The organism is Streptomyces sp. WAC 06738 (genome assembly GCF_003945505.1).
In the GTDB taxonomy this organism is placed as follows: Bacteria; Actinomycetota; Actinomycetes; order Streptomycetales; family Streptomycetaceae; genus Streptomyces.
This window is the reverse complement of sequence record NZ_CP029618.1, coordinates 1444443-1558926: the sequence shown is the minus strand read 5'-3', so window position 1 is coordinate 1558926 and position 114484 is coordinate 1444443. Positions and strand designations below refer to the sequence as shown.

Annotated in this window: 100 protein-coding genes, 1 tRNA gene and 2 pseudogenes (2 of these 103 only partly in view); 63 read left to right on the top strand and 40 right to left on the bottom strand. The window is 73.6% G+C overall.

Annotated features, from left to right (window positions below):
• The 8 genes from DMB38_RS06500 to DMB38_RS06465 all read right to left on the bottom strand — a co-directional run.
• Window positions 1–341, bottom strand: the 5' portion of a protein-coding gene (locus DMB38_RS06500; protein WP_125934334.1) for a dihydrofolate reductase. It extends 271 nt beyond the left edge of the window; the window shows 341 of its 612 coding nt (coding positions 1–341); the start codon lies at window positions 339–341; the stop codon falls past the left edge of the window.
• 72 nt (window positions 342–413) lie between these two features.
• Window positions 414–1256: a helix-turn-helix domain-containing protein gene (locus DMB38_RS06495; protein WP_125934333.1), complete on the bottom strand. Its 843-nt coding sequence runs from the start codon at window positions 1254–1256 to the stop codon at window positions 414–416.
• Between the two features lie 86 nt (window positions 1257–1342).
• Window positions 1343–1753 (bottom strand): tetratricopeptide repeat protein, encoded by a 411-nt coding sequence (locus tag DMB38_RS06490; protein ID WP_125934332.1) that lies wholly within the window; start codon window positions 1751–1753, stop codon window positions 1343–1345.
• A gap of 1 nt (window position 1754) precedes the next feature.
• Window positions 1755–2405, bottom strand: a complete 651-nt coding sequence (locus DMB38_RS06485) for an FMN reductase (RefSeq protein ID WP_125934331.1) — start codon at window positions 2403–2405, stop codon at window positions 1755–1757.
• Window positions 2405–3508, bottom strand: coding sequence for an LLM class flavin-dependent oxidoreductase (locus tag DMB38_RS06480; protein ID WP_125934330.1), 1104 nt, complete (start codon window positions 3506–3508; stop codon window positions 2405–2407). The genes DMB38_RS06485 and DMB38_RS06480 overlap by 1 nt, the downstream gene beginning before the upstream one ends.
• A gap of 215 nt (window positions 3509–3723) precedes the next feature.
• Entirely contained in the window at window positions 3724–5754 is a 2031-nt protein-coding gene (locus DMB38_RS06475; protein WP_125934329.1) for a glycoside hydrolase family 48 protein, read from the bottom strand.
• A 285-nt stretch (window positions 5755–6039) separates the two neighbouring features.
• Entirely contained in the window at window positions 6040–7407 is a 1368-nt protein-coding gene (locus DMB38_RS06470) for a glycoside hydrolase family 6 protein (protein WP_125934328.1), read from the bottom strand.
• Between the two features lie 258 nt (window positions 7408–7665).
• The gene (locus DMB38_RS06465) at window positions 7666–8556 is read right to left on the bottom strand and encodes a 2-dehydropantoate 2-reductase (RefSeq protein ID WP_125938851.1); all 891 of its coding nucleotides are present in this window, start codon (window positions 8554–8556) and stop codon (window positions 7666–7668) included.
• A 435-nt stretch (window positions 8557–8991) separates the two neighbouring features.
• Here DMB38_RS06465 and DMB38_RS06460 point away from each other — a divergent pair, with 435 nt between their 5' ends.
• Entirely contained in the window at window positions 8992–9477 is a 486-nt protein-coding gene (locus DMB38_RS06460; RefSeq protein WP_125934327.1) for a hypothetical protein, read from the top strand.
• A 68-nt stretch (window positions 9478–9545) separates the two neighbouring features.
• Here DMB38_RS06460 and DMB38_RS06455 read toward each other — a convergent pair whose 3' ends face one another.
• Genes DMB38_RS06455 through DMB38_RS06445 form a run of 3 tightly spaced genes read right to left on the bottom strand, consistent with a single transcriptional unit; the run spans window position 9546 to window position 12990 of the window.
• A complete protein-coding gene (locus DMB38_RS06455; RefSeq protein WP_125934326.1) occupies window positions 9546–10289 on the bottom strand; it encodes a succinate dehydrogenase/fumarate reductase iron-sulfur subunit in 744 nt (247 codons plus the stop codon).
• On the bottom strand, window positions 10286–12235 hold the full coding sequence (locus DMB38_RS06450; protein WP_125934325.1) for a fumarate reductase/succinate dehydrogenase flavoprotein subunit: 1950 nt from the start codon (window positions 12233–12235) through the stop codon (window positions 10286–10288). The genes DMB38_RS06455 and DMB38_RS06450 overlap by 4 nt, the downstream gene beginning before the upstream one ends.
• Before the next feature lie 2 nt (window positions 12236–12237).
• Window positions 12238–12990: a succinate dehydrogenase gene (locus tag DMB38_RS06445; RefSeq protein WP_125934324.1), complete on the bottom strand. Its 753-nt coding sequence runs from the start codon at window positions 12988–12990 to the stop codon at window positions 12238–12240.
• Between the two features lie 94 nt (window positions 12991–13084).
• On the opposite strand from DMB38_RS06445, the gene DMB38_RS06440 reads away from it, so the two are divergent.
• Window positions 13085–13993: a LysR substrate-binding domain-containing protein gene (locus DMB38_RS06440; RefSeq protein ID WP_125934323.1), complete on the top strand. Its 909-nt coding sequence runs from the start codon at window positions 13085–13087 to the stop codon at window positions 13991–13993.
• Between the two features lie 85 nt (window positions 13994–14078).
• Here DMB38_RS06440 and DMB38_RS06435 read toward each other — a convergent pair whose 3' ends face one another.
• The 3 genes from DMB38_RS06435 to DMB38_RS06425 form a co-directional block, all read right to left on the bottom strand.
• On the bottom strand, window positions 14079–15929 hold the full coding sequence (locus tag DMB38_RS06435) for a glycoside hydrolase family 3 protein (RefSeq protein ID WP_125934322.1): 1851 nt from the start codon (window positions 15927–15929) through the stop codon (window positions 14079–14081).
• Window positions 15930–16141: 212 nt separating this feature from the next.
• Window positions 16142–17200 (bottom strand): endonuclease/exonuclease/phosphatase family protein, encoded by a 1059-nt coding sequence (locus DMB38_RS06430; RefSeq protein WP_240662002.1) that lies wholly within the window; start codon window positions 17198–17200, stop codon window positions 16142–16144.
• Window positions 17197–17880, bottom strand: a complete 684-nt coding sequence (locus tag DMB38_RS06425; protein ID WP_206337653.1) for a M15 family metallopeptidase — start codon at window positions 17878–17880, stop codon at window positions 17197–17199. The genes DMB38_RS06430 and DMB38_RS06425 overlap by 4 nt, the downstream gene beginning before the upstream one ends.
• A gap of 86 nt (window positions 17881–17966) precedes the next feature.
• Here DMB38_RS06425 and DMB38_RS06420 point away from each other — a divergent pair, with 86 nt between their 5' ends.
• The 3 genes from DMB38_RS06420 (at window position 17967) to DMB38_RS06410 (ending at window position 20657) form a co-directional block, all read left to right on the top strand.
• A complete protein-coding gene (locus tag DMB38_RS06420) occupies window positions 17967–18662 on the top strand; it encodes a response regulator transcription factor (RefSeq protein WP_125934321.1) in 696 nt (231 codons plus the stop codon).
• A gap of 64 nt (window positions 18663–18726) precedes the next feature.
• The gene (locus DMB38_RS06415; RefSeq protein WP_125934320.1) at window positions 18727–19326 is read left to right on the top strand and encodes a helix-turn-helix domain-containing protein; all 600 of its coding nucleotides are present in this window, start codon (window positions 18727–18729) and stop codon (window positions 19324–19326) included.
• A gap of 17 nt (window positions 19327–19343) precedes the next feature.
• Window positions 19344–20657 (top strand): MFS transporter, encoded by a 1314-nt coding sequence (locus DMB38_RS06410; protein ID WP_125934319.1) that lies wholly within the window; start codon window positions 19344–19346, stop codon window positions 20655–20657.
• A gap of 54 nt (window positions 20658–20711) precedes the next feature.
• Here the strand turns inward: DMB38_RS06410 and DMB38_RS06405 are convergent, their stop codons facing one another.
• Together DMB38_RS06405 and DMB38_RS06400 are read right to left on the bottom strand one after the other, a co-directional pair.
• A complete protein-coding gene (locus DMB38_RS06405; protein ID WP_125934318.1) occupies window positions 20712–21344 on the bottom strand; it encodes a TIGR03085 family metal-binding protein in 633 nt (210 codons plus the stop codon).
• Window positions 21345–21423: 79 nt separating this feature from the next.
• Window positions 21424–22071, bottom strand: coding sequence for a hypothetical protein (locus DMB38_RS06400; RefSeq protein WP_125934317.1), 648 nt, complete (start codon window positions 22069–22071; stop codon window positions 21424–21426).
• Window positions 22072–22187: 116 nt separating this feature from the next.
• Between DMB38_RS06400 and hisI the strand changes: the two genes are divergently transcribed.
• The 19 genes and pseudogenes from hisI to DMB38_RS06305 all read left to right on the top strand — a co-directional run bounded on the left by hisI (window position 22188) and on the right by DMB38_RS06305 (window position 44137).
• Window positions 22188–22565, top strand: a complete 378-nt coding sequence (hisI, locus tag DMB38_RS06395; protein ID WP_047015218.1) for a phosphoribosyl-AMP cyclohydrolase — start codon at window positions 22188–22190, stop codon at window positions 22563–22565.
• Complete coding sequence (locus DMB38_RS06390; protein WP_125934316.1) at window positions 22562–24115, top strand: anthranilate synthase component I; 1554 nt, start codon at window positions 22562–22564, stop codon at window positions 24113–24115. The genes hisI and DMB38_RS06390 overlap by 4 nt, the downstream gene beginning before the upstream one ends.
• A 166-nt stretch (window positions 24116–24281) precedes the next feature.
• A complete protein-coding gene (locus tag DMB38_RS06385) occupies window positions 24282–24896 on the top strand; it encodes a TIGR02234 family membrane protein (protein ID WP_125934315.1) in 615 nt (204 codons plus the stop codon).
• An 89-nt stretch (window positions 24897–24985) separates the two neighbouring features.
• A complete protein-coding gene (locus DMB38_RS06380; protein ID WP_125934314.1) occupies window positions 24986–25210 on the top strand; it encodes an HGxxPAAW family protein in 225 nt (74 codons plus the stop codon).
• A gap of 130 nt (window positions 25211–25340) precedes the next feature.
• Window positions 25341–25775, top strand: coding sequence for a DUF2752 domain-containing protein (locus tag DMB38_RS06375; RefSeq protein ID WP_125934313.1), 435 nt, complete (start codon window positions 25341–25343; stop codon window positions 25773–25775).
• Window positions 25776–25927: 152 nt separating this feature from the next.
• Window positions 25928–26737: an indole-3-glycerol phosphate synthase TrpC gene (gene trpC / locus DMB38_RS06370; RefSeq protein WP_101425081.1), complete on the top strand. Its 810-nt coding sequence runs from the start codon at window positions 25928–25930 to the stop codon at window positions 26735–26737.
• Window positions 26738–26837: 100 nt separating this feature from the next.
• A pseudogene (locus DMB38_RS36645) lies at window positions 26838–27029 on the top strand (hypothetical protein); the annotation flags it as partial.
• A complete protein-coding gene (gene trpB, locus DMB38_RS06360; RefSeq protein ID WP_125934311.1) occupies window positions 27004–28245 on the top strand; it encodes a tryptophan synthase subunit beta in 1242 nt (413 codons plus the stop codon). The pseudogene DMB38_RS36645 and the gene trpB, both read left to right, overlap by 26 nt.
• Entirely contained in the window at window positions 28242–29075 is an 834-nt protein-coding gene (gene trpA, locus DMB38_RS06355) for a tryptophan synthase subunit alpha (protein ID WP_125934310.1), read from the top strand. Before trpB ends, trpA begins: the two co-directional genes overlap by 4 nt.
• Before the next feature lie 92 nt (window positions 29076–29167).
• Window positions 29168–29491 (top strand): hypothetical protein, encoded by a 324-nt coding sequence (locus DMB38_RS06350; protein ID WP_125934309.1) that lies wholly within the window; start codon window positions 29168–29170, stop codon window positions 29489–29491.
• A gap of 38 nt (window positions 29492–29529) precedes the next feature.
• A complete protein-coding gene (locus tag DMB38_RS06345; RefSeq protein ID WP_276314943.1) occupies window positions 29530–30303 on the top strand; it encodes a thioredoxin domain-containing protein in 774 nt (257 codons plus the stop codon).
• Between the two features lie 98 nt (window positions 30304–30401).
• Window positions 30402–31436, top strand: a complete 1035-nt coding sequence (lgt, locus tag DMB38_RS06340) for a prolipoprotein diacylglyceryl transferase (protein WP_125934308.1) — start codon at window positions 30402–30404, stop codon at window positions 31434–31436.
• A 384-nt stretch (window positions 31437–31820) separates the two neighbouring features.
• Window positions 31821–32549, top strand: a complete 729-nt coding sequence (locus DMB38_RS06335) for a VIT1/CCC1 transporter family protein (RefSeq protein WP_125934307.1) — start codon at window positions 31821–31823, stop codon at window positions 32547–32549.
• Window positions 32550–32872: 323 nt separating this feature from the next.
• On the top strand, window positions 32873–37459 hold the full coding sequence (gene gltB, locus DMB38_RS06330; RefSeq protein WP_125934306.1) for a glutamate synthase large subunit: 4587 nt from the start codon (window positions 32873–32875) through the stop codon (window positions 37457–37459).
• Window positions 37452–38912, top strand: coding sequence for a glutamate synthase subunit beta (locus DMB38_RS06325; protein ID WP_125934305.1), 1461 nt, complete (start codon window positions 37452–37454; stop codon window positions 38910–38912). The genes gltB and DMB38_RS06325 overlap by 8 nt, the downstream gene beginning before the upstream one ends.
• Window positions 38913–39175: 263 nt before the next feature.
• Entirely contained in the window at window positions 39176–40723 is a 1548-nt protein-coding gene (locus DMB38_RS06320) for a PQQ-dependent sugar dehydrogenase (protein ID WP_125934304.1), read from the top strand.
• Window positions 40724–40984: 261 nt separating this feature from the next.
• A complete protein-coding gene (locus tag DMB38_RS06315; protein WP_125934303.1) occupies window positions 40985–42286 on the top strand; it encodes a sugar ABC transporter substrate-binding protein in 1302 nt (433 codons plus the stop codon).
• A gap of 34 nt (window positions 42287–42320) precedes the next feature.
• On the top strand, window positions 42321–43313 hold the full coding sequence (locus DMB38_RS06310; protein ID WP_047015202.1) for a sugar ABC transporter permease: 993 nt from the start codon (window positions 42321–42323) through the stop codon (window positions 43311–43313).
• The gene (locus DMB38_RS06305) at window positions 43310–44137 is read left to right on the top strand and encodes a carbohydrate ABC transporter permease (RefSeq protein WP_047015201.1); all 828 of its coding nucleotides are present in this window, start codon (window positions 43310–43312) and stop codon (window positions 44135–44137) included. The genes DMB38_RS06310 and DMB38_RS06305 overlap by 4 nt, the downstream gene beginning before the upstream one ends.
• 48 nt (window positions 44138–44185) lie before the next feature.
• On the opposite strand, the gene DMB38_RS06300 is transcribed toward DMB38_RS06305, so the two are convergent.
• A complete protein-coding gene (locus tag DMB38_RS06300) occupies window positions 44186–45103 on the bottom strand; it encodes a hypothetical protein (RefSeq protein WP_125934302.1) in 918 nt (305 codons plus the stop codon).
• A gap of 79 nt (window positions 45104–45182) precedes the next feature.
• Here DMB38_RS06300 and DMB38_RS06295 point away from each other — a divergent pair, with 79 nt between their 5' ends.
• Window positions 45183–45653, top strand: a complete 471-nt coding sequence (locus tag DMB38_RS06295; protein ID WP_047015199.1) for a PPOX class F420-dependent oxidoreductase — start codon at window positions 45183–45185, stop codon at window positions 45651–45653.
• Between the two features lie 9 nt (window positions 45654–45662).
• On the opposite strand, the gene DMB38_RS06290 is transcribed toward DMB38_RS06295, so the two are convergent.
• Entirely contained in the window at window positions 45663–47420 is a 1758-nt protein-coding gene (locus DMB38_RS06290) for a beta-galactosidase family protein (protein WP_125934301.1), read from the bottom strand.
• A gap of 148 nt (window positions 47421–47568) precedes the next feature.
• Between DMB38_RS06290 and DMB38_RS06285 the strand changes: the two genes are divergently transcribed.
• A complete protein-coding gene (locus DMB38_RS06285) occupies window positions 47569–48474 on the top strand; it encodes a helix-turn-helix domain-containing protein (protein WP_125934300.1) in 906 nt (301 codons plus the stop codon).
• 83 nt (window positions 48475–48557) lie between these two features.
• On the opposite strand, the gene DMB38_RS06280 is transcribed toward DMB38_RS06285, so the two are convergent.
• The 5 genes from DMB38_RS06280 to DMB38_RS06260 all read right to left on the bottom strand — a co-directional run bounded on the left by DMB38_RS06280 (window position 48558) and on the right by DMB38_RS06260 (window position 54053).
• Window positions 48558–49220, bottom strand: a complete 663-nt coding sequence (locus DMB38_RS06280) for a response regulator transcription factor (RefSeq protein WP_047015196.1) — start codon at window positions 49218–49220, stop codon at window positions 48558–48560.
• Complete coding sequence (locus tag DMB38_RS06275; RefSeq protein WP_240662001.1) at window positions 49217–50902, bottom strand: histidine kinase; 1686 nt, start codon at window positions 50900–50902, stop codon at window positions 49217–49219. Before DMB38_RS06275 ends, DMB38_RS06280 begins: the two co-directional genes overlap by 4 nt.
• A gap of 279 nt (window positions 50903–51181) precedes the next feature.
• Complete coding sequence (locus DMB38_RS06270; protein WP_125934299.1) at window positions 51182–52006, bottom strand: ABC transporter permease; 825 nt, start codon at window positions 52004–52006, stop codon at window positions 51182–51184.
• Window positions 52003–52938, bottom strand: coding sequence for an ATP-binding cassette domain-containing protein (locus tag DMB38_RS06265; protein WP_125934298.1), 936 nt, complete (start codon window positions 52936–52938; stop codon window positions 52003–52005). The genes DMB38_RS06270 and DMB38_RS06265 overlap by 4 nt, the downstream gene beginning before the upstream one ends.
• Before the next feature lie 140 nt (window positions 52939–53078).
• Complete coding sequence (locus DMB38_RS06260) at window positions 53079–54053, bottom strand: DMT family transporter (RefSeq protein ID WP_125938847.1); 975 nt, start codon at window positions 54051–54053, stop codon at window positions 53079–53081.
• Window positions 54054–54146: 93 nt separating this feature from the next.
• On the opposite strand from DMB38_RS06260, the gene DMB38_RS06255 reads away from it, so the two are divergent.
• A complete protein-coding gene (locus DMB38_RS06255) occupies window positions 54147–54506 on the top strand; it encodes a chorismate mutase (RefSeq protein ID WP_125934297.1) in 360 nt (119 codons plus the stop codon).
• Between the two features lie 93 nt (window positions 54507–54599).
• Here the strand turns inward: DMB38_RS06255 and DMB38_RS06250 are convergent, their stop codons facing one another.
• Window positions 54600–55427, bottom strand: coding sequence for a hypothetical protein (locus DMB38_RS06250; RefSeq protein ID WP_125934296.1), 828 nt, complete (start codon window positions 55425–55427; stop codon window positions 54600–54602).
• A 102-nt stretch (window positions 55428–55529) separates the two neighbouring features.
• Here DMB38_RS06250 and pepN point away from each other — a divergent pair, with 102 nt between their 5' ends.
• The 5 genes from pepN (at window position 55530) to pyk (ending at window position 63426) form a co-directional block, all read left to right on the top strand.
• A complete protein-coding gene (pepN, locus tag DMB38_RS06245) occupies window positions 55530–58082 on the top strand; it encodes an aminopeptidase N (RefSeq protein ID WP_125934295.1) in 2553 nt (850 codons plus the stop codon).
• A 206-nt stretch (window positions 58083–58288) separates the two neighbouring features.
• On the top strand, window positions 58289–59746 hold the full coding sequence (locus tag DMB38_RS06240; RefSeq protein ID WP_125934294.1) for an aminotransferase class V-fold PLP-dependent enzyme: 1458 nt from the start codon (window positions 58289–58291) through the stop codon (window positions 59744–59746).
• On the top strand, window positions 59736–61154 hold the full coding sequence (locus DMB38_RS06235; RefSeq protein WP_125934293.1) for a SidA/IucD/PvdA family monooxygenase: 1419 nt from the start codon (window positions 59736–59738) through the stop codon (window positions 61152–61154). The genes DMB38_RS06240 and DMB38_RS06235 overlap by 11 nt, the downstream gene beginning before the upstream one ends.
• Window positions 61151–61858 carry an SIMPL domain-containing protein gene (locus DMB38_RS06230; RefSeq protein ID WP_125934292.1) on the top strand — a complete coding sequence of 236 codons (708 nt, stop codon included), beginning with the start codon at window positions 61151–61153 and terminating at the stop codon, window positions 61856–61858. The genes DMB38_RS06235 and DMB38_RS06230 overlap by 4 nt, the downstream gene beginning before the upstream one ends.
• A gap of 134 nt (window positions 61859–61992) precedes the next feature.
• Window positions 61993–63426 (top strand): pyruvate kinase, encoded by a 1434-nt coding sequence (gene pyk, locus DMB38_RS06225; RefSeq protein ID WP_125934291.1) that lies wholly within the window; start codon window positions 61993–61995, stop codon window positions 63424–63426.
• Window positions 63427–63627: 201 nt separating this feature from the next.
• Here the strand turns inward: pyk and polA are convergent, their stop codons facing one another.
• Window positions 63628–66303 carry a DNA polymerase I gene (polA, locus tag DMB38_RS06220; RefSeq protein WP_125938846.1) on the bottom strand — a complete coding sequence of 892 codons (2676 nt, stop codon included), beginning with the start codon at window positions 66301–66303 and terminating at the stop codon, window positions 63628–63630.
• Between the two features lie 146 nt (window positions 66304–66449).
• On the opposite strand from polA, the gene DMB38_RS06215 reads away from it, so the two are divergent.
• Together DMB38_RS06215 and DMB38_RS06210 are read left to right on the top strand one after the other, a co-directional pair.
• Window positions 66450–68780 (top strand): FdhF/YdeP family oxidoreductase, encoded by a 2331-nt coding sequence (locus DMB38_RS06215; RefSeq protein ID WP_125934290.1) that lies wholly within the window; start codon window positions 66450–66452, stop codon window positions 68778–68780.
• A gap of 19 nt (window positions 68781–68799) precedes the next feature.
• On the top strand, window positions 68800–69249 hold the full coding sequence (locus tag DMB38_RS06210) for a hotdog fold thioesterase (RefSeq protein ID WP_101425109.1): 450 nt from the start codon (window positions 68800–68802) through the stop codon (window positions 69247–69249).
• A 69-nt stretch (window positions 69250–69318) separates the two neighbouring features.
• Here DMB38_RS06210 and DMB38_RS06205 read toward each other — a convergent pair whose 3' ends face one another.
• On the bottom strand, window positions 69319–69621 hold the full coding sequence (locus DMB38_RS06205; protein ID WP_125934289.1) for a hypothetical protein: 303 nt from the start codon (window positions 69619–69621) through the stop codon (window positions 69319–69321).
• Between the two features lie 364 nt (window positions 69622–69985).
• Here DMB38_RS06205 and DMB38_RS37650 point away from each other — a divergent pair.
• From DMB38_RS37650 to DMB38_RS06150, 11 genes and pseudogenes are all read left to right on the top strand, one after another.
• Window positions 69986–70726, top strand: a pseudogene (locus DMB38_RS37650) (sulfotransferase); the annotation flags it as partial.
• A 688-nt stretch (window positions 70727–71414) separates the two neighbouring features.
• Window positions 71415–72596 (top strand): glycosyltransferase family 4 protein, encoded by a 1182-nt coding sequence (locus DMB38_RS06195; RefSeq protein ID WP_125934288.1) that lies wholly within the window; start codon window positions 71415–71417, stop codon window positions 72594–72596.
• Complete coding sequence (gene cysC, locus DMB38_RS06190) at window positions 72589–73158, top strand: adenylyl-sulfate kinase (RefSeq protein WP_125934287.1); 570 nt, start codon at window positions 72589–72591, stop codon at window positions 73156–73158. The genes DMB38_RS06195 and cysC overlap by 8 nt, the downstream gene beginning before the upstream one ends.
• On the top strand, window positions 73155–74081 hold the full coding sequence (gene cysD, locus DMB38_RS06185) for a sulfate adenylyltransferase subunit CysD (RefSeq protein ID WP_125934286.1): 927 nt from the start codon (window positions 73155–73157) through the stop codon (window positions 74079–74081). The genes cysC and cysD overlap by 4 nt, the downstream gene beginning before the upstream one ends.
• 2 nt (window positions 74082–74083) lie before the next feature.
• Window positions 74084–75439, top strand: coding sequence for a GTP-binding protein (locus DMB38_RS06180; protein ID WP_125934285.1), 1356 nt, complete (start codon window positions 74084–74086; stop codon window positions 75437–75439).
• Between the two features lie 194 nt (window positions 75440–75633).
• The gene (locus tag DMB38_RS06175) at window positions 75634–76257 is read left to right on the top strand and encodes a hypothetical protein (RefSeq protein ID WP_125934284.1); all 624 of its coding nucleotides are present in this window, start codon (window positions 75634–75636) and stop codon (window positions 76255–76257) included.
• 255 nt (window positions 76258–76512) lie between these two features.
• Complete coding sequence (locus tag DMB38_RS06170; protein WP_125934283.1) at window positions 76513–77754, top strand: branched-chain amino acid ABC transporter substrate-binding protein; 1242 nt, start codon at window positions 76513–76515, stop codon at window positions 77752–77754.
• 108 nt (window positions 77755–77862) lie between these two features.
• Window positions 77863–78792 carry a branched-chain amino acid ABC transporter permease gene (locus DMB38_RS06165; protein ID WP_047015175.1) on the top strand — a complete coding sequence of 310 codons (930 nt, stop codon included), beginning with the start codon at window positions 77863–77865 and terminating at the stop codon, window positions 78790–78792.
• Between the two features lie 5 nt (window positions 78793–78797).
• Window positions 78798–80594, top strand: a complete 1797-nt coding sequence (locus DMB38_RS06160; protein WP_125938845.1) for a branched-chain amino acid ABC transporter permease — start codon at window positions 78798–78800, stop codon at window positions 80592–80594.
• Between the two features lie 5 nt (window positions 80595–80599).
• Entirely contained in the window at window positions 80600–81508 is a 909-nt protein-coding gene (locus DMB38_RS06155; RefSeq protein ID WP_125938844.1) for an ABC transporter ATP-binding protein, read from the top strand.
• Window positions 81505–82221 (top strand): ABC transporter ATP-binding protein, encoded by a 717-nt coding sequence (locus tag DMB38_RS06150; protein ID WP_125934282.1) that lies wholly within the window; start codon window positions 81505–81507, stop codon window positions 82219–82221. Before DMB38_RS06155 ends, DMB38_RS06150 begins: the two co-directional genes overlap by 4 nt.
• Window positions 82222–82322: 101 nt before the next feature.
• On the opposite strand, the gene DMB38_RS06145 is transcribed toward DMB38_RS06150, so the two are convergent.
• On the bottom strand, window positions 82323–82997 hold the full coding sequence (locus tag DMB38_RS06145; RefSeq protein WP_047015171.1) for a response regulator: 675 nt from the start codon (window positions 82995–82997) through the stop codon (window positions 82323–82325).
• A 106-nt stretch (window positions 82998–83103) separates the two neighbouring features.
• On the opposite strand from DMB38_RS06145, the gene DMB38_RS06140 reads away from it, so the two are divergent.
• The 3 genes from DMB38_RS06140 to DMB38_RS06130 all read left to right on the top strand — a co-directional run bounded on the left by DMB38_RS06140 (window position 83104) and on the right by DMB38_RS06130 (window position 85905).
• Window positions 83104–83186: transfer RNA gene (locus tag DMB38_RS06140), tRNA-Leu, on the top strand.
• An 84-nt stretch (window positions 83187–83270) separates the two neighbouring features.
• Window positions 83271–84059 (top strand): helix-turn-helix domain-containing protein, encoded by a 789-nt coding sequence (locus tag DMB38_RS06135; protein WP_125934281.1) that lies wholly within the window; start codon window positions 83271–83273, stop codon window positions 84057–84059.
• A gap of 406 nt (window positions 84060–84465) precedes the next feature.
• Window positions 84466–85905, top strand: coding sequence for a lytic transglycosylase domain-containing protein (locus DMB38_RS06130; protein WP_125938843.1), 1440 nt, complete (start codon window positions 84466–84468; stop codon window positions 85903–85905).
• Window positions 85906–85972: 67 nt separating this feature from the next.
• Here the strand turns inward: DMB38_RS06130 and DMB38_RS06125 are convergent, their stop codons facing one another.
• Both DMB38_RS06125 and DMB38_RS06120 read right to left on the bottom strand, forming a co-directional pair.
• Window positions 85973–88657, bottom strand: a complete 2685-nt coding sequence (locus DMB38_RS06125) for an ATP-dependent helicase C-terminal domain-containing protein (protein WP_125934280.1) — start codon at window positions 88655–88657, stop codon at window positions 85973–85975.
• Between the two features lie 60 nt (window positions 88658–88717).
• A complete protein-coding gene (locus DMB38_RS06120) occupies window positions 88718–89596 on the bottom strand; it encodes a class I SAM-dependent methyltransferase (RefSeq protein ID WP_125934279.1) in 879 nt (292 codons plus the stop codon).
• Between the two features lie 338 nt (window positions 89597–89934).
• On the opposite strand from DMB38_RS06120, the gene rpsA reads away from it, so the two are divergent.
• From rpsA to DMB38_RS06100, 4 genes are all read left to right on the top strand, one after another.
• Entirely contained in the window at window positions 89935–91428 is a 1494-nt protein-coding gene (gene rpsA / locus DMB38_RS06115) for a 30S ribosomal protein S1 (protein WP_047015166.1), read from the top strand.
• Window positions 91429–91600: 172 nt separating this feature from the next.
• Window positions 91601–92800 carry a histidine kinase gene (locus tag DMB38_RS06110; RefSeq protein WP_125934278.1) on the top strand — a complete coding sequence of 400 codons (1200 nt, stop codon included), beginning with the start codon at window positions 91601–91603 and terminating at the stop codon, window positions 92798–92800.
• Window positions 92797–93465 (top strand): response regulator transcription factor, encoded by a 669-nt coding sequence (locus DMB38_RS06105; RefSeq protein ID WP_125934277.1) that lies wholly within the window; start codon window positions 92797–92799, stop codon window positions 93463–93465. Before DMB38_RS06110 ends, DMB38_RS06105 begins: the two co-directional genes overlap by 4 nt.
• A 433-nt stretch (window positions 93466–93898) precedes the next feature.
• Window positions 93899–96049 (top strand): MMPL family transporter, encoded by a 2151-nt coding sequence (locus tag DMB38_RS06100; RefSeq protein ID WP_125938842.1) that lies wholly within the window; start codon window positions 93899–93901, stop codon window positions 96047–96049.
• Between the two features lie 121 nt (window positions 96050–96170).
• Here DMB38_RS06100 and DMB38_RS06095 read toward each other — a convergent pair whose 3' ends face one another.
• Window positions 96171–97409, bottom strand: coding sequence for an ABC transporter substrate-binding protein (locus DMB38_RS06095; RefSeq protein ID WP_125934276.1), 1239 nt, complete (start codon window positions 97407–97409; stop codon window positions 96171–96173).
• 312 nt (window positions 97410–97721) lie between these two features.
• On the opposite strand from DMB38_RS06095, the gene DMB38_RS06090 reads away from it, so the two are divergent.
• The 5 genes from DMB38_RS06090 (at window position 97722) to DMB38_RS06070 (ending at window position 101768) form a co-directional block, all read left to right on the top strand.
• The gene (locus DMB38_RS06090) at window positions 97722–98642 is read left to right on the top strand and encodes a PAC2 family protein (RefSeq protein ID WP_206337800.1); all 921 of its coding nucleotides are present in this window, start codon (window positions 97722–97724) and stop codon (window positions 98640–98642) included.
• An 88-nt stretch (window positions 98643–98730) separates the two neighbouring features.
• Window positions 98731–99351, top strand: coding sequence for a dephospho-CoA kinase (coaE, locus tag DMB38_RS06085; protein WP_125934274.1), 621 nt, complete (start codon window positions 98731–98733; stop codon window positions 99349–99351).
• A 98-nt stretch (window positions 99352–99449) separates the two neighbouring features.
• On the top strand, window positions 99450–99815 hold the full coding sequence (locus tag DMB38_RS06080; protein ID WP_047015160.1) for a tetratricopeptide repeat protein: 366 nt from the start codon (window positions 99450–99452) through the stop codon (window positions 99813–99815).
• Window positions 99816–99909: 94 nt separating this feature from the next.
• Window positions 99910–100584 carry a nitroreductase family protein gene (locus DMB38_RS06075; RefSeq protein WP_125934273.1) on the top strand — a complete coding sequence of 225 codons (675 nt, stop codon included), beginning with the start codon at window positions 99910–99912 and terminating at the stop codon, window positions 100582–100584.
• Between the two features lie 305 nt (window positions 100585–100889).
• Window positions 100890–101768 carry a sugar phosphate isomerase/epimerase gene (locus DMB38_RS06070; protein WP_125938841.1) on the top strand — a complete coding sequence of 293 codons (879 nt, stop codon included), beginning with the start codon at window positions 100890–100892 and terminating at the stop codon, window positions 101766–101768.
• Between the two features lie 246 nt (window positions 101769–102014).
• Here DMB38_RS06070 and DMB38_RS06065 read toward each other — a convergent pair whose 3' ends face one another.
• The gene (locus tag DMB38_RS06065; RefSeq protein WP_125934272.1) at window positions 102015–103784 is read right to left on the bottom strand and encodes a hypothetical protein; all 1770 of its coding nucleotides are present in this window, start codon (window positions 103782–103784) and stop codon (window positions 102015–102017) included.
• A 354-nt stretch (window positions 103785–104138) separates the two neighbouring features.
• Here DMB38_RS06065 and DMB38_RS06060 point away from each other — a divergent pair, with 354 nt between their 5' ends.
• Window positions 104139–104774 (top strand): uridine kinase, encoded by a 636-nt coding sequence (locus DMB38_RS06060; RefSeq protein ID WP_125938840.1) that lies wholly within the window; start codon window positions 104139–104141, stop codon window positions 104772–104774.
• Window positions 104775–104853: 79 nt separating this feature from the next.
• On the opposite strand, the gene DMB38_RS06055 is transcribed toward DMB38_RS06060, so the two are convergent.
• Together DMB38_RS06055 and DMB38_RS06050 are read right to left on the bottom strand one after the other, a co-directional pair.
• Window positions 104854–105213, bottom strand: coding sequence for a DUF6343 family protein (locus DMB38_RS06055; protein WP_240662000.1), 360 nt, complete (start codon window positions 105211–105213; stop codon window positions 104854–104856).
• A 75-nt stretch (window positions 105214–105288) separates the two neighbouring features.
• Entirely contained in the window at window positions 105289–105603 is a 315-nt protein-coding gene (locus DMB38_RS06050) for a hypothetical protein (RefSeq protein ID WP_125934271.1), read from the bottom strand.
• Window positions 105604–105776: 173 nt separating this feature from the next.
• Between DMB38_RS06050 and DMB38_RS06045 the strand changes: the two genes are divergently transcribed.
• Entirely contained in the window at window positions 105777–106235 is a 459-nt protein-coding gene (locus tag DMB38_RS06045) for a type II toxin-antitoxin system PemK/MazF family toxin (protein WP_101425135.1), read from the top strand.
• 28 nt (window positions 106236–106263) lie between these two features.
• On the opposite strand, the gene map is transcribed toward DMB38_RS06045, so the two are convergent.
• Window positions 106264–107031, bottom strand: a complete 768-nt coding sequence (gene map, locus DMB38_RS06040) for a type I methionyl aminopeptidase (RefSeq protein ID WP_125934270.1) — start codon at window positions 107029–107031, stop codon at window positions 106264–106266.
• A gap of 54 nt (window positions 107032–107085) precedes the next feature.
• Between map and DMB38_RS06035 the strand changes: the two genes are divergently transcribed.
• The gene (locus tag DMB38_RS06035) at window positions 107086–107370 is read left to right on the top strand and encodes a helix-turn-helix transcriptional regulator (protein ID WP_125934269.1); all 285 of its coding nucleotides are present in this window, start codon (window positions 107086–107088) and stop codon (window positions 107368–107370) included.
• Window positions 107371–107468: 98 nt separating this feature from the next.
• Window positions 107469–108299: a hypothetical protein gene (locus DMB38_RS06030; RefSeq protein ID WP_125934268.1), complete on the top strand. Its 831-nt coding sequence runs from the start codon at window positions 107469–107471 to the stop codon at window positions 108297–108299.
• 34 nt (window positions 108300–108333) lie between these two features.
• Here the strand turns inward: DMB38_RS06030 and DMB38_RS06025 are convergent, their stop codons facing one another.
• The 3 genes from DMB38_RS06025 to DMB38_RS06015 form a co-directional block, all read right to left on the bottom strand.
• On the bottom strand, window positions 108334–109221 hold the full coding sequence (locus DMB38_RS06025; protein WP_125934267.1) for a PfkB family carbohydrate kinase: 888 nt from the start codon (window positions 109219–109221) through the stop codon (window positions 108334–108336).
• 136 nt (window positions 109222–109357) lie between these two features.
• Window positions 109358–110257, bottom strand: a complete 900-nt coding sequence (locus tag DMB38_RS06020; protein WP_125934266.1) for a pseudouridine-5'-phosphate glycosidase — start codon at window positions 110255–110257, stop codon at window positions 109358–109360.
• A 41-nt stretch (window positions 110258–110298) separates the two neighbouring features.
• On the bottom strand, window positions 110299–110772 hold the full coding sequence (locus DMB38_RS06015) for a hypothetical protein (RefSeq protein WP_125934265.1): 474 nt from the start codon (window positions 110770–110772) through the stop codon (window positions 110299–110301).
• A 133-nt stretch (window positions 110773–110905) separates the two neighbouring features.
• Here DMB38_RS06015 and DMB38_RS06010 point away from each other — a divergent pair, with 133 nt between their 5' ends.
• Window positions 110906–111472, top strand: coding sequence for an HAD domain-containing protein (locus DMB38_RS06010; protein ID WP_125934264.1), 567 nt, complete (start codon window positions 110906–110908; stop codon window positions 111470–111472).
• A gap of 38 nt (window positions 111473–111510) precedes the next feature.
• Here the strand turns inward: DMB38_RS06010 and DMB38_RS06005 are convergent, their stop codons facing one another.
• Together DMB38_RS06005 and DMB38_RS06000 are read right to left on the bottom strand one after the other, a co-directional pair.
• On the bottom strand, window positions 111511–112053 hold the full coding sequence (locus DMB38_RS06005) for a DUF1697 domain-containing protein (RefSeq protein WP_125934263.1): 543 nt from the start codon (window positions 112051–112053) through the stop codon (window positions 111511–111513).
• A gap of 76 nt (window positions 112054–112129) precedes the next feature.
• Complete coding sequence (locus DMB38_RS06000) at window positions 112130–112657, bottom strand: methylated-DNA--[protein]-cysteine S-methyltransferase (RefSeq protein WP_125934262.1); 528 nt, start codon at window positions 112655–112657, stop codon at window positions 112130–112132.
• A gap of 238 nt (window positions 112658–112895) precedes the next feature.
• Here DMB38_RS06000 and DMB38_RS05995 point away from each other — a divergent pair, with 238 nt between their 5' ends.
• Window positions 112896–113738 carry an MHYT domain-containing protein gene (locus DMB38_RS05995; protein WP_125938839.1) on the top strand — a complete coding sequence of 281 codons (843 nt, stop codon included), beginning with the start codon at window positions 112896–112898 and terminating at the stop codon, window positions 113736–113738.
• A 46-nt stretch (window positions 113739–113784) separates the two neighbouring features.
• Here the strand turns inward: DMB38_RS05995 and DMB38_RS05990 are convergent, their stop codons facing one another.
• Window positions 113785–114484, bottom strand: the 3' portion of a protein-coding gene (locus DMB38_RS05990; protein ID WP_125934261.1) for a glycerophosphodiester phosphodiesterase family protein. Its footprint extends 227 nt past the window's final position; the window shows 700 of its 927 coding nt (coding positions 228–927); its start codon lies off the right edge, out of view; it ends in the stop codon at window positions 113785–113787.

The following is a 114484-nucleotide window of genomic DNA, read 5'->3' as shown; positions in this document are numbered from 1 at the left end:
GACGCCTCCGGATGCCACCCCGGCGGCTTCGGCCGGTGGGAGACCACGACGATGTGATCGCCCGCGGGCGGGCGGCCCTCCCAGCCGTTCACCTGGTCGAAGAGGGTGCGGCCCATCACGATCGTGCCGATCGACCTCCACATCGACCGGACATAGTCCGCCGACGCGCGCGAGACCCTGAAGCCGGTTCCGGCACCGGAATGGTCGGACTCCCCCTCCTCGCCCACGACGAGGGGGACGTCCCCGCCGAAGTACCAGTCGTGCAGCGGACCGACCTCGCCTTTCTCATCGGCGATGAAGCCGTCCACCGACACCACGCTGTGCATGATCACCGTGCTCACGGGCTCTCCTCGTCGTGTCCTCGCGGGTTTCCGCGATCTTCCCGCACCGTGGGGACCCGGGCATGTAAGAAATCAATCGGCGGGCATCGGGCCGAGATCCTGCGGATCCCGCCGCTCGGCGGGGAACCGGCGCCGCAGCGCCAGGTACTCCGTGGGAGTGTGGCCGGTGAAGTCCTTGAACTCCCTGCTGAAGTGGGCGTGGTCGAAATAGCCCGCCGTCTGGGCGAGACCGGACCAGTCGACGGGGCGCAGCGCGTCCACCGACACGATGAGCCGCGCAAAGCGGTAGATCCGCGCCATCCGCTTCGGGGTGACACCCACGTGATCCTTGAAGAGGCCGGCCAGATGATTGCCGCTCACCCCGGCGGCATCGGCCAGCGCACGGACGGCGACCGTGCCGTGCGAGGTCTCCAGCCACCCGCCCGCGTGCCGGACCAGGTCGAGACCGCGCGCGGGGGCCCCGGCGAGATGCGAACGCAGCTCCTCCTCCACCACCCGCAGCGCCTCGGCGGCCGACGCGGCGTCGCCGATCCGGTTGCGTATCCGGTCCGCGGAGCGTTGCCAGACGGCGTCGAGCGGTGCCCACCGGTTGCGCAGTTCGGCCGCCGGCAGGCCGGCGAACGGCGACATGCCCCAGGGTTTGAAGTGCACCCCGACGAGCCGCACACGCGGGGGGTACGCGAAGAGGAAGCGCCTGGTCCATACGCCCATGAACCACCCGTCCGTCATCAGCGCCGGCGGCACGGAACGGTCCGAGTCCCACAGGCGGACGGGCCCGCCGTGGTGCAGGAACAAGTGCGCCGACGGCATCGGGGGGACGTTCATCAGCCGGTGCCGCGGCACCCCGGTGAGGCAGTAGATGTCGTCGATGAACCGGTCGAGCGGCGGAGCGGGCACGCGGCCGACGTATTCCACGGACCCAGTATGGCCGCACTGACCGCGGGCGGGGGGACGGCGGCCCGGGCCCTGACGCAGCCCGGCCCGCCGTCCGGCGGTCGCCCCTAGGCGCCCAGCGCCTCCGCCGTGCGCAGCGCGCCCGCCGCCTCGTCCTCGCGGCCCTGGCGCTGGAGCGTGCGGCCCAGCATCAGGTGGGCGTAGTGCTCGACCGGGTCGCGGTCGAGGACCGCGCGCAGCTCCGTCTCGGCGCGGGTCAACTGCGCGGAGTGGTAGTACGCCCGGGCCAGCAGCAGCCGGGGCGCGACCTGGTCGGGGTACTCCCCGACCACCGCGGTCAGCAGCTTCGCCGCCCCCACGTAGTCCTTCGCGTCGAAGAGCGCACCGGCCCGCTCCCAGCGGGACGCCGCGTCCTCCGCCTCGGGCGCCGCGAAGAGGTTCAGCGCGTCGCTCCAGCGGCCGGCGGCCGGCTCGCCGTCGGGACCGAAGGCGTTGAAGCCCCGGAACTCCTCGCTCATGTCACTCCTTCCGGGTCTCCGGCCGCAGCGCGGCCAGTTGCTGCTCGAACGGGACCACCTGCTCGGGACCGCCGGCCGCCGGGCGCGGCTGCCGGCCGTGCATCAGCTCGGCCAGCTCGCCCGCCGCGCGGGCGATCCGGGTGGGCAGGGTGTCGGTGAGCGGGTCGCCGCTGCCGCCCCAGTCGTCGGCCGCCGCGTACACCGCGGTGGGGACGACGACGGACCGCAGGTAGGCGAAGAGCGGCCGCATCGCGTGCTCCAGCACCAGCGAGTGCCGCGCCGTCCCGCCGGTCGCCGCGACCAGCACGGGCTTCCCGGCCAGCGCACCGTCGTCCGCCGCCCCGATCACGTCGAAGAACGACTTGAACAGTCCGCTGTACGAACCGGAGAAGACCGGCGTCACGGCGATCAGGCCGTCGGCGCCCGTCACCGCGTCGATCGCCTTGGCGAGGGCCGCGGACGGAAAGCCGGTGACGGTGTTGTGGGCGATGTCGGCGGCCAGGTCGCGCAGCTCGACCACCTGCACCTCGACCTGCCGGCCGTCGTCGGCCGGCTGCCGCCGTACCGCCTCCGCCAGCCGGTCGGCGAGCAGCCGGGTGGACGAGGGCACGCTCAGCCCGGCCGACACCACGGTCAGCTTCAGTGCGGTCACTACGCCACCTCCTCCTCGTCGCCCTGCCCGGCGGCGGCCGCCGCCACGCGGGCCGCGTGGGTCGGCGCCTCCGGCACGGACGCCGGACGGTTCTTCGCGAACTCCGCGCGCAGCACCGGCACGACCTCCTCGCCGAGCAGGTCCAACTGCTCCAGCACGGTCTTCAGCGGCAGGCCCGCGTGGTCGAGGAGGAAGAGCTGCCGCTGGTAGTCCCCGAAGGACTCGCGGAACGTCAGCGTCTTGTCGATGACCTCCTGCGGGCTGCCCACGGTCAGCGGCGTCTGCTCGGTGAACTCCTCCAGCGAGGGCCCGTGCCCGTACACCGGCGCGTTGTCGAAGTAGGGCCGGAACTCCCGTACCGCGTCCTGCGAGTTCCTCCGCATGAACACCTGCCCGCCGAGGCCGACGATCGCCTGCTCCGGCGTGCCGTGCCCGTAGTGGGCGTAGCGCGTGCGGTACAGCTCGATCAGCCGCTGGAAGTGCTCCTTCGGCCAGAAGATGTTGTTGGCGAAGAAGCCGTCGCCGTAGTACGCGGCCTGCTCGGCGATCTCCGGCGAGCGGATGGAGCCGTGCCAGACGAACGGCGGCACGCCGTCCAGCGGGCGCGGCGTGGAGGTGAAGCCCTGCAGCGGGGTGCGGAAGCGGCCCTCCCAGTCGACGACGTCCTCGCGCCACAGGCGGTGCAGCAGCGCGTAGTTCTCCACGGCGAGCGGGATGCCCTGCCGGATGTCCTGGCCGAACCAGGGGTAGACGGGCCCGGTGTTGCCCCGGCCCATCATCACGTCCACCCGGCCGTCCGCCAGGTGCTGGAGCATCGCGAAGTCCTCGGCGATCTTCACCGGGTCGTTCGTGGTGATCAGCGTGGTGGACGTGGACAGGATCAGCCGTTCCGTGCGCGCCGCGATCCAGCCCAGCATGGTGGTGGGGGACGAGGGGACGAACGGCGGGTTGTGGTGTTCGCCGGTGGCGAAGACGTCGAGACCGACCTCCTCGGCCTTGAGCGCGACGGCGGTCATGGCCTTGATCCGCTCGTGCTCACTCGGCACCCGACCCGTGGTGGGGTCCTGGGTGACGTCGCCGACACTGAAGATCCCGAACTGCACCGGATCTCACCCTCTCCGTGGTTGAAAGCTCAATCACACCGGAGAACGTGTGTCTGCGCAACCCTATTCCCCGCCATGTCCCGGCAGGTCGGAGCCCTGCCGGGAGCCCGCGCCGGGGCCGCCGCCCGGGGCGGCGGGCGCGGCACGGGCGGCGGCACCACGCGGCGAAGCCGGCCGGCCACCCCGCGTGGCGGGGCGCCGGCCGGCTCGCCGCGTCAGGCGGACGGGAACAGCTCGGCGTACACCGCGAAGGCGATCGCCAGCCCCGCCTGCGCCCAGAAGCGGTGGTACGTGAACTCCGGCGCCGGCCCGCCGTCCAGATGGGCCTGCACCTTCGGCCACTCCGGGTCGTCGCGGTACCACGAGCGCAGCTCGATGAACGTGACGCCCGGCTCGACGACGTCGCCGTTCGGCATCGTCCCCGACCAGCCGGCCGGGACGTACACCTCGTCGGCGAAGCGCCGGTAGTCGGCCCGCGTCTCGGGCACCGCGATGCCCAGGTCGTCGGCGTTCGCGGCCAGCGCGTCCAGCAGCCGCTTGGCGACGTCGGCCGTCGCGGCGTCGCCGGCCTTGGCCGCGTAGTAGGTCAGCGTCTTGGCCAGCGCCGACGCGACGCCCACGTCCGTGCCGTACTCCGCGATCGAGACGTGCAGCCCGGCGTTCGCGCCGGGGCTCGCCGGGTTCCAGGTGTCCGGGGCGCCGTCCCAGGACAGCGTCGCCGGGATGCGGAACGTGCCGTCCGCCTCCGCGGTGATCTCCGGCGTGACCCAGGCCACCCACTTCTCCAGCAGCGCCTGCGCCGTCGCGTTGCCCGAGGCGTAGTACAGCTCCGCGACCCGTTCCATGCCCCAGCACTGCATGCCGAACCAGTTGTTGCTGGGCGGGTCGTGGTAGACGGGCTGCCAGTCGTAGGCCATGCCGTAGAAGGTCGGCGTGCCCGCGGGCGGGGTGCCGTACTGGCCTTCCCAGCTATTGGTGCAGCCGCCGGCGATCCCGCCCTCCGCGGACTGCAGCCAGCGCAGGAACTCCAACTGCCGGGTCAGGCTCGTCGACCAGTCGCTCTTCGCGGTGGGGGACTTCGGCGTCAGCTCGGGCACGGTGGAGAGCGCCCAGGCCGCGAAGGGGTTCTGGTAGCCCTGGTGGGAGGCGCCGTCGCCGATGCGCCAGGCCCAGCCGCCGCTGCCCGCGGCGCCGCCCCAGGCGTAGTACCAGGACAGCAGGTAGTGCTGCGAGCTGCGTCCTGAGCCCGCCGGGCAGCCGGTGGGACTGGTGCAGTCGCCGATCCGCTTGAAGTACTTGTCGAACATCGAGTACCGCAGGTAGTCGCCCATCTTCGCGGCCCGCGCCACCGAGGCGGAGATCTGCCCGGCGTTGCCCTGCGCTTCGGCCCAGGTGAGCGCCCAGTACGCGGCCTGCACGGCGCGCGCGTCGGCGTCCGGCGCGTTGGTGTACTTCCACTGCCGGGAATAGGAGTTGTCGCCCACGAAGAGGTCGAGGTAACCGTTGGGGCCGCCGTACTCGAAGAGGTCGGTCGTCGGCTGCGGGATCGTCTCCCAGACCGACTCCTCCGAGCCGCGCTGGTAGCTGTTGATGTACGAGGGGCCGGGTCCCGGGCCGTTCTGGCCGCCGGTGCCGGGGGTGTTGCCGTAGCCGTAGACGTTGTCGACGTCGAGCAGCCAGTGCATGCCGTAGATGTCCATCGTCCCGTACGCGGACGCCAGTTCGGCCGCCAGCGGGTCCTGGCCGACGGACACGGACGGGTCGAGCCGCGCCGGGTACTGGGAGACGTCCGAGTGCTCGGGCGCGTAGGTGGCGGGCGAGCCCGGGTTGTACGAGCCGTTGGCGGGCTGGTCGGCGCGGGTCGGGATGATGTACTGCTCCGCCGCCTCCCACGCGGTGTTGAACGGGCCCCAGTCGCCGGTGACCCTGCCGTACGCGGCCTCCAGCCACATCCAGTAGCTGAACGCCTCGGACGTCGTCTCGTGCCCGTGGTCGGGCGCCTCGACGATCAGGGTCTCCACGCTGTGGTAAGGGATGCCGTCCGGGCTGAAGTACCCGTTGGCGGGGTCCTTGATCTTCTCGTACTGGGCGAGGAAGAGGTCGTCGTACGGACCCTGCGGGGCCGCCGTCGTCGTCTCCTCGGGGGCCGTGCCGGCCCGGGCGGCGGTGGGTGCTGCGACCGCCGTCGCGAAGGCGGCGCCGCCGGCCGCGGCGGTGAACCGCCGGCGGGACAGTGACTTGGACATGGGGGGTCTCCTCGGGGAGCCCGCGGGCACGCGGCCCTGCGGGAGGGGTGGGAGGTGGTGATGCGGGGCCGCGGGCAGGGGCCAGGCCGATCCCGGGAGCCGGGCGGACCGCGCGGGGTCCGGCGGGGCGCCCTCGCTGCCCGGTGAGGGGGGTGGACGCCTGGCTCCTGCTGCCCGTGAGGCGCCGTGGGTGCCCGGTGGCGGCCGTCCCGGGGGCCGCCACCGGGCCGCTCCGCCGCCGGGATCCGGCGGCCGGCGGCGGAGGGCGCGGGGAACTCGCGTGCGCTAGTTCACCGGCGGGTTCGCGTTGGCGATCAGTTCTTCGAACTGCGCCTGGAACCAGTGGCCGGAGGTGGGCGCGTCGGGAAGGGCGCCCGACATGTTGTAGTTGTTGCGCGCGTTGCCCTCGTACGTCGGGTCGCACATCCGGTCGAAGCCCTTGTCGTCGTCCGGGATCTCCTCGCTGGCACCGTCCGACTCACCCGGGGGCTTGATCCACGCGTAGGCGTGGATGTTGGCCGCGGGGGAAACGGTCGGCCGCTCACCGAGACCGGCTCCGGACTGGTTGCACCAGTTGCCGAGGTGGATCCGGCGGTCGGTGCGGCTGGCGTCCACGTACTCGTCGGCGGTCCCACTCGTCGGGCCGGGGCCGGTCGGCCGCTCGGCGCCGCCCCAGCCGTTGCGCGAGGTGTCGATGATCGCGCCCATGCCGGACGGGAATCCGGCGGCCGGGGCCGCCTGGGACACGAACGCCTGCGCGAAGGACTGCTCGTCGACGTACCGGTTCCAGTCCACCCACTTGCTGCTCTCGCGGATGGGCCGGCCGCCGACCGTGTCGTTGATCGAGAAGTACGGCTCCACGGTCGCGCCGTAGTTCGCGGTGTTGGCGGCGAAGCCGGTGACGTCCTCGGGCGTGGCGCCCTCGGCGTTGGCGGCCTGGTAGAGCAGGTTGGCGGTCGGCTGGAAGTTGTCGTCCCAGCCGATCCAGCCGTGGTGGCCGATGTCGATGTAGTTGTAGACGTTGCCGTTGTCGCCGAGCGTGGCGAGGTTGTAGCCGACGCCCTTGACGTAGTTGCCGTTGGCCTTCATCACGTCGCACTCGGGCGTGGCCGTGGGCCGGCCGCTGACGTTGGTGACGAGGTTGGGCAGCGAGTCGATCTCGACGATGTTGATGATCTTGAGGCTCTCGTACGCCGGGTCGTCGAGGATGTCGTCGATCGGATCGATGAACTCGTTCTTGTACCGGTCGATCTCGGTCGGGCCCAGCTCGCCCCGGGAGGCGAGCGCGGCGCAGTCGCGGCCGGGCAGGTTGTACGTGACGATCTGGATGGCGTCGGCGCCCTGCGCCAGCGCCTCGTCCATGTGCTCGCGAAGGCCCATGTTGTTGGAGCCGTCGGAGCCGCTCGTGATGGCCGCGATGCTGTCGAGCCATACGGCGGTGGGGGTGTCGGCGATGGCGGCGCCGCCGCCCTGGGTGGCCGCGGCGGACCAGTCGGGGTTCACGTACAACTGGCTGCCCGCGTACGGGTTGTCACCGGGCCCCGCGGTCTCGGCCGCCGCGGGGGGCGCGGACAGCGAGTACGTCAGCAGGGTCCCGGTGGCCGCCAGCGCCGCCGCGCTGACGCCGGTGACACGGAGGCGTGACCTTCTCATGCGGCTCTCCTTCCACGCCCGTGACGGGCGTTGGAGGTGGGGGGTTGCGGGGGGTGTGCGTGGGGGGTCGTTCAGGAGCGCGGCATTACTGACGAGTACATGTCAATACTTGACCTTCCCGCCGCGCGTCCCGAGCGGTGGTGTGTGAAGGGTGGGAGCGCTCCCATATCGCGCTGCGAGGCTAACAGCTCAAAGAAGTGTTGTGAAGAGCCCGCCCACCAAGACGGGCGTCTTCACTGGTCGTAGGGTGCGCCCCGGCTACGCGCCCGCCCGCGCCCCGATCTCCGCGACCAGCCGCTCCGCCACCGGCACCGCGATTCCGTGCGCCCGCGCGGCGCGCAGCAGCGCGCCGCCGATGGCGTCGAGTTCGAGGGGGCGGCCCGCCTCCGCGTCGCGGAGCATCGAGGACTTCGTACGGGCCGGGAAGGTGTCGTACATCGACGCGACCGCGTCCGCGTCCACCCGGGCCCCGGACGCGCTCGCCACCGCGGCGGTCTCCGCCAGCAGCGCCAGCATCTCGTCCCGGTGCGCGGTCCTGACGCCGCCGACGGGCACGCCGTGGCGGGTGGTGAGGAGCGCCATCGGCGCGAGGAAGGCCATCTTCGTCCACAGGACGCTCGGCTCGTCGTCCCGTACCTGCACCTCGGCGCCCGCGTCGGTCAGCACCCGGGCCGCCGCCTCCAGCCGCTCCTGCGGCGCGGTGGCGGAGGCGAGCGAGACCTTGGTGAACGGGCTGCCGTGCTCGATGAGCCCGGGGGCGACCCGGGTGGACTCCACGGTGATGGTGCCCGCGGCGACCTGTCCGGGCCGGTAGCGCTCGCGCAGGACGGCCATGTGGTCGACGCCGTTGAGCAGCGGCACCACGAGCGCGTCGCCGAGGGCCGCGGGGGGCACCCGTTCCAGCGCGGCGTCGAAGGCGGTGGCCTTGACGGCGACGATGCACAGGTCCACGGGGGCGCGCAGCTCGGTGTCGCCCGCCACGTGGGTGGCGAAGTCGCCGAACTGCTTGCTGTTGACGGTGATTCCGTCCGCCTGGAGCGCGCCGGCGGTCGCGGCGCCGGCCACACAGGTCACCCGGTGCCCGGCCCGGGCCAGCAGCCCGGCGAGCAGCCCGCCTACCCCGCCGGGGCCGAGAACGGCAGCGTTCATCGTGTCCATGCGGAGCAGTAAAGGCCAGTCGGCCGGGCACGTCCACACCCCCCGCGGCCGGCTCCGCGGCGCCGCCGGGGCGGCCGAGCGCTGCGGCTCTCCGCCGTGTGGGTACGGGACGTACCGCCGGCCGGCCCTCCCGCTCCGGCGAGCTGGGGCAGGGTGACGACCTGTGGACGGCACAAGCCGCTCCGATGCATACCGCGTGTGCGTCGGAGCGGCTTCCCCCCGGCTGATGGATCAGCGGCCGAAGTCCTGCCGCGCGGTCGGCTGTGCCGCGTCCAGTGCGGCGGGGGCGCCGGGATGTCACAGGCTTGTAGCGGTGCCCCCTCGGGGCCGTGCACGTGTGCCCGCCCGCGATAGCTTGCCGGTGACGGGAGCGCGCCGAACCGGTATATGAAGATCGTTCCGCGTTCATGAGAAATCGGGGGATTCATGCATAAGACGTGGCGTTTTGCCGTACCCGTGGCCGTCTTACTGGCGACGTTGGCGTCGGCCGGCTGCGGCAACGACGACGAAGACGCGGGGGCCCGGGAGGAACCCGCGGCCTCCAGCCCTCTGGACTCGTCGAAGGACGAGGCGGGGGAGCCCGACGCGGGCACCTCCCCTTCGGACACCAGCCCGCCGGACGGCGGCGGCGACAGCGGACCGGGCATCATCGGGGGCGGGCTTGAGGGCACCTGGGTCTCAGGCGACACCACGCTGACGGCCAGGACCGGGCAAGTGACCTATCAGAGCGCGGAGACCGGGGAGTGCACGGGCGTGGCCACCGATCGCGACATCGCCCTGGCCTCATGCGATGCGCTCGACATGACCGATCCGAACGCGTTCGGCGCGATGAACGCGGTCTGGTCGGCGAACGGCGACACGGTCACCGTCAAGTGGCACAACGGCACTACCCAGGAACTCACCCGCCAGTAGGGAAGGCCGGCCACAACCGTCCTCGCCCGAAGGCGCCTGCGGCCCAGGCGCCCGACGAGGGAACGGCGCTACACCGACTTGCGGGCCGCGCGGAGGAATTCGCGGTTCAGCGACGAGATCGCCTGCAGCGGGATGCCCTTCGGGCAGGCGACCGCGCACTCGCCGGTGTTCGTGCAGCCGCCGAAGCCCTCGTCGTCCATCCGGCCGACCATGTCCAGCACCCGCGACTCCCGCTCCGGCGCCCCCTGCGGCAGGGCGCCCAGGTGCACGACCTTCGCGGCCGTGAACAGCATCGCCGAGCCGTTGGGGCAGGCCGCCACGCACGCGCCGCAGCCGATGCACTCCGCGTGCTCGAAGGCCGTCTCCGCCGCCGGCTTGGGCACGGGGGTCGCGTGGGCGTCGGGGGCGCTGCCGGTGGGGGCGGTGATGTAGCCGCCGGCGCCGATGATCCGGTCGAAGGCCGACCGGTCCACGACCAGATCCTTCACCACCGGGAACGCCGCCGCCCGCCACGGCTCGACGTCGATGACGTCCCCGTCCGCGAACGACCGCATGTGCAACTGGCACGCCGTCGTCCGCTCGGGACCGTGCGCCCGCCCGTTGATGACGACGCCGCACGCCCCGCAGATACCCTCGCGGCAGTCGTGGTCGAAGGCGACGGGCTCGTCGCCGGTGAGGATGAGCCGCTCGTTGAGGGTGTCGAGCACCTCCAGGAACGACATCTCCGGCGTGACGTCCCCGACCTCGTACGAGACCATCTCGCCCGCCGCGTCGGGCCCCGGCTGCCGCCAGACCCGCAGGGTCACCTTCACTGATAGCTCCGTTGCGTGGGAATGACGTATTCGAACTCCAGGTCCTCGCGGTGGAGGACCGGGGCGGTGCCCGTCGCGGTGAACTCCCAGGCCGCCGCGTACGAGAAGTGGTCGTCGTCGCGGGCCGCCTCGCCGTCCGGGGTCTGGCTCTCCTCGCGGAAGTGGCCGCCGCAGGACTCGGCGCGGTGCAGCGCGTCGAGGCACATCAGCTCGGCCAGCTCCAGGTAGTCCGCGATCCGGTTGGCCTTCTCCAGCGACTGGTTCAGCTCCGTGCCGGTGCCCGGCACCTTGATCCGGCGCCAGAACTCCTCGCGGAGCGCCGGGATCCGCTCCAGCGCCTTGCGCAGCCCCGGCTCCGTACGGGCCATGCCGCACTCGTCCCAGAGCAGTTCGCCCAGCTCGCGGTGGAAGGAGTCGGGGGTGCGGTCGCCGTCGACGGCGAGGAGGAGGTGCAGGCGGTCCTCGGTGTCCGCGACGGCCTCGGCGACCGCCGGGTGATCGGGGGAGACCTGCTCGGGGCGGTGCCGGGCGAGGAAGTCGCCGATGGTGGCGGGGAGGATGAAGTAGCCGTCGGCCAGGCCCTGCATGAGCGCGGACGCGCCGAGGCGGTTGGCGCCGTGGTCGGAGAAGTTCGCCTCGCCGATGGCGAAGAGCCCGGGGACGGTGGTCTGCAGGTCGTAGTCGACCCACAGGCCGCCCATCGTGTAGTGGATCGCCGGGTAGATGCGCATGGGCACCTGGTACGGATCCTCCGCCGTGATCCGCTCGTACATCTCGAAGAGGTTGCCGTACCGCTCCTCGACCGCCGCGCGCCCCAGCCGCCGGATGGCGTCGGCGAAGTCGAGGTACACGCCCTGGCCGCCGGGGCCGACGCCGCGGCCCTCGTCGCAGACGTTCTTCGCGGCGCGCGAGGCGATGTCGCGGGGGACGAGGTTGCCGAAGGAGGGGTAGAGGCGCTCCAGGTAGTAGTCGCGCTCGTGCTCCGGGATGGCGTTCGGCGGGCGGGTGTCGCCGTGCGCCTTGGGCACCCAGATGCGGCCGTCGTTGCGCAGCGACTCGCTCATCAGCGTCAGCTTCGACTGGTGGTCGCCGGAGCGCGGGATGCAGGTGGGGTGGATCTGGGTGAAGCAGGGGTTGGCGAAGTACGCGCCGCGGCGGTGGGCCCGCCAGATGGCGGTGGCGTTGGAGTTCTTGGCGTTGGTGGAGAGGTAGAAGACGTTGCCGTAGCCGCCGGTGGCGAGCACGACGGCGTCGGCGAGGTGGGTCTCGATCCGGCCGGTGACCAGGTCGCGGGCGACGATGCCGCGGGCCCGGCCGTCGACGACGATCAGGTCGAGCATCTCGGTGCGCGGGTGCATCTCGACGTTCCCGGCCTCGATCTGCCGGGAGAGCGCCTGGTACGCGCCGAGGAGGAGCTGCTGGCCGGTCTGCCCGCGGGCGTAGAAGGTGCGGGAGACCTGGACCCCGCCGAAGGAGCGGGTGTCGAGCAGGCCGCCGTACTCGCGGGCGAAGGGCACGCCCTGCGCGACGCACTGGTCGATGATCTCGACCGAGACCTGCGCGAGGCGGCGCACGTTGGACTCGCGCGCGCGGAAGTCGCCGCCCTTGACGGTGTCGTAGAAGAGCCGGTGCACGGAGTCGCCGTCGTTGCGGTAGTTCTTGGCGGCGTTGATGCCGCCCTGGGCGGCGATGGAGTGGGCGCGGCGCGGGGAGTCCTGGTAGCAGAACTGGACCACCTGGTAGCCCTGTTCGGCGAGGGTGGCGCCGGCGGCGCCGCCGGCCAGGCCCGTACCGACGACGATGACGCGGTAGCGGCGCCGGTTGGCGGGGTTGACCAGCCGGGCGGTGAAGCGGCGGCGGTCCCAGCGCTCGGCGATGTCGCCGGGCGGGGCGGCGGCGTCGGCGACGGGGTCGCCCTCGGTGTACTGCGTGTATGCCGGTGACATCCTCAGTTCACGACTCCCGTCATGACGGCCACGGGGAGGGAGATGAAGCCGCAGGTCAGCACCAGCGCAAGGGTGTTGGTGACGGCCTTGAGGGCCCGCTCGCGGGCCGGGCTCGCGACGCCGAGGGTCTGCACGGCGCTCCAGAAGCCGTGCCGCAGGTGCAGACCGAGGGCGAGCATCGCGGTGATGTAGACGACGTTGCCGTACCAGGTGGAGAAGGTGGCGACGGTGTTCTCGTACGGGCGGCCGGTCTGGGCGTTCTCGTTCACGGTCAGCGTCGTGAGGTCGAGGATGTGCCAGACGATGAAGAGGCCGAGGATCACCCCGCCCCAGCGCATGGTGCGGGTGGCGTAACTGGCACGCCGGCGCTTGTGGACGTACGCGACCGGGCGCGCCGCGATGTCGCGGCGGCTGAGCTGGTACGCGGTCACGCCGTGCAGGACGACGGCGACCACCAGCACGACCCGGATCATCCACAGGGCCCACTCGTAGTGCAGCACCGGGCCGCCGAGGGTGCGCAGCCAGTGGCCGTAGTCGTTGAACTCCTCGGCGCCGTAGAAGATCTTGAGGTTGCCGATCAGATGGGCCACGAGGTAGGCGAGCATGATCAGGCCGGTGACGGCCAGCACCGTCTTCTTGCCGACGGTGGAGCGCCACAGCAGCGCGAGGAGCGACGGCGGGTACGCCCGCGGGCGGGCCGCTTCCCGGACGGGGTCGCCGGCGGGCTTCGATGCCGGCTTGGTGGTCAGGGCCATGACTGTGACGGTAGAGACGCCACCCGGGATCCGTCCAAGACATGAATTCGCTGCTTTCGATAGGCAGTGACTATCGTCGGGCTACGCTGGAGCCATGCACCTGCAGCAGCTCCGCTACTTCGCCGCCGTCGCCGAGACCCGCCACTTCACCCGGGCAGCCGAGCGCGAGCACGTGGCGCAGCCGTCGCTGTCGCAGTCCGTACGGGCGCTGGAGCGGGAGCTGGGCGCCGAGCTGTTCCACCGGGCCCGCGGCCACATCACGCTCACCGACGCCGGCGAAGCGCTGCTGCCGCTGGCGCGGCGGATCCTCGCCGACACCGAGACGGCGCGGCGGGAGGTGCAGGAGGTCGCGCACCTGCGGCGCGGGCGGGTGCGGCTGGGGGCCACGCCGAGCCTCTGCGCGAGCCTGGTGCCGGATGCGCTGCGCACGTTCCACGCCCGCTACCCGGGCATCGAGCTGCACGTCCACGAGGACGGCTCGCAGGATCTCGTACGGACGCTCGCGGCCGGCGAGCTGGACCTCGCCCTGGTCATCACGCCGCTGGCGGGGCAGGCACCGGCGCTGACGACGACGGAGGTGCTGCGCGAGGAACTGGTCGTGGTCTCGTCGCCGGACGCGCCGCCGGTCACCAGCGCCGGCGGCGCCGGCGGGGGCATCCGGATCGGGGATCTGCGGGGGCGGCCGCTGGCGATGTTCCGGCACGGGTACGACCTGCGGGAGCTGACGGTCGCCGCGTGCCGGGAGGCGGGCTTCGAGCCGGAGTTCGGGGTGGAGGGCGGGGAGATGGACGCGGTGCTGGGGTTCGTGCGGGCCGGGCTCGGGGTGGCGGTGGTGCCGAGCATGGTCGCGGAGCGCTCGGGGCTGCGGACGACGGCGTTCGCGGCGCCGGGGCTGCACCGGACGATCTCCGTGGCGCACCGGGGCGACGTGTCGCCGCCCCGGGCGGCGCGGGAGCTGCGCCGGCTGCTGATCAGCGCGGCCGGCGGCGGATCGGGGACGTGACCGCGGGGCGCCGCGGGCCGTACGGGAACGGGGACGCCCGGCGGCACCGCGGCCGTAGAGGAAACGGCCGCGGCACCCCGCCGGCTCAGTACTCCAGCCCGTGCCCCAGCGGGTAGAGGTCCGCGCCCGTCGCCCCCAGCTCCGGGATCGCCACCGGCAGCCGCCCCGTCGGCCGCAGGTCGCCGTAGAGCGCGTCGACCGCCCGCGTCAGCACCCCCGCTCCGGTGCCGTACGTGCACAGGTACACCGGCGCCTCCGGGAACCGCCGCACGTCGTACGGGTTGCGCACCGCCACCACCGCGACCGGCGTCCCCGACGCGAGCAGCGCCCGCACCAGCGCCGCCTGCGCCGCGCCGCGCTGCGCCACCGGCTCCGCCCCGGCCGCCGCGTTGGCGCCGACCAGCACCAGGTCGTGGTCCCGCGCCGCGGCCACCGCCGCGTCGATCACGGCCTGCGCCGGCGTCCCGCCCGTCGCCAGCACCGTCGCGGTCTGCCCCGCACGCCCCCCGACCGCCTGCGCCAGCCGGTCCAGCGCCGGCGCCGACGACGTCTGCCACCCGGTGACCAGCACCCGCCGCGCTCCCGCGGCCAGCGGCAGCAGCCCGGTGTCGTTCTTCACCAGCGTCACCGCCCGCCCGGTGAGGGCCCGCGCGTCCGCGACGTGCGCGGCGTTCCCGACGATCCGCTCCGCCCGGCGCTCGTCGACGAACGGGCCGGAGTACAGCCCCTCGTCGATCTTGCGCGCCAGGATGCGCACCACCGACTCGTCCAGCCGCCGCTCGCCGATCTCGCCGCCGCGTACGGCCGCGAGCACGGATGCGTACGCGACGTCCATCTGCGGCGGCAGCACCAGCATGTCCGCGCCCGCCGCGAACGCCGCCACCGACGCCCGCTCCGGCGGGTACTGGGACGTGGCGCCGCCCATGTCCAGCGCGTCGGTGACGATCAGCCCGTCGAAGCCCAGCTCCTCGCGGAGCAGCCCGGTGAGGATGCGGTGCGACATGGTGGCGGGCACGCCGTCGTCGAGCGCGGGGACGAGGATGTGCGCGGTCATCACCGTGTCCAGGCCCGCGGCGATCGCGGCCCGGAACGGCGGCAGGTCCAGCTCGTGGATCTGCTCCAGGGTGTGCTCGATGCGCGGCAGCAGGAAGTGGCTGTCCTGGCCGGTGTCGCCGTGGCCGGGGAAGTGCTTGGCGGCGGACGCGACGCCGCCGCGGCGCTGGCCGCGTACCGCCGCCGCGACCATGCGCGCGACCTGCTGCGGGTCGGCGCCGTAGGAGCGCAGGCCGATGACGGGGTTGTCGGGGTTGACGTTGACGTCGGCGACGGGCGCGTAGTTCTGGTTGATGCCCAGCGCGGCCAGCTCCCGGCCGGTGATCTCGGCGGCGCGCTGGGCGTCGGCGGTCGCGTAGGTGGCGCCCACGGCCATGCTGCCGGGCAGTTCGGTGGCCGGCGGGGTGGGCAGCCGCTGGACGAGGCCGCTCTCCTGGTCGGTGGAGATGATCAGCGGGACGCCGCGGCGCTGCGCGAGCGAGGCGCGCTGCAGGCCGTTGGAGAGCCGGGCGATCTGGCGGGCGTCGCGGAGGTTGTCGTCGTTGCGGGCGCTGAAGTAGATGACGGCGCCGGGGCGGTACTTGCGTACGACGTCGGCGGGGGTGCGGACGCCGTAGCGCCGCTCGTTGACGGCGGCGGCCGCGTCGGTCACGTCGTCGGCGTCCTGCCCGGCGACCTCGACCACGAAGAGCTGGCCGACCTTCTCCTCCAGGGTCATCCGGCGGGCCAGCGCCCCGGCCAGCAGCCGGGCGTACGAACCGGACCCCGCCGTGCCGCCGGAGCGGGCCGCGGCGGGGCCGGCGGCGGCCGTGCCGGCGCCGAGCGCCGCCGCGGTGCCGAGGAGGCCGGTGACCGCCTGTCTGCGCGTGGTGGTTGACCGCATACGAGAACACTCCTCAGCGCATCGGGTGTGCTGCGTGGGCATCGGTGGCCGGCCGACGGGGCTGCTCCCCCATGGAGGCCGCCGAGGAGAACTCGGCCGCGGAGTCTGGCAACGGCGCGGGGGCGCGTCAATACTCCGGTGCGCGCGGTGTCATTTTCCTGTCGGATCCCGCAAAACTGGGTTATCCGCCGCATGGTGCCCCGCACCCGCGCTCACCAGGCGATGCCCGCCGCCACCGGCAGGTGGTCGCTGCCCGTGGCGGGCAGCAGCCAGGCACTCCGCGGCTCCACGCCGCGTACGAGGATCTGATCGATCCGCGCCACCGGGAAGCCGGCCGGCCAGCTGAAGCCGAAGCCGTTCCCCGCCTCCTCCTGGACCGAGCGCATCTGGCCGGTGAGACCGTCGAACGCCCGGTCGTCCACGGTGCCGTTGAGGTCCCCGAGGACCACCACGCGCCCGGTCGGCTCGGCGGCGACGGCCGCGGCCAGCGCCTCGGCGCCCGCGTCGCGCTGGGCGGTCGACATGCCCGCGCGGGGGTTCACGCGCACGGACCCCAGGTGGGCCACGTACACCGCCAGCGGGCCCCGCTCGGTCGCCACGGTGGTGCGCAGCGCGCGGGACGGATACATGGCGATGTCGACCGGGCGGGTCTCCGACAGCGGGAGCTTGCTCCACAGGCCGACGGTGCCGCTCGTGGTGTGGTACGGGTACGTCCGCGCCAGCTCCGCCTCGTACACCGGCCGGGCCGTGTCGGTCAGCTCCTGCAGCGCCAGCAGGTCCGCGCCGGAGGCGGCCAGGGCGCGGGCGGTGCCGGCGGGGTCGGGGTTGGCGGCGCCGACGTTGTGGCCGGCGACCGTGAGGTCGCTGCCCGGCCGGGACTTGTCGGTGAGCAGCCCGCCGAAGAGGCTCAGCCACACCGCGACCGGCAGCACCAGCGCGACCAGCGCGGACGCGGAACGGCGCCACAGCGCCCCGGCGAGCAGCGGGAGGACGCAGAGGCCGAACCAGGGCAGGAAGGTCTCCGTGAAGCTGCCGAGGTTCATGGTCCCGCTGGGGATCCGCGCGTGCAGCGCCATCACCAGGCCGAGCAGAAGCGCCAGCGCGGCGAGCACGAGGCCGCGCCGCCAGGGCGCGGGGCGGCGGAGGGCGCGGGCCGCGCGGCGGAGGCGCGGGGTACGGGGCCGGGGGGTGGCCGCGGCGTCCGTCGTGTCCGGAGTGCTGAAGATGTCCGCCGGGTCCGGCTGCTTCATCGTGAGAACTCGCTCGCTCAACTCTGCATCCTCGGGTCCTGGGTGGGGTCGGCGTACATCGGCGGGCAGCGGCCGCCGATCGCCTCGGTGCGCAGCTCGTAGTGCCAGGGCTCGTTCCGGTAGACGGGGCACAACCCGTAGGCGGCGCCGTGCTCGGCGAGCCACATCGTCGCGTCGGATTCCCCGAGGTCGACCGCGTCGCCCGAGACGTGCGGCGAGGTTTCCGCGGTGGCCACCCAGCGGGCGGCTTCTTCTTCCGATCCGTATTTCCCGATCGCCTCCCGGAGAAGCCGCTCCTGGTACGCCGGAGAACGCCAGCCGCTATTGACCCGGATGTCGATTCCGTACGCCGCGGCATCCGTCGCCGCCTCGCGCAGCGCGGTCCGCAAAGCGGCGTCGAGTCCGGCCACCGCCGGAACGCCGTCGTCGAAAACCGTCGTGCCCTCGGGGACGACGCCGTCGGCCTCGCCGACCGGCCCGGACCGCTTGCGCCGCGGGGATTCCGCCGGCCCGGCCGGCTCCGGTGCCTCCGCGGAAGACGGGGTGACCGGGGCGGGGGAGGCGGCGGAGCCGGACGGGGTCTGCATCGACCGGTAGCCGAGCGGCGCGACGATCGCCACGGCGAGGGCGATCACGCCGACGCCCAGAAGCGTGCGTATCCGCCGGATTCTTCTGCGCGCCGATCGCCGGGTTCGAGTCATTCCGCCAGTGCACGCGGCGGGCCGTTGCCGGTGCGTATGCGGTTTTCTATACGCGGACGATATGCGTGCGCTCGTAGCATCGGCTCATGCGCGTGCTGATCGTCGAGGACGAGCCCTTTATGGCGGAGGCGATCCGCGACGGCCTCCGCCTGGAGGCGATCGCGGGGGACATCGCGGGGGACGGGGACACCGCCCTGGAACTGCTGGGTGTGAACTCGTACGACATCGCCGTCCTGGACCGCGACATCCCCGGGCCCTCCGGCGACGAGATCGCCCGGCGGATCGTCGATTCCGGCAGCGGCATGCCGATCCTCATGCTCACCGCGGCGGACCGGCTGGACGACAAGGCGACGGGCTTCGGGCTCGGCGCCGACGACTACCTCACCAAGCCCTTCGACATCCGCGAGCTCGCGCTCCGGCTCCGCGCCCTCGACCGCCGGCGCGCCCACGTCCGGCCGCCCGTGCGGGAGATCGCCGGGCTGCGGCTCGACCCGTTCCGGCGCGAGGTCTACCGGGACGGCAGGTATGTCGCGCTCACCCGGAAGCAGTTCGCCGTGCTCGACGTCCTCGTGGCCGCGGAGGGCGGTGTGATCAGCGCGGAGGAGCTGCTGGAGCGGGCCTGGGACGCCAACGCCGACCCGTTCACCAACGCCGTGCGGATCACGGTCTCGGCGCTCCGCAAACGGCTCGGCGAGCCCTGGCTGATCGCCACGGTCCCCGGCGTCGGCTACCGCATCGACACCGCGTCCGCCCCCGGAGGCGACGAGGAGACGCCCGCGTAGACCGCCGGGCACGGATCGCGAAAGAAGTATTGCGCAATACTTCTTTCGTATCTACGGTCCCCGCATGGGGCGAGAACCTGAGCGGATCACCGAGCTGGCGCAACTGAAGGCGTTCACCCACCCGCTGCGCATCGAGCTGTACCGGCTGCTCACGGCGGCACGTACCGCCACCGCGTCGCACCTCGCGGAGCAGGCCGGCGAGGCAGTGTCGCTGGTCAGTTACCACCTGCGCAAGCTGGCCGAGCACGGCTTCATCGAGGAGGCGGCGGAGCAGGGCAGGGACGGGCGGGAGCGCTGGTGGCGGGTCTCGGCGGAGCGGTCGTTCACCTTCAGGTCCGCGGACTTCGACGGCACCCCGGAGGGCACGGCGGCGCTGACGGGCGTCACCCGTGAGCTGCTGACCACCAGGACCCGCTCGTACCTCAACTACCTGGACCAGCAGGCCGGGTGGGAGCGGGAGTGGACGCGGGCGGCGTTCAGCTCGGAGTACACGCTGCGGCTGACGGCCGGCGAACTGCAGGAGCTGGCGGAGGAGATGGGCGCGTTCGTGCGCAGATGGCGGGAACGGGCCGAGGCGGCGGAGACGGCGGAGGCGGCCGAGGCGGGGGGCACCGGGCGCGAGACCGTCGCCCTCCACCTCTACGGCTTCCCCTTCCGCCCCTGAGCCGGGGGCCCGCGCCCATGTCCGCGCCCCGCGGCACCGGCGTCCTGCGGTGGCTCGTCGCCTACGCCCTCTCCGTGCTCGGCGACGGCGTGTTCTACCTCGCCCTCGGCTGGGCCGCCCAGCGGGTCGCGGGCCCGGCGGAGACCGGGGTGGTGATGGCGGCCGGCTCGGTGCCGCGCGCGGTGCTGCTGCTCGGCGGGGGAGTGGTCGCCGACCGGTTCGGGCCGCGCGGGGTCGTCATCGGCGCCGACGCGGCGCGCTGCGTCCTCATCCTGGGCGCCGCCGCGGCGCTGGGGATCGCCGCACCCGGGCTGTGGCTGCTGGTCGCGGTGGCGCTGGCGTTCGGCGTGGCCGACGCGCTGTTCCTGCCCGCGGTCGGCGCCCTTCCGGCGCGGATCGCGCCGCCGGAGGAACTGGGCCGCATCGCCGGGCTGCGGGCGCTGGCGCTGCGCCTCGGCGGCGCCGCGGCCGCGCCGGTCGGCGGGTACGCGCTGGTGCTGGGCGGGCCCGCGGCGGCGTTCGCGGCGGCGGGGCTGCTGTTCGCCGCCTCGGTGCCGCTGCTCATGACGCTGCGCGTACGCCCCCTGCCCGACGCGCCCGGCGTGCCCGGCGCACTCGACGCGCCCGGCGCGGAAGCCGCGCCGGCGCATCCGGCGGGCGCCGGGCGGGAGTTGCGGGAGGGGCTGCGGTACGTGCGCGGGCACCCGCTGATCGGCCCCCTCGTCCTCTCCGGCGCTCTCAGCGAGTTGGGCCTCAACGGTCCGCTCAACGTCGGCCTCGTCCTCCTCGCCGCCGAACGCGGCTGGGGCGCGGCCGGACTCGGCTGGCTCGTCGGCGCGTTCGGCCTCGGCGCCGGTGCCGGCGCGCTGCTCCTGGCCGTCACCGGCAGGCTGCCGCGCCCCGGCCTCGTCCACATCGCCACGCTCGTCGCCGCCGGTGCCGCCCTCGGCAGCGTCGCGCTCGCGCCCTCCCACGGGCTCGCGGTCGCCGCCTGCGGACTCGGCGGGCTCGCGGGCGGCGTCTGCGGCGGGCTGGCGTACGCGCTGATCCAGACCTCCGCCGCGCCCGCCTACCTGGGCCGGGTCACCGCCGCCACCAGCCTGACGGGGCTGGGGCTCGCGCCGCTCTGCTACCCGCTGGTCGGAGCGGCCATCGGCGCCTGGGGCAGCGCGCCCGTCTTCCTCGCCTGCGGCGCCTTCAGCTGCCTGGGCGCCGTCGTCTGCCTCGCCGCGCCCGCCGTACGCCGGGCGGAACTTCCCCGCGCCCGCGGCCCGCGCCGCACCTCCGCCGCGGGCCCGGTGCCGGACCCGCCGCCCGCCCCGGCCCCGTAGCGGATCCGGCTCACGGCGCGGGCGGCCGGCGGCGCAACCCGCCGCCGTGCGGCGTCAGATGCCGAGCGGCGCCGACCGCGCCTGCGCCACGGCGTCCTCGTCGCCCTCCAGCTCCACCTTCGCCGCCTCCTGCCGCCCGGTGGCGAAGAGCAGCAGCTCCGCCGGCTCCCCGGTCACCGTGACCACGGGCGCGCCCCGGTGGGCCACCGCCGTCTGGCCGTCGGGGCGGCGCAGCACCAGCCCGACGGGCGACTTGCGGCCCATCATCTTCGCGCCGCGCTCCAGCCGGTTCCACAGGGTGTCGGAGAAGACCGGGTCCAGTTCGCGCGGTGCGTAGCCGGGCTGCGCGCGGCGGACGTCCTCGGCGTGCACGTAGAACTCCACGACGTTCGCGGCCTCGTCGACCTGCTTGAGCGCGAACGGCGAGAACCGTGGCGGCCCGCTGCGGATGAGCTGCACCAGCTCCTCGTACGGCTTCTGCCGGAACTCCGCCTGCACGCGCTCCAGCCGGTTCTGCAGGGGCTTGAAGAGGATGCCGCCCGCCGCGTCCTGCCGGCGCTCGCGCACCACCACGTGCGCCGCCAGGTCGTACGTCGTCCAGCCCTCGCACAGCGTCGGCGCCTCGGATCCGGTGCCCTCCAGCAGATCGGCGAGGAGCAGCCGTTCCCGCTTCGCATGGGTCGTCATGCGGCCACCCTACGACCGTCCGCGACGCCGGGGCACGCAAGGCCGCGCCGGGATCCGGCGCCCGCGGCGCGGGCGGGAGTCACGGCAGCGGCCCGGTCAGCTTCGGGCCGTCGGGCTCGGTGCTGAGGGTGAGCGCGCAGGAGATCTCGTCCTGGCTCTGGTACTCGTACGTCGTCATCGTCGGGTACATCGCGTAGTAGAAGTAGTGCCGCCCGTCCGCCGGCATCGTCTCCAGCTTCTCCTCCGCGGCCCGCCGGCACAGCCCCAGCGCCTGGTCGTCCAGCGCGTCGCCGTCCGGGAAGTCGCCGCTGAGCGTGCGGTTGGCGATGACCTCGCCGTCGTGCGGGCCGGTGCACGGGCGGGTCTCGACCGACTCGACGCTCGTGTCGAGCGACGGGTGGTCGAAGCACTCGCCGGTCCGCAGCACCACGTACGGGATGTGCGACTCGGTCGGCTCCAGGTCCCCCCGCGCGTCCGCGGTGCCCGCCGCCGAGCCCGCGCTCGCGCTCTTCGTCTCCGCACCGCCGAGGCCGTCCTGCCCCGCCGGCCGCTCCGCGCTGCCCTGCGGCCGCGGGCCGCCCGCCTGCGTCCCGCCGTCGTCCCCGCCGCGCAGCACGAGGAAGGCGGCGACCGCCACGGCGACGAGCAGGGCCGCGGCCACCGCGGCGGTGACGGCGGTCATCGGCCCGCGGGGTCTTGCGGGCGGATCCGGAGGTGGGTTGGTCATGGGCGAAGCATGCCCTATCGACACGTTCCGATGTACGGGAAGGGGCCATCCCCGGCCGCGCGCGTCGCGCCCTTTTGGGACCGTGGTGTGTCCGTCACTGTTGGCACAATGGCCCCATGACCGGCAACCGGCCCGCGCGGCCCTCCGACCTCGATCCCGCCGTCGCGGCGCGCCTGAAGCGGAACGCCGACGGCATGCTGCCCGCCGTCGTGCAGCAGTACGACAGCGGCGAAGTGCTCATGCTGGCGTGGATGGACGACGAGGCGCTGCACCGCACGCTCACCACCGGCCGCGGCACGTACTACAGCCGCAGCCGAAAGGAGTACTGGGTCAAGGGCGAGACGTCCGGGCACGTGCAGCACGTGAAGTCGGTCGCGCTCGACTGCGACGCCGACACCGTGCTCGTCCGCGTCGACCAGGTCGGCCCCGCCTGCCACACCGGCAGCCGCACCTGCTTCGACGGCCGCGAGCTGACCGTGGGCGGCGCCGAGTGACCACTCCGGACCGGGAGACGTTCCGCACGCTGGCCAAGGACCGCCGCGTCATCCCCGTCGTGCGCCGGCTGCTCGCCGACGGCGACACCCCCGTGGGGCTGTACCGGAAGCTCGCCGGCGAGCGCCCCGGCACGTTCCTGCTGGAGTCGGCGGAGAACGGCCGCACGTGGTCGCGGTACTCGTTCGTCGGCGTGCGCAGCGCCGCCACCCTCACCGAGCGCGACGGCCGGGCCCACTGGCTCGGCACCCCGCCCGTCGGCCTGCCCACCGGGGGCGACCCGCTGGCCGCCCTGCGCGCCACCGTCGAGGCCCTGCACACCCCGCGCGACCTGCACCAGGGTGCCGAAGGCCGGGACGCGCTGCCGCCCTTCACCGGCGGCATGGTCGGCTACCTCGGTTACGACGCCGTGCGGCGGCTGGAGCGCATCGGCGACAGCGCTCGTGACGACCTGCGGCTGCCGGAGATGACGATGCTGCTCACCTCCGACCTCGCCGTCCTCGACCACTGGGACGGCAGCGTCCTGCTGATCGCCAACGCGATCAACCACAACGACCTCGACACCGGCGTCGACGAGGCGTACGAGGACGCGGTCGCCCGGCTCGACGCGATGACGGCCGACCTCGCCCGCCCCACCGCCGCGAGCGCGGCGCCGCTGCCGCCGTCCGCGCTGCCGGAGTACGGGGAGCTGTGGGGCGGCGCGGAGTTCAGGGCGGCGGTCGCGGACATCAAGGAGCGGATCAGGGCGGGGGAGGCGTTCCAGGTCGTGCCGTCGCAGCGGTTCGAGACGCCGTGCGCCGCGAGCGCCCTCGACGTCTACCGCGTGCTGCGGGCCACCAACCCCAGCCCGTACATGTATCTGATCCGGCTGCCCGACACCGGCGCGGGCGGGGGCGCGTTCGACGTCGTCGGCTCCAGCCCGGAGGCGCTGGTCAAGGTCGAGGACGGGCGCGCCCTGCTGCACCCCATCGCGGGTACGCGCCCCCGCGGCGCGACGCCGCAGCAGGACGCGGCGCTGGCCGAGGAGTTGCTCGCCGACGAGAAGGAGCGCGCCGAGCACCTGATGCTCGTCGACCTCGGGCGCAACGACCTCGGCCGGGTCTGCGAGCCCGGCAGCGTCGAGGTCGTGGACTTCATGTCCATCGAGCGCTACAGCCATGTGATGCACATCGTCTCCACGGTCACCGGCCGGCTCGCCCCGGGGCGTACCGCGTTCGACGTGCTCACCGCCTGCTTCCCCGCCGGGACGCTGTCGGGGGCGCCGAAGCCGCGGGCGCTGCAGATCATCGAGGAGCTGGAGCCCACGCGGCGCGGGCTGTACGGCGGCTGCGTGGGGTACCTGGACTTCGCCGGGGACGCGGACACCGCCATCGCGATCCGCACGGCGCTGCTGCGCGACGGCACGGCGTACGTGCAGGCGGGCGCCGGGATCGTGGCGGACTCCGATCCGGCGGCGGAGGACGCGGAGTGCCGCAGCAAGGCTGCGGCGGTGCTGCGGGCGGTCGCGGCGGCGGGGCACCTGTCGCGGGCCGGCCGGCAGGCGGCGGGGTAGCGGGGCGTACGGGGGCGGCCCGGCCGCGGCGGCAGGACGGGGGGGCGCCGCGGCGGTACGCCACGGCCTTCGGCGCCCGTCCGGGCCCGGCGGCTCCGGCGCGTGTGCCCGGCCGCCCGCGCCCCCCTGCCGGGACCGGTCCTGAGGGGTGCGAGACACTTACCGGGTGACACATCCGTCCGCCTCCCGCGTCCCGCTCGCCGCCGCCCTGCTCTCCGGCGCGCTCGGGGCGGCCGTGGTCCTCGTCGCCGCCGGCCGCACCTGGGCCGAGGGCGAGGCGGCCACACCCGTCGCGGACGCCGCGCTGCACGTCACCGCCGGCGGCCGGGACGTCACCGGCGTGCCGTCGGCGCTGGCGATCGTCGGGCTCGCCGCCCTCGTCGCCGTCTTCGCCGTCCGCCGCGCCGGCCGTACCGTCGTCGCCGCGCTGCTCACGCTCTGCGGCGTCGGCGTGATCGCCGCCTCCGCCCTCGGTGCCTCCGACACCGCCGCGCTCGACGACCAGGCCGCCGAGGCGGCCGGCCTCACCGACGCCACGGTCGCCGCCGTCAGCCACACCGCCTGGGCCTGGGTGAGCCTGGCCGGCGGCGTGCTGCTGCTCTGCGCCGGGCTGCTCGCGCTCCGCTACGGCCCCGGCTGGCCGGCGATGTCCGGGCGCTACGAGCGCCCCGGCGCCGGCGCCGCCGCCCGCCCGCGGCGGGCCGCGCCCGTGGACCCGGAGCGGCCCGAGGAGCTGTGGAAGGCCCTCGACCGCGGCGAGGACCCCACCCGCGAGCGCTGACCGGCCCCCGTCGTCGGCGGCCGGGACCGATCGGGGACAATGGCCCCGTCTGGTGATATGAGCGGTTGTACGTTTCGAGGAGTGCAGTAATGGCGGAGAACCACGACCACGGACACACGCCGGCCGCATGGACCGCGGTGGTCATCATCTTCATCGGGTTCTGCGTTTCGGGCGCTCTGATGGTGATGGACCAGCCCCTGCTCTTCTGGCTGAGCCTGGTCATCATCCCCATCGGCGGCGTGGTCGGCGCCGTGATGCGCGGCATGGGCATGGGCAAGAAGCCGCTGCCGCCGGTGCGCACCGCCGGCGAGTAGCCCGTACGGTCCGCGCCCCGCCCCGGCCGGGAGACCCGCGCCGGGGCGCGCGGCGCCGCACGTGCGCCGCTTTTCCCTGCCGTACGCCGCACCGGATGCGCCCGCCCTCCCCCACCGGGACAATCCGGGTGTGTCCGCCCGTACCGCCGCGACCGCCCCGCTGCGGCGCCTCGCGCCCCCGCTCGCCGCGCTGGCCTGCGCCGCCGCCGGCCTCGCCGCTGTCGGCGCCGCCGACCCGAACGAGCCCGGCCGCTACCCGCCCTGCCCCGTCCTCGCGTACACGGGCCTGGCCTGCCCCGGCTGCGGCGGGCTGCGCTGCGCGTACGCGCTCGCCCACGGCGACGTGGCCGGGGCGCTCGGCGCCAACGCCCTCGTGGCCGCCGGCGCGGCCGTCCTCGGCGTCGCCCTGCTGGGCTGGCTGCTCGCCGCCGCACGCCCCCGCCCGCGCGTGCTCCCGCGGATCCGTATCCCGGCGCGACCGCCCGTGGGGCCGGTGCTGTTCGCGCTGGTCGCAGCGTTTACGCTGCTGCGGAACCTACCGTTCGGGGCGGCGCTGGGACCGTAGCCGCGGCGCGTCCGGCTGGTGGGACGGAGAAGGTCCGGATTCGGGGCTTCCGCCCGGTGCCGGATACCATCACAGGTACCCGAACAGCCGCCCGCCGGCGGCCGGCGCCCGGCGCCGGCGGCACCGGCGCCAGCAGAAAGGGGTCCGCTCGCGTGAGTGTGCTCGACGAGATCATTGACGGCGTGCGCGAGGACCTCGCCGAGCGGCAGGCCCGGGTCGGCCTCGACGAGCTGAAGGAGCGCGCCGCCAGAGCACCCCAGGCGCGCGACGGCGTGGCCGCGCTGCGCGGCGACAGCGTCACCGTGGTCTGCGAGGTCAAGCGCTCCAGCCCGTCCAAGGGCGCGCTCGCGGCGATCGCCGACCCGGCCGCGCTCGCCGCGGACTACGAGGCGGGCGGCGCCGCCGTCATCAGCGTCCTCACCGAGCAGCGCCGCTTCGGCGGCTCGCTGGCGGACCTGGAGGCCGTGCGCGCCAAGGTGGACCTGCCGGTGCTGCGCAAGGACTTCGTGGTCACGTCGTACCAGCTCTGGGAGGCGCGGGCGTACGGCGCCGACCTGGTGCTGCTGATCGTCGCCGCGCTGGACCAGGAGGCGCTGGTCTCGCTGGTGGAGCGGGCCGAGTCCATCGGGCTCACGCCGCTGGTCGAGGTGCACGACGAGGAGGAGACCGAGCGGGCGGTGGCCGCCGGGGCGAAGATCATCGGCGTGAACGCGCGGAACCTCAAGACCCTTGAGGTGGACCGCGGCAACTTCGGCCGGGTGGCCCCCGAGATCCCCGACCACATCGTCAAGATCGCCGAGTCCGGCGTGCGCGGCCCGCACGACCTCATCGCGTACGCGAACGACGGCGCCGACGCCGTGCTCGTCGGCGAGTCCCTGGTCACCGGCAAGGACCCGCGCGCCGCCGTCGCCGACCTCGTCGCCGCGGGCGCCCACCCCGCGCTGCGCCACGGGCGGGGCTGACGCCCCGGTGAGCACGTACGCGGAGCGCCCCCACCCGCCGCGGGGCGCCGCGGCCGGCCGCCGCGCCGCGCTCGCCTCCGTCCTCCAGGCGGGAGGCGTCCTCGCCCCCGGGTGCCGGCCGCGTGGCTGCCGGGCTCCCGCGCGGCGGGTGCGCGGGCGGCGGGTGAGGTACCACATCGGGGCCGAGCCGGGCCAGATCAACGGCATGCGATGGCACGCGGCGTGTCCCCACGCCGTCCGTCGTCCGTTCCGACCGAGGATCAGTCATGCCCGCAGAATTCTTCATCCCTGACCCGGAGCGTCAGGTGCCGACCGCCGAAGGCTACTTCGGCGCGTACGGCGGCAAGTTCATCCCCGAGGCGCTGCGCGCCGCCGTCGACGAGGTCGCCGTCGCGTACGAGAAGGCCAAGGACGACGAGTCGTTCGTCGCCGAGCTGAACGACCTGCTGGTCAACTACACCGGCCGGCCCAGCCCGCTCACGGAGGTGCCGCGCTTCGCCGCGGAGGCCGGCGGCGCCCGGGTCTTCCTCAAGCGCGAGGACCTCAACCACACCGGCTCGCACAAGATCAACAATGTGCTGGGCCAGGCCCTGCTCACCCGCCGGATGGGTAAGACCCGCGTCATCGCCGAGACCGGCGCGGGCCAGCACGGCGTGGCCACCGCCACCGCCTGCGCCCTCCTCGGCCTGGAGTGCACCGTCTACATGGGCGAGATCGACACCGAGCGGCAGGCGCTCAACGTCGCCCGCATGCGGATCCTCGGCGCCGAGGTCGTCCCGGTGACGTCCGGCAGCCGCACCCTCAAGGACGCGATCAACGAGGCGTTCCGCGACTGGGTCGCCAACGTCGAGCACACCCACTACCTCTTCGGCACCGTCGCGGGACCGCACCCCTTCCCCGCGCTGGTCCGGGACTTCCACCGGGTCATCGGCATCGAGGCCCGGCAGCAGTTGCTCGACCGCACGGGCCGGATGCCCGACGCGGCCGTCGCCTGCGTCGGCGGCGGCTCCAACGCCATCGGCCTCTTCCACGCCTTCCTGCCCCACCCCGCCGTGCGCCTCGTCGGCTGTGAGCCCGCCGGCCACGGCCTCACCAGCGGCGAGCACGCCGCGACCCTCAGCCTCGGCGACCCCGGGATCCTGCACGGCTCCCGGTCGTACGTGCTGCAGGACGAGGACGGCCAGATCACCGAGCCGTACTCGATCTCCGCCGGCCTCGACTACCCGGGCGTCGGCCCCGAGCACGCCTACCTCAAGGACGCCGGCCGCGCCGAGTACCGGGCCGTGACCGACGACGAGGCGATGCAGGCGCTGCGGCTGCTGTCGCGCAGCGAGGGCATCATCCCGGCCATCGAGAGCGCCCACGCGCTCGCCGGTGCGCTGGAGGTCGGCCGCGAACTGGGGCCCGACGGCCTGATCGTCGTCAACCTCTCCGGGCGCGGCGACAAGGACATGGACACCGCCGCCCGCTACTTCGGGCTCTACGACGCCGAGGAGGCGGACCGGTGACGGGCAACATCGCGCGGCTCGACGCCGTGCTCGCCGCCGCGAAGGCGGAGGACCGGGCGGCCCTCATCGGCTATCTGCCCGCCGGCTTCCCCGACGTGGACACGGGCGTACGGGCCATGACCGCCATGCTCGAAGGCGGTTGCGACGCCGTCGAGGTCGGCCTGCCGCACAGCGACCCGGTGCTGGACGGCCCGGTGATCCAGACCGCCGACGACATCGCGCTGCGCGGCGGGCTGCGGATCAAGGACGTCATCCGCACGGTCGCCGAGGTGCAGTCCGCGACGGACGCCCCGGTGCTCTGCATGACGTACTGGAACCCGGTCGACCGCTACGGCCCCGAGCGCTTCGCCGAGGACCTGGCCGCGGCGGGCGGCGCGGGCTGCATCCTGCCCGACCTGCCCGTCGAGGAGTCGGGGCCGTGGCGCCAGGCGGCCGACAAGCACGGCCTGGCCACGGTCTTCGTGGTCGCCCCCAGCAGCCGCGAGCAGCGGCTGTCGGCCATCACGGCGGCCGGCAGCGGCTTCGTCTACGCCGCGTCGCTGATGGGCGTCACGGGCACCCGCGAGTCCGTGGGCCGCGAGGCCCAGGACTTGGTCCGGCGCACCCGCGCCACCGAGGCGGCACGGGACGGCGGCCTGCCGGTCTGCGTCGGCCTCGGCGTCTCGACGGCGGACCAGGCGGCCGAGGTCGCCGCGTTCGCCGACGGCGTGATCGTCGGCTCGGCGTTCGTCAAGCGGCTGCTGGCCGCGGGGGACGACCACGAGGCGGGCCTCACGGCCGTGCGGGCGCTCGCGGGCGAGCTGGCCGAGGGGGTACGCCGCCGGGGCTGAGCGACCCGGGCGGATATCCACAGGGCCCTCCGCGGTGGGTACGGACGTGCGAAACTTGACGTAGTGATCCGTGCCGCACAGGGGAGGGCCCGATGGCCGGCAATCAGCCCGGCGCCGACGACGAGCCGCGTCTGCCCGATGACATATGGGAGCGGTTCCAGAGGGATTCCCTGGGCCAGATAGAGGCCACCGCGCCGAAGGAGCGCTCCGCGCGGTGGTACGAGGTGACGGAGCGGCTCGCCGCCGAGGAGGCCCGGCGCGAGGCGGCACCGAAAGAGCGCCGGATGCGCCGCCCCCGCCCGCGGATGCCCCATGCGCCGGTGCCGCGCGCCCTCACCGTCTGCCTCGTCCTCGTCTCGGTCGTGCTGGTGCTCTCCGCCGCCGCCGCTTACCTGCAGTACGGGCGCGTGTTCTGATCCGTCACCGGGGGCCGGGTCCCTCGTTATAGCCGGGCGTGAGCGAGAACAACCCTCAGGGGAAGCGCACCGCCCGGGACCGGATGCAGGCCGAGCGCGAGCGGCAGAGGTCCATGGACAAGCGGCGGCGGATGCTGGTCGTGCTCGCCGCGGTGGTGGGGGTGCTCGCCGTGGTCGCGGTGGTCGGCGTCCTCATCGGCCAGAACAGCGGCAGCGACACCAACGACAAGCCCGTCGCGTTCCCGAAGGGCGCCGTCGGCGAGGACCGCCTCGCGCTGCCCGCGGGCAAGGCCGCCGCCCCGGCCGCCCTCACCGTGTACGAGGACTTCCGCTGTCCGGCCTGCGGCCAGTTCGAGGACCGCTTCAGCAAGACGATCAACGAACTGGAGGACGCGGGGAAGCTGCGCACGGAGTACCGGCTGGTCAAGCTCATCGACGGCAACTTCGGCGGCACCGGCTCGCTGAACTCCGCCAACGCCGCGGCCTGCGCCCAGAACGCCGGCAAGTTCGTCCCGTACCACGACGTGCTCTTCCGCAACCAGCCGCCGGAGAACGACGACGCCTTCGCCGAGAAGGGGCACCTCAAGGACCTGGCGGGCAAGGTCGACGGGCTGCGCGGCAAGCGCTTCGACTCCTGCGTCGACGACGGCAGGTTCGACGGCTGGGTCGACGCCTCCGACGAGGCGTTCGGCAAGTCCGGCCACAACTCGACCCCCACCGTCCTGCTGGAGGGGAAGAACATCCTCGGGCCGGGCTCGAACCTCACCCCGGAGAGCTTCAAGCAGCTCGTCGAGGACGCCGGTAAGGACTGAGCCACCCCTGCGGGGCGGCGACATCGCGGAGAGTTACGGAGCCGTTGTCCCCGCGGGCTCCCCGCGTCGCGCCGCGGCACGGTACCGTCGGACCTGCTATGGATCTCGCATACATCCCCAGCCCTTCCGACGGTGTCTGGCACCTCGGACCGCTCCCGCTGCGCGGTTACGCCCTCGCCATCCTGCTCGGCATCTTCGTGGCCATCTGGCTCGGCGGACGCCGCTGGATCGCGCGCGGCGGCCGGCCGGGGACCGTCGCGGACATCGCCATCTGGGCCGTCCCCTTCGGCCTCGTCGGCGGCCGGCTCTACCACGTCGTCACCACGTATGAGCCGTATTTCGGCGAGGGCGGCGACTGGGTCAAGGCCTTCGAGATCTGGGAGGGCGGCCTCGGCATCTGGGGCGCCATCGCGATGGGCGCGCTCGGCGCCTGGATCGGCTGCCGCCGCCGCGGCATCCCGATCCCGGCCTACGCCGACGCCGTCGCGCCCGGCATCGCGCTCGCGCAGGCCCTGGGCCGCTGGGGCAACTGGTTCAACCAGGAGCTGTACGGCAAGCAGACCGACGTCTCCTGGGCCGTCGAGATCGACGCGGAGCACTCCGTCACCGGCACCGCCGAGACCTTCCACCCGACCTTCCTCTACGAGTCGCTGTGGTGCATCGGCGTCGCGCTGCTGGTGATCTGGGCCGACCGGCGCTTCCGCCTCGGCCACGGCCGGGCCTTCGCGCTCTACGTCGCGGGGTACACGGCGGGCCGCGGCTGGATCGAGTACCTGCGCGTGGACGAGGCGCACGAGGTCCTCGGGCTGCGGCTCAACGTCTGGACGTCGATCCTGGTCTTCGCCGCCGCGGTGCTCTACATCGTGGTGTCGGCGAAGAAGCGGCCGGGCCGCGAGGAGGTCGTGGAGCCCGCCGCGCCCGACGAGTCCGGCGCCCCCGGGAAGGACGCGCCCGGCGCCGCCGGGAAGGCCGGGGCCGACGCGAAGGACGGCGAGCCCGGCGAGGCGGCAGGACCGGACGGGCCCGGTGACGCCTCCGGGGCCGCCGGCGAGCAGGAGCCCGCGACCGCCGGCGCGGCCGAGGCCAAGACCGCGGGGGACGCCCCCGCGGGGGAGCGCGGCCGGCACACGTAGCCGCCCCGCACACCGCACGCACGGCAGGGCCGTCACCGCACCCGCGGCGACGGCCCCGCCCGTGTCCGGCCCGGTCACCCGGCCGGATCGTCCCCTAGAGTCTGTCCGGCGAGTCCGGCGACCGAACCCCGGTGATACGGCCGGTAAGGGCACCTCCGCCTGCCGGACCCCCCGCCGCGCACCGGAAGCATCCCGTCCGACCCGCAGCACCTCTGACGCCTCAGCCGCTCGCGCCCCCGCCGCCCCCGGACACACCGGCCCCGGCGGACCGCGGGCGGCGGATGGCGGGGTGCGTCGTCCCAGGTGAGTACGGCCTGCCTTGCTGGCGGGCCGCCGGGACCCCGCGTATCGTCGAACTGAAGATCGACGAGGGGAGCGCGATCCATGTCCGCGGGGCTGCAGGCGGGCCGGCCGGCCGAGCGGCACGGCCATACCCACCGTGACGTCACCGGCGGCTGGCTGCGGCCCGCCGTCTTCGGCGCGATGGACGGGCTGGTGTCGAACCTCGCGCTGATCACCGGCGTGGCCGGCGGCTCGGTCTCGTCCACGACGATCGTGCTCACCGGCCTCGCGGGGCTGGCGGCCGGCGCGTTCTCGATGGCCGCGGGGGAGTACACCTCCGTCGCCTCCCAGCGCGAGCTGGTCCTCGCCGAGCTGGACGTGGAGCGGCGCGAGCTCAGCCGGCATCCGGAGGACGAGCTGCAAGAGCTGAGCGACCTGTACGAGTCCCGCGGGGTGGACCCGGAGCTGGCCGCCGAGGTGTCCAGACAGCTCATGCGGGACCCGGAGCAGGCGCTGGAGATCCACGCCCGGGAGGAGCTGGGCGTCGACCCGGGCGACCTGCCGTCGCCGCTGGTGGCGGCCCTGTCGTCGTTCGGCTCCTTCGCCGTCGGCGCGCTGCTGCCGGTGCTGCCGTATCTGCTGGGCGCGACGGCGTTGTGGCCCGCGGTGCTGCTCGCGCTGGCCGGGCTCTTCGCCTGCGGCGCGGCGGTGGCGCGGATCACGGCCCGCACCTGGTGGTACAGCGGGCTGCGGCAACTGCTCCTCGGCGGCGCCGCGGCGGCCGTCACGTACGGTCTGGGCGCCCTCTTCGGAGCCACGGTCGGGGGCTGATCGCCGGACCGCGGGCGCGGCCGGATCCCGTATCCTCGAAAGCGATCTGCCCGCACTTCTGATCTATTACCCCCGCGTTTCGAACCGGACCTCCGCGGGCATGTGACGGGGACCGCGGGCAGTGCCGCCCGCGCTTCGTCCTGCACGAACCGTGCAGATCCCCCGCGCGGCGGGGTGCACTCCCCGACCAGGGGTGTCCGGATGCTGATACGCGGTATCCGCTTCCTGAGCTGCAGGTCATCATGTAACCTGCACGAAATTTCGGCCAGGGCCAACGTCGTCCCTCGGCACGCATCACTGCCACGACGACGACGGGAGAGCCGATGCGGCACGCATCCCAGGCGGCCCGCCCTGCAGCGCAGGGGCTGTACGACCCCCGGTACGAGCACGACGCCTGCGGGGTCGGCTTCGTCGCCACGCTGAGCGGGGAGGCCAGCCACGCACTCGTCCAGCAGGCGCTGACGGTGCTGCGCAACCTGGAACACCGCGGTGCCACCGGCTCCGACCCCGACACCGGCGACGGCGCCGGCATCCTGCTTCAGGTCCCGGACGCGTTCCTCCGCGCCACCGCCGGCTTCCCGCTGCCGGCCGCCGGTTCGTACGCCGTCGGCATGGCCTTCCTGCCCGTGGCCGAGGACGAGGCCGCCGCCGTACGGGAGCGGGTCGAGGCCATCGCCGCCGAGGAGGGCCTGCGGGTCCTCGGCTGGCGCGAGGTGCCCGTCGCGCCCGAACTGCTCGGAGCCGGCGCCCGCGCGACCATGCCGTCGTTCGCCCAGCTCTTCGTCGAGAGCGCCGACCCGGCGGCCCGCAAGAGCGGTATCGAGCTGGACCGGTCCGCGTTCGTGCTGCGCAAGCGCGCCGAGCGCGAGACCGACGTGTACTTCCCCTCGCTGTCCTCGCGCACCCTCGTCTACAAGGGCATGCTCACCACCGGGCAGCTCGAACCGTTCTTCCCGGACCTGTCGGACCGCCGGCTGACGACCGCCATCGGCGTCGTGCACTCCCGGTTCTCCACCAACACCTTCCCGAGCTGGCCGCTGGCCCACCCGTACCGCTACATCGCGCACAACGGCGAGATCAACACGGTCATGGGCAACCGCAACTGGATGCGCGCGCGGGAGTCCCAGCTCTCCTCGGAGCTCTTCGGGGAGCACGACCTGGAGCGGGTCTTCCCCATCTGCACCCCCGGCGCCTCCGACACCGCCTCCTTCGACGAGGTGCTGGAGCTGCTGCACCTGGGCGGCCGGTCGCTGCCGCACGCGATGCTGATGATGATCCCGGAGGCGTGGGAGAACCACGAGTCCATGGACCCGGCCCGGCGCGCGTTCTACCAGTACCACTCCACCGTCATGGAGCCCTGGGACGGTCCGGCGGGCGTGAGCTTCACCGACGGCACCCTCGTCGGCGCCGTCCTCGACCGCAACGGCCTGCGCCCCGGCCGCTACTGGGTCACCGACGACGGGCTGGTCGTGCTCGCCTCCGAGGTCGGCGTGCTCGACTTCGACCCTGACCGCGTCGTGCGCAAGGGCCGGCTGCAGCCCGGCCGGATGTTCCTGGTCGACACCGCGCAGCACCGCATCGTCGAGGACGACGAGATCAAGGCGGAGCTGGCCGCCGAGCACCCGTACGGGGACTGGCTGGACGCCGGCATCGTGGCGCTGCCGGAGCTGCCCGAGCGCGAGCACATCGTGCACACCCACGCCTCGGTCACCCGCCGCCAGCAGACCTTCGGCTACACCGAGGAGGAGCTGCGCGTCCTGCTCGCGCCCATGGCGCGCACCGGCGCGGAGCCGATCGGCTCCATGGGCTCCGACACCCCGCTCGCGGGACTCTCGGACCGGCCGCGGCTGATCTTCGACTACTTCACCCAGCTCTTCGCGCAGGTCACCAACCCGCCGCTGGACGCGATCCGCGAGGAGCTGGTCACCTCGCTGCACTCGGCGCTGGGCCCGCAGGGCAACCTGCTGGAGCCCACGCCCGCGTCCTGTCGTACGGTCACGCTGCCCTTCCCCGTCCTCGACAACGACGAGCTGGCCAAGCTCATCCACGTCAACGCCGACGGCGACATGCCGGGCTTCAAGTCCGTGACGCTCTCCGGGCTCTACCGCGTGCAGGGCGGCGGCCAGGCGCTCGCCGACCGGCTGGCGGAGGTCTGCACCGAGGTCGACGCGGCCATCGAGTCCGGCGCCCGGCTGCTGGTCCTCTCCGACCGGCACTCCGACGCCGAGCACGCCCCGATCCCGTCGCTGCTGCTCACCTCAGCCGTCCACCACCACCTGATCCGCACCAAGCAGCGCTCCCAGGTCGGCCTGCTGGTCGAGGCCGGCGACGTGCGCGAGGTGCACCACGTCGCGCTCCTCATCGGCTACGGGGCCGCCGCCGTCAACCCGTACCTGGCGATGGAGTCCGTCGAAGACCTCGTCCGCGCCGGCACGTTCATCGAGGGCGGCCCGGACGGCGATGCGCAGACGGCCATCCGCAACCTGATCAAGGCGCTGGGCAAGGGCGTGCTGAAGGTGATGTCCAAGATGGGCATCTCCACCGTCGCCTCGTACCGCGGTGCGCAGGTCTTCGAGGCCATCGGCCTGGACCAGGAGTTCGTGGACACGTACTTCCACGGCACCACGTCGAAGATCGGCGGCGCGGGACTCGACGTCATCGCCCGGGAGGTCGCCGCCCGCCACGCCAAGGCGTACCCCGCCTCCGGCATCGCCCCGGCCCACCGCAACCTGGAGATCGGCGGCGAGTACCAGTGGCGCCGCGAGGGCGAGCCGCACCTCTTCGACCCGGACACGGTCTTCCGGCTGCAGCACTCGACCCGCACCCGCCGCTACGACATCTTCAAGCAGTACACGCAGCGCGTGGACGAGCAGTCCGAGCGGCTGATGACGCTGCGCGGGCTCTTCCGGCTGGCGTCGGACCGCCCGGCGGTGCCGCTCGACGAGGTCGAGCCCGTCGCCGCGATCGTCAAGCGGTTCTCCACCGGCGCCATGTCGTACGGCTCCATCTCGCGGGAGGCGCACGAGACGCTGGCGATCGCGATGAACCAGCTCGGCGGCAAGTCCAACACCGGCGAGGGCGGCGAGGACGCCGACCGGCTGTACGACCCGGCCCGGCGCTCGGCGATCAAGCAGGTGGCCTCCGGCCGCTTCGGCGTCACCAGCGAGTACCTGGTGAACGCCGACGACATCCAGATCAAGATGGCGCAGGGCGCCAAGCCCGGCGAGGGCGGCCAGTTGCCCGGCCACAAGGTGTACCCGTGGGTGGCCAGGACCCGGCACTCCACGCCCGGCGTCGGCCTCATCTCGCCGCCGCCGCACCACGACATCTACTCGATCGAGGACCTGGCGCAGCTCATCCACGACCTGAAGAACGCCAACCCGCAGGCCCGCATCCACGTGAAGCTGGTGAGCGAGGTCGGCGTCGGCACGGTCGCGGCCGGGGTGTCCAAGGCGCACGCCGACGTGGTGCTGATCTCGGGACACGACGGCGGCACCGGCGCCTCCCCGCTGACGTCGCTCAAGCACGCCGGCGGCCCCTGGGAGCTGGGTCTCGCCGAGACCCAGCAGACGCTGCTGCTCAACGGGCTCCGCGACCGGATCGTGGTGCAGACCGACGGCCAGCTCAAGACGGGCCGCGACGTGGTCGTCGCCGCGCTCCTCGGCGCCGAGGAGTTCGGCTTCGCGACCGCGCCGCTGGTGGTCTCCGGCTGCGTGATGATGCGCGTGTGCCACCTGGACACCTGCCCGGTCGGCATCGCCACCCAGAACCCGGTGCTGCGCGAGCGCTACACCGGCCAGGCGGAACACGTCGTCAACTTCTTCGAGTTCATCGCCGAGGAGGTCCGCGAGCTCCTGGCCGAGCTGGGCTTCCGCAGCCTGGACGAGGCCGTCGGCCACGCCGAGGTGCTGGACATCAGCCGCGCCGTCGACCACTGGAAGGCGCAGGGCCTGGACCTGGCGCCGCTGCTGTACGTCCCGGAGCTGCCGGACGGCGCCGCGCGCTACCAGGTCACCGGCCAGGACCACGGCCTTCAGAAGGCGCTCGACAACGAGCTGATCAAGCTCGCCGCCGACGCCCTGGCCGCGCCGTCCGCCGCCGAGGCCCAGCCCGTACGGGCCCGGGTGGCGATCCGCAACATCAACCGCACGGTCGGCACCATGCTCGGCCACGAGGTGACGAAGAAGTTCGGCGGCGAAGGACTGCCCGACGGCGCGATCGACATCACCTTCACCGGCTCCGCGGGACAGTCGTTCGGCGCCTTCGTGCCGCGCGGCGTCACGCTGCGGCTGGAGGGCGACGCCAACGACTATGTCGGCAAGGGCCTGTCCGGCGGCCGGCTCGTGGTCCGGCCGGACCGCGCCGCGGAGCACCTCGCCGAGTACAGCGTCATCGCGGGCAACACCCTCGCGTACGGCGCCACCGGCGGCGAGATGTTCCTGCGCGGCAAGGTCGGCGAGCGGTTCTGCGTCCGCAACTCCGGCGCGCTCGTCGTCGCCGAGGGCGTCGGCGACCACGGCTGCGAGTACATGACCGGCGGCCAGGCCGTCGTGCTGGGCGAGACCGGGCGGAACTTCGCGGCCGGCATGTCCGGCGGCGTCGCGTACGTCCTCGACCTCGACCCGGACAACGTCAACGAGGGCAACCTCGCCGCCGTCGAGAAGCTGGACGACGCCGACCGGGAGTGGCTGCACGACGTGGTGCGCCGCCATCACGAGGAGACGGGCTCGACCGTCGCGGGGAAGCTGCTCGCCGAGTGGGACGCCCCCGACGCGGGCGTCGCCCGCTTCAGCAAGGTCTACCCGTCCACGTACAAGGCAGTGCTCACCGCCAAGGACGCCGCTGAGCGGGCCGGCCTCACCGAGGCCCAGACGCACGAGAAGATGATGGAGGCTGCGCTCCATGGCTGACCCCAAGGGCTTCCTGACCACCGGCCGCGAGGTCGCCGAGACCCGGCCCGTCGCCGAGCGGGTCAAGGACTGGAACGAGGTCTACGTCCCGGGCTCGCTGCTGCCCGTCATCAGCAAGCAGGCGGGCCGCTGCATGGACTGCGGCATCCCCTTCTGCCACAACGGTTGTCCGCTGGGCAACCTCATCCCCGAGTGGAACGACTACGCCTACCGCGAGGACTGGACCGCCGCCAGCGAGCGGCTGCACGCGACGAACAACTTCCCGGAGTTCACCGGGCGGCTGTGCCCGGCGCCGTGCGAGACGGCCTGCGTGCTGGGCATCAACCAGCCGGCGGTGACCATCAAGAACGTCGAGGTCACCATCATCGACAAGGCGTGGGAGGCCGGCGCCGTCACGCCGCAGCCGCCGGAGCGGCTGTCGGGCAAGACGGTCGCCGTCATCGGCTCGGGCCCGGCGGGGCTGGCCGCCGCGCAGCAGTTGACCCGGGCCGGGCACACGGTCGCGGTGTACGAGCGCGCCGACCGGATCGGCGGGCTGCTGCGGTACGGCATCCCCGAGTTCAAGATGGAGAAGCGGCACATCAACCGGCGCGTCGAGCAGATGCGGGCGGAGGGCACCAAGTTCCGTACGGGCGTGGAGATCGGCCGCGACATCGACGGCGCCAAGCTGCGCAAGCGCTACGACGCCGTGGTCGTCGCCGCCGGTGCCACCACCGCCCGCGACCTGCCGGTGCCGGGCCGCGAGCTGGCCGGCATCCACCAGGCGATGGACTACCTGCCGCTCGCCAACAAGGTCCAGGAGGGCGACTACGTCACCCCGCCGATCTCCGCCGAGGGCAAGCACGTCGTGGTCATCGGCGGCGGCGACACCGGCGCCGACTGCGTCGGCACCGCGCACCGGCAGGGCGCGGCGTCCGTGACCCAACTGGAGATCATGCCGCGGCCGTCGGAGGAGCGCCCCGAGGGCCAGCCGTGGCCGGTCTACCCGATGACGTACAAGGTCACCTCCGCCCACGAGGAGGGCGGCGAGCGCGTCTACTCCGTCTCGACCACCCACTTCGAGGGCGACGAGGACGGCAACGTGGCCTTCCTGCACCTGGTCGAGGTGCGGTTCGAGGACGGCGGGTTCAAGCCGGTGCCGGGCACCGAGCGGAAGATCCCGGCCGAGCTGGTCACGCTCGCGATGGGCTTCACCGGCGTGGACCGGGAGAACGGTCTGGTCGAGCAGCTCGGCCTGGAGCTGGACGCGCGCGGCAACGTCGCCCGCGACGCGGACTACGCCACCAGCGTCCCCGGCGTCTTCGTCGCCGGCGACGCCGGGCGCGGTCAGTCGCTGATCGTCTGGGCGATCGCCGAGGGGCGTTCCGCGGCGCGCGGCGTGGACCGTATGCTGACGGGCGCCAGCGACCTGCCGGCGCCGATCCGGCCGACGGACCGGGCGCTGGTGGTCTGACGCCCGGCCGCACCGCACAGCGATGTCCTCGGGATGTCCCGTACAACGAGGTACGGAACAGCAAGACCCGCGGCGCCTGCCTCTCCCCGACCGTTGAGGCGGGCGCCTCGGCGCGTCCGGGGGCGCGTCCGGGGGGTGCGGTGGGGCCGCGGGGGCGGGCGGGGCGGGCGGGATGGCTGCGGTCTGGTGCGGCCGGGGCGTAACGGATACCTTCCGGGAAGGTGCGCCGTCCTGCAACTCCCGTTCGTATCCCAGGAGTCCACATGCTCAGACGTCGCTCGACGGCACCGCTGTTCCTCGCCTTAGTGCTCGCCCTGTTCGCCCCGCTCACGGCCGCCGCCGCCCCAGAACCGACCGTCACCGGATCGGGGCCGGCCGCCGACGTCCCGCTGGAGGAGCTGGCGGTGACCACCACCCAGGTCGCCTCCGGACTGCGCCGCCCCATCGACATCGCCGCGCCCGATGACGGCAGCGGCCGGCTCTTCATCGCCGAGAAGCGCGGCACCGTCCGCGCCTACCACCCCGACACCGGCCTCGCCCCGGAGCCCGTCGCCGACCTCACCGACGTCGTCGACGAGTCCGGCAACGAGCGCGGGCTGCTCGCCATCGTCCCCGACCCGGCCTTCCCCGAGGTCCAGGACCTGTACGTGGTCTACAGCGCGCTGCCCGACGGGGCGATCACCCTCGCCCGCTACGGCCTCGACGACGGCGGCCTGGAGGTGCTGCTCGCCCAGGAGCACGCCGAGTACAGCAACCACAACGGCGGCACGATCGCCTTCGGCCCCGACGGCTACCTCTACTGGACCATCGGCGACGGCGGCGGCGCCGGCGACCCGTTCGACAGCGGCCAGCGCCTCGACACCCTGCTGGGCAAGCTGCTGCGCATCGACGTGAACCGGACCTGCGGCGACCTGCCGTACTGCGTGCCGGAGGACAACCCCTTCACCCGCACCGCCGGCGCCCGCCCGGAGATCTGGGCGTACGGGCTGCGCAACCCCTGGCGCTTCTCCTTCGACCCCGCGGACGGCTCGCTGTGGCTCGGCGACGTCGGCCAGGGCCGCTGGGAGGAGATCGACCACGTCGCCCGTCCGGAGCAGCCGGGCGCGAACTTCGGCTGGTCCTGCCGCGAGGGCTTCCAGGTCTTCGACGAGGCCCAGTGCACCGGGGACGCCGACTACACCGACCCCGTGTTCACCTACTCCCCGCAGACCGGCGGCTGCGCCGTGGTCGGCGGCCGGGTCTACCGCGGCGAGCGGTACGCCGGCCTGCTGGGCGGCACGTACATCGGCACCGACTACTGCTCGTCGGCGGTCTGGGCGCTGCGCCCGGACGGCCGGGGCGGCTACGAGCAGGCGGAGATCGGCCAGTTCCCGACCCAGATCACCGACGTGGGCGAGACGGTCGACGGCGAGTTCTACGTCGTCAACGACCTGCCGGGCGGGCTGCACAAGGTCGCCTTCGAGCGGCAGCGGCCGACCTGCGCGCTGGACGTCGTCTCGACCACCTGGGGCGGCGGCCTCACCGCGGATCTGACGCTCACCAACACCGGCAGCACGCCGATAGACGGCTGGACGCTGAAGTTCCCGCTGGCGATCGGCCAGACCGTGATCTCGGACTGGAACACCGACCTCTTCCAGGGCAGCGACATGATCACCGCGGCCAACGCCGCGCACAACGCGGTGATCGAGCCGGGGGAGAGCGTCTCGTTGGGCTATCTGGCGAGCCATACGGGTGATGTTTCGCCGCCGAAGCGCGCCACGCTCAACGGCGACGCCTGCACGCTGACCGCTTCCGCTAGGGCCGCCGGCTGACGCTTCGCGATAGCAAGCGCTTCCACGCCCGCCTCCGGTCGCGCGCCGGAGGCGGGCGGTAAGAAAATGGCGATGATAGTTTCGGATGCACAGCGCGCAACGCCAAAGGTCGGACAATTGTCGGATGGACGCTTCGGCGGCACCTCAGACAACGGTTCGGCATCACCTCGAAACCACCCTTGACCCTGGTTAAACCACTCCATACCGTCCTGCTGGTCTAGACAAGTTCAGGTTCGGCTCACTGGAGAGCGGGAGCGGTTCATGCGGAAGTTCGTCATCGGCGCCGTGAGCGCCGCAATGGTGCTGGGGCTCGCCGCCTGTGGCAGCGACTCCGACGATGGGGACGGCGGCGGCGACGCACTGGACGGCAAGGGCAAGACCCTCGACGTCTGGATCATGAAGGGGACCAACCCCGATGCCGAGCCCTTCTTCGACAAACTGAACAAGGAGTTCGAGAAGAAGACCGGCGCGAAGGTCAACGTCGAGTACCAGCAGTGGGAGAGCGCCCAGCGCAAGTTCACCACTGCGATCGAGGGCGGCCCGGACCAGGTGCCGGACGTCGCCGAGGTCGGCACCACCTGGGTGCCCCAGTTCGCCGAGACCGGCGGCCTGGTGGACGTCACCGACCAGGTGAAGGACGCCGGTCTCGACCAGGACCTGGTCGAGGGGCTGAAGGACGCGGGCACGCTGGAGGGCAAGCAGTACGGCATGCCCTGGTACGCGGGCGTGCGCGGCCTCGTCTACCGCAAGGACATCTTCGACAAGCACGGCCTGAAGGCCCCGACGACCTGGGAAGAGCTCCGGGACGTCGCGCTCACCCTGAAGAAGGAGGAGCCGGACATGATCTCGTTCCCCGTCGCCGGCGGGGCCGAGATGTTCGCGATGCCCTTCGTCTGGGGCGCGGGCGGTGAGCCCGCCGTGCAGGACGGCGACACCTGGAAGTCGGCCATCAACTCGCCGGAGTCGGTCGAGGGCCTGCAGTTCTACACCGACCTCGCCACGAAGGACAAGCTGTCCCCGGCGAAGGTCACCACCTGGCGCGAGGACGAGGTGGCCCAGGAGTTCACCAAGGGGAACGTCGCGATGACGATCTCCGGCAACTGGACCCCCAAGACCTTCCTCGACGAGGCCCCCGAGCTGGAGGGCAAGATCGCCGCCGCGCCGATCCCCGGCAAGGACGGCGGCATGAGCCCGTCGTTCCTCGGCGGCTCCTACCTGTCGACGTTCGACAGCGACAAGAAGGAACTGGCCTGGGAGTACGTCAAGATGGCCACCACCGGCAAGTTCGCCGCCGAGTGGGCCAAGCAGACGAACTACTTCCCCGGCACCAACACCGACCTGAAGAAGATCGCCGACGAGGGCGACCCGCTGGTCGAGCCGTTCGCCAAGCAGATGATGGAGGCCGGCGCGACCGTCCCCAAGACCACCGCCTACGGCGAGATCCAGGCCAGCCAGGTGGTGCTGAAGTTGGTCCAGTCCGTGCTCAAGGGCGACCAGAGCGTCCAGGAGGCAGCGGACAAGGCCGCCGGCGAGATGGACGACATCTTCGCCAAGTCCGAGTAGACCCCGCTTTCGGACAAGGACACGGAAAGACACAGTGAAGGATTCGCTCGCCGCCGAGGTCGCGCTGGCTCCCCCCACGGAGCCGTCGCGGCCCGGCCGCGCCTCCGCCGACGCCGCCCGCCGCCGCAAGCGGCTGGTGACGGTGACCCGGCCGTGGCTGCTGCTGGCACCCTCCCTCGTGGTGCTGGCCGGGCTGCTGCTGTGGCCGCTGATCGAGGTCGGCAAGCTGTCGCTGCAGGACTACGAGGTCAAGTTCGGCGGCGGCGTCGGCACCTGGACCGGCTTCGACAACTACTCCGCCCTGCTCTCCAACGAGCTGCTGTGGCGCACGGTGCTGCCGAACACCGCGTTCTTCGCGTTCGGCTGCGTGATCCTCACGGTGGCGTTCGGCACCTTCGTCGCGCTGCTGCTCAACCGGCTGGGCACCGTGTGGCGGGTGGTCTGCTCCACCGCGATCATGGCCGCCTGGGCGATGCCGGCGGTCACCGGCACGTACGTCTGGGTCTGGCTCTTCGCCGCGGAGGACGGGCTGATGAGCCGGCTGGCCGGCGGTCTCGGGCTCATCGACCCCGAGACCACCAACTGGTTCACCGAGCGGCTCGGCTTCTACGCCATCGCCACCCTGAACGTCGTCCACCACGGCTTCCCCTTCGTCGCCATCACCGTGCTCGCGGGCCTGATGACGGTGCCGAAGGAGCTGTACGAGGCCGGGATGATCGACGGCGCGAGCGCCTGGCAGCGTTTCTGGCGCATCACCGTGCCGGCCCTGCGGCCGATCTTCCTGGTCGTGACCATCCTCTCGACCATCTGGGACTTCAAGGTCTTCACCCAGATCTTCCTCATGCCCGGCGGCAGCGGAAGCAACGAGGACGTCATGAACCTCGGCGTGTACTCGTACATCGAGGCGTTCGCCAAGAACGACTACGGGGCCGGCGCCGCCGCCGCGGTGATGCTCACCCTGCTGCTCATCGCCATCACCCTCGTCTACATCCGTACGCTCTTCCGGCAGGGGGAGGAGGACCTGTGAAGCGCACCTCGATCGGCTCGCGCATCGGCCTGCCGGCCGCCGTCGCCGGGCTGCTGATCTTCACCCTCTTCCCCGTCTACTGGATGATGAGCACGGCGCTGGACCCGCGGGCCTCCTCGCGGGGCTCGGACCTGCTGCCCAGCGGCGTCACGTTCGAGCACTTCAGCCGGGTGTGGAACGAGGGCGACTTCGACCGCTACCTGCTGAACTCGGCGATCGTCGGCCTCGGCACCATCCTGGCCGCCGCCGCGCTGTCGCTCTTCGCGGCCGTGGCCGTGGCGCGCTTCCGCTTCACGTTCCGCACCTCCGTGCTGATCATGATCCTGATCGTGCAGATGGTGCCGCTGGAGGCGCTGGTCATCCCGCTCTTCCTGCAGATGCGCGACTACGAGATGCTCAACAGCCTGCTCGGGCTCACGATCGTCTACATCGCGCTGTCGCTGCCGTTCGCGATCTGGACGCTGCGCGGGTTCGTCGCCACCGTGCCGAAGGAGGTCGAGGAGGCGGCGTACATCGACGGCTGCACCTGGCCGCGGATGTTCTGGTCCGTGCTGCTGCCGCTGGTGGCGCCCGGTCTGGTGGCCACCAGCGTCTTCGCGTTCATCACCGCCTGGAACGAGTTCGTCTTCGCGTACACGTTCATGAAGGACAGCGAGAAGTACACGGCGGCCGTGGGGATCTACCAGTTCTTCGGCGAGAACGACACCGCGTGGGGGCCGGTCATGGCCAGCTCCACGCTGATCACGCTGCCGGTGCTGATCTTCTTCGTGATCGTGCAGCGGCGGCTGGCCTCCGGTCTCGCGGCCGGGGCGATCAAGGGCTGAGGACGCGGCACGTACCGGCCCGCGGCTCCCACGGGTGCCGCGGGCCGGTCACGTATCGCACTCCAGCACCGCCTTGCACAGCCCGCAGCGCGCCCGTACGTATCCGCGTACCGGCACCCGGATCCGCTGGTGGCAGACGGGGCACGGGAACGACACCCGCATCGGGGGCCCGGCCTCGAAGGCGTAGCCGTCGACGGGGGCGGCGGTCGTCGTCAGCCCGCCGTCCGCCGCGCGCAGGAACAGCTCCTGCGCCCGCCTGCGGTCCCGGGTGTACCGGTGCCGGCCCAGCCGGCCGCCGGCCGTCAGCGGCGGGCGGGCGGCGTCCCGGCGGGCCAGGTCCATGCCGGCGGTGTACGCCTCGTACGCCTGCGGGCTGGTGAACCAGACCTCCGGGTTCTCGCCGAAGGCCAGAGCGCGCTTGGCGACGACGTAGCCGAACTCCTCCGGCGTCAGATAGCCGAACCGCTGCGAGGCGCCGCCGCCCTCCCGGAAGGCGTCCAGCAGCAGCCAGCCCGCGCCGAGGTAGGCGGTCGCGGTGTCGGTGAGGATCTCGTTCTCCGCGGTCTGGGGGAAGGACAGGCCGAGGCGGTCCAGATAGACGTGCATCACCTCGTGCGCCAGCGCCCCGCCGATGTCCCTGCGGTGCTCGCGGAAGCGCGGGTTCAGCTCGACGAAGTACTCCGGGCCCGCGGCCAGCTCCACGACCGCGGCCTCCGGCATCTCCCGGAAGCCGACGATCACCCGCGCGTCCGGCAGCCGCAGATGCTGCACCAGCGCGTGCGCCACGCGCTGGACGCCGAGGTGCAGATCCTCGTCGGCGGCCAGGGCGACGTCGGCCGGGGGGACGCTGACGGGGAAGTCGGCGTGGAGGAGGTCGGCGGTGAGCCGCCGGTAGAGCGCCGTCAGGGCCGACCGCACGGTCCGCAGATGCGGAAAGCCGTGCACGACCTCGCTCGCGCTGTTCACCGGCGACCCCCAGGGTCCGACTCCAGCCCACTGTACGGGCCCCGCGCCGCGCCGCCCGGCGCGACGTATCGTGACGCGCATGAGTCCGAACATCGCCACCAACACCCGGGTCGACCTCGCCGGGCTGCTCGACTTCGTACGGCCCAGGCACCGGGCCCTGCTGCTCACCCGGCGGGCCGACGGCTCGCCGCAGGCGTCGCCGCTGACCTGCGGCGTGGACGACGCGGGGCGGATCGTCGTGTCCACGTACCCGGAACGGGCCAAGACCCGCAACGCGCGGCGCGACCCGCGGGTCGGGATCGTGGTGCTCTCCGACGAGTGGGACGGGCCGTGGGTGCAGGTCGACGGCGCGGCGGAGGTGATCGACGCGACGGCGGACGTGGAGCCGTTCGTGGAGTACTTCCGCAACATCGCGGGCGAGCACCCGGACTGGGACGAGTACCGCGAGGCCATGGTGCGGCAGGGGAAGTCGCTGATCCGGATCACGCCGGAGCGGTGGGGCCCCGTGGCCACCGGGGGCTTCCCGGCACGGCTGTCGGAGGGGGCGTAGCCCCGCGGGTCACGGCGGCGGGGCGAGCAGCGGCTCGCCGCCGGGCTCGACCAGCTCCAGCAGCAGCACCTCGTTGACGCCCGAGCGGAGCACCGGTCCCGGGACGTACAGCGACTCCTGCGGTCCCGCGGCCCAGTAGCGGCCCAGGCAGAAGCCGTTCACCCACGCCCAGCCCCGGCCCCAGCCGGGCAGCGCCAGCGCCGCGTCGCCCGGTTCCGTGATCCGTGCCGACGCCCGGTACAGCCCCGTGCCGCCCTCGTCCGGCGGGCCGTACGGGAGCGCCGCCACCGCCTCTGTGTCGTCGAAGGCGTCGAGGCGCAGCCCCCGGGCCCGTACGCCGTGCACGTACTGGCGCTCGTGCAGCAGCCCGCCGGTGATCCCCTTCTGCTCTCCCAGCCGCGGGCCGTAGTTGACCCGGCCCAGCGACTCCACCCACACCTCGACCTCGGCCGGCCCGGCGACGTCCCCGAGCGGCGCCTCCTCCCCGGCCAGCGCGATCCGCCGCTCGCCGGCCGCGTCCCGCACGTACGCAAGCGCCACGTCCCGCAGCCCGGTGACCAGCAGCGGGTACGGGCGCCTCGGGCCCGGGATGCGGAAGAGGTAGCGGACAAGACCGCGGTCGACGTCCAGCTCCTCGAACGTCGGCGGCACCCCGTGCTCCCGCTCCCGGCCGCCCAGCGCCGCCAGCACCCGCGCCGCGGGGACGTGCCCGTCGACCGGCGCCGGCACGGCCGCGGGGAGGGCCGGGGGCGGGGGCGGCGGCTCGGGGAGAGGGCCGGCCGCGTACCGGGCCAGCACCTCGCGGAACGCCTCGAACTTCGGCGTGGCCCGGCCGTACTCGTCGACCGGCGCGCCGTAGTCGTACGACGTGACGTCCGGCTGCAGCGCCCCGCGGTGCAGGTCGCCCGCGCGGTTGGCGCCCGCCCGGCCGCCGAAGCTGGTGCCGCCGTGCGCCATGTAGAAGTTCACCGACGCGCCGCAGTCGAGGATCTCCGTCAGCACCGCCACCGCGTCCGCCGGCTCCCGTACGACGTGCTCCGCACCCCAGTGGTCGAACCAGCCGCACCAGAACTCCGCGCACATCAGCGGCCCGTCAGGCCGGTGCCGGCGCAGCGTCGCGAACGCCTCCCGGGCACCGGAGCCGAAGGTGAGCGCCGCCGGCACGCCGGGCAGCGAGCCGGCGGTGAGCATGTGGTCCTCGGGCCCGTCCGCCGTGAAGAGCGGCACGGTCACGCCGCGGGCCCGCAGCCCGTCGGCGAGGTGGCGCAGATAGGCGCGGTCGCTCCCGTACGAGCCGTACTCGTTCTCCACCTGCACCATCAGCACCGGACCGCCCCGCGTCACCTGGCGGGCGGCGACCTGCGGCAGCGCGGCGTCGAACCAGTCGTCCACGGCGGCCAGGAACTCCGGGTCGCGGGTGCGCACCCGCACGCCCAGCGGGCCCGTCAGCCAGTGCGGCAGCCCGCCGTTCTCCCACTCGGCGCAGATGTACGGACCCGGGCGGACGATCACCCACAGCCCCGCGGCCTGCGCGGCGTCGATGAAGCGGCCGGCCGCCGCCACGTCCTCGTAGCGGCCGGGGTGCGGCTCGTGCAGGTTCCACGGGATGTACGCCTCGACGCAGTTCAGGCCCATCGCGCGGAGCATCGCGAGGCGGTGGCCCCATTGCGCCTCGTGCACCCGGAAGTAGTGCATGGCCCCGGACAGCAGCCGCACCGGCCTCCCGTCGAGAAGAAAACTGTCGCCTTCCACCGTGAACTCAGGCACCGATTCCCGCCGTTCGTCGCCGATTGCCGGGCAAATACTCTCGCCCCCTGGCCACCCGCCCGTCCATGGACAAAGATCGACGGTGCTTGGACTCGGCGCTCGGTCCCGGTGTCCGGATCCGGCGGCGGCGATGCAAGGAGGGCGGGAGATGAGCCACCACACGTGGATGCGCTACTTCACCCCCGGCCCGGTGCACCGCAAGCTCGGCCTGGTCTGCCTGGGAGTCGGGCTGCAGTACGGCCACCTGCCGGTCGTGGGGCCGCGCACGCTCGATCACCACGTCGCCGTCGTCATCAGCAGCGGCCGCGGCTGGTTCCGGAACGGCGAAGGACCGGTGCTGGACGTCGCGGCGCCCGCGCTCCTCTGGCTCACCCCGGGCGCCGTCCACCACTACGGGCCCGACCCCGCGACCGGCTGGGACGAGGCGTTCGTCGACTTCACCGGGTCCGCCGTGGCCGCGTACACCGAGCTGGGCTACGTCCAGCCGGAGCGGCCCGTGGTGCCGCTCAGCGACGCCACCGGGCCGCGCACCGTCGTCACCCGCATCGCCCGCGCCGCCCGCCGCGGCAACCCGATGCTGGAGGTCGAGACGTCCGCCGCCGTGCACGACCTGCTCGTGGCGCTGCGCCGGTCGCGCGCGGACATGGCCCCGGACGGCGACCCGGTGCTGCCGGCGCTGGCCCGCGACGCCTTCCTGCCGCTCTCCGTCGCCGAGCACGCGGCGCGGCACGGGATGACGACGGCGGAGCTGCGCTCCGCGGTGCGGCGGGCGGCGGGGTGCAGCCCGAAGGACTACCTGCTGGGGATACGGCTCGGGCGGGCGAAGGAACTGCTGGCCGCCACGGAGCTGCCGATCGCGGCGGTCGCCCGGCGGGTGGGATACGACGACCCGGCGTACTTCTCGCGGCTGTTCACCCGCCGGGTGGGGGTGGCGCCGGTGCGCTTCCGCGACCAGCAGGGCCGCACGGCACCGGGCGGCTGGAGCGACCGCGCGCCGGACACGGGGGACCCGCCGGTGGCCGAACGGACCCCGCGGGGCCGGGGCCCCGGGTAGCCGGCCGGTGGGTGGGCGGGCACGCCCCGCGGTCACGGGCGTACGGGCCGGGTGCCGCGGTACGGCGTCGCGGGCGGCGCCGGTCAGCCGGGGCGTACCAGGCGGGTGTCGTACGCGAAGATCACCGCCTGCACACGGTCGCGGGCGCCGGTCTTGCCGAGGATCCGGCCGATGTGCGTCTTGACCGTCGACTCGGCGAGGTGCATCCGCTCCGCGATCTCGCCGTTCGTCCAGCCCAGCGCGACGGCCCGCAGCACCTCGCGCTCCCGGTCGGTGAGCACGGCGAGCCGCGGGTCGGGCCCCGCGGGCTCGCTGCGGGCGGGCAGCAGGTGCGCGTAGCGCTCGATGAGCCGGCGGGTCAGCGCCGGGGCGACCACGGCCTCGCCGGAGGCCACCGCCCGGATCCCGGCGAGCAGTTCGTCGGGCAGCGCGTCCTTGACGAGGAACCCGCTGGCGCCGGCGCGCAGCCCGGCGAAGGCGTACTCGTCGAGGTCGAACGTCGTCAGGATCAGCACGCGGGTGCGGCCGCCGGCGGCGGTGATGCGGCGGGTGGCCTCGATGCCGTCGAGGCCGGGCATGCGGACGTCCATCAGGACGACGTCGGGCCGCAGCTCCGCGGCCAGCCGCACCGCCTCCGCGCCGCCGCCGGCCTCGCCGGCGACGGCCATGTCCCCCTGGCTCTCCAGCAGCATCCGGAAGCCGAACCGCTGGAGAGCGTGGTCGTCGACGATGAGCACGCTGGTCACGGAGTCGCCTCCGGCGGGGGACCGGGCACGGGCGGCCTCCCGGCAGGGGGCGGGCCGCCGGCAGCGGGCGAGGACTCCCGCGGGGGCGCGGAAGAGGAAACGTGCGAAGCCGCGGGGGGAGAGGAGGCGCCCGCGCGCGGGGTCCCGGCAGCGGGTGTGTGAGGAGACCCGGGCGAGGGGGCGGCGAGGTGCGAAGGGCCGGGTGCGGACGGGGACGCGCCGGCGGTCGCGGGTTCGGCCACCGGCGGCAGCGTGGCGTACACGCGCCAGCCGCCCGCGGCGGGGCCCGCGTCGAGGGTGCCTCCATAGACGGCGGCGCGCTCGCGCATGCCCGCGATGCCCCGGCCGCCGTGACCGCGCCCTTCGTCACCGCTGCCCGGGGCCCACACGCCCGCGGACCCTTCCCGGGCGGGGGACCCGCCTCCGGTCCCGGCTCCCGGCACGGTCCCTGCCCCGGCCAGGGGCCCGCTCCCGTCACCCGCTTCCCCCGGCACGTGTGCGCGCCCGTTCCGGCCCTGGGCTTCGCCGTCCCGTCCGGCGGGCGCCCCCGTGTCCGTCACCTCGATCTCCACCCCGCCCGTCCCGCAGTCCAGACGCACCGCGGCCGTCGCACCCGCGCCCGCGTGCTTGAGCGTGTTCGTCAGCGCCTCCTGCACGATCCGGTAGACGGTCAACTGCCGCCCCTCCGAGAGCGTTCCCGAGTCCCCGCGCACCGTACAGCGCACCGGCAGCCCCGCTTCCCGTACCCGCTGCAGCAGCGGGTCCAGCTCGGCCAGCCCCGGCTGCGGCGCCAGGTGCGCGGGCCCGGCACCGGCGTCCTGCTCGTGCAGGACGCCCAGGAGGCGGCGCAACTCGCCCAGTGCCTGCCGGCCGGTGGTGGAGATCGCCTCCAGCGCCTGCGCGGGCCGCTCCGCGGCGCGGTCGGCGGGGCCGCCCGTGCCGCCCGCCGCCGGGCCACCGCGGCGGGCCGCGTACGCGCCGCCGTCCGCGAGGCCGACGATCACCGAGAGGTTGTGCGCCACGATATCGTGCATCTCGCGTGCGATCCGGGCGCGTTCGGCCGCGGCGGCGAGTCGCGCCCGCTGGTCGCGCTCGACCTCCAGCCGGTCGGCCCGGTCCAGCAGGGAGGCGATGTAGTCGCGCCGGGTGCGTACGGTGATGCCGCTCATCACGATGGTCGCGGCGATGGCGATCACCGGCAGATACGTGCGGACGAAGTCCTCCGGCGGCTCGCGCAGCGTCTCCGCGCCGATGTCCACCGCCAGGATCGCGGCTACCCAGAGCAGCCGTGACAGCGGCAGCCGAAGTGCGACGTTGTGCAGGGCGACGCCGAGCGCGATCACGGAGGCGAGCGCCAGGTGGTACGCGTCGTGGACGAAGGTCAGCGCGGCGGCCGCGCAGAACGTCGCGAACGGGTAGCGCCGGCGCCACGGCATCGCCGCCACCATGCCCGCCCAGATCAGCCACGGCACGGTCGGCGTCATCGACGCCAGCGCGGCGGGGTCCGCACCGGGCTGGTCCCGGGAGTCGCCGCGCCAGTCGCCGAGGGTGAGTTGGACGAGGCCCGGGAAGGCGACGAGGCCGGTCAGCACCGCGTCCCACACGGCCGGACGGCGGGCGTCGAAACGCCGTAAACGCTGCGCGGCGGCGTGGAGGCGCTGCGTGGGCGGGGGCGCGGGCACCGGATCCGCTCCCGTGCCCCGCCCCGCCGCCGTGCCCCCGTCCGCGCCGGGCCCTTCCGCTTGCCGCGCTGTCGCTTCCCGTGTCATCCCGCCACCGTCCCCCCGGCCGTTGCCGCCACTCGCAGGGGCGTCGTCGCCACCCGCGCCTCTTGCCCCATTCACGCCATCCCCCGCCCTCACCGCCCCGGCGGGACGCTCCGCCCGCCCGGCCCCGCCGGCCGGACGACGCATCGCCGCGCACCCGCCGCCCGCCCTCGGCCCATGGTGGCCCAGCGGCACTCAGACGTCATGGCGCCTGAGCCGCAGCGCCGCCCCGGCCAGCCCGGCCGCCGCCCAGACGGCCATGGTGACGAGCGCGGTGCCGATCGACGGTAGGTCCGGAGCCGGGTGGGCGGCCATCAGCGGCTCCATGGCGGCCAGCGGGGTGTACGCCACGGCGTCCTCCACCCAGTCGTACGGCAGCAGCGGCGCCACGCTCGGTACCACCATCAGCACCGCCACGAACGCCCCGATGGACGCCGGTACGCCGCGCAGCAGCGCCCCGACCGCCACTCCGAGCACGGCGATCAGCGCCGCCCCCGCGGCCGTGGTGACCAGGGCCCGCCCCACCCCGGGGTCGCCGAGGCCGGCGGCGATGGGGGTGCCGGCGAGGAACGCCTGCGCCAGCGGGAACGTCACCAGCGCCGTCGCCAGCGTCAGGACGAAGCTCACCGTGCCGAAGACGACCGCCTTTGCCCACAGCACCGGCAGCCGCCGCGGCACCGCCGACATCGTGGTACGCACCATCCCCGTGGACCACTCGCCGGCGGTGGTGAGGATGCCCAGCACGGCCAGGATCAGCAGGCCGAAGTTGAGGCCCAGGAGGCTGACCTCGACGGGGTCCTGGGGACCGTCGCCGCCGCCGTCGGTGTAGCTGGCGCCGATGGCGAGGCCGATGCCGGCGGCCAGCACGGCGACGGCGGCCAGCGAATACCAGGTCGAGCGGAGCGACCACAGCTTCGACCACTCCGCGCGCAGCACCCGCGGGTACGTCACGCGGTAGCCGCCACCGGCGGCGGCGTGCGTGCGGCCCGTGCCGGGTGCGGTCAGGGGCGGGGTACTCATGCGGCGATCTCCTCCTTCCGCCCCGCGGCGGGTCCGTGGTACTCGACGGCGTCCCTGGTCAGCTCCATGAACGCCTCCTCCAGCGACACCCGGTGCGGCGTCAGTTCGAAGAGCGGGACGCCGTGCGCGGCCGCCGTCAGGCCGATGTCCTCGGCGCGGACGCCGCGGACCCGCAGCTCGTCCGGTCCGTCGGAGGCGACCTCCACGCCCGGGCCGGCCAGCAACTCCCGCAACCGGCCCGCCTGCGGGGATCGCAGCGACACCTCGTCGCGCCCGGCGGCCCGTACGAACTCCGTCACCGTCGTGTCCGCGAGCAGCCGCCCGCGGCCGACGATGACCAGGTGCTCCGCGGTGAGCGCCATCTCGCTCATCAGATGCGACGAGACGAACACCGTGCGGCCCTCCGCCGCCAGCTCCTTGAGCAGGTTGCGGATCCACAGGACACCCTCGGGATCGAGACCGTTGACCGGTTCGTCGAGTACGACGGCCGCCGGGTCGGCCAGCAGCGCGGCGGCGATGCCGAGGCGCTGCCCCATGCCCAGCGAGAACCCGCCGGCGCGCCTGCGCGCCACCCCGGCCAGCCCGACCGCCTCGATCACCTCCTCCACCCGCGCCCGCGGGATGCCGTGGGTCAGGGCGAGCGCGAGCAGATGCTTGTACGCGCTGCGCCCGGTGTGGACGGACCGCGCCTCCAGCAGTGCCCCGACCTCGGCGAGGGGCGCGGGATGCCGGGCGTACGGGCGGCCGTTGACGGTGACGGAGCCGCTCGTCGGCGCGTCCAGGCCCACGATGAGGCGCATCGTGGTGGACTTGCCGGCGCCGTTGGGCCCGAGGAAGCCCGTCACGGTTCCCGGGCGCACGGTGAAGGTCAGGTCGTCGACGGCGGTTTTTTCGCCGTACCGCTTGGTGAGCCCGCGTACTTCGATCGTCATACCCGCGACGCTAGGCGGCGCGGCCGGGCAGAACGTCCGACCACGGCCCGCATCCGCGCGGGCTCGTAGTACCACGGGAGGACCCCGCCAGGGCCCCGGGCACACCCCAGCCGCTCAGCGGGGCCGCGCCGCCCGCACGCTCAGCACGGCTTCTCCTCCGGGGCCGGTCCTCCGGCCGGCTCCCCGGCCGCCGTTCCGGCCGCCGGTGCCGCACCGACCGCCGGCGTGCCCGCCTCCGTACCGCCCGAGGCGACGACGCGCGGGTCGCGGCGCACGCCCCGGCGGCGCGACACCGCCACGCCGGCCAGGCACAGGGCGCCGCCCAGCAGCGTCGGCACCTCCGGCACCTCGCCCAGTGCCGCCCAGGACATGAGCACCACGAGCGCCGGCACCGCGTACGTCGTGGCGCCCATCTTCCCCGCCGTGGTCCGCGCCAGTGCGTACGCCCACGTCGTGAAGGCCAGCGCCGTCGGGAAGATGCCGAGATAGACCACGTTGGCCGTCGCGGAGAGCGGCGCGTCGCCTATCTGCCCCGCCAACTGCCCGGCGAACGGCAGGCACAGCACCGCGCCCGTCATGCAGCCGTACGCCGTGACCTGGAGCGGCGAGGCGTGCGCCAGGGCCGGCTTCTGGCTGACGACCCCGCTCGCGTACGTCGCCGCGGCCAGCAGGCACAGCAGCACCCCGCCGAGCGAGGAACTGCCCCCGTCGGACATCGATATCCCCACCACCACGGCGCCCGCGAAGGACACGCCGAGGCCCGCCAGCAGCATCCGCGGGAAGCCCTCCTTCAGCAGCCAGCCGCTGAGCAGCGCCACGAGCATCGGCCCCACGTTCACGACCATCGCGGCCGTGCCCGCGTCGACCAACTGCTCGCCCCAGTTGAGCGCCACCATGTACACCCCGAACCAGAGCGTGCCCGACACGGCGATGCCCGGCCACGCCCCCCGCGGCGGCAGCCCCTCGCGGCGCACGAGCAGGAGCAGCGCCAGCGCCGCCGAGCCCGCCAGCAGCCGGCCGAGCGCCAGCGCGCCGGGGCTGAAGTGCTCGCCCGTGTCCCGGATGGAGACGAACGCCGACGCCCACAGCACCACCGTCACCGCCGCCGCGGCCATCGCCCGCCGGTCCGCCCCCGCCTGCACGTTTGCCATGCCCAGGAAGGTAACAGGCGGCACTGACAACCGGCCCGCCCCTGTTACGGTGGCGGCATGACCGACCACTCCACGTCCCCGTCGGCCATGGACGGCCTCTCCGAATCCGATGTACGCGCCGAGCTCGACCGGCTCCGCGACAGCATCGACAACATCGACGCGGCCGTCGTGCACATGCTCGCCGAACGCTTCAAATGCACCCAGCAGGTCGGCCGCCTCAAGGCCGCCCACCACCTGCCCCCCGCCGACCCCGCCCGCGAGGCCCGCCAGATCATCCGCCTCCGCGAGCTGGCGGAGAGCGCCAAGCTGGACCCGGCGTTCGCGGAGAAACTTCTCAACTTCATCATCGCCGAGGTCATCCGGCACCACGAGACCATCGCCAACTCCGCCGCCCCGGAATCCCCCTCCGCCCCCTGACGAAACGGCTCCGGAGCCCGGTCCCGCACGTGGGCAAGAGGACGGCGCAGCACGCGCGGTGGGCGGGCGGGCCGCGCGCTCCCCGCCCGTCTCCTACGCCCCGCCGCCCGCGTCGTACGCCGCGAAGGTCCGCTCCGGCAGCAGCCAGCCCTCCTCGTGGAAGATCCGCGTCCCCGCCTCCCGCACCCCGGCGTCGGCGCCCGCGCGGGCGACCCAGTCGCGGGGTGCCGGGCCCAGGAGGTCCCGCAGCCGGGAGGAGGCGGCGAGGAGGCGGGTGAGGAGGGCGGGTTGGTCCAGCGCCTGGGGGAGGGGACGGCCGCGGCCGTCGGAGAGGATGCCGCGGACGTTGTAGTAGACGTACGTGTCCGGCAGCAGACCGCCGCCGGGCAGCCGCACCGGGAACTCCGCGGCCGGCAGCAGGGCGCGCCCGTAGTTCGGCATCTCCGTGCCGTCGACGGCCCGCAGTTGCCCGTCGTCCAGCCACGTCACCCACAGCCCCGCTTCGGCGCCCGCCTCGGCGTACGGGGCGGCCGCGACGTACCCCGGCGCGCTGATGTGCCCCGAGACGCCCACGCCGAGGCCCCCGGCGGTGACCGGGGAGACCGGCACGACGGCGGGCAGCCCCAGGTGCGTGAGCTTGTGCCGCACCTGCCCCGGCGCCGCGTTGGACCCCAGCGCCAGCACCGGGACCCGCGCCGCCACCGGCGGCTGCCCGAGCGCCGCCAGCGCCTCGTCCAGCCCTGTGCCCGTACCGCCGTCCGCGACCCGCCACCGCCCCACCCCGCCCGGCGCGGGCCGCAGCGGCAGCAGCCGGTCGCCGGCGAGCAGCGAGGGACCGGGCACGGGCGGCCCCGGATACGCCAGCGGCTCCAGCAGGGGTACGGTCGCGAGGCCCAGCGCCTCCAGCGTTCTGTCCGGCACGCCCGGCAGCGTAGCCCCGCCACCGCGGCCGGGACGCGAGCCCGCGGGCCGACCCCGCCCGGGTGTCGTCGTACCCGCAGGTCGTGAGGCAGCATAAGGCCCATGCCCGCACTCACCCGCGCCGAGGCGCAGCTCCGCGCCGACCTGCTGGACGTCCGCCACTACGCCGTCGACCTCGACCTGACGCGCGGTGAGGAGGTCTTCGGCTCCAGCACCGTCATCACCTTCGCCGCCCGCACGGCGGCGGAGACGTTCGTCGAGATCCGGCCCGCCGAGCTGGTACGTGCCACGCTCGACGGCCGGGACCTGGACACCGGCGCGCTCGACGACAACCGGCTCGCGCTGCAACTCGCCGAGGGCGAGCACGAACTGCGCGTCGAGGCCGTCATGAGCTATTCGCGCACCGGCGAGGGCATGCACCGCTTCACGGACCCCGCCGACGGTGAGACGTACGTCTACAGCCAGCTCTTCCTGGACGACGTGCAGCGCGCCTTCGCCGCGTTCGACCAGCCCGACCTCAAGGCCGTCTTCGACGTCTCCGTCACCGCGCCCGCGGGATGGACCGTGCTCGGCAACGGCATCGCCCACCAGGAAGCGGACGCGGGCCCCGGCGCGGAGCCCGCAGCCGGCGTGCGGTGGCGGCTGACGACCACCCCGCCGCTGGCCACCTACCTCGTCGCCGTCGCCGCAGGACCCTGGCACTCCGTCCACACCGAGCACGCCGGGCTGCCCTTCGGCCTGCACTGCCGCCGCTCCCTCGCCGCCCATCTCGACGCCGACGCCGAGGAACTGTTCGACGTCACCCGGCGCTGCTTCGACCGCTACCACGAGCGGTTCGCCGAGCCGTACCCCTTCGACTCCTACGACCAGGCGTTCGTCCCGGAGTTCAACGCCAACGCCATGGAGAACCCGGGCCTGGTCACCTTCCGCGACGAGTTCGTCTACCGCTCCGCCGTCACCGACACCGAGCGCCAGACCCGCGCCATGGTCATCGCGCACGAGATGGCACACATGTGGTTCGGCGACCTGGTGACGCTGCGCTGGTGGGACGACATCTGGCTGAACGAGTCCTTCGCCGAGTACATGGGCTACCAGATCCTCGCCGAGGCCACCCGCTTCACCGGCACCTGGACCGACTTCGCGATCGCCCGCAAGAGCTGGGGCTACGACGCCGATCAGCGGCCCTCCACGCACCCCGTCGCCCCGCCGCGCGTCTCCGACAGCGCCTCCGCGCTGCAGAACTTCGACGGCATCTCGTACGCGAAGGGCGCCTCCGCGCTGCGCCAACTCGTCGCCTGGATGGGCGAGAAGGACTTCTTCGCCGGGCTCGACGACTACTTCTCCCGGCACCGCTTCGGCAACGCCACCCTCGCCGACTTCATCGCGTCCATGGACCGCGCCTCCGACCGCGACGTGCCCGAGTGGGCTGACGCCTGGCTCCGCACCACCGGCGTCGACACGTTCCGTCCCGAGACCTGGCAGGGCGCGGACGACGTGTGGGTGCTGGAGGTCGAGCACGCCGGGCGCCGCCCGCACCGGCTGGACGTCGGCCTCTACGACGAGGTCCCCGGCGAGCCGGGCCGGATGGTGCTGCGCGAGAGGGCGGCGCAGGAGTTCGCCGCGGACCTCGGGCTGAAGTCCGCGTCCGCGGAGGGCCGGGCGCCCGACCTCGTGCTCGTCAACGACGGCGACCTCACGTACGCCAAGATCCGGCTGGACGAGGGCTCCTGGGAGACCGCGCTGCGCTGCCTGTCCGGCATCCCCGACCCGCTCAGCCGCGCCGTGCTGTGGAACGCGGCCCGCGACATGGTCCGCGACGCCGAACTCCCGCCCGCCGACTACCTCCGGGCCGCCGCCGCGCACCTGCCGGCAGAGGACGACCTCGCCGTCGTCCAGGGCGTGCTGGGTTTCGCCCGCGGTCCGGTCGCGGGCGCCTACGTGCCCGACGCGGACCGCCCCGCGGCCCGTGCGACGGTCGCGGAGACCTGCCGCGAACTGCTGCGCCGCACCGACGACGACAACGACCCGGGGCTGCGGCTCGCGGCCGTACGTGCCCTCATCGACTGCGCGGACGAGCCCGACGAGGTACGCGACTGGCTCGCCGCCGGCACCGTCCCCGGCGGCCCCGTGCTCGACCCCGACCTGCGCTGGCGCTGCCTCGTGCGGCTCGCCGTCCTCGGCGCCACGACCCCGGAGCGGATCGAGGCGGAGGTCGCGCGCGACCCCGGCGCGTCCGCGCAGGAGGGCGCGGCGCGGTGCCTCGCCGCGCTGCCGGACGCCGGGGCGAAGGCGGCGGCCTGGGAGTCGATGTACGGGGGCGCGGCCGGTGCCGCCGAGCTTTCCAACTACCTCTTCACCGCCACCGCGCTGGGCTTCTGGCAGCCGGAGCAGCGCGAGGTGCTGGCGCCGTACGTGCCGCGCTGGTTCGCCGAGACGCCGGGGCTCGCCGGGCGCCGCGGCCCGGCCATCGCCGAGGCGGCGGGGCGCTCCGGGTTCCCGCGGGGGTTCGTGGACGCGGAGACCCTGCGGCTCGGCCGGGAGTGCCTGGAGCGGGACGACCTGGTGCCGGCGCTGCGGCGGCGGCTGGCCGACCAACTCGACGACCTGGGCCGGGCGCTGCGCGTGCGCGAGGCGGCGGACGCCGGGACCGCGTAGCGGAACGGGCCGGGCGCGGCTGCCGGAACGGCGTCGCGCCCGGCCCCGTAGCAGATCGTGGAACACGTCCCTCCGCGTCCTGACGCGTTCCCACGTACGGGCGAACTCCCGGGCAGAACGGTGCGTTTCGGAGAAATGGCGGAAGTAGGTTAGGGCCGCCTCACCTCACCACCGGCCCTCCGGGACCGGCGCCCTCAGGAGACTGCATGCCCGCTGCCGCCGAAGCCGCCCTCGCGGGCGGCCCCGCCGGCCCCCGCGCCCTCCGCCCGTACCTCGACACCGTCCTCGCCGCCCTCGGCGACGGCGCCGACCGCCGCCGGGGGCCGCTGCCCGCCGGCGGCCCGGCGGCCGTCGCCGCGCGGGTGCGCGAAGCCGTCCGCCCCGTGCTGCCCGACACCGGCGTCGGCGCGGACGCGGCCCTCGCCGGCCTCGTCCGCCTCCTCGCCGAAGGCGCCGCCGACCCGGCGGACCCGCACTGCGCCGCCCACCTGCACGCCCCGCCGCTCGCCGTCGCCGCCGCGGCGGACCTCGCGGCCGGCGCGCTCAACCCGTCGCTCGACTCCTGGGACCAGGCCCCGGCCGCCGCCGAGCTGGAGGCCGAGGTGGCCGCCGCCGTCGCCGCCGAGGTCCACCCCGGTGCCGCCCGGCCCGACGCGCTGGTCACCACCGGCGGCACGGAGGCCAACCAGCTCGCGCTGCTGCTCGCGCGCGAACTCCTCGGCCCGGGCGTGCAGGTGGTCGCCGGCGCCAGTGCCCACCACAGCGTGCGCCGTGCCGCGTGGCTGCTGGGCATGCGCGCCCCGCACGTCGTGCCGACGCCGCGCGGCGTCTTGGACCCGGCCGCCGTCCGGGACGTGCTCGCGGAGATCCGCGGCCCCGGCGGCGCCCCGGGCCCGGCGCTGGTCGTCGCGACCGCCGGCACCACCGACGCCGGCGCCGTCGACCCGCTGCCGGCGCTCGCCGACGCCGCCGCGGCGCACGGCGCCCGGCTGCATGTGGACGCCGCGTACGGCGGGCTGCTGCTCCTCGCCCCGGCCCGCGCGCACCTCGTCGACGGGCTCGACCGGGCCCACACCGTCGCACTCGACCTGCACAAGCTGGGCTGGCAGCCGATCGCCGCCGGCTTCCTGGCCGTACGCGACGACGCCGACCTGGCGCCGCTCGCGTACACCGCCGACTACCTCAGCGCCGACGACGACACCGACGCGGGACTGCCCGCACTGCTGCACCGCTCGCTGCGCACCACCCGCCGCGCCGACGTCCTCAAGATCGCCGTCACGCTGCGCGCCCTGGGGCGCGCGGGGATCGCGGAGCTGGTGGAGGGGACGTTCACCGCGGCGGCGCACCTCGCCGAGCTGGTCGAGGAGGACCCCGAGCTGGAGCTGTACGCGCCGCCGACGCTGACCACGGTCCTCTTCCGGCCCGCCGGCGCCGACGACGCCGCGGTCGCCGCGCTGCGGCGGCGGCTGCTCGCCGACGGGCACGCGGTGCTCGGCCGCGCCGAGGCGGGCGGGCGGCGCTGGCTGAAGGCCACCCTGCTCAACCCCCATGTGCACCCCGGCGACCTGCGCAACCTGCTGAAGCTCGTCACCGAGGCCCACCGGGCACCGGCCCTTTCGCCCCGGCAGGAACGCGAGAACGGAACCGTCTCCGATGTCCGCTGAGCAGACCGGCCGCCGGCGCCCCCTGGACCTCGCCGGGATCGGCATCGGCCCGTTCAACCTCTCCCTCGCCGCCCTCGCCGCCCGCGTCCGCGGCCTCACCACCGCCTTCTACGAGCGCCGCCCGGAGTTCCGCTGGCACCCCGGGCTGCTCATCGAGGGCACGACCCTCCAAGTGCCCTTCCTCGCCGACCTCGTCACACTCGCCGACCCCACCAGCCCCTTCAGCTTCCTCAACTACCTGCGGGTGCGCGAGCGGCTCTACCCCTTCTACTTCGCGGAGCGCTTCCACGCCCACCGCGCCGAATACGACGCGTACTGCCGCTGGGTGAGCGGGCAGCTTCCCGGCCTGCACTTCGGCCACCAGGTCGAGGACGTCCGCTGGAACGCGGAGAGCGGCCTGTTCGAGGCCGACTTCGCCCAGCTCGACGCCGCCGGCGAGGCCGCCGCGCTGGGCCGCGCGCACGCCCGGCACCTCGTCGTGGGGGTGGGCACCGAGCCGTACGTACCGGAGGCGCTGCGGCCGCTCGTCGGCTCGCCCACGGCCGACGTCGTGCACTCCGCCGACTACCTGCCCCACCGCGCCCGCCTCGCCGCCGCCGGGCATGTCACCGTCGTCGGCGCCGGGCAGTCCGGCGCGGAGGTCTTCCTCGACCTGCTGCGGGCCCGGCCCGCGGGCGCGGAGGGGCTGCACTGGCTGGCCCGCTCCCCGGCGTTCGCGCCCATGGAGTACAGCAAGCTGGGCCTGGAGCAGTTCACGCCCGACTACGCGCACTACTTCCACGGGCTGCCCGAGGAGGTGCGCGACGAACTGCTGCCCCGGCAGTGGCAGTTGTACAAGGGCATCGACGGCGAGACCATCGCCGCCGTGCACGACGAGCTGTACCGCCGCACCCTCGGCGGCGGCTGGCCCGACGTGGTCCTCACCCCCGGCGTCACCGTACGCACCGCCGGGCGCCTCGGCTCGGACCGCATCGAACTGCACCTGGAGCACGCCGCGCAGGGCGCCCGCGAGACGCTGCGCACCGACGCCGTGGTGCTCGCCACCGGCTACCGCGAGCGCCCGCTCGACGGCCTCCTCGCCCCGCTGGAGCCGCTGCTGCAGCGCGACGCCGCGGGCCGCCCGCAGGTCGACGAGCGGCACCGCCTGGTGCTCGGCCCCGAGGTCACGGGCCGGATCTACGTCCAGAACGCCGAGCGGCACACGCACGGCGTCGGCGCGCCCGACCTGGGCCTGGCGGCGCACCGCAGCGCCGTCATCCTCGACGACGTCACCGGCGCGGAGCCGTACCCGCTGCCGAGCCGTACCGCCTTCACCACCTTCGGGCTCCGGCAGGACCGGCGCGCACGGCCCGGGGAACCGGCGCCCCGCATCCCGCGCGCGCCGGACCCTGGCACAGTAAGGGCATGACGAACCCGCCCCCCGCTCCCGCCCCGGCCCCCTACGGCACCCCGGACCAGCCGCGCCTCGCCGTCCGCGGCGAAGCGCGGCTCGAAGTCGACCCGGAGATCGCCCGGATCGCCGTCACCGTCGCCGTCCGCGGCACCGACCGGCGCACCGCGCTGGAGGACCTCACCCGCCGCAACGCCGAGGCGCGCGATCTGATCAGGTCGTACGGCGACGCGGTCGAGAAGCTGGAGACGGGCGCGCTGCTCGTGACCCCGGAACTCGGCCGGCACGGCCGCGGCGAGCGCGTGCGCCGCTACCACGGCCGGGTCCGGCTTGCGGCGACGTTCAGCGACTTCACCGCGCTCGGCGAGCTGAGCACCCGGGCCGCCGACCTCGAACTCACGAGCGTCGAAGGGCCGTGGTGGGCGCTGCGCCCGGACTCGCCGGTGCACCGCGAGGCGCGGCAGCAGGCGGTACGGGAGGCGGTGACGCGGGCCCGCGAGTACGCCGAGGCGGTGGGCGCGGAGCTGACGGCCGTGCTGGAGATCGCCGACGAGGGCGCGGAGCGGCAGGAGGCGTGGCTGGCGACGGAGGCGACCCGCGGCTACGGCGGCCTCGCGGTCCCCGGCGGGGAGGCGGCCCCCGCGCTCGACCTCGAACCCCAGCGACAGACTGTCTACGCACGGGTGAACGCGAGGTTCACCATGTCCCGTCCGCAACTCTGAAAGCGCTCATCAGAGCAGTGGCCCGCACGTTTTATTAGTTGTCAGCTCGATCTCAATAGACCTTCGCTCAAATGTCGTTGGGGAATGGGCAATACCCGGTTCCCTACCTGCCGGTAAGTCATAGAGTCGAATGTATGCGCCGAGCGAAGATTGTCTGCACCCTGGGTCCTGCCACCGACACATACGACCAGATCAAGGGGCTGGTCGAGGCGGGAATGGACGTCGCCAGGTTCAATCTCAGCCATGGCACCTACGCTGAGCACGAGGAGCGTTACGCACGGGTGCGCAAGGCCGCGGACGAAACGGGGCGCAGCGTCGGCGTGCTCGCCGACCTTCAGGGCCCGAAGATCCGCCTCGGCACGTTCCGCGAAGGTCCTGTATTTCTCGAACGGGGCGATGAATTCACCATCAGCGTCGATCCGGTCGAAGGCGACCGCCAGTGCTGCGGTACGACGTACGCCGGGCTGGCCGCCGACGTCGGCCGGGGCGAGCGGATCCTCGTCGACGACGGCCGCGTCACGCTGGAGGTGACCGCCGTGGACGGGCCCCGGGTCCGCACGATGGTCATCGAGGGCGGCATGGTCTCCGACCACAAGGGCCTCAACCTGCCCGGCGTCGCCGTCTCCGTCCCCGCGCTCTCCACCAAGGACCGTGATGACCTGCGCTGGGCGCTGCGCGCGGGCGCGGACATCATCGCGCTGTCCTTCGTCCGCTCCGGGCAGGATGTCCGCGACGTCCACCGGATCATGGACGAGGAGGGTCGGCGGGTCCCCGTGATCGCCAAGGTGGAGAAGCCGCAGGCGGTGGAGAACCTGGAGGGCATCGTCGACGCCTTCGACGGGCTCATGGTGGCCCGCGGGGACCTGGGCGTGGAAATGCCGCTGGAGCAGGTGCCGATGGTGCAGAAGCGGGCGGTGAAGCTGGCCAAGCGGAACGCCAAGCCGGTCATCGTCGCCACGCAGATGCTCGACTCGATGATCGAGGCGTCCCGGCCGACGCGCGCCGAGGCGTCCGACGTGGCCAACGCGGTGATGGACGGCACGGACGCGGTGATGCTCTCCGGTGAGACGAGCGTCGGCAAGTACCCGATCCAGACGGTGCGGACGATGGGCCGGATCGTGCAGGCGGCGGAGGAGGAGATGCTCGCCAAGGGCCTGCCGCCGCTGACCGAGCGCAGCAAGCCGCGCACGCAGGGCGGCGCGGTGGCGCGCGCGGCGGCGGAGATCGGCGACTTCCTCGGGGCGCGCTACCTGGTGGCGTTCACGCAGTCCGGCGACACGGTGCGGCGGCTCTCGCGCTACCGTTCGCCGATCCCGGTGCTGGCGTTCACCCCGGACCCGGCGACGCGCAGCCGGCTCAACCTGACGTGGGGCGTGGAGACGTTCCTCGGCCCGATGGTGCAGACGACCGACGAGATGGTGGCGCAGGTCGACGAGCAGTTGCTGAAGATCGGCCGCTGCCGCAAGGGCGACGTCGTGGTGATCACCGCCGGCAGCCCCCCGGGCATCCCCGGCTCGACCAACCTCGTCCGCGTCCACCACATCGGCGAGGACGACCCGGCGAGCTGACGTACCGCGGGGTCGCCTTCGGCGGGGCGGCCGGGTGGGCAACCAGGGCATCGCTGTACTCGCGGGCTTCCGTGCATGCGGAACACCGCGCCCGGCCGCCGCTGCTCACCGCAGGCGGGCAGCGGTGAGTCTCGCAACTCCCGCTCCCGCCGGCGGAGCCGCGGACCGGGCTGTTCCCCGCCCGCGCCGGGGGAGAGGCGCTCAGTGCGCGGCGGACTCCCAGTCCGGGCCGACGCCCACCGCGACGTCCAGGGGCGCCCGCAGGGACACCGCGCCGGCCATCTCGCGGCGCACCAGCTCCTCCACCCGCTCGCGCTCGCCCGGCGCCACCTCCAGCACGACCTCGTCGTGCACCTGGAGCAGCAGCCGCGTCTCCAGCGACGCCGCCGTCAGCGCCCGGTCCACCCGCAGCATCGCGAGCTTCACGATGTCCGCGGCCGTGCCCTGGATCGGCGCGTTGAGCGCCATCCGCTCGGCCATCTCGCGCCGCTGGCGGTTGTCGCTGTTGAGGTCGGGCAGGTACCGGCGGCGGCCGAACATCGTCTCCGTGTAGCCCGTCGCCCGCGCCTCGTCGACGACGCGGCGCAGATAGTCACGGACGCCGCCGAAGCGCTCGAAGTAGTTCTCCATCAGCTTGCGGGCCTCGGCCGCCTCGATGCCGAGCTGCTGCGAGAGGCCGAACGCGGACAGCCCGTAGGCCAGCCCGTACGACATCGCCTTGATCTTCCGGCGCATCTCGGCGTCGACCTCGGTGCGCGGCACCGCGAAGACCTGTGAGGCGACCGTGTCGTGCAGGTCCTCGCCGGAGGTGAACGCCTCGATCAGGCCCTCGTCCTCCGACAGATGGGCCATCACACGCAGCTCGATCTGGCTGTAGTCGGCGGTGAGCAGCGACTCGTATCCCTCGCCGACGACGAAGCCGCGCCGGATCGCCCGGCCCTCGTCGGTACGGATGGGCACGTTCTGCAGGTTCGGATCCGTGGAGGAGAGCCGTCCGGTGGCGGCGACGGTCTGGCTGAACGTGGTGTGGATCCGGCCGTCCGCCGCGATGGTCTTGATCAGCCCCTCGACCGTGGAGCGCAGCCGGGCCTGCTCGCGGTGGCGCAGCATGATGACCGGCAGCTCGTGGTCGGTCTTGGTGGCGAGCCAGGCCAGCGCGTCGGCGTCCGTCGTGTAGCCCGTCTTGGTCTTCTTCGTCTTCGGCAGGTCCAGCTCGCCGAAGAAGACCTCCTGCAACTGCTTGGGCGAGCCGAGGTTGAACTCGTGGCCCACCGCGTCGTGCGCCTCCCGGACGGCCTGCTGCACCGCGCCGGCGAACTGCTCCTCCATGGCCTCCAGATGGGCCCGATCGACGGCGACGCCGGCCCGCTCCATCCCCGCCAGCACCGCGGAGACCGGCAGCTCCATGTCGCCCAGCAGCTCCGCCGCGCCGACCTGCGCCAGCTTCTCCGACAGCGCCTCGCCGAGGTCCAGGACCGTACGGGCCGTGCGCATCAGCGCGTCCCGCTCGGCCGCCTCCTGGTCGCCCTCCGCGCCGTCGAGGCCCAGCTCCAGTTGCCCGTCGGCCGCCGGGGGCTCCAACTCGCGGCCCAGGTAGGCGATCGAGAGCGCGTCGAGCGCGAACGTCCGCCGGCCGGGGGTGACCAGATAGGCGGCGAGCGCCGTGTCCATCGCCACGCCCTCGACCGTCCAGCCGTGCTCGGCGAAGACGCGCATCGCGCTCTTCGCGTCGTGCACCGTCTTGGCGCTGCCGGGGTCCGCGAGCCAGCCCGCGAACGCCTGCTCGTCCGCGGCGTCCAGCCGGGCCGGGTCGAACCACGCGGCGGGGCCCTCCGCGGTGGCCAGCGCGACCTCGGAGACGCTGCCGACGCCGAGCTGCCAGGTGCCTACGGTGGCCATGCCCAGGGGCGCGGAGCCGTGCTCGGCGAGCCACGGCGCCAGCTCGCCCGTCGCCAGCACCCGGCCGTCGACCTGCACCCCCGGCTCCGGCTCGACCACCGCCTCGGCGGCGCCCGGGTCGGCGTTGAAGAGCCGCTCGCGGAAGTTGGGGTTGCGGAACTCCAGGGCGTCCATGACGACCTGGAGCGCCGTCCTGTCGTACGGCTTGCGCTCCAGTTCCTCGGGCCGGGCGGGCAGCTCGACGGCGCGGTCCAGCTCGGTCAGGCGGCGGTTGAGCTTCACCGCGTCGAGGTGGTCGCGCAGATTCTGTCCGGCCTTGCCCTTGACCTCCTCGGCCCGCTCGGCCAGCTCCGCGAACGACCCGAACTGCCTGATCCACTTGGCCGCGGTCTTCTCGCCGACGCCCGGGATGCCGGGCAGGTTGTCGGAGGGGTCGCCGCGCAGGGCGGCGAAGTCCGGGTACTGCGCGGGGGTCAGGCCGTACCGCTCCTCGACCTTCTCCGGGGTGAAGCGGGTCAGCTCGGAGACGCCCTTGGTGGGATAGAGCACCGTCACATGGTCGGAGACGAGCTGGAAGGAGTCCCGGTCGCCGGTGACGATCAGCACCTCGAACCCGGCCGCCTCGGCCTGCGTGGCCAGCGTGGCGATCACGTCGTCCGCCTCGAAGCCCTCGACGGCGAAGCGCGGCACGTTCATCGCGTCCAGCAGCTCGCCGATGAGCTCGACCTGGCCCTTGAAGTCGTCGGGCGTCGACGACCGGTTCGCCTTGTAGTCAGCGAACTCCGCGGAGCGCCAGGTCTTGCGCGAGACGTCGAAGGCGACGGCCAGATGCGTCGGTGCCTCGTCACGCAACGTGTTCGACAGCATCGACGTGAAGCCGTAGATCGCATTGGTGACCTGCCCGCCGACGGTGGAGAAGTTCTCCGCGGGCAGCGCGAAGAACGCCCTGTATGCCAGGGAATGTCCGTCCAGCAGCATCAGGCGGGGGCTGCTGGGGTTGCGGGGTTTCGATCCGTTCTCAGCCACGGTCCCGATCCTGCCATGCCGCACTGACAACGGAGCCCGTGACGGTGCGGCATGGCAGGATCGGAACCGTACGCCCCACCGGAGAAAGGGTGACCGCCATGGCCGGCAAACCGCCCGTCGGCGACCCCGTACAGGACGCCCCCGAGGTCACCTCGCCCCAGCAGTCGGCCGTCGGCGCCGCCGCCATCGCGCACGCGCTGCGCACCGGGCAGGAACAGATGGGCGTACGGCGTACGGCCCGCACCCTGCTCCGCGTCAACCAGCGCGACGGCTTCGACTGCCCCGGCTGCGCCTGGCCCGACCCGGACAAGCCGCACACCTTCGAGTTCTGCGAGAACGGCGCCAAGGCCGTCGCCGAGGAGGCGACGCTGCGCCGCGTCACCCCCGAGTTCTTCGCCGCGCACCCCGTCGCGGACCTCGCCGGCCGCAGCGGCTACTGGCTGGGCCAGCAGGGCAGGCTCACCCACCCCGTGTACCTCGCCGAGGGCGCCGAGACGTACGAGCAGGTCTCCTGGGAGCGGGCGTTCGCCATCGTCGCCGAGGAACTGACCGCCCTCGACTCACCCGACGAGGCGGTCTTCTACACCTCCGGGCGCACCGGCAACGAGGCCGCGTTCCTCTACCAGCTCTTCGCCCGCGAGTTCGGCACCAACAACCTGCCGGACTGCTCGAACCTCTGCCACGAGTCGTCCGGCTCCGCGCTCACCGAGACCCTGGGCGTCGGCAAGGGCAGCGTCCTGCTCGACGACCTCCACCAGGCCGACCTGATCATCGTCGCCGGCCAGAACCCGGGCACCAACCACCCGCGCATGCTCACCGCGCTGGAGCGCGCCAAGCGGAACGGCGCCCGCATCATCACCGTCAACCCGCTGCCGGAACCGGCCATGGTCCGGTTCAAGAACCCCCAGACCGTACGCGGCCTCGCGCGCGGCGGCACCCCGCTGACCGACCTCTTCCTCCAGGTCCGCGTCGGCGGCGACCAGGCGCTCTTCCGCGCCCTGGCCCGGCGGGTCCTCGCCGCGCACGACTCCGGCGGCAAGGCCGTCGACGAGGAGTTCATCGCGGAGCACACCCACGGCTACGAGGAGTACGCCGCCGCCGCCCGCGGCTACGCCGACGCGGACGCCGAGCGCGCCACCGGCCTCACCGCCGCCGACCTCGACCGCGCCGCGGAACTCGTGCTGGCCGCCGACAAGATCGTCGTCTGCTGGGCGATGGGCCTCACCCAGCACAAGCACGCCGTGCCCACCATCAAGGAGATCGTCAGCTTCCTGCTCCTCGGCGGCCACGTCGGCCGCCCCGGCGCCGGCGTCTGCCCCGTGCGCGGCCACAGCAACGTGCAGGGCGACCGCACCATGGGCATCTTCGAGCGCCCCGCGCCCGCCTTCCTGGACGCGCTGCGGAAGGAGTTCGGCTTCGAGCCGCCCCGCCACCACGGCTACGACGTCGTACGCGCCATCCGCGCGCTGCGCGACGGCGCCGCCAAGGTCTTCTTCGCGGTCGGCGGCAACTTCGTCTCCGCCTCGCCCGACACCGAGGTCACCGAGGCCGCGATGCGCCGCGCCCGGCTCACCGTGCACGTCTCGACCAAGCTCAACCGCAGCCACGTCGTCACCGGCGCCCGCGCGCTCATCCTGCCCACCCTGGGCCGCACCGAGCGCGACCGGCAGCCGGGGCCCGACGGCCGCGGCCACGATCAGTTCGTCACCGTCGAGGACTCCATGGGCGTCGTGCACGCCTCCCGCGGCCGGCTCGCGCCCGCAGGCGACGCGCTGCTGTCGGAGGTCGCGATCATCTGCCGGCTGGCCCGCGCGGTGCTGGGGGAGGACAGCGCCACGCCCTGGGAGGAGTTCAGCAGTGACTACGGGCGCATCCGCGACCGCATCGCGCGCGTGGTGCCCGGCTTCGAGGACTTCGACGCCCGCGTCCGCCGCCCCGGCGGCTTCACCCTGCCGCACGCCCCGCGCGACGAGCGGCGCTTCCCCACGAGCACCGGCAAGGCCAACTTCACCGCGGGCCCCGTGACGTACCCCGAGGTGCCCGAGGGGCGGCTGCTGCTGCAGACGCTGCGCAGCCACGACCAGTACAACACCACGATCTACGGCCTGGACGACCGCTACCGCGGCGTGCGCGGCGGGCGGCGCGTCGTCTTCGTCCACCCCGACGACGCCGCGGACCTCGGCCTCGCCGACGGCGCGTACGCGGACATCGTCGGCGAGTGGCACGACGGTGTCGAGCGGCGCGCGGACGGCTTCCGCGTCGTGCACTACCCGACGGCCCGGGGCTGCGCGGCCGCGTACTACCCGGAGACCAACGTGCTGGTGCCGCTGGACTCCACCGCGGACACGAGCAACACCCCCACGAGCAAGTCCCTGGTGGTCAGGCTGGAACCGGCCGCGTCTACGGTGGAGCCCGACACGACGGCGTAAAGGACGGAGCCGGGCGCCCATGGGCGAGCACACCACGAAGTTCCCCCGAGAGATCCTCGACGAGTTCGCCGGCGTCGGCGTCGACCTGGAGAAGCTGTTCTCCGCCGGCGCCCTCGGGCAGCGCATGGGCCTGCGGGTGCTGGAGGCGGCGCCGGAGCGGGTCGTGGGCACGCTGCCCGTGGAGGGCAACACGCAGCCGTACGGGCTCCTGCACGGCGGCGCCTCCGCGGTGCTCGCCGAGACCCTCGGCTCCGTCGGCGCGATGCTGCACGGCGGCCCGGCGAAGGTCGCCGTCGGCGTCGACCTCAACTGCACCCACCACCGGGGTCTGCGCGCCGGCGTGGTCACCGGCGTCGCCACCCCGCTGCACCGCGGCCGGTCCACCGCGACGTACGAGATCGTCGTCAGCGACGAGGAGGGCCGCCGGGTGTGCACCGCACGGCTCACCTGCCTGCTGCGCGACGCCTGACCCCGCGGCGGACCGGCGCACGGCGGCGGCCTGAACGGTCCGCCGACCGCCGGCCGCCGCCGCACGGCGTCAGTGGCGCGGCCCCCTCAGCCCGTCCCTGACGACGACCTTCTTCACCGGCTTGCGCTCCCAGCGGGCGTGCGTCCACTTGGCCTTCTTGCAGTGCCCCCGGGGCACGTCCTTCACGTGCACCCGCTTGCCTGCCTGGCCCGCCGGGCCGGCCGGACCGTGCGAGACGTGCTTGCCCTGCGTCGCGCACGGTCGCTGGGGCGCGGCGTGCCCCTCGGCGGCGCTCGCCGCGCCCGCGGTGCCCAGCAGTACCGCCAGCGCCGCGACCGCGGTGACCGCGGCGCGCTTCATCGTCACGTTCATGGTGAGACATCCCTTCCGTGCCGGTCCGTCCGGCACGGGCACCACCATCGACCGCGCCGCCCGCGGTCCCGAACTCCCGCCGCCCGCCCGCGTGTCCCGCCGCGGGACACCGCCGCGGACCCGGGGATGAGAAGCACATGAGAATCGCTCACCCGATACGCTCAGAGCGGCCGCCCCCGGGGCCGTCCGCTCTCATCCCGCTCTCATGGTTCTCAGCACCCCCTCACCCTGGCGGCGCCGACGTCCCGTGCGGAATTCACCCGTCCGGGCGGTGAGAGGCAGTGCCCGGTACGGGATTCCGCAGGTCTTCCCCGCCCTCCGAGGTCGCTGTGACCAGCGCCACTCGGCGTGAATCAAACTGGCTATGACCTGCATGTTTAGCGAACATGCCGCGCGGGTACGTTGCCCGTCTCACAAACGCCTTCTAGCCTCGGGGCGCATGAACCTCCTCCGGAAGCTGAATCACAAGCTCGGCGCAACCACGGGTTACGAGATCCGCAAGGCCGGGCTGCCGCATGAGCCTGCCCAGAAACCCGCCCCGGCCAAGGAGCCCGCGGAGACGAAGCCGGTCGCGCAGGTCGCGTACCGCCCCCCGGAGGATCCCGAAGTCGACCGGCTACTCAGGCGGCCCGTGTTCATCATGTCGCCGGTACGCTCCGGCTCCACCCTGCTGCGCCTGCTCCTCAACGCGCACTCGCGCCTGCACTCCGCGCACGAGCTGCACTTCCGCCGGCTGGAGGTCACCACCGGCACCAAGCTCGCCGAGCGCGCCATGGCCGAGCTGGGCCTGGAGCGCGGCGACCTGGAGCACCTCATTTGGGACCGGGTGCTCCACCGCGAGCTGGTGCGCTCCGGCAAGGACTTCCTGGTGGAGAAGACGCCCAGCAACACCTTCGCGTACAAGCGCATCGCCGCCTGCTGGCCCGACGCCCGGTTCATCTTCCTCCTCCGCCACCCCGCCTCCATCGCCCGCTCCTGGTACGAGGCCGACCCGGAGAAGCGCACCGAGGAGGAGGCCGCCCTCGACGCGCTGCGCTACATGCGTGCCACCGAACGCGCCCGCCAGGGCCTCCCGGGCCACGTGGTGCGGTACGAGGAGCTGACCGACGACCCCGAGTCCGCCATGAAGGGCATCTGCTCCTACCTGGAGATCGACTTCGAGCCCGGCATGCTCGACTACGGCTCCCGGACCCAGACCAGCTACAAGAAGGGTCTCGGCGACTGGAAGGACAAGATCCGCAGCGGCCAGGTACAGGCCGGCCGCGCGCTGCCGGCCGAGGAGGAGATCCCCGAGCCGCTGCGCGAGATCAGCGCCGCCTGGGGCTACCTCGAAGGCGGAGCGGAAGAGGCCGCCGCGGCCGTCGCCCGCGAGCCGCACGCCGAGATCGCCGAGGTCTGGCCCCGCGACGGCGCCGTACGCCTCACCGGCAGCCTGCACGGCGTCACCGACGCCCGCGGCCCCTGGGAGCTTCTCCTCGTCCGGCGCGACCACGAGGACCAGCAGTTGCGCTACCCGGCGGACCTTGCGGACGGCGGGTTCGACGTCACGGTGCCCGTCGCCGACCTCGCGCCCGCGGGGCTGACCCCCCGGCCCAGTGGGACATCCACCTGGCCGCGCCCGAGGGCGACGCGGAGGTCCGGCTGCGCGCCGGCCGCCACCTCGACGGGATCACCGGCAAGAAGAACATCATGGTCTTCCCCGGCCAGCCCGCCGAGATCGACGGCGCGGACGTCGAGGTCAAGCCGTACTACACCATCAAGGACAACCTCTCCGTCGAGGTACTGCCGGCCTCATGAAGATCCGCTATCTGCTCATGCACGCCTACGGCACCGGCGGGACCATCCGCACCGTCTTCAACCAGGCCGGGTCCATGGCCGCCGCGGGCCACGACGTCGAGATCGCCAGCATGCAGCGCACCCGCGACGAGCCCCACTTCCCCCTCCACCCGAAGGTCACCATCACCACCCTGGTCGACCAGCGGCCCGGCGCCCGCGAGGCGGAGCTGGCCGCGGCCGGGCCCCGGGCGGCGGAGAAGCGCGTCGAGCGCGAGGGCCGGCCGCCCCGGTACATCCCGGCGGGGGAGTTCGCGTACGAGCGCTACAACCGCTACGTCGAGGACACCGTCATCGACTGGCTGGAGCGGCAGCACGACGCCGTGATCGTCCCGACCCGCCCCGGGCTGAACTTTCTCACCGCCCGGTTCACCCCGCGCTCCTGCCACAAGATCGCCCAGGAGCACATGAACCTGGGCACGCACCCGTCGGACATCCGCGCCGCCATCCAGCGCGAGTACCCCCGGTTCGACGCCGTCGCCGTCCTCACCCACGGTGACCGCGAGGACTACCAGGAGCTGCTGCCCGGCACCCGCGTCGTCCGCATCCCCAACGCCGTGCACACCGGCGACAAGAAGCTCACCACCTACGCGGCACACGTCGCCGTGGCCGCCGGCCGGCTCTTCCCCCAGAAGGGCTTCGACATGCTGATCCCCGCGTGGGCGCAGCTCGTGGAGAAGTTCCCCGACTGGCAACTGCGCATCTTCGGCACCGGCGAGAAGAAGGCCGAGCTGCGCCGGCTGATCAACGAGAACCACCTGTACAACCACGTCTTTCTGATGGGGCACACGCACAAACTGGACGACGAACTTGCAAGAGCATCCTTTTATGTGCTCAGCTCGCGGTTCGAGGGCCTGCCCATGGTGATGATCGAATCGATGACCCACGGACTCCCCGTGGTCAGCTTCGACTGCCCGACGGGTCCCGCCGACGTGCTCACCCACGGGAAGGACGGCCTGCTGGTGCCCCGGAAGGACGTGGACGGGCTCGCCGAGGCCATGGGGCAGCTCATGGACGACGAGGGCCTACGGGCCGACATGGGAGCGGCGGCACTGCAGACGTCGCGCTCCTACACTCCCGAGGCGGTCCATCCGCAGTGGGAGGCACTTTTCGAGGAGATTCACGGGAGTGGGAGTGCCTGACAACGCACCCGGCGCCGACGGTGTACACGCGCGCGGCGCCACGATCTGGCTCACCGGCCTGCCCAGCGCCGGCAAGACGACGCTGGCGCGCGCCTTCGGCGAGCGGCTCCGGGACGCCGGCCACCGGGTGGAGGTGCTGGACGGCGACGAGATCCGGGAATTCCTCACCGCCGGCCTCGGTTTCTCCCGGGGGGACCGCGACACCAACGTGCAGCGCATCGGCTTCGTCGCCGAACTCCTCGCGTCGCACGGCGTGAAGGTCCTCGTGCCGGTGATCGCCCCGTACGCGGACAGCCGCGAGGCGGTGCGCAAGCGCCACCAGACGGAGGGTACGACGTATGTGGAGGTACACGTGGCCACGCCCGTCGACGTCTGCGCCGAGCGCGACGTGAAGGGCCTCTACGCCAAGCAGGCGGCCGGCGAGATCTCCGGACTCACCGGCGTGGACGACCCGTACGAGCCGCCCGCGGACCCCGATCTGCGCATCCCCACGCACGAGCAGAGTGTCGAACAATCCGCGGCGATGCTTCACGCCGCACTGGTGGAACGAGGTCTCGCATGAGCCGGTTCGAGCAGGCCGCCGCCCAGGACTTCCAGTTGCCGCACCTGGACGTGCTGGAGTCCGAGGCGGTGCACATCTTCCGCGAGGTCGCGGGGGAGTTCGAGCGCCCGGTGATTCTCTTCTCCGGCGGCAAGGACTCCATCGTGATGCTCCACCTGGCGCTGAAGGCGTTCGCGCCGGCCCCGCCGCCGTTCGCGCTGCTGCACGTCGACACGGGGCACAACTTCCCCGAGGTGCTGGAGTACCGCGACCGCGTCGCCGCGCAGCACAACCTGCGGCTGCACGTCGCCTCCGTCCAGGAGTTCATCGACCGCGGTGAGCTGAAGGAGCGCGCCGACGGCACCCGCAACCCGCTGCAGACCGTGCCGCTGCTGCGCGCCATCGAGGAGGCCCGCTACGACGCGGTCTTCGGCGGCGGCCGCCGCGACGAGGAGAAGGCCCGCGCCAAGGAGCGCATCTTCTCCCTGCGCGACGAGTTCGGCGGCTGGGACCCGCGCCGCCAGCGCCCCGAGCTGTGGCAGCTCTACAACGGCAAGCACGCCGTCGGCGAGCACGTCCGGGTCTTCCCGCTGTCCAACTTCACCGAGCTGGACGTCTGGCAGTACATCGCCCGCGAGAAGATCGTGCTCCCGGAGATCTACTACGCGCACCGCCGCGAGGTCTTCCTCCGCAGCGGCATGTGGCTCGCCCCCGGCGAGTGGGGCGGCGCCAAGAAGGGCGAGCGCGTCGAGACCCGCACGGTGCGCTACCGCACCGTCGGCGACATGTCCTGCACCGGTGCCGTCGACTCCGACGCCGACACCATCGAGAAGGTCATCGCCGAGATCGCCGCCACCCGCCTCACCGAGCGCGGCGCCACCAGGGCCGACGACAAGATGTCCGAGGCCGCCATGGAAGACCGCAAGCGCGAAGGCTACTTCTGATCATGACTGTGAACCCACCCGCCCCCGCCACGGAGCCGGCCGCGCTCACCGAGGTCTCCCTGCTCCGCTTCGCCACCGCGGGCAGCGTCGACGACGGCAAGTCGACCCTCGTCGGCCGGCTGCTGCACGACTCCAAGTCGGTCCTCGCCGACCAGTTGGAGGCCGTCGAGCGCGCCTCCGCCAGCCGCGGGCAGGAGGCCCCCGACCTGGCGCTGCTCACCGACGGGCTGCGCGCCGAGCGCGAGCAGGGCATCACCATCGACGTGGCGTACCGCTACTTCGCCACCCCGCGGCGCCGCTTCATCCTCGCCGACACCCCCGGCCACGTGCAGTACACCCGCAACATGGTCACCGGCGCCTCCACCGCCGAGCTGGCGGTCATCCTCGTGGACGCCCGGCACGGCGTCGTCGAGCAGACCCGCAGGCACGCCGCGGTCGCCGCGCTGCTGCGCGTGCCGCACGTGGTCCTGGCCGTCAACAAGATGGACCTCGTCGGCTACGCGGAGGACGTCTTCGCCGCCATCGCCGCCGAGTTCACCACGTACGCCAAGGCCCTCGGCGTGCCCGCCGTGACCACCATCCCGATCTCGGCGCTGGAGGGCGACAACGTCGTCACCCCGTCGGCCGTCATGGACTGGTACGCGGGCCCCACGGTGCTGGAGCACCTGGAGACCGTCCAGATCGACCACGACCCGCGCGGCCGCGTGACCCGCTTCCCCGTGCAGTACGTGATCCGCCCGCAGACCGCGGAGCACCGCGACTACCGCGGCTACGCCGGGAAGATCGCCTCCGGCATCTTCCACGTCGGCCAGCCCGTCACCGTGCTGCCCTCGGGCCACACCTCCAGCATCGCCGCCATCGACGTGCTGGGCGAGAGCGTCGACGCCGCGTGGGCGCCGCAGTCGGTCACCCTCCGGCTCGCCGACGACATCGACATCTCCCGCGGCGACATGATCGCCCCCACCGAGCAGGCCCCCGAAGCCACGCAGGACATCCAGGCCACCGTCTGCCACCTGCACGACACCGCGCTCACCCCCGGCGCCCGGGTGCTGCTCAAGCACACCACCCGCACCGTCAAGGCGATCGTCAAGCAGATCCCCGACCGGCTCACGCTCGACGACCTCTCCCACCACCCCTCCCCGGGGTCCCTGGAGGTCAACGACATCGGCCGCGTCGTGCTCCGCACCTCGGAGCCGCTGCCGATGGACGCCTACGGCGACTGCCGGCGCACCGGCTCGTTCCTGCTGATCGACCCCGCCGACGGCTCCACCCTCGCCGCGGGCATGGCGGGCGCCGCGTTCGCAGGCGCGGACAGCGAGAAGCGGGCCGAACTCGACGACGCCGAGTGGGACTTCTGACCGCACCCCGCCCGGCCGCCGGCCCGCGGGGACGCTGACGGCGTCCCGCGGACCGGCCACGGGCCACGTACGGACGGCGGCGGCGGGAGCGGGGCACCGGCCCCGCTCCCGCCGCCGCCGCGTACGTTCGGTAGTCGGACGCGGGTGCGTACGGACCGCTGCGCAGCGGCCCGTACGCCCTTACTCTGTCGGCCATGAGCGCCCCCACCCGGCCCGAGCCCGGCCCCGAGCCGGACCCCGGCCCGCCCGCGGAGGTCCTCGGCGGCGGCTCCGCGGGGCCGCGCCTCGGCGAGCGCTGGACCGCGCTGCCGCCCCGCTTCCGCCGGCTCGCCGCCGCCGGCGCCGGACTCGCCGTGCTGGCCGCCGCGGGCGTATACGCCCTGGCCACAAGGCCGGAGCCGGAGCCGCCCGCGCCCGTGCCGTACCCGCTCCAGTCCACTCACTTCTCCTTTCTCGGGATAGAAACCCCCAAAGCGGGCGATAACGTCTTTGACGCCCAGCTCATGGCCACCTCGGACAGCGGCGCCTCACTGGAGAAGATCACCCAGGGCTACAGCGGCCTGAAGCTGTCCGTCCGGCCCGCGCTGCCGCTGGACCTCGCCGAGGGCCAACCCACCCGGGTCACCGTCAGGTTCGAGGTCGTCCAGTGCGCGGGGCTCCCTCTCGACGCCAGCCTGCCCTCGCTCCGCGTAACGCTGCGTAACACGCGCGCAATACAGGACTACAGCTCCATCCTCGGCGGAACCTACGCCGCCGAACTGTCCCGGGCGCTGCGTACGATATGCGAACCCGCCCCGCGGGCGGCTCCCGGCGCATAGGACACCAGCAGCGGCTTCGCGCCCGTTCGGGCGTCCGGACTCCGCGGATCCGGCACAGACCGCGCCCGCCGACGCGGAAGGTGGCTGTAAGGGTCATAACAAGAGAGTCACAGCATTGCCTGCCCCTCTGCCCCCTCGACCCGGGGCGGCTTAGAGTCACGCCCAGTCACCGCGCAGCAGGTCACCTTCCGACGCCTGCCGCGTGCACCGGCCCACTCTGCGCAGTCGAGGCCGCGCCAGGGGAAAGGACTGATCGTGCGTCACCGTTCCTTGCTCATACTCACCACTGCGGTCACCGCAGGGGCTCTCACGCTGTCTGCTTGCGGTTCCCGCGACGACGACAGCGAAAGTGGGGGCGGTGGCGACGGAACGACCGTCGTTATCGGCCTCGACGCCCCGCTGACGGGCGACCTCTCGGCCCTGGGCATCGGCATCCAGAACTCCGCCGAGCTCGCCGTGAAGACTGCCAACAAGAACGAGGAGGTCAAGGGCGTCACGTTCGAGCTCGAGCCCCTCGACGACGTGGCACAGGCCCAGCAGGGCCAGCAGAACGCCACCAAGCTCGTCGGCAACGAGGACGTCATGGGCGTCGTCGGCCCGCTCAACTCCGACGTCGGCCAGTCCATGCAGAAGGTCTTCGCCGACGCCGACCTGGTCCAGGTCTCGCCGGCCAACACCAACCCCGCCCTCACCCAGGGCGAGGAGTGGCAGGACGGCGAGAAGACGCGGCCGTTCGACACGTACTTCCGCGTGTCCACCACCGACGCGATCCAGGGCCCGTACGCGGCGCAGTACCTCTACAACGAGGAGAAGCTGACCAAGGTCTTCGTCATCGACGACAAGAAGACCTACGGCGCCGGCCTCGCCGGCACCTTCGCCGCCGAGTTCGAGAAGCTCGGGGGCAAGGTCGTCGGGACCGACCACGTCAACCCCGACGACAAGGACTTCGCGGCCATCGCCACGAAGGTGAAGAACTCCGGCGCCGAGTTCGTCTACTACGGCGGCGAGTACCCGGCCGGCGCCCCGCTGGCCGCCCAGGTGAAGAAGGCCGGGGCCAAGATCCCGACCGTCGGCGGCGACGCGCTCTTCAGCGCAGAGTACGTCTCCCTCGCCAAGGAGAACGCCGAGGGCGACATGGCCAGCTCCGTCGGCGCCCCGCTCACCGAGCTGGACACCGCCAAGGAGTTCATCAAGAACTACGAGGCGGCCGGCTACGAGGACGCCTACGAGGCGTACGGCGGCTACTCCTACGACTCCGCCTGGGCCATCATCCAGGCCGTGAAGACCGTCGTCGAAGAGAACGACGGCGAACTGCCCGGTGACGCGGACGAGGCCCGCAAGGCCATCACCGAGGCCATGAACGACGTTTCCTTCGAGGGCGTGACCGGCAAGGTCGGCTTCGACGAGTTCGGCGACACCACCAACAAGCAGCTGTCGCTGTACCAGGTCAAGGACGGCAAGCACGTGCCGCTGACCAGCGGCGAGTTCGAAGGCTGACCGGGGCGACCACCACCGCCCACTGATCACACAGACCGCAAGCGGCGCGGGGGGCGCACACAGCGCCCCCCGCGCGGCCATATCTGACACCCACTCGGAGGCCCAGCGGTGAACGATCTGCCGCAGCAACTTGCCAACGGCCTGCTACTCGGCGCCTTGTACGGGCTCATAGCCATCGGTTACACGATGGTGTACGGCATTGTTCAGCTCATCAACTTCGCCCACGGCGAGATATTCATGATCGGCGGCTTCGGCGCCCTGACGATGTGGTTGTGGATGCCGAACGGCACCAGCCTGCTCGTCGCCCTGCCGCTGATGATCCTCATGGCCGTCATCTGCTCCGTGCTCGTCGGCGTCGGCGCGGAACGTTTCGCCTACCGACCCCTGCGCGGCGCACCCCGCCTCGCGCCCCTTATCACCGCGATCGGCCTGTCCATCGCCCTCCAGCAGGCCATCTGGGCCTGGTACCCCGACGCCACGAAGTCGCGGCCCTTCCCGGAGTTCTCCGGCCCGCGCCTCGACTTCGGCGCCTTCACCATCGAACGCGGCGAGCTCTACCTGCTCATCGCCGCCCCCCTCTGCATGATCGCCCTCGGCTTCTTCGTCTCCAAGACCCGCACCGGCCGCGCCATGCAGGCCACGTCGCAGGACCCGGACACGGCCAAGCTCATGGGCATCAACACCGACCGCATCATCGTCATGGCCTTCGCCATCGGCGCCGCCTTCGCGGCCATCGCGGCCATCGCCCACGGCCTGCGCTACGGCGAGGTCAACTTCAAGATGGGCTTCATCGCCGGCCTCAAGGCCTTCACCGCCGCCGTCCTCGGCGGCATCGGCAACATCTACGGCGCCATGATCGGCGGCGTCGTCCTCGGCCTCGCCGAGGCCATGGCCACCGCCTACATCGCCGACATCCCCGGCATGGAGCAGCTCGGCGGCGGTGCGTGGAAGGACGTCTGGGCGTTCGTCCTGCTCATTCTCGTACTGCTCTTGCGGCCACAGGGCCTGCTGGGCGAACGCGTCGCGGATCGGGCGTGATAGCGATGAACACCCTGGAGAAGAACACCGCATCCGAAGCCGCCCCCGCGGGCGGCGTGCTGCCCCTGGCACCGGGCCGCGCCCGGCTCATCGCCTACGCCGGCGCCGCCGGCACCTTTATCTCGACCTTCCTCTCGTGGACCTACACGGAGGAGTTCCCGGGCAACCTCACCGTCTACGGATACCCCGGCGGACTGCAGCTCCTCACCCTCACCGGTGCCCTGCTCACCCTGCTGTTCCTGCTCTCCGGCAGCGGCCTGCGCGGACTGCGCTGGCTCACCCCCGGCGGCCCCAACAGCGCGGTACGGCTCCTCGCGCTCGGCACCCTCGGCGTCACCGGCTACACCATCGGCGCCATCGTCAAGAACCTCGGCGGCCTGGTCAACGTCGACCCCGGCGGCTACATCGCCGTCGCCATGGCCCTGATCGCCGCCCTCGGCGCCCTCGGCCTGCCGGCCGACGTCCCCGTGGACCCCGAGAGGCCGCCGGCCAACGCCTGGGCCCGACTGGTCCACTCCCTGAAGGCACCCGTCCCCGGGCGGGTCCGGGACCTGCCCGGCTGGGTGGAGATCGTCATCATCTCCGCCGCCTTCGCTCTCGGCCTGTACGTCTTCACGTTCGGCATCGACACCGACTACGCCGAACTCTTCATCGGCTACATGGTGCTCGTCTCCTTCGCGTTCCCCGCCGTGGGCCGCGCGGGCCTCACCCGGCAACTGGGCCAGCTCACCGCCAAGCACCGGAACGTGACCGTGACCGCGGCTTTCGTCGCCGCGTTCGCCTTCCCGTTCACCCAGAGCAACGACGCCTACGCCAGCATCGGCACCAACATCCTCATCTTCGCCACCGTGGCGCTCGGCCTCAACGTCGTCGTCGGCCTCGCCGGCCTGCTCGACCTCGGCTACGTCGCCTTCCTCGGCGTCGGCGCCTACACCGCCGCCCTGGTCTCCGGCGCACCCACCTCCAGCATCGGGGTCACCTTCCCGTTCTGGGCGGCCGTGCTCACCGGCGCCGCGGCGTCGCTCGTCTTCGGCGTGCTCATCGGCGCCCCGACCCTGCGGCTGCGCGGCGACTACCTCGCCATCGTCACCCTCGGGTTCGGCGAGATCTTCCGCATCGGCGTGCAGAACCTCGACGGCGACTCCGGGCCCGACGTCACCAACGGGCCCAACGGCATCCCGAACATCCCGGAGCTGGAGATCTTCGGCTTCAACCTCGGCGAGGAGCACACCATCCTCGGCCAGGAGCTGGGCAGGTTCTCCAACTACTTCCTGCTCATGCTCCTCTTCACCGTCGTGATCGTCATGATCTTCCGGCGGGCGGACCAGTCGCGCATCGGCCGCGCCTGGGTCGCCATCCGCGAGGACGAGACGGCCGCCCGCGCGATGGGCATCAACGCCTTCCGGCTCAAGCTCCTCGCGTTCGCGCTCGGCGCCACCCTGGCCGGCATGGCGGGCACCGTACAGGCGCACGTGACGTACACCGTCACGCCCACCCAGTACAAGTTCGTCGAAGCCGTGCCGCCGAACTCCGCGTTCCTGCTGGCCGCCGTCATCCTCGGCGGCATGGGCACCGTCAGCGGCCCGCTCATCGGCGCGTCGCTGCTCTACCTGATCCCCGCCAAGCTGCAGTTCGTCCAGGAGTACCAGCTCCTGCTCTTCGGCGTGGCGCTGGTCCTGCTCATGCGCTTCCGCCCGGAGGGCCTCATCGCCGACCGCCGGAAGCAGCTCGAGTTCCACGACACCGGCCAGCTCGACGTGCCCAAGGAAGATACCGGCCTCAGCAAGAAGGTGGGGGTGTGACAACGATGGCCAGCGAGACCATCCCCGCCAAGGGGCCGGACGGCGGTACCGTCCTGGACGCCCGGGGCGTCACCATGCGCTTCGGCGGCCTCACCGCCGTACGCAACGTCGACCTCACCGTCGGCCAGGGCGAGATCGTCGGGCTCATCGGCCCCAACGGCGCCGGCAAGACCACCTTCTTCAACTGCATGACCGGGCTCTACATCCCCACCGAGGGCACGGTCCGCTACAAGGGCACGGTCCTGCCGCACCGCTCCCACCGCGTCACCGAGGCGGGCATCGCCCGTACCTTCCAGAACATCCGTCTCTTCGCCAACATGACGGTCCTGGAAAACGTCCTCGTCGGCCGGCACACCCGCACCAACGAAGGGCTGTGGTCCGCGCTGCTGCGCAACCCCGGCTTCAAGCGGGCGGAGAAGGCGTCCGAAGCACGCGCCATGGAACTCCTGGAGTTCACCGGGCTGGCCGCCAAGCGCGACCACCTCGCCCGCAACCTCCCCTACGGCGAACAGCGCAAGCTGGAGATCGCCCGGGCGCTGGCGAGCGAACCCGGACTGCTGCTCCTCGACGAGCCCACCGCGGGCATGAACCCGCAGGAGACCCGGGCCACCCGCGAACTGGTCTTCGCGATCCGCGAACAGGGCATCTCCGTACTCGTCATCGAGCACGACATGCGCTTCATCTTCGGACTCTGCGACCGCGTCGCCGTCCTCGTCCAGGGCGAAAAACTGGTCGAGGGCACCCCCGACGTCGTCCAGAGCGACGACCGCGTCGTCGCCGCGTACCTCGGCACCCCCTTCGAGGGCGTCCCCGAGGACGAGGCCGTCGCCGAGGTCGCCGCGGCCGAGGACGCGGTCGCCAGGAACACCGGGAGCGGCAGCACCCCCAAGACCAGCAAGGAGGGCGACGCGTGACCGCGCTACTGCAGGTCGAAGACCTGAAGGTCGCCTACGGCAAGATCGAGGCCGTCAAGGGCATCTCGTTCAGCGTCCAGAGCGGCGAGGTCGTCACGCTCATCGGCACCAACGGCGCCGGCAAGACGACGACCCTGCGCACCCTCTCCGGACTGCTGAAGCCCTCCGGCGGCAAGATCTTCTTCGACGGCACCCCGCTCAACGGCGTCGGCGCCCACAAGATCGTCGCCATGGGCCTCGCCCACTCCCCGGAGGGCCGCCGGCTCTTCCCCCGCCTCACCATCACCGAGAACCTCCAACTCGGCGCCTTCCTCCGGAAGGACGCGGCGGGCATCGAGCAGGACATCAAGATGTGCTACGAGCTCTTCCCGATCCTCGGCGAACGGCGCAAGCAGGCGGCCGGCACCCTCTCCGGCGGCGAGCAGCAGATGCTCGCCATGGGCAGGGCGCTGATGTCCCGGCCCAAGCTGCTCATGCTCGACGAGCCCTCCATGGGCCTCTCGCCGATCATGATGCAGAAGATCATGGAGACGATCCGGGAGCTGAAGGCCCAGGGCACCACCATCCTGCTCGTCGAGCAGAACGCCCAGGCCGCGCTCTCCATCGCCGACCACGGCCACGTGATGGAGGTCGGCAAGGTCGTCCTGTCGGGCACCGGAGAGGAACTGCTGCACGACGAATCCGTGCGCAAGGCGTACCTCGGCGAGGACTGAGAACCCACCGCACAGCCAGAGCGGCCCGCGCCCCGGGGAGGGGGGCACGGGCCGCTCGCGCGTTCGCGGGTCGTACGGAAGCCCCGTAGAGGCTCCGCGGACTAACCCTGCTTCTTCTTCGCCTTCTTCTCCGCGTCGTCCTCGATCACGGCCTCGGCCACCTGCTGCATCGACAGCCGGCGGTCCATCGACGTCTTCTGGATCCACCGGAACGCCGCGGGCTCGGACAGCCCGTACTCGGTCTGCAGGATGCTCTTCGCCCGGTCCACGAGCTTCCGCGTCTCCAGCCGCTGCGTGAGGTCGACGACCTCCTTCTCCAGCGTCTTCAGCTCCGTGTAGCGGGAGACGGCCATCTCGATCGCCGGCACCACGTCACCCTTGCTGAACGGCTTCACCAGATACGCCATGGCCCCGGCGTCCCGCGCCCGCTCCACCAGCTCGCGCTGGGAGAACGCGGTGAGCATGAGCACGGGCGCGATGGAGTCGGCGGCGATCTGCTCGGCGGCGGAGATCCCGTCGAGCACGGGCATCTTCACATCCAGGATCACCAGATCCGGCTGGTGCTCCCGCGCCAGCCGCACCGCGGTCTCCCCGTCCCCCGCCTCCCCGACGACGGTGTACCCCTCCTCCTCCAGCATCTCCTTCAGATCGAGCCGGATGAGGGCCTCGTCCTCCGCGATGACGACCCGGGTGGTCAGCGGCGGCACGTGCTCGCCGCCTCCGGCGCTGGCGGCGACGACGTCCTCCGGGGTTTCGGGGGTCTCGGGGGCGCTCACGGTGCTCCTCGGGGTATTGCCTGGCTGCGATAGGGGGGCACCCACGAGGGTACCGACCCGGCGGGGAGCCGTGAGTACGCGGTAGGCTTGGGCCCGCGCAGAGCGAGCCCGGTTGGTGGAACTGGTGAGACACGCGGCTCTCAAACAGCCGTGCCTTCGGGCATGTGGGTTCGAATCCCACACCGGGCACTTCTCGCTCAACTGGAGCGCACCGTTCTCGTGAATTCCGCCGGCTAACCGGTGCGATCGTGTTCCGTCGCGCACAGTTGTTCCATGCACACGCACGGCACGGAAGTACGTGATCGGGCACTCGCGCTGCTGCGCGCGGGGGCGCGGAACGCCGACGCCGCCCGGGACCTCGGCGTTCCCGTAGGGACGGTCGGCTACTGGCTCCACCAGGACCGGGTCAGGCGCGGGACATTACCCGGCTCCCCGGACCGGCCGTGTCCGCGGTGCGACGGCCGGCCGCTGGACGACATGGCTTACGCCTACCTCCTCGGCCTCTACCTGGGCGACGGCCACATCGTCCGGTACTCCGGACACCGGGTCCCCAGCCTCATGATCACCTGTGCCGATGCCTGGCCGGGACTGATGCGCGACTGCCGCCATGCGATGAGCGCGGTCTTCCCGCACAACAAGGTCTGCTCGGTCGCACGGACCGGCTGCCACAACGTGAAGGTCTACTCCCGGCATCTGCCGTGCATGTTCCCCCAGCACGGCCCCGGCAAGAAGCATGAGCGGCGGATCGCGGTGGAGCCGTGGCAGCAGGAGATCCTTGACCGGCACCCCTGGCCCTTCATCCGCGGTCTCATCCATTCGGACGGGTGCCGGATCACGAACTGGACCACTCGTCTCGTGGCCGGCCGGCGCAAGCGCTACGAATACCCGCGCTACTTCTTCAGCAACAAGTCCGACGACATCCGCAAGCTGTTCACCGACACCCTCGACCGGGTCGGTGTCGAGTGGTCGACCCTCGCCCGCGGGTCCGATCCGTTCAACATCTCCGTCGCCAGGCGTGCTTCCGTCGCGCTCATGGACGCGCACGTCGGGCCGAAGTACTGAGCCCGCCCCTGCCTCCGCCTCGCCGGTGTTCCAGGGGTATCCGCCGGGTGTGTGGATGCGGTTACCGTTCATCCACAGGCGGTAGAACGCGGCATCAACTTGACGTATGGTCGCGAGCATTGCTGTGCGGGGGAGCCTGCAGACCTACGGAGGGGACGGGTAGGCGATGTCTGCGCCGACGCGACGACGACTGCGCAAGGGTGCGATGACCGCGGCGGTGGCCGCCGCCGCGATGGCGGCGCTCACCGCCTCACAGGCGCCGGGGTACTCCGCGGGGCCCGACGTCCCCGGGAAGAGCGCCCCCGACCAGGCGCCGGGGGGCGGGGAGGACTCGATCACGGGTGGGTCCCCTTACTACACCGACCTGCCGCCGCTGGAGAGCGCCAATCCCTCGCCCGGTGACGAGCTGGAGGACGAGGCCGACGACTCCGGTATCCCGGCGACCGTTCTCGACGCGTACAAGCAGGCGGAGAGCCGGCTCGCGAGCACGAACCCCGGGTGCAACCTGGAGTGGGAGCTGCTGGCGGCCATAGGACGGGTCGAGTCGGGGCACGCCCGCGGCGGTGACGTGAAGGCGGACGGTACGACGCGGAACCCGATCCTCGGTCCCGTGCTCAACGGCAACGGCTTCGCCAACATCACGGACACAGACGGCGGCGAGTACGACGGGGACACCAGCCACGACCGCGCCGTCGGCCCCATGCAGTTCATCCCCTCGACCTGGGCCACCTGGGGCAGCGACGGCAACGACGACGGCGAGCGGAATCCGAACAACGTCTACGACGCGGCCCTGGCCGCCGGCCGCTACCTGTGCGCGGGCGGGCGCGATCTGTCCTCGCAGTCCGATCTGGAAGCCGCCATCCTCGGGTACAACCAGTCGCAGTCGTATCTCCGTACGGTCCTGACCTGGTACGACTTCTACAAGGAGGGCGGCGCCGACGCGGTGCCCGACGGCACCGGTGCCGACCCGGGCGACCGCAGCGACGGCATCAACACGCCGACTCCCTCGCCGAGCCCGTCGGAGAGCGACAGCCCGGGCAAGGGCGGCAAGGGCGGAGACGACGGCGACGGCAAGGGTGGTGGCAAGGACGACGGCGGCGGCAACGGCGGCGGCAGCCCCAGCCCCGGCCCCAGCGACCCGCCGCCGTCCGGCGGGGGTGACGAGGACCCCGAGGAGCCGGCGCCGCCGCCGGCCATCGCGGACCTGCGCCTGGCGAGCCCGCAGTCCTCCACCGCGTACACCGGCGCCGACTTCGAGGAGCGCCCGAAGGTGCGGGGCGTGACGTCGCGCGGCACCGGCGTGTCCGGCAAGACGGTCACGTTCACCATCAGCGGCCAGACCGGCGCGGTCTTCGCCGGCGGCGGGAAGACCGCGTCCGTGACCACCAACAGCACGGGTTACGCGACGGCGCCCGTGGTCAAGGCGGGCAAGCTGACCGGGGAGTTCACGATCCGCGCCACGACGGGCGGCGGCGTGAGCCCGGTGGACTTCGCCGCCGAGGTAAAGGCGTCGTACGGGCTGGCCCGGGTCGGTGACGCGGCGCTGAAGGCGGCGGCGGGCGGCGAGTTCGGCACCGTCGAGGCCAAGGTGACGTACCGGGGCGGTCCCGCCGCGAAGGCGCCGGTGACGGCGGCGATGGTCACGGAGGCGGGCGAGCAGAACGACAAGGGCCCGTTCTTCAAGGACCAGGAGGGTAACCCGGTCCGCAAGCTGAACCTGACCACGGAGGACGACGGCACGGTGAAGCTGCCGGCGATCCACGCGGGCGACGCGGCCGGCACGTACCTGCTGCGGCTGACCACGAGCGAGGGCGTGACCCTCACGCTGGAGCTGACCGTCGAGTAGCGCGAGCAGGGCCTGAGAGGATCCGGAACGCCGGGCCGCCGGGTCGCCGCGGTCGCGGGCCCGGCGGTCAGCGCCCGGCGTTCGTGCGGCGCGTGGTGTGCCGGGTGGGCGTGGCGGCGGCCGGGTCCTCGGGCCAGGGGTGCTTCGGGTAGCGGCCCCGCAGCTCCGCGCGGACCGCGGGGTAGCCCTGCCGCCAGAAGGACTCCAGGTCCGCGGTGACGGCGGCGGGGCGGCCGGCGGGGGAGAGCAGGTGCACCAGGAGCGGCACGCGGCCGTCCGCGATCCGCGGGGTCCGGTCGAGGCCGAAGAGTTCCTGGAGCTTGACGGCGAGCACGGGCTGCTGCGGGTCCTCGTAGTCGACGCGGATGCGGGAGCCGCTGGGCACCTCGATGCGTTCCGGGGCGAGTTCGTCGAGGCGGGCGGCTTCGCCGCGGGCCCAGGGGAGGAGCCCCTGGAGTACGCGGCCGGCGTCGATGCGGCGCGGGTCGTCGTCCAGCCAGTCGCCGGCGCGGGCGAGGAGTGCGTCGTCGGACACGTCGGGCCAGGGGTCGCCGAGTGCGCCGTGGAGGAACGCCAGCCGGAGGCGCAGCGCGCGGGCGTGCTCGGACCAGCGCAGCAGCCCGGTGCCTTCGCGGCGCAGCCCGTCGAGGCGGGCGGCTCGCAGGCGTGCGGGGTCGGGGTGGGGGAGGGGCCGGGCGCGGAGTTCGACGGCGCCGAGGCGGGTGACGCGGCGGGCGACGGTTTCGTGCCGCTCGGCGGACCAGGTGACCTCGTCCTCGGTGCGGAGCAGGGTTTCCGCGGCCCGTAGCGCGGTGGCCTCGTCGAGGGGGGCGCCGAGCCGCAGCCGGGCGCCGGCGGCGCCGACGGGCCGGTCGGCGACGGCGACGGCGAGCCACTGCTGCCCGCGCAGGGCGGATTCGGCACCGGTCTCCACGCGGGTGCCGGACGCCATGAGGTACGACCCGTCGCCGCGTCCCCGGGCGACGCGCTCGGGGAAGGCGAGCGCGGCGACAAGACCGGCGACGGCGTCGTCGCCGAGCCGGCCGCCGCCCTCGCGGGCGGGGGCGCCGGACGGAGCGGAGCGGCCGGCCGCGTCGTCGGCGGGCGCGGGGGCTTCCGTGGCCGGGCCTGCGCCTGCGCCCGTGACCGGTGCCCGCGACGCGGCGCCGGGCTCGTCGTCCCGGTGTGCGTTCGCGGCGTTCCGGTCGCCCGCCGGTGCCCGCAGCGCGCGACGCAGGCGCTGGGCCTCGCGGCGCCAGCGGGGCGCGTAGGCGTCGCCGCCGCGGCGGGCGCGGCGCCAGGCGGCGGCGAGGTCGTCGCCGTACGCGCGCGGCGGCTCCTCGCTGAGCACCGCCACCGCCTCCGCCGCCGCGCCGGGGCCGGCTTCCTCTGCGGCGTCGAGCAGGGCGCGGCCGAGCCGGGGGTGCAGGCCGAGGCCGGCGAGGCGGGTGCCGCGGGGCGTCGGGCGGCCGGCGGCGTCCACGGCGCCGACCGCCCGCAGTACGTCGCGGGCGGCGGCCAGCGCGCCCGGCGGCGGGGCGTCGAGCAGGGCGAGTCCGGTGGCGTCGGGGTCGCCCCAGCAGGCGGCCTGCAGGGCGAAGCCGGCCAGGTCGGCGACGGCGATCTCCGGCGACGGGTAGCGCGGCAGCCGCCCGTCCTCGGCGTCCGACCAGCAGCGCAGCGCCAGCCCCGGGCCTTCGCGCCCGGCCCGGCCCAGCCGCTGGGTGGCGGTGGCGGCGGATACCCGTACGGTCGTGAGGGCGCCGAGCCCGCGGGCGTGGTCCATGCGCGGTTCGCGCGCGAGACCGCCGTCGACGACGATCCGCACGCCCGGGACGGTCAGGCTGGATTCGGCCACGGCGGTCGAGAGGATCACGCGCCGTTCGCCGGGGGCGCTGCCGCGCAGCACGGCGTTCTGCACCTCGGCCGGTGCCTGCCCGTGCAACTGCAGGACGTCCGCGGCCGTGTCCGTCAGCAGCCCGGCGACGCGGGCGATCTCGCCGACGCCCGGCAGGAAGCAGAGCACGTCGCCGTCCGGCCGGCGCAGCCCTTCGCGTACGACGTCGGCGATGTGGGCCAGCAGCGCCGGGTCGACGCGGGTGCCGTGGGCGGGGCGTACGCCGGCGGGCGGGGGGCGGTAGCCGATCGCGACGGGGTGCATCGTGCCCTCCCCGCGTACGACGGGGGCGGGCGCGGCGGTGCCGGGCGCCGCGGTGAGGAGGCGGGCCCAGGCGGCGGTGTCGGAGGTGGCGGAGGCGGCGACGAGCCGCAGTTCGGGGCGGAGGGTGGCGCGTACGTCGACGAGGAAGGCGAGCGCGGTGTCGGCGTCGAGGTGCCGTTCGTGGCACTCGTCGAGGAGCACGGCGTCCACGCCGGCCAACTCGGGGTCGCGCTGGAGGCGTTGCAGGAGGACGCCGGTGGTGACGACCTCGACCCGGGTGCGGGGCCCGGCGCGGCGCTCGCCGCGGACGGTGAACCCGACCCGGTCGCCGGTCTCCTCGCCGAGCAGCCACGCCATGCGGCGGGCGGCGGCCCGCGCCGCCATGCGGCGGGGTTCGGCGACGAGCACCCGGCGCGGCGGGTCGCCGGCGCCGGGGACGAGTCCGGCGAGGGCCAGCGGTACGAGCGTGGTCTTGCCGGTGCCGGGCGGTGCCCCGAGCACGGCGACGCCGGGTCCTTCGAGGGCCGCGCGCAGGGCGGGCAGCGCGTGCCGTACGGGCAGGGCGTCGAGTGCGTCGGAGCGGAGGGCCACGGACGCCAGTGTGCTACGGACCGTGCCCCGGCGGCCGCGGGGTCTCTGCCCGCCGCGGGCTCAGGCCGCTTCGCAGACGAAGATCGCCGTGCCGGGGATGAGGTGCCCGCGCAGCGGCGACCAGCCGCCCCACTCCTGGTCGTGCCACTGCGGCCACTCGGGCTCCACCAGGTCCAGCAGCCGGAACCCGCCCGCGACCACGTCGCGCACCCGGTCGCCGAGCGTCCGGTGGTGCTCGACGTACAGTGCGCGCCCCTCGTCGTCCTGCTCGACGTACGGCGTGCGGTCGAAGTACGACGCGGCGACGGAGAGTCCCTCGGGCCCCGGTTCGTCCGGGAACGCCCAGCGCACGGGGTGGGTGACGGAGAAGACCCACCGCCCGCCGGGCCGCAGCACCCGCCTGACCTCCCGCATCACCGCGACGGGTGCGGAGACGAACGGCACGGCGCCGTACGCGGAGCACGCCAGGTCGAATGCCCCGTCGCGGAAGGGCAGCGCCGTCGCGTCCGCCTGGAGCAGCGGGAACGGCGCGGCCCCTTCCGGCGCTTCGAGAGCGAGGCGGCGCGCGTGCTGCAACTGACGGTGCGAGAGGTCGAGTGCTACGGGCCGCGCGCCCTGCGCGGCGAGCCAGCGCGAGCACTGCGCGGCTCCCGCGCCCACCTCCAGCACCGCTCGTCCGGTCAGCGAGTCGGCGGGACCGAGCAGCCGGGCCTCGGCCTCGTCCAGCCCTTCGGGGCCCCAGATGAAGCGGGCGCCGTCCGCGCCGCCGAGGAAGCCGCCGTGCTCGCGCTGGTAGTCGTCGGCGTTGCGGTCCCACCAACCACGGCTCGCTTGCCGGGTTTCCCGCGCGGGGACGGGCCGTCGGGTAGCCTCTGCCGGAACATCCGCGGCAGCGGCACCGCCGGCACCGCCCGTACCGTTTTCGTACTCGTGGACCATCGGCCGGACCGTCGTAGTACCTTCCTGCCACGCGCGAGAGTGACGGAGCGCCACTACTGCCGGGTATAGGGCGGCATGCCCCAGGTGCACTCTTCGCGCATTGACCATGCCCGGCTGCCCCCGTATGCTACAAGTTGCGCTGCGGGCCTGCGCGCCTCGGACGGAGCAGGCCGCGCTCGCATCTGTTGTATGTCCCCTCGGTTCACGAGGCGCTGCCGGGCTTCCGAGTGGAGTCGGGAAAGCGCCTCTTAGGCTGTCCGGCTTCGGCGGTGCGATCACAGGGCTCTCGGCGTGGAGTGACGACGACTCAACTTGCCCGTACCGGAGCCCAATCCCACATGACGAGCAGCACCGAGAACACCGCGGCCGCCACGACGCAGGTCGCGGTCAACGACATCGGTTCCGAGGAAGCCTTCCTCGCCGCGATCGACGAGACGATCAAGTACTTCAACGACGGCGACATCGTCGACGGCGTCATCGTGAAGGTCGACCGGGACGAGGTCCTGCTCGACATCGGCTACAAGACCGAGGGTGTCATCCCTTCCCGGGAACTCTCGATCAAGCACGACGTCGACCCGAACGAGGTCGTCGCCGTCGGCGACGAGATCGAGGCCCTTGTGCTCCAGAAGGAGGACAAGGAAGGCCGGCTGATCCTCTCGAAGAAGCGCGCGCAGTACGAGCGTGCGTGGGGCACCATCGAGAAGATCAAGGAAGAGGACGGCATCGTCACCGGTACCGTCATCGAGGTCGTCAAGGGCGGTCTCATCCTCGACATCGGCCTGCGGGGCTTCCTCCCCGCGTCGCTGGTCGAGATGCGCCGCGTGCGCGACCTCCAGCCCTATGTCGGCAAGGAGCTCGAAGCCAAGATCATCGAGCTGGACAAGAACCGGAACAACGTGGTTCTGTCCCGCCGTGCCTGGCTTGAGCAGACCCAGTCCGAGGTCCGCCAGACCTTCCTCACCACCCTCCAGAAGGGCCAGGTGCGGTCGGGTGTGGTCTCCTCGATCGTCAACTTCGGCGCCTTCGTGGACCTGGGCGGCGTGGACGGCCTGGTGCACGTGTCCGAGCTGTCCTGGAAGCACATCGACCACCCGTCCGAGGTCGTCGAGGTCGGCCAGGAGGTCACGGTCGAGGTCCTGGACGTCGACATGGACCGCGAGCGCGTCTCGCTGTCCCTGAAGGCGACCCAGGAAGACCCGTGGCAGCAGTTCGCGCGGACGCACCAGATCGGTCAGGTCGTGCCCGGCAAGGTCACGAAGCTGGTGCCGTTCGGCGCGTTCGTCCGCGTCGACGAGGGCATCGAGGGCCTGGTCCACATCTCCGAGCTGGCCGAGCGCCACGTGGAGATCCCGGAGCAGGTCGTCCAGGTCGGGGACGAGATCTTCGTCAAGGTCATCGACATCGACCTGGAGCGCCGCCGCATCAGCCTCTCGCTGAAGCAGGCGAACGAGACCTTCGGTCCCGACCCGATGGCCGTCGACTTCGACCCCACGCTCTACGGCATGGCGGCGTCGTACGACGACCAGGGCAACTACATCTACCCCGAGGGCTTCGACCCCGAGACCAACGAGTGGCTCGACGGGTACGAGAAGCAGCGCGAGGAGTGGGAGGGCCAGTACGCCGAGGCCCACGCCCGCTTCGAGCAGCACCAGGCGCAGGTCGTCAAGTCCCGCGAGGCCGACGCCCAGGCGGCGGCCGAGGCGGGCGACTCGGCGCCGGCACCGTCCGGCGGCGGTTCGTACTCCTCCGAGGGTGCGGACGACTCCGGCGCGCTGGCCTCGGACGAGGCGCTGGCGGCCCTCCGCGAGAAGCTGGCCGGCGGCCAGAGCTGATCGCGGGCCGGCCGGCCCGGGTAGTACGCAGCACGAAGGACGGAAGCCCGTCGTCCCCTCCGGGGGGCGGCGGGCTTCCGCCGTGCGTACCCTCCGCGGGCTGTACGGCCGGGGCCGGCGGGGGCCGGCGCCTTCGCTCCGGGGTGTGCGTCCCGGCACGTACGCTTTGGTCATGCTCCTGCCCGTACGTCAGCTCCGCCTGCCCCAGGGCCGCGCGGCGGACACCGCCCTCGCGGCCGGGACGGGTGCGCTGGTGGCGCTCGGCACGGTGCAGGCGTTCGTCGGCCAGCGCCGGGAGCCGTGGGCGACGACGGCGCTCGGCTGGGCGCTCATCGTGCTGGCCTGCGGGGCGCTGTACTTCGCCCGCCGCCGTCCGGTCGCCGTGGGCGCGTTCGTCATCCCGGCCGTCGGCGTCTACTACGTGAGCAGCGCGTACGACGGTCCGCTCTTCATCGTGCTCGTCATCGCGCTGTACTGCGTGGCCGCCGCCGGGCGGCTGCGCGCGGCGGCGGCGCTGGGCGCGCTCGTCGTCACCGGCACCACGGCCGGGACGCTCTCGGGCAACGACGACGTCAACGGCATCGCGCTGTTCATGCTCACCGGCTGGGTGGTCGCCGTGGTGGCGCTGGGCGCGATGTGGCACGGCCGGCGCGCGCACGTCGAGGGCGAGGCGCGCCGGCGCGCTACCGAGGAACGGCTGCGCATCGCACGCGAGTTGCACGATGTCATCGGGCACAACATCTCGCTGATCAACGTCCAGTCCGGCGCCGCCCTGCACCGGCTGAAGAAGAGCGACGCCCCCGACCCGGCCGCCGCCGACGCGCTGGCCACCATCAAGGAGACCAGCCGCGAGACGCTGCGCGAGCTGCGCACCACGCTGGGGGTGCTCCGGCAGGTCGACGACGAGGCGCCGACGGCGCCCGCGCCGGGGCTGGCCCGCCTGGGCGAGCTGACGGAGCGGGCGGCGGACACGGCGGGGCTGCGGGTGAAGACGGTGGTGGCGGGCGCGGAGCGGACGCTGCCCGCGGAGCTGGACCTGACCGTGTACCGGGTGGTGCAGGAGTCGCTGACGAACGTCGCGCGGCATGCGCGGGGGGCCACGTCCGTGACCGTACGGCTGGACTACGGTGAGCGGGAACTGCGGCTTGCGGTGGAGGACGACGGCCGGGGCGCGGCCGCCGAGGCCCGCGCCGGGGGCGGAGCCGGCGCCGGACCCGGGAGCGCCGCGGTCGGCGGCGGGAGCGGCATCGGCGGGATGCGGGAGCGGGCGCGGGCGGTCGGCGGGGAGCTGGCCGCGGGCCCGCGGCCCGGAGGCGCCGGCTTCGCCGTCACCGCCCGGCTGCCCTACGGAACGGAGCACGCCCAGGCATGATCAGGATTCTGCTCGCGGACGACCAGAAGCTGGTGCGCGCCGGTTTCCGCTCGATCCTGGCGGACGAGGACGACCTCGACGTGATCGGGGAGGCGAGCGACGGCGCCGAGGCGGTGGCCGCGTGCCGCGAACTGCGCCCCGACGTCGTGCTGATGGACATCCGGATGCCGGGCACCGACGGCCTGGAGGCCGCCCGGCGGATCGCCGCGGACGAGCGGCTGGCGGACGTCCGGGTCGTCATTCTGACGACGTTCGACCTCGACGACTACGTGTACGGGGCGCTGCGCGCCGGCGCCGCCGGGTTCCTGGTGAAGGACACCGAGCCGGAGGAGCTGATCCACGCGGTGCGGGTGGCGGCCCGCGGCGACGCCCTGATCAGCCCGTCGGTGACGCGGCGGCTGATCGCCGAGTTCGCCGGCCGGGTGAAGGCGCCGGAGCCGAGCCCGCGGCTGAACGCGCTGACGGAGCGGGAGGCCGAGGTGATGCGACTGGTGGCCGCGGGGCTGACGAACGACGAGATCGCGGCGCGGCTGGTGCTGAGCCCGGCGACGGCGAAGACGCACGTGAGCCGGATCATGACGAAGCTGGGAGTGCGCGACCGGGCGCAGTTGGTGGTGCTGGCGTACGAGTCGGGGATGGTCCGCCCCGGCTGGCTGGCCCCCTGACGGCACGGCGCCGCAGGCGCCCCGTCCCGACGCCCTCGAATTCACGCACCAACCCCCCATCCCCCGCGCACCCGCCCAAGGGTAGGCCGCCCCGCCGACAACGCCCCGTCCCCCGGACCCTCACGACCCCGCCGCCCCCCGCCGACCCCGCCGCGCCGAGGCCGCCGGTGCCGGACCGTAGGGGAATCACCCGCGCCCCCTAGGGGACGCGGCGGCGTTACGGGGGCGGGCGCAACCCGGGTAGTACGGGACGGGCGGCGGGCGCAACCAGCGGGGTAGGGGCGGTGTCCGCGCCCGGCCGACGTGCCCGCCGCAGCCGGCCACCCACGCTGGCACCATGTCCGCACACCGCGCTGATCCACCGCCCACCGCCCCCGACACCCGCCCCGGCCTCTTCGCCCGGCTCGCCGACTGGTCGCGCCGCCGCCGACGACTGGCGATCCTCCTCTGGATCGTCGTCCTCCTCGGCGTCACCGCCGCCTCCCAGGGCGCCGGAAGCAACTGGCGCAACGACTTCTCCCTCCCCGGCACCGACTCCCAGGCCGCCACCGACCTGCTGGAGAAGCACGGCTCGGCGCAGGCGGGCGACAGCGTGGAGATCGTGTTCAAGGACGAGCGGGGGCTGCGCGCCGCAGGCACCGAGCAGGACGTCGAGCGCCTGCTGGAGCAGGTGCGCGGGCTGCCGAGCGTCGTGGACGTGCGCAGCCCGTACGCCGACGGCGGTGCGGCCGTCTCCGAGGGCGGCGACATCGCGTACGCCACCGTCACCCTCGACGGCAAGGCGGAGATCGTGCCCAAGGCGGACGTCGAGAAGATCATCGACACCGCGCAGGACGCACGGACCGACGCGCTCCAGATCGAGCTGGGCGGCGAGGCCGTGCGCGGCGCCGAGGAGGAGGGGGGCGGCGGCGCCGAGGGCGCGGGCATGCTCGCGGCACTGGTGATCCTCGTGCTGCTCTTCGGCTCGCTGGTGGCCGCCGCGGTGCCGCTGGTCACCGCGCTGTTCGCGGTCGGCACCGCCGTCGGCCTGATCACCCTGGCCGGGCACCTCTTCACCGTCGCCGACTTCACCCCGCCGATCATGATGCTCGTCGGCCTCGGCGTCGGCGTCGACTACGCGCTGCTCATCTTCTACCGGTACCGCCACGAACTGATCCGCGGCGCCGACCGGGACACCGCCGCCCGTATCGCCCTCGACGCCGCCGGCCGCACGGTCTTCTTCGCCGGCTGCACCGTCATCGTCGCCCTCCTCGGCCTCGTCGCCCTCGGCCTCGGCTCGCTGCAGGGCGTGGCGCTCTCGGTGGCGCTGACCGTGCTGGTCACGATGGCCGCGTCGCTGGTGCTGCTGCCCGCGCTGCTCGCCGTGCTCGGCCGGCGCATCCAGCGCCACGTCCTCAAGCGCGCCGAGAAGGCGGCGGCCAAGGGGAAGGCCGAGGGCAGCCGCTGGCGCGCCCTGGCGGGCGCCGTGCAGCGCCGCCCGCTGCCCGCGCTGGTCGCGGCCCTGGTCGCGCTGGTGGCCCTGTCCGCGCCCGTCCTCGGCATGCGGCTCGGCTTCGCCGACGCCGGGAACGACGCTCCCGCCAGCACCAGCAGGAAGGCGTACGACCTGCTCGCCGAGGGCTTCGGGCCCGGTTTCAACGGCCCGCTCGTCGTCGTGGCGCAGGGCGGCGCCGGGGACGGTGCGGCCGGTGCCGCCGAGGCCGGGGAGCAGGCGCAGGCCCGGATCGCGGAGACCGGCGGCGTCGCCGCGACGACCCCGCCGCTGCCGTCCGAGGACGGCGAGGTCTCCACCGTCATCGTCTTCCCCGAGTCGGCGCCGCAGGACGAGGCGACCGCTGACCTCGTGCACGACCTGCGCGACGACGTGCTGCCGCCGCTGGCGGCGGAGACCGGCGCGGAGTACCTGGTCGGCGGCGCCACCGCCGGTACCCAGGACTTCTCCGACACCGTCGCCGACCGGATGCCGCTCTTCGTCGCCCTCGTCGTCGGCCTCTCGACGCTGCTGCTGATGGTGGTGTTCCGCTCCCTGTGGATCCCGCTCAAGGCGGCGGTGCTGAACCTGCTCTCCATCGGCGCCGCGCTCGGCGTGATCACGCTGGTCTTCCAGGAGGGCTGGTTCGGCGTGGAGCAGGGACCGATCGAGGCGTTCATCCCCGTGATGATCTTCGCGATCGTCTTCGGGCTCTCCATGGACTACGAGGTCTTCCTCGTCTCCCGGATGCACGAGGAGTGGGAGCGCACGAAGAACGCCGGGCTCGCGGTACGCGAGGGCCTGGCCGTCACCGGTCAGGTGATCACGGCGGCGGCGCTGATCATGATCGTGGTGTTCGCGGCCTTCATCCTGAGCCCGAGCCGGATGCTCCAGCAGTTCGGCCTGGGGCTCGCGGTGGCGATCCTGCTGGACGCGCTGGTGATCCGCTGCCTGATCGTGCCGGCGGTGATGCAGTTGCTCGGCCGGCACGCCTGGTGGCTGCCTGGACCGCTGGCCAGGAAGCTGCCGCGGGTGGCGCTGGAGCGTCCCGAGGGGCCCGTCGGGCACGAGGGGGGAGAGCGGTCCGGGCAGCGGGGGGTCGGCGTCTCGTAGGGCACCGGAGACCGCCGGGCGCGCGGCGGCCCGCCCGTACGGCCATGGCTGCGGCCACGGCCGTACGGGCGGGCCCGTGGGCGTACGGCAGGCGTGCGGCCACGCCGGGCGGAACCCGCGCTCAGCGGCGCTCCTCCGCCTCCTGCCGCCACTGACCGCCCTCCCGGCGGTCGAGCCACACCACCGGGTGCGCCTCGGCCTCCGACAGCTCCGTCCACCAGCCGCCCAGCGTCCCCCGCACCCGCACCGTCGGCAGCGCCTCGGCCAATGCTGCGCGGGCCATGTCCGGCTCGTTGCTGTTGCGGTCCTCCGCCGAGACGGTGTCCCAGGCGGAGAGCATGGCGCGGGCGGCGTCGTAGGTCTCGACGGCGTACGGGCGGGTGGCCAGGTCGTCGCCGAGGACCTTGCGGACGGCGGCGCGGCGGCCGGCGTCGGGGTCGAGGCGGACGTCGTAGTGGCCGCGGACGGTCAGCCAGCCGTCCGGGACGGAGAAGTCCTCGTCGGCCGCGGTGTTGCGGCCGGTGCACGTCGGCGCCGTCGGGTCCCACAGCGCCTTCACCCCGGCGAACCCGCTCTCCTCGACCTGCTCCAGCCAGTCCGCCAGGTTCCCCGCCCCGCCCTCCAGGAACACCGCGTCGGGATCGAACCGGCCGAGGGCGTCGGCGAGCTGACCCGCGTCGTCCGTCCGCACCTCGACGCCGTCCGCGCGCAGCCGCTCGACCAGGGCCCGGGTGGGGCCCGCGGCGGTGTCGCCGCGGACGTAGACCTTGCGGACCCCGGGCTCGGCGGCGAGGTGGCGGGCCATGACGACGCCCATGTCCGCGGTGGAGGCGGAGGAGCGCAGCTCGTTGGTGTCGGCGTAGCGCGGCTCGGGGCTGAGGCCGGCGCCGTCGTGGCGGCAGGCCCGTACGACGGGGAGGCGGAAGGACGTCAGGCCGCTCTCCGGCAGCTTGAGCGCGGGGTCGCCGCCGACGACCCCGGTCAGGCCCGGCTCCATCTCCAGCCAGCGGGCTATGAGCCGGCGGTTCGCGGGCTCGGTGGACTCCTTGTGGGCGGTGAGGTCGGAGACGGCCAGCGGGGGCGTCGCCACGCCGCCGTTGCCGCCGCCGCTGCCGTTCCCGTGGTCGGAGAGCGCCCGGGCCACGCTGCGGTTCAGCACGGCGTCCTGCCCGCCGCCCGGGTCGGCGTCGCCGAGGGCGCCGATGCGGTACACGCCGGTGAAGGCGGCGGCTGTGGTGGCGTCGGGCGACGGCGTCCCCGGCGGTCTCAGCCCGCTGCCCCCGGGCCATGCGGACACGACGATGCTCGCGATCACGAGGACACAGGCACCGATGGCGGCGAGCGTGAGGGAGCGCGACATGCGGCGCCGCCCCCCTCGGCGGGGCCGTAGCGGCTCCCGCAACCCACCGCGCCCGCCCGGGACTTCTCCTCCCGGCCCCTCCTCAGGCACGACGACCCCCTCCTTCTGCGAAGAAGGACGCTATACGCCGCGGCGAGGTTCCGCCGCCGTACGTCATGATCCAGCCAGTCGACCGGCCGGGTCCGGGAGCCGGGGAGAGGGTCTGACCCGGTCTGCGGACGCCGCGGCCGCCGCCCGCGGCCGCCGCCCGCGGAATCCGTCCGTGTCACCGGGAATCACCGCGGGCACGCGGGGTGTTACACCCTCATGAGCATGTACGAATGGGACCCCAGCGGGCTCGCGGCCGTCGACGCGGTGCTGGAGCACGACTCGGCGGGGCTGACCCTGCTCTACCACCTCGAAGGCTTCATGGACGCGGGCGAGACCGGCGCCCAGATCAACGAGCGGCTTCTCGACGACCTTCCGCACGAGGTCGTGGCCCGCTTCGACCACGACCGGCTCGTCGACTACCGCGCCCGCCGGCCCCTCATGACGTTCCGCCGCGACCACTGGGCGGCGTACGAAGTCCCCAAGCTCGAACTCCACCTCGTACGCGACGCGACCGCGAGCCCGTTCCTGCTGCTGACGGGCCCCGAGCCCGACGTGGAGTGGGAGCGCTTCGCCGAGGCCGTCCGGGAGATCGTGGAGCGGCTGAACGTGCGCCTGGCGGTCAACTTCCACGGCGTCCCCATGGGCGTGCCGCACACCCGCCCGGTGGGCCTCACGCCGCACGGCAACCGTGTCGACCTGGTGCCGGGCCACCGCGGCGTCTTCGACGAGGCGCAGGTCCCCGGCAGCGCCGACGCGCTGCTGGAGTACCGGCTCGGGGAGGCCGGGCACGACGTGCTGGGCGTCGCCGCGCACGTGCCGCACTACCTGGCCCGCACCCCGTACCCCGACGCGGCGCTGACCGTCCTGGAGTCGATCACCTCCGCGACCGGCCTCGTCCTGCCGGGCGTGGCGCACGCGCTGCGCTCCGAGGCGCTGAAGGTGCAGAACGAGATCGAGCGCCAGGTCGACGAGGGCGACGAGGAACTGGTGGGCATGGTCCGCGGGCTTGAGCACCAGTACGACGCACTCGCCGGCGGCGACGACCGGGAGAACCTGATGGCGGAGCCGGCCGAGCTGCCCTCGGCGGACGAGCTGGGCAACGCCTTCGAGCGGTTCCTCGCGGAGCGCGAGGAGGGCGACTGAGGCGCGGACCGCGCGGGGGCGGGTGCCGGAGCGCGGGCCGTGCGCTCCGGCGCCCGCCCTCCGCGCGTTCGCGGCCTACGCTGGACCCATGCTGACGGTGGGACTGACCGGCGGGATCGGCGCCGGCAAGAGCGCGGTGTCGCGGCTGCTGGCCTCGTACGGGGCCGTGCTCGTCGACTCCGACAAGATCGCCCGCGAGGTGGTGGAGCCCGGCACCCCGGGTCTCGCCGCGGTCGTCGCGGAGTTCGGTGACGGCGTGCTCGCCGCGGACGGCAGCCTGGACCGGGCGAAGCTCGGAAGCATCGTCTTCGCCGACGCCGACCGGCGCCGGGCGCTGAACGCCATCGTCCACCCCCTGGTCCGCGAGCGCTCCGCCGCGCTGCAGGAGGCGGCGGGCCCGGACGCGATCGTCGTGAACGACGTGCCGTTGCTGGCCGAGAACGATCTCGCCGGGCTGTACGACGTCGTCGTGGTCGTCGATGCCTCGCCCGCCACCCAGCTCGACCGGCTGGTGCGGCTGCGCGGCATGGCGGCGGACGAGGCGCGCGCCCGGATGGCGGCGCAGGCCACGCGCGAAGAGCGGCTGGCGATCGCCGACATCGTCGTGGAGAACGACGGGACGCCGGAGGAGCTGGCGGAGCGGGTACGGAAGGTCTGGGAGGAACTGGTGGCACGCAAGGGGGTCAGGGGGCGGAATAGCGGGGCATGATCCCGTGTTGGGAGGCGAATCGCCTCCCGGCGGTCTCCCGGCGGCGAAGCGGGAAGGCGGGAGACGGAAAGACGCAGCAGACGAGGAAGGAGTCCGCCGTGGCCGAGCGCAGCCCGGAGACCGACGTCGTCGACTACCGGGCGGCCGAGCAGTTGCTCGCCGCCCGCGATCCGCGCGGCGCGGTCCAACTGCTCGACCCGCTGGTCGAGGCCCATCCCGAGAAGGTCTCGCCGCGGCTGCTGCGCGCCCGCGCGTACTTCATGAGCGCCCGCCTCGGCCCGGCCGAGGCCGACTTCCGCACGGTCATCGACCGCGAGCCGGACAACGCCTACGCGCACTTCGCCCTGGCCCGCACGCTGGAGCGGGCGGGGGGCGACCCGGACGAGGTGCGCCGGCACTTCCGGCTGGCGGCGGCCCTGGACCCGCGGCCGGACTTCGTGGACGCGGCGGGCTTCGAGGAGTAAGGAGTCGCGGGCGGCCCCGGGGGCGGGCACGGCCGCGGGCGTTCGGCTCGTATCAGGTCTGGGCCAAGGTCGCGGGGCGTGTTCTGCTGGGCTGATGACGACCTCGCAGCCGTATCCGGCCCCGTATCCCACCGTCCCGTACGAGCCCCTCGGCGTGCCGGCGTCCGACGCGGAGGTGCGCAGCCGGGCCTTCCACGAGGCGATGACCCGCCGCCGTACCGTACGGGACTTCTCGCCGCGCCCGATCCCGGACGGGGTCCTGGAGTGGGCGATCCGCACCGCGGCCACCGCGCCGAGCGGCGCCAACGTGCAGCCCTGGCGCTTCGTGGTCGTCACCGACCAGGACCGCAAGCGGCGGCTTCGGGAGGCGGCGGAGGAGGCGGAGCGGGAGTTCTACGCGCGGCGGGCGTCGCCGGAGTGGCTGGCGGCGCTGGCGCCGCTGGGCACGGACTGGCACAAGCCGTTCCTGGAGTCCGCGCCCGCGGTGATCGTCGTCTTCGAGGTGCACAAGGGGCCGCGGAGCCCGCGCCCGTACTACACGAAGGAGTCGGTCGGCATCGCCGTCGGCTTCCTGCTCGCCTCACTGCACCAGGCGGGGCTCGCGACGCTCACGCACACGCCGAGCCCGATGCGGTTCCTCGGCGAGGTGTGCGAGCGGCCGCCGGAGGAGCGGGCGGCGTACGTGATCCCGGTCGGCTACCCGGCGGACTGGGCGCGGGTGCCGGACATCCGGCGCAAGGACCTGGACGACGTGCTGATCCGGCTCTGAGGGCGCCGCGGCGTGCCGCACACCGCCGGGTACGCCGGGCATGCCGGCGTGAGCTTCGGGGGCGTGCGCCGGGGCGCGCTGACATGCGCCTGTGAGGGCCGCGGGTGCCGCAGAAGCCGCCGCCGTGCACAGAACCGTTGACCGCGTGACGCGGGCCGCTTACTCTGATGCGCGCATGCCAGAAAGCGCTTTCTAGGCGGGACTCGTCAGACGCGGGAGAGGCGGTTGTGCGCATGAACGGCAGGCACGAAACGGACCGGGGAGCCGACGGGACGGGCAGGCCCCGGCGGCCGGCGAACAGCGGGCTGGGAAGGCGCGCTCTGCTCACCGCGGCGCTCGGCGCCGGTACGGCCGCCGCGCTCGGCGGCGCGGCAGGACCCGCGGCGGCGGCCGAGGCGGAAACGTGCGGCGGCGGCCGGCCGGGCGAGCGGCGTATCCCGCCGGGCGGCATCGGCATGCACCTCTACACCATGCGCGGGCCCCTGGCCACGGACTTCGCCGGGACGCTCCAGCGGTTGTCGGACATCGGCTACGCCACCGTCGGTGTCAGCGGCCGGCACGGCCACAACGCGCAGCAGATCCGCGGCATGATCGACGACGCCGGGCTCTCGGCCGTGCTGGAGCACGTCGGGTGGGACATCGTCTCCGGCAGCGGGCTGCCGAAGGCGATCGAGGACGTCCACACCCTGGGCGGCAAGTGGGTCGTCGTCCCCAGCCTGCCCGGCGCCATGCACACGCCGGCCGGCTTCCGCGAGGCCGCGCGCAAGCTCAACGCGGCGGGCCGCGCCTGCCGCGACGCCGGCCTGCAGCAGGTGCTCTTCCACAACCACGGCAGCGACCACGCCACCGTCGACGGCGAGGTGCTGTTCGACATCCTGGTCAACGAGACCGATCCCCACCTCGTCGCCTTCGAGTTCGACGTGTACTGGGGGGTGCGGGGCGGTGCCGACCCGCTCACGTACTTCCGCCGGCACCCCGGCCGCTTCCCCGCCCTGCACGTCAAGGACATGGCGCCGAACGGCGACTTCGCCGACGTCGGCTCCGGCGTCCTGGACTTCCCGGAGATGTTCCAGGGGGCGAAGAGCGGCGGGGTCAAGCAGTGGCTCGTCGAGCACGACAACCCGTCCGACCCGTTCGCGACGGCGCGCAACAGCTACGAGTACCTGGCGGCGCTGCGCTACTGAAGCGCTGCCGGTCCGCTGCTCAGGGCGCCGACGCCACCGACGGCGCATCCGGTGCTTCCGGTGCGTTCCCGGGCGGGGGACGCACCGGGGCGGACCCGCACCCGGGCGGGTGTTCGCGGGTCCCGGTGCGGCGGCAGCGGCCCCCTCGGCGGGCTCTCCTGGCCCCCGTCGACGGCCGCTGCCGCTCGGGCCGCAGCCGCCCCGGCCGCGGACCCGGCGCGGCCCTTCCCTCTCACGACCGCCCCGCTACGCCCGGTTGAGCGCCCGCGCCGCGCCGGCGGCCACGGCGGTGGCGAGGATCCACCCGGCGGCGGCGAGCAGATACGCCACCCACTGCGCGCCGCCGCCGGGCGCGAACGCGTTGCCCTGGCCGAAGTCGACGACCGGCAGCAGCGTGTCGAGCGTGTAGACGAACGGGTTGAACTCGATCTTCTTGCCGGGCTCCAGCGGCTGCGGCTCCTTCGCCCAGAAGAGCAGCGAACCCAGCGCCAGCAGCCCGGCCAGCCAGGCGACGGCGCGCTCGGGACGGTAGCCGTAGCCGACGACGGCGTCCTGGACGGCGCCCCAGACGCGGGCGTACCAGGGCAGTTGGCGGCGGCGGGCGCGCTGCTTGGCGAGCAGGACGCGGCGGGCGTCGTCCTCGTGCCCGAGGTGGCGGTAGACGGCGGCCAACTGCTCGTAGGGCTGCGGAACGTAGGCGCTGTCGCCCCGGCTCAGCCAGGGCAGCCGCTCGGCGGCGGAGAGCGGATCGTGGAGCTGTTCGTACACCGCGCCGTCGAGGCGGACGCGGGGCGGCCAGGTGGCGGCCGCGTCGTGCAGCACGCCGAGCGCCGAGTAGCGCATGTCGAGGGCGCCGTCGAGGCGTGTGGTGCGCATGTCGGCCTCCCGGGCGGTGGTGCGGCGCAGGCTGAGCGCGGTGGCGCCGGGGGTGTGGCCGCTGATGCGGCTGCCGTCGGCCTCGATGCGGCCGGTGATCTGCGCGCCCGACAGCCGGACCAGACCGGTGGCCGTCACGTGGTCGAGCACGGCGTCGGCGCCGATCTGGATCCCGTACGCGTCGAGCGCGGCCTCGTCCGCCTCGGCCCGCAGCGTGGCCCCGCTCATCACCAGCCGGCCGCCGACGGTCGCGTCGGCCAGCCGTATCTGGCCGTGGGACCGGAAGTGCTTGTCGAGCACGACGTCGGAGCCGACGTGCATGCCCGGGGCGTCCAGGGTGCGTCCTTCGGGGTTGTCGAGGGAGGCGGAGCGCAGGAAAGTCGCGCCGGCGACGGTGGCGTTCCGGAGGCCGAGCCTGCCGGTGGCCGACAGCCGGTAGGCGGAGAAGTCGCCGTCGACCTGCACCCGGGCGGCGTCGAGCGCGGCCTCACCGGAGCCGGCGTCGAGGCGGGCGGTGCGCAGGTCGAGGCTGCCGCCGATGCGGGCGCTGCGCAGCACGACCGTGCCCTGCGCGGAGAAGTCGTCGCGCATGAGGATGTCGTTGTCGACTTGCAGACGGGTGGCGTTGAGCGCCTCGCCACCGGGGTCGTGGAGCCGGGCGCCGTTGAGGATGAGGGTCCCGGCTATGCGGGTGGCGACGAGCCGGATCTTGCCGCTGGTCGTGCAACCGGTGAAGCGGAGGCTGCCCTCGGCCCAGAGATGGGAGGCGAGCAGGCCCGGCAGGTGCGAGCCGTTGAAGCTGAGCTGGCGCGTACGGGCGCCGTAGAGGTCGGCGGACTCCTCGAACGAGCAGTCCTGGAGCCGCAGATGATGCTGGACGTCGGCGTGGTCGAGCGCGAGGCGGCCGGTGATCCGGGCGCCGGTGAGCTGGACCGCGGCGGTGTGCCCCGACTCGCCGTCGCGCGCGCCGAGCAGCAGCGCGGCGACGACCTCCGCGCGCACGACCCGCTCCGGGCCCCAGGCGGCGCCCCCGACCGGGTCGTCCGCCGCGGGGTCGCCGGCACGGAGATCGACCTGCCCGGCGGTGGGGAAGGCGTCCCACAGCCGCCGCTCGGGCGGGCTCAGCTCGTCCGGTCCCACGTGTGTGCCCCCTGCCTGCGGCGTCGACCGCGGTACGCCTGCTCACATCCGCTGCCCCGTACTCAACCACCCCCGCCGGCCCTCCGATTGGGCAGCCCGCGGTATCACCGGCCCGCCCGCGGCGGGGTGGACCGCGGGGGCGCCGTGCGGAAGGCCCCCGGGCGCTCGGGAGAGCCGCCCGCGCCCGGATCACCCGGCCGTCGGCGGCCGGCGCCTGGCGGCGTGCGGGCCCCACGCCGACGGGCCCGCCTTCCGGTGACGTATACGCACCGAGAACTCCCCGCAGCCGCCCTACCGCCCCCCTCCGTACTCGGGCGACCGCCTCTCGCCGCGCGGCATCATGGGACCGTGCAGTTGGAACCGATCTCCTGGGAACGGCTCACCGAGGCGCTGGCCGAGCGCATCGCCGAGACGAAGGCCGCGGACGGCGGCCCGTGGCTGCGTGTCGCCGTGGACGGCGCCCCCGCGGCCGGGCCCGGGGCGCTCGCCGCCCGGGTGGGCGACGCGCTGCGGGTGCGCGGGCGCGAAGCGCTCCTGCTCGACACGGGCGGATTCCTGCGGGCCGCCTCGCTGCGCTACGAGTTCGGACGCCAGGACCCCGACGCGTACTACGACACCTGGCTCGACACCGGCGCGCTCTGGCGCGAGGTCTTCGGCCCGCTGGAGCCCGGCGGCGACGGCCGCGTCCTGCCCGACCTCTGGGACCCCGCCACCGACCGCGCCACGCGCAGCCCGTACGTCCGGCTTCCGCCCGGCGGCGTCGTGCTGCTGCACGGGCCGCTGCTGCTCGGCCGCTGGTTCCCCTTCGACTTCGTCGTCCACCTCCGTCTCTCCGCCGCGGCCCTGGCCCGGCGCACACCGGAGCAGGAGCGCTGGACACTGCCCGCCTTCGCCCGCTACGAGGAAGAGGCCGACCCCGCGGCCTCCGCCGACGTGCTCGTCCGCCTCGACGACCCGCGCCGCCCGGCCTGGCGCCCCGAGCGGCCGTAGCCGACGACCGCCGGAAGCCGGCTCGCTGGCCGCCCACGCGCCATGGCGGCCCCGCACCGGTCCTCCCCGGAGACCCCCGTCAGCGCCGCCGCCTCGGCTCGTGGAGTTCCCGGGAGTCACGTATCGGCTCGCGCGGATCCCCGTTCCCGCGTATCGGCTCGCGCGGTTCCTCGTCCTCACCCCTCGGCTCGTACGGCGGCACGCCCGGGCCCGGCTGGAAGCGCGAGCCCTGTCTGATGTGCCGGATCACCACCGCGATGTCGATGGCCGTGATCAGGGCGAGAGCCGCGGTCACCCCGGCCCATACCGGTTGGTCGACGGCGATGAAGAACACCGTGCCCGCGATCATCCAGAGCGTTCCCCACAGCGCCAGCCAGAAGCGCATGCGAAGCGGAGAGCGGGCGTGCACGGGCTCGTCGCCGGAGCGGATCAGCCTCATGCCTAGCACCTCCTACCTCCAGCATCCGACTCTCCGGGGCCGAGGTCCAACCAGGCACGTTGCGCGTGCGACCCCCTACTGCGCGCAGCGCGCCAGGGATATCCGGCGGCCCTGCTGCCAGTCCGCCTCGGGCAGCCCCTCCGCGCGCTCGGCGTCCGCCAGCCCGTCCGCCCTGCGGGCGGACCACACCGCGGCGTCGGCCCCGTCCCACGCCTCCGCGGGCGGGGCGCCGGGCCGCCCCGCCCCGGTCGGCTCCGCACGCTCCGCCAGCTCGGCGGCCATGCCCGCCAGGTCCAGCCCGGCGCCCTCGGTCTCGTCCACGTCGCACGCGGCCAGGCCGAGCTCCTGCTCCGCCGATTCCAGCTCGTCGACAACGTCGTGGTAGTCCATGCCCTGGAAGCTACAGCCCCCCACTGACAACGCCCGCCCCGGCCGCCCTCAGCGCCCCATTTCCCCCGGCATATGACACCCTGCCGCAGACGCCCCGCTGCGCCCGCCTGGCGCCCGCCCGCCCCGGCGCCCGCCGCTCAGCCCGCCCGCCCGCGGTTGCTACGGTGCCTTCCGTGACCACGCCGACCGACGAGAACGGCCACGCGAGCCTGCCCGGCCAGCACGGCCCCACCGCCACCACCGAGATAGACCCGCGCGCCGCCGGCGTCGTACGCACCTCCTACGCGCCCGACCCCGACGGCGACCCGGATCCCGGCGAGATCGTCTGGACCTGGGTCCCGTACGAGGAGAACGACGGCCGCGGCAAGGACCGCCCCGTGCTCGTCGTCGCCCGCGAGACCGCCGGTACGGTCCTCGCCGTCCAACTGTCCAGCAGGCGCCGCGACGACGACCACGACTGGGTGCGCATCGGCGCCGGCCCCTGGGACCGCGAGGGCCGCGAGTCGTGGGTCGACCTGGACCGCGTGCTGCGTCTCCACGACGGCGGCATGCGCCGCGAGGCGTGCTCGCTCGACCGCCAGCGGTTCCACCTCGTCGAGCACCGCCTGCGCCTGCGCTACGGCTGGCGCTGACACCCCGGCCGCGTACGGGACCCGGCCCTCACAACGCCGTCAGCACCCGCGGCCCGTCGTCCGTCACCGCGATCGTGTGCTCGATGTGCGCCGCCCTGCTGCCGTCCGTCGTCCGCAGCGTCCAGCCGTCCCCGTCGACCTCGTAGTCGTCCGAGCCGCCCGACAGCAGCATCGGCTCGATCGCCAGCGTCAGCCCGTGCCGCAGCCTGAAACCCCGCCCCGCGCGCCCCCGGTTGGGCACATGCGGGTCCTCGTGCATCCGCCGCCCGATGCCGTGCCCGCCGAAGTCCGCCGGCATCCCGCAGCCCGCCTCCGCGGCCACGCGCCCCACGGCCGCCGAGATGTCGCCCAGCCGCCCGCCCGCGACCGCGGCCGCGATCCCGGCGTCGATCGCGCGCTGCGTGGCGGCGATCAGCGCGGTGTCCTCGGGGCGCGGCGTGCCCACGGTGAAGCTGATCGCCGCGTCGCCCGTCCAGCCGTCCAGTTCCGCGCCGAAGTCGAGGGACACGAGGTCGCCGTCGCGCAGCCGGTACGCGGTGGGGATGCCGTGCACGATCGCGTCGTTGACGGAGGTGCAGAGGACCGCGGGGAAGGGCGTGGAGGCGAACGACGGCCGGTAGCCGAGGAACGGCGAGCCCGCTCCCGCCTTGTCCAGCACCTCCCGCGCGACCTCGTCCAGCTCCAGCAGGCTGACGCCGACGCCGGCCGCGTCCCGCGCGGCGGCGAGGGCCTGGGCGACCACGCGGCCGGCCTCCCGCATGGCGTCCAGCGCGGCGTCGTTCTTGATCTCGACCATGATGCGGCTCTCCCTCGGCCTCCCAATTACTATACCGGTATTAGTATCACGCTCATGGTTCGTACTCCACTGACCCCCGAGGAGCGCCGCCGCGGCGAGCGCTTCGGCGCCCTGCTGCGCGCCGCCCGAGGCGAGCGCAGCATGACCGACGTCGCCGCGGCGGCCGGCATCTCCGCCGAGACCCTCCGCAAGATCGAGACCGGTCGCGCCCCCACCCCGGCCTTCTTCACGATCGCCGCCCTGGCCACCGCCCTCGGCGTCTCCCTCGACGCCCTGGCCGACACCTGCACCGCACCCGATCCCGAGGCCCCCGCGGACAGCGCCGTCCACGCGGCGTAGCGCCCCCGGGTCAACTCCCGGCCCCGGGCCCCGCCCGACCCGGTGAAGTCCGCCGCCGGGACGCCGTAGCGGGGTGCGACGGCGGGCATGGCGCACCCATGACGTACGCGAACGGCACCCGCAGGACCTCCGGCGGCTGGGAGGCGCGCTACCGGGCCGCCCTGGAGCGGGGCGCGGGGCGCGGCGAGGCGCTGCTGACGGGAGTGGCGGCGCTGGCGCTGTACGGGTTCCGCAGCGTGCCCGCCGCCGCGGACGTGCGCGTGGTCGACGTGCTCGTTCCGCCCCGCCGCCGCTTCACCGCGCCGCCCGGGGTCCGCGTCCACCACGCGCTACGCCGCCTGCCCCCGCCCGTCCGCCTGCCGCCCGGACTCCCCGCCGCCCCGCCGGTCCGCGCCGCCGCCGACGCCCTGCGCGACGTACTCGACCACGACAGGACCGCCGCCCTCTTCCGCGAACTCCTCGACACCCGCGCCACCCCGCCCGCCACCGCGGCCACCGCGTTACGCGCCGCCGGCCTGCACACCCGCCCCGACGTCGCCGCCGTCCTCGCCACCCTCGGGCCCGCCGCCCGGCCACCCGCCGAGACCCGCGCCCGCACCCTGCTCCGCGCCGCGGAACTGCCGCCCCCGCTCTGGCACATCCCTCTGCACCTCGACGGCTACTGGCTCACCACCCCGCACGCCCACTGGCCCCGCACCGGCGTCCTCCTCCACCTCACCGAGCCGCCGTACCGCCACGACGACGGCACCGTGGAACACCACAACGCCCTCGAATCCCTGGGCCTGCACCTCGTCCACACCACACCGCGTCAGTTGTTCCGCGAACCGGACGCCTTCACCGCCGCCGTCCGCGACGCCCTCGCCGCGGGCCCGCACGGCCCGGCGCGGGACCGGCTGCGCGCGCGCCCGTGGCGCAGGCGCGTGTCCTGACGCGCGGAGTCTCCGGGCCCCGCCACGCGCTCCGCTACGCCCCTTGCCCCGGCCGTCCGCCGGGGGTACGGACCGCCCTTGCCGCCGTGGCGCAGCCCGCCGCCGCGGCCGCGCGCGGGCCACCGCCGGACTGCGCCGCCGCCAGATAGGCGCCCGTGAAGGCGTCGCCCGCGCCCGTGGTGTCGAGGGGGACGACCGGCGTCGCCGGGATGTGCACCGCGGGCGCGCCGGGGGTGGCGAGATGCGCGCCGTCGTCCCCGGCGGTGACCACGGCGGTGGCGTCGAGCGCGGTGGCCAGGGCCGCCGCCGCGGCGGCGGGGGAGGGGAGGCCGGAGAGCAGCGCGGCCTCCGCGGAGTTGGGGAACAGGGTGTCGGCGTCGGCGACCGCGTCGAGGAAGTCCCGTACCCCCGACTCCGCGAGGAAGCCGGCCGACGCGGGATCCACGCTGACCGTCGCCCCGCGCGCGTGTGCCTCGGCGGTGGCGAGCGCGGCGAGGGCGCGGCCGGGGGCGGTGAAGAACAGGTAGCCGGAGAGGTGGACGTGGGTGACGCCGGTCAGCAGCCCGGCCGTCCAGTCGTCCGGACCCAGCCGGAACGACGCCCCGTTGTCCGCCAGGAACGACCGTTCGCCGCCGCCGTCGACCAGGGCGACGACCTTGCCGGTGGGCGCCTCGGGGTCGACGCGGACGTGGGCGTCGACCCCGGCGCGTACGAGCGCGGCGCGATGCCAGTCGGCGGCGTCCCGGCCCGCACGCGCCAGCAGACGCACCCGCGCGCCACAATGCGCCGCCCACGCGGCGACGTTCGCGCCGGCGCCGCCGGGCAGGATCGCGATGTCGGCCGGGGTGTCGGTGCCGGGGGCGAGCGGGGCGGAGTGGCGCGCGACGACATCGGTGACGACATCGCCGATCACGAGCAGCACCCCGCGACGGGCAGCGTCCCCGCGGGGCCCGGTACGCGCATCTGCCCGCGGTCCGGTGCGCCGCGGCCCCGTAGGCGCGTGTGCCCGTGATCCCGTACGGCCGCCCGCCCCCGCGCCCCCGCTCACGCCTGTCCCCTCACGCGCCGCCCGCCACCGCGATCTCCGCCGCCAGCCGCACGTTCCCCCGCACCGCCGCGAGGTTCGCCTCCAGCGACGCCCCCCGGGTGTGCTCCGTGAGATACCCCAGCAGGAACGGCGTGATCGCCTGCCCGCTCACCCCCCGCCGTTCCGCCTCGCGCAACGCGTCCGCCAGCACCGCGTCGTGCACCGCCGGGTCCAACTGCTCGGCGGCCGGCACCGGGTTGGCCACGATGACCGCCGACGGCGGCACGTCCAGCTCCCGCTGGGCGCGCAGCACCGCCGCGACCTCGGCGGGCGTACGGACCGTCCACTCCACCGGCTCCCCGGACGTCCGCAGGTAGAACCCCGGGAACTCCGCCGTGCCGTAGCCGAGGACCGTCACGCCCAGCGTCTCCAGGCGCTGCAGCGTCGCCGGCACGTCCAGGATCGACTTCACCCCCGCGCACACCACCGCGATCCGCGTCTCCGCCAGCAGCCGCAGGTCGGCCGACTCGTCCTGGGACTGGGTCCACTCCCGGTGGACCCCGCCGAGGCCGCCGGTGGCGAAGACGCCGATGCCGGTGCGGGCCGCGAGGAACGCGGTGGCCGCGACGGTCGTGGCACCGCTCGCGCCGAGGGCGGCGGCCGGCGCGAGGTCGCGTACGGTCAGCTTGCGCACGGTGTCGTCGGAGGCGATCCGCTCCAACTGAGCCTCGCCGAGTCCGACATGCGGCGTGCCGTCCAGGACGGCGATGGTGGCGGGCACCGCGCCCGCGGAGCGGACGATGTCCTCCAGCTCGGCCGCCACCTGCAGATTGCGGGGGCGGGGCAGGCCGTGGGCGATGATCGTCGACTCCAGGGCGACGACCGGCCGCCGGTCCGCGAGCGCGGCGCGTACCTCGTCAGTCAGGTGCATGCGCCCACGGTACGTGCCGTGCGTACCCCGGTGATCAGCCCCTACGTGTCGTACAGGCCGTCCCACGGCTCGTGGAACCCGAGCCGGTCCGGGTACAACTCCGCCCAGTCCGGCTCGTCCTCGCCGGCACCCGCGGACGGCTCCGCATGCCGCTCCGCGACCAGCCCGAAGCGGATCCCGTCCACCGAGACCTCGAACGGCCTGATCGCGATGTCGCCGAAGACCAGCCCGGGCAGCTCGTCGAGCCAGCCCTCCATCTTCGCGTCCATCCGCCCGTCGGCGGGCACGCCGGGGCCCGGGGTCCAGATGTCGGAGCCGGTGTGGTGTCCTTCGGCGTCGAAGCGGTGCAGCACGGCGTACCAGCGGCGGTGCTCCAGCCAGTCGGGGCCCATGCGGTAGTCGGGCGGGTACGCGGCGGTGATCGAGGCGAGGAACTGCCCGTGGTCGTAACGGCCGATGTTCTCGGTGCGGTAGCCGGGCTCGTGACGTATCGGGATGACCTCAGGGATCGCCATGGCCCAGACCTTAAGGGGTGGCCGCGGCGACCGGCATCCGGGCCCTGGTCGGCGGGCGCGGCGCAACGCGCCGGCCCAAGCGGGCGGACGCGCGGGGGGATACGCGGAGGGCGTCAGCCCTTACCGTCGTTGGATGGACGACGTTGACCGCGCTGCCGACCCTGACGCCGCCCCCGACGCTCCCGACGCCCCCGCCCGTCCGCTCCTCCTGCTCGACGTCGACGGGCCCCTCAACCCGTACGCTGCGCGCGAACAGCCGCCCGGCTACGGCGAGTACGTGGTCACCGGCATGCCCGCGGGGCCCATCCGGCTCTGGCTGCGGCCCGCACACGGGGAGCGGCTGCTGTCGCTCCCGTACGAACTGGTGTGGGCCACGACGTGGATGCACGAGGCCAACACCGTCATCGGCGACCGGGTGCTGGGGCTGCCGCCGCTGCCGGTGATCGAGTGGCCGTCGATGTTCACCACCGACGACCCGGACGGGCTCTACTGGAAGACGCGGCAGGTCGCCGCCTGGACCGCCGGGCGGACGTTCGCCTGGGTGGACGACGAGATCACCGCGGCGGACGCGGCGTGGATCGAGGAGCACCATGAGGGGGAGGCGCTGCTGCGGCGGATCGACCCCACGCGCGGGCTGGTGGAGGAGGACTTCGAGGCGCTGGAGGCGTGGGCCAGGGAACGGGACCAGACCCGCCCGTGAACGGGCCGCGGCCCCCTCGCCGCCCTCCCGGCCCAGCCTCAACCGTCCGCCATCTCCAGCAGCTTGAGGACCGTGTTCCAGTTGCGCGCCGTCGCCGTCACCCCCAGCTTGCGGCCGGAGAAGTCGGCCGCCAGCTTCGACCGGCCGATCCCGCCGGGACACCAGACGTAGACGACGCGGTCCCCGATCGCGAACCTGTCGGGCGCGTACGACGCGGGGTCGGCGGTACGGAACCACGCGCCGGCCGGCGCGGGACCCGAGAGGAACACCGCGAGGAACCGCGCCGGTTCCGCGGCGCCCTCCGGCAGCGGGTTGCCGGCGACGACGGCCGCGATCTCCTCGCGCGTGCGGGCGATGACCGGTATCCGCAGGCCGAACTCCTCGGCCACGACCGCCTCGACGGCCGCCGCGGTCTCCTCCGGCGGCGTGCCGGGATCGTCGAAGACGACGTTCCCGCTGGCCACATACGTGGCGACGCCGGCGAAGCCGTGGTCGGTCAGCGCCTTGCGCAGCCCGGCCATGGGGACCTTGTTCTTGCCGCCGACGTTGATGCCGCGCAGCAGGGCGATCTGCTTGCTCACGCCCGGCGCCTCCCTTGCCCGTCCGCCCGATCCGCCCGCGCACCGCGGCCGGGCGCGGGCCGTCCTCCTCGCACCGTCAGAACAGCGGCTCCGGGAGCACGCCCTCCAGCGCCAGCAGGCTCCGCTTCGTGTCGAGCCCGCCGCCGAAGCCGCCCAGGCCGCCGTCGCTCTCGATGACGCGGTGGCAGGGGACCACGATCGGCAGCGGGTTCGACGCCATGGCCCGGCCGACCGCCTGCGCGGCGCCGGGCTCCCCGACCCGGCCGGCGAGGAACTGATAGCTCACCACCGAGCCGAACGGCACCTCGGCCGCCAGCTCCTCCAGCACCCGCCGGTTGAAGCCGTCGGACAGCGACCAGTCCAGCTCCAGCCGGAACTCCTTCAGCCCGCCGGCGAAATACTCCCGCAACTGCCGCTCGGCCGCCGCTATGTGCGCCGCGGGACCCGCAGGCTCCTCCCGGCCGGCCGGGCCCGCGGCGCCCGGCTTGGCGTGGAACCCGACCTTGACCAGCCCCCGGTCCGTGGCGGCCAGGAGCAGCGGGCCGATCGGCGAGTCGACCACCCGGCGGACCTGCCGGGGTGCGATGGCATCGGTGGCGTCCATGCCGCGAGCGTAGGACACGGCACTGACAACCGCCTGCGTCCGCGCCCCGCCCCGATGCCGCTCCCATGCGGCGAATCGGGCGCGTACCGATTGCGTATCGGCTGCGCCGCGGGCGGTGGAAGCATTTCGGTCGCGACTCGCACAGACCTACGATTCGCTCTGGTTGCCCTGTACATCTGTCGACAGATCCGTAGATCCATCCGTCGTCCCCGGGAGTCACTCCGTGCTCGCTGCCCCCGTGCCCGTCGACGGGTTCACGCATGGCCTGCTCACCCCCGCCACCGCCTTCGTCATGGCCGCCGTCGGCAGTGCCCTGGGGCTGCGCTGCACCATGCGCGCGCTGACCGTCGAGCCCGCGCGGCGGGCGGGCTGGCTGCTGCTCGGCGCGGTCGCCATCGGCACCGGCATCTTCGCCATGCACTTCATCGCGATGATGGGCTTCACGGCGGACTCCGTCCACATCAACTACGACGTGCCGATCACCCTGGCGAGCCTCGGCGTGGCCATCGTCGTCGTCGGCATCGGCGTCTTCACCGTCGGCTACCTCGGCCGGACCGCGTTCGCCCTCACCACCGGCGGCATCGTCACCGGGCTCGGCGTCGCCGCCATGCACTACCTGGGCATGGCGGGCATGAAGATGGACCGGGGCCGGCTCGTCTACGACGGCACGGTCGTGGCGCTGTCCGTGCTCATCGCCGTGGTCGCCGCCACCGCCGCGCTGTGGCTGTCGATGACCGTGAAGCGGTTCGGCGTGGCGGTGGGCGCCGCGCTGATCATGGGCGTGGCCGTCTCCGGCATGCACTACACCGGGATGGCGGCACTGGAGGTGCACGCCCACGCCGCCCATACGGTGGCGGACGGCAAGAGCCCGGCGGAGATCCTGGCGCCGATCCTCATCGGACCCGTACTCCTGCTGGTGTTCGTCGGGCTGTTCGTCGGCATGGACCCGCCGGAGAACGAGTGGCGGGTGCCCGTGGCCGACGAGGGCGTCGTGGGCGGGGACGCCGCCGCTCCCGAGCCCGCGGGCTCGGGAGCGACGTCGTACTCCGAACGGGGCGGCGGCCGCCCGGGCGGTGTCTGACCGCGGCCCGCCGCCCCGGTCCGTACCGGGGGACCGCCCGCGGCCGCTACTCCGCGGCGACCCCGAACCCGGCGCCCGCCAGCGCCTCGGCGATCAGGTCGGGCTTGTTGGTGATGATGCCGTCCGCGCCCCACTCGGCCAGCTGGACGGCCCGCGCCGGGTCGTCGACCGTCCACGTGTAGCTCTCCAACTGCTTGCCGTGCGGCCCCTTCAGGGCGTGCACGGCCGCGTAGTACTCCGCGGACATGGTGCCGTGGTTGGAGTTGATCTGATCAGAGAAGGTGGCGTACTCGGGCAGGTCCGCCACCGCGGGGGCGCCGAGGAAGCCCGTCTTCACGTCGGGCCGCAGCTCGTGCACGGTCTTGATGGAGTCCGCGCTGAAGCTCTGCACGACCAGCTTGTGCTGCACCGCCGCGGGGCTCAGCCAGCCGCTCTTGCGCAGCTCGGTGAGGATCTCCTTCTCGATCCCCGGGTACAGCTCGGGCTTCTTGATCTCCAGCACCAGCTTCTGGCGGTTCTGCGTGACCCGCTTCATGTACTGGTCCAGGGTCGGCACCCGCGTGCCGGCCCACTCCTCGCCCTTCCATCTTCCGGCGTCGAGCGTGCTGATCTCCTTCCAGGTGAAGTCGGAGACCTTCCAGGGGGCGCGGTCGGGGAACAGCTCCTCCACGTTGGTGGTCCGGGCGAGCGTGTCGTCGTGCATGATGACCAGCTCGCCGTCCTTGCTGCGCTGCACGTCGTTCTCG

Coding starts and splice junctions, on each gene's coding strand:
- map (WP_125934270.1), bottom strand. CDS start 107,031: ATGGTCGAGATCAAGAACGACGCCGCGCTGGACGCCATGCGGGAGGCC.
- pyk (WP_125934291.1), top strand. CDS start 61,993: ATGCGCCGAGCGAAGATTGTCTGCACCCTGGGTCCTGCCACCGACACA.
- DMB38_RS06030 (WP_125934268.1), top strand. CDS start 107,469: ATGACGTACGCGAACGGCACCCGCAGGACCTCCGGCGGCTGGGAGGCG.
- DMB38_RS06435 (WP_125934322.1), bottom strand. CDS start 15,929: ATGCGGTCAACCACCACGCGCAGACAGGCGGTCACCGGCCTCCTCGGC.
- cysD (WP_125934286.1), top strand. CDS start 73,155: ATGAGCCGGTTCGAGCAGGCCGCCGCCCAGGACTTCCAGTTGCCGCAC.
- polA (WP_125938846.1), bottom strand. CDS start 66,303: ATGCTGCTGGACGGACATTCCCTGGCATACAGGGCGTTCTTCGCGCTG.
- DMB38_RS06000 (WP_125934262.1), bottom strand. CDS start 112,657: ATGGACGCCACCGATGCCATCGCACCCCGGCAGGTCCGCCGGGTGGTC.
- DMB38_RS06420 (WP_125934321.1), top strand. CDS start 17,967: ATGCGCGTGCTGATCGTCGAGGACGAGCCCTTTATGGCGGAGGCGATC.
- DMB38_RS06095 (WP_125934276.1), bottom strand. CDS start 97,409: ATGTCGCGCTCCCTCACGCTCGCCGCCATCGGTGCCTGTGTCCTCGTG.
- DMB38_RS06135 (WP_125934281.1), top strand. CDS start 83,271: ATGCACACGCACGGCACGGAAGTACGTGATCGGGCACTCGCGCTGCTG.
- DMB38_RS06315 (WP_125934303.1), top strand. CDS start 40,985: ATGCGGAAGTTCGTCATCGGCGCCGTGAGCGCCGCAATGGTGCTGGGG.
- DMB38_RS06425 (WP_206337653.1), bottom strand. CDS start 17,880: ATGACTCGAACCCGGCGATCGGCGCGCAGAAGAATCCGGCGGATACGC.
- DMB38_RS06195 (WP_125934288.1), top strand. CDS start 71,415: ATGAAGATCCGCTATCTGCTCATGCACGCCTACGGCACCGGCGGGACC.
- DMB38_RS06255 (WP_125934297.1), top strand. CDS start 54,147: ATGACCGACCACTCCACGTCCCCGTCGGCCATGGACGGCCTCTCCGAA.
- DMB38_RS06215 (WP_125934290.1), top strand. CDS start 66,450: ATGGCCGGCAAACCGCCCGTCGGCGACCCCGTACAGGACGCCCCCGAG.
- DMB38_RS06490 (WP_125934332.1), bottom strand. CDS start 1,753: ATGAGCGAGGAGTTCCGGGGCTTCAACGCCTTCGGTCCCGACGGCGAG.
- DMB38_RS06260 (WP_125938847.1), bottom strand. CDS start 54,053: ATGGCCGCGGCGGCGGTGACGGTGGTGCTGTGGGCGTCGGCGTTCGTC.
- DMB38_RS06465 (WP_125938851.1), bottom strand. CDS start 8,556: ATGAACGCTGCCGTTCTCGGCCCCGGCGGGGTAGGCGGGCTGCTCGCC.
- DMB38_RS06020 (WP_125934266.1), bottom strand. CDS start 110,257: ATGCACCTGACTGACGAGGTACGCGCCGCGCTCGCGGACCGGCGGCCG.
- DMB38_RS06110 (WP_125934278.1), top strand. CDS start 91,601: ATGCTCCTGCCCGTACGTCAGCTCCGCCTGCCCCAGGGCCGCGCGGCG.
- DMB38_RS06335 (WP_125934307.1), top strand. CDS start 31,821: ATGTCCGCGGGGCTGCAGGCGGGCCGGCCGGCCGAGCGGCACGGCCAT.
- trpB (WP_125934311.1), top strand. CDS start 27,004: ATGCCCGCAGAATTCTTCATCCCTGACCCGGAGCGTCAGGTGCCGACC.
- DMB38_RS06235 (WP_125934293.1), top strand. CDS start 59,736: ATGTCCGCTGAGCAGACCGGCCGCCGGCGCCCCCTGGACCTCGCCGGG.
- DMB38_RS06475 (WP_125934329.1), bottom strand. CDS start 5,754: ATGTCCAAGTCACTGTCCCGCCGGCGGTTCACCGCCGCGGCCGGCGGC.
- DMB38_RS06120 (WP_125934279.1), bottom strand. CDS start 89,596: ATGGTCCACGAGTACGAAAACGGTACGGGCGGTGCCGGCGGTGCCGCT.
- DMB38_RS06320 (WP_125934304.1), top strand. CDS start 39,176: ATGCTCAGACGTCGCTCGACGGCACCGCTGTTCCTCGCCTTAGTGCTC.
- gltB (WP_125934306.1), top strand. CDS start 32,873: ATGCGGCACGCATCCCAGGCGGCCCGCCCTGCAGCGCAGGGGCTGTAC.
- DMB38_RS06205 (WP_125934289.1), bottom strand. CDS start 69,621: ATGAACGTGACGATGAAGCGCGCCGCGGTCACCGCGGTCGCGGCGCTG.
- DMB38_RS06440 (WP_125934323.1), top strand. CDS start 13,085: ATGCACCTGCAGCAGCTCCGCTACTTCGCCGCCGTCGCCGAGACCCGC.
- DMB38_RS06285 (WP_125934300.1), top strand. CDS start 47,569: ATGAGCCACCACACGTGGATGCGCTACTTCACCCCCGGCCCGGTGCAC.
- DMB38_RS06270 (WP_125934299.1), bottom strand. CDS start 52,006: ATGAGTACCCCGCCCCTGACCGCACCCGGCACGGGCCGCACGCACGCC.
- DMB38_RS06055 (WP_240662000.1), bottom strand. CDS start 105,213: ATGAGGCTGATCCGCTCCGGCGACGAGCCCGTGCACGCCCGCTCTCCG.
- rpsA (WP_047015166.1), top strand. CDS start 89,935: ATGACGAGCAGCACCGAGAACACCGCGGCCGCCACGACGCAGGTCGCG.
- DMB38_RS06405 (WP_125934318.1), bottom strand. CDS start 21,344: ATGACGACCCATGCGAAGCGGGAACGGCTGCTCCTCGCCGATCTGCTG.
- DMB38_RS06450 (WP_125934325.1), bottom strand. CDS start 12,235: ATGTCACCGGCATACACGCAGTACACCGAGGGCGACCCCGTCGCCGAC.
- DMB38_RS06240 (WP_125934294.1), top strand. CDS start 58,289: ATGCCCGCTGCCGCCGAAGCCGCCCTCGCGGGCGGCCCCGCCGGCCCC.
- DMB38_RS06010 (WP_125934264.1), top strand. CDS start 110,906: ATGGACGACGTTGACCGCGCTGCCGACCCTGACGCCGCCCCCGACGCT.
- DMB38_RS06470 (WP_125934328.1), bottom strand. CDS start 7,407: ATGAGAAGGTCACGCCTCCGTGTCACCGGCGTCAGCGCGGCGGCGCTG.
- DMB38_RS06350 (WP_125934309.1), top strand. CDS start 29,168: ATGGCCGGCAATCAGCCCGGCGCCGACGACGAGCCGCGTCTGCCCGAT.
- DMB38_RS06105 (WP_125934277.1), top strand. CDS start 92,797: ATGATCAGGATTCTGCTCGCGGACGACCAGAAGCTGGTGCGCGCCGGT.
- DMB38_RS06460 (WP_125934327.1), top strand. CDS start 8,992: ATGCATAAGACGTGGCGTTTTGCCGTACCCGTGGCCGTCTTACTGGCG.
- DMB38_RS06015 (WP_125934265.1), bottom strand. CDS start 110,772: ATGGCGATCCCTGAGGTCATCCCGATACGTCACGAGCCCGGCTACCGC.
- DMB38_RS06180 (WP_125934285.1), top strand. CDS start 74,084: ATGACTGTGAACCCACCCGCCCCCGCCACGGAGCCGGCCGCGCTCACC.
- DMB38_RS06160 (WP_125938845.1), top strand. CDS start 78,798: ATGAACACCCTGGAGAAGAACACCGCATCCGAAGCCGCCCCCGCGGGC.
- DMB38_RS06265 (WP_125934298.1), bottom strand. CDS start 52,938: ATGACGATCGAAGTACGCGGGCTCACCAAGCGGTACGGCGAAAAAACC.
- DMB38_RS06400 (WP_125934317.1), bottom strand. CDS start 22,071: ATGACCAACCCACCTCCGGATCCGCCCGCAAGACCCCGCGGGCCGATG.
- pepN (WP_125934295.1), top strand. CDS start 55,530: ATGCCCGCACTCACCCGCGCCGAGGCGCAGCTCCGCGCCGACCTGCTG.
- DMB38_RS06050 (WP_125934271.1), bottom strand. CDS start 105,603: ATGGACTACCACGACGTTGTCGACGAGCTGGAATCGGCGGAGCAGGAG.
- DMB38_RS06410 (WP_125934319.1), top strand. CDS start 19,344: ATGTCCGCGCCCCGCGGCACCGGCGTCCTGCGGTGGCTCGTCGCCTAC.
- DMB38_RS06445 (WP_125934324.1), bottom strand. CDS start 12,990: ATGGCCCTGACCACCAAGCCGGCATCGAAGCCCGCCGGCGACCCCGTC.
- DMB38_RS06415 (WP_125934320.1), top strand. CDS start 18,727: ATGGGGCGAGAACCTGAGCGGATCACCGAGCTGGCGCAACTGAAGGCG.
- hisI (WP_047015218.1), top strand. CDS start 22,188: ATGACCGGCAACCGGCCCGCGCGGCCCTCCGACCTCGATCCCGCCGTC.
- DMB38_RS06295 (WP_047015199.1), top strand. CDS start 45,183: ATGAGTCCGAACATCGCCACCAACACCCGGGTCGACCTCGCCGGGCTG.
- lgt (WP_125934308.1), top strand. CDS start 30,402: ATGGATCTCGCATACATCCCCAGCCCTTCCGACGGTGTCTGGCACCTC.
- DMB38_RS06090 (WP_206337800.1), top strand. CDS start 97,722: ATGTACGAATGGGACCCCAGCGGGCTCGCGGCCGTCGACGCGGTGCTG.
- coaE (WP_125934274.1), top strand. CDS start 98,731: ATGCTGACGGTGGGACTGACCGGCGGGATCGGCGCCGGCAAGAGCGCG.
- DMB38_RS06210 (WP_101425109.1), top strand. CDS start 68,800: ATGGGCGAGCACACCACGAAGTTCCCCCGAGAGATCCTCGACGAGTTC.
- DMB38_RS06155 (WP_125938844.1), top strand. CDS start 80,600: ATGGCCAGCGAGACCATCCCCGCCAAGGGGCCGGACGGCGGTACCGTC.
- DMB38_RS06175 (WP_125934284.1), top strand. CDS start 75,634: ATGAGCGCCCCCACCCGGCCCGAGCCCGGCCCCGAGCCGGACCCCGGC.
- DMB38_RS06230 (WP_125934292.1), top strand. CDS start 61,151: ATGACGAACCCGCCCCCCGCTCCCGCCCCGGCCCCCTACGGCACCCCG.
- DMB38_RS06075 (WP_125934273.1), top strand. CDS start 99,910: ATGACGACCTCGCAGCCGTATCCGGCCCCGTATCCCACCGTCCCGTAC.
- DMB38_RS06380 (WP_125934314.1), top strand. CDS start 24,986: ATGGCGGAGAACCACGACCACGGACACACGCCGGCCGCATGGACCGCG.
- DMB38_RS06325 (WP_125934305.1), top strand. CDS start 37,452: ATGGCTGACCCCAAGGGCTTCCTGACCACCGGCCGCGAGGTCGCCGAG.
- DMB38_RS06035 (WP_125934269.1), top strand. CDS start 107,086: ATGGTTCGTACTCCACTGACCCCCGAGGAGCGCCGCCGCGGCGAGCGC.